The sequence below is a fragment of the Citrobacter sp. Cf125 genome, from assembly GCF_030333935.1.
Lineage (GTDB): Bacteria > Pseudomonadota > Gammaproteobacteria > Enterobacterales > Enterobacteriaceae > Citrobacter > Citrobacter freundii.
In genome coordinates, this window is record NZ_JAOWEY010000023.1 from 383,092 (window position 1) to 498,434 (window position 115,343).

Below are 115,343 nucleotides of genomic sequence, written 5' to 3' on the forward strand. Positions count from 1 at the left end.
CCAAAAATATCCAAAACCGGTGATCTCTATGGTTGAAGGCAGCGTCTGGGGCGGCGCATTTGAGATGATCATGAGTTCCGATCTGATCATCGCCGCTGAAACATCCACCTTCTCGATGACCCCGGTCAACCTCGGCGTGCCGTATAACCTGGTCGGCATCCACAACCTGACTCGCGACGCCGGTTTTCACATCGTGAAAGAGCTGATCTTTACCGCCTCACCGATTACCGCTCAGCGTGCGATGGCCGTCGGGATCCTCAACCATGTGGTTCCTGTAGACGAACTGGAGGATTTCACTCTGCAAATGGCGCACCACATCTCGGAGAAAGCGCCGCTGGCGATCGCCGTCATTAAAGAAGAGCTGCGCGTGCTGGGTGAAGCGCACACCATGAATTCCGATGAGTTCGAGCGCATTCAGGGCATGCGCCGCGCGGTGTACGACAGCGAGGATTATCAGGAAGGGATGAACGCGTTTATGGAAAAACGTAAACCTAATTTTGTCGGCCATTAATCACGTCTGAGGAAGGAGACGGCCATGAAACGGATGAGCGCCGAACAGGCGGCAGAAATTATCCAGCACGATGATATGGTGGCGTTTAGCGGCTTTACCCCCGCGGGTTCGCCAAAAGCGTTACCCACCGCAATTGCCCAACGTGCCTGCGAACAGCATCAGAACGGACAGCCTTTTCAGATCCGCCTGCTGACCGGAGCATCAATTGGCGCCGCCGCTGATGACGTACTATCCGCGGCGGATGCCGTTTCCTGGCGTGCGCCTTATCAAACGTCATCGGGCCTGCGCGACAAAATTAATCAGGGCCAGGTGAGGTTTGTCGATCTCCATTTGAGCGAAGTGGCGCAAATGGTTAATTACGGCTTTTTTGGCGAGATCGATGTTGCCGTCATTGAAGCCTCAGCCATCGCGCCGGATGGCCGGATTTGGCTGTCCAGCGGTATCGGTAATGCCCCCACCTGGCTGCTGCGGGCGAAAAAAGTGATCATTGAATTGAATCATTACCATAATCCGCGTGTGGCGGAGTTTGCCGACATCGTGATACCCGGTGCGCCGCCGCGGCGTAACAGCGTACCCATTTTTCATACCATGGATCGCGTAGGCAGTCAGTGCGTACAGATAGACCCCAAAAAGGTGGTTGCGGTGGTGGATACCGAACTGCCCGATGCAGGAAATGCATCGGATAAAACCAATCCGGTCAGCCAACAAATTGCCGATAACGTAGTCTCTTTTCTGCTGGGAGAAATGGCGCACAAACGCATTCCAGCTGAGTTTCTGCCCTTACAAAGCGGGGTGGGCAATATCAACAACGCGGTAATGGCTCGACTGGGCGAGAACCCGGATATCCCGCCCTTTATGATGTATTCGGAGGTGTTGCAGGAGTCGGTGGTGCATCTGCTGGAAACGGGCAAGATTAGCGGTGCCAGCGCCTCCAGCCTGACCATTTCAGCCCCGTCGCTACAGAAGATTTACGACAACATGGACTTCTTCGCCAGCCGGATTGTATTGCGCCCGCAGGAGATCTCCAATAACCCGGAAATCATCCGTCGACTGGGGGTTATTGCGCTCAACGTCGGTCTGGAGTTTGATATCTACGGTCATGCCAATTCCACGCACGTTGCGGGGGTGAACCTGATGAACGGCATCGGCGGCAGCGGGGATTTCGAGCGCAACGCCTACCTGTCTATCTTTATGGCGCCGTCGATTGCCAAAGGCGGGAAAATCTCAACCATCGTTCCGATGTGCAGCCATGTCGACCACAGCGAACATAGCGTTAAAGTGATCGTGACCGAACAAGGGATTGCCGATCTGCGTGGGTTATCTCCGATGCAGCGGGCGCACACGATTATCAATAACTGTGCGCATCCGCTTTACAGAGATTACTTGCACCGCTATCTGGAAAAAGCGCCCGGCGGGCATATCCATCACGATCTCAGCCATGCGTTCGATCTGCATCGCAACCTTCTCGAAACAGGCTCGATGCTAGGTTAACTTGCACTACCGTCACGATCTTCAGCAATATGCTGGAGCATGGTGGCGGTATAGCGATGATTTTTCAGCGAATAGAGAAACTCCTGCATATACATGGGACTGCCGGGCGCGTCGAAATATTTCAGCGTCGACGGGTTCACCAGCCGCCAGGCGAAGTGAGGGATCACCGTCAAAAACTGCCCGCGCTCCACCGCGCTAATCTTGGCCATAAAGCTGTACGGACGATAGATAATCGTCGGGTTGATCCCGCAGGGTCGCATGTATGCATCCAGCATCGCCTCAAAGTTGGCGCGATTCTGGAAGCGCATTTGCAGCCAGGGCAGCTCGCGCAGCAGATCCTGCGGCTGTTTTTCTTCATAGCGCCGGGAAACGAGAAACCCCAGACGCAGCGGAGGCAGTTCGCTGATCGCCAGATTTTCCAGCTCCTGCACGCGGGGGGAAACGTGCTGCGGCGAGATAATAAAATCCAGTTTGCGATCGAACAGGTTATCAATCACCCCATTCTCGCTGAATTCAACGGCCTGAGCCGTCACACCGTCATACTTGTCACCAAGGCTAATCAACTGGTCAAAAATAATCGTTGGGTAGGTATTGTCGATGCCGATAACAATTTCCCGCGAGCGGCGAGAGGCGTTATGGATTTCGTTATCAATGGCAGAGAGGCGCTGATAAACGGGAAACAGCTTCTGATACAGCTCTTGTCCTGCTTTATTCAGGCTGATGTTGTTATCTTTGCGGGTAAACAGCGTATAGCCGATTTGATCTTCCAGTGCAGCAATGCTTTTACCGAAGGGCGATGCGGTCATATGTATTTTTTCTGCCGCTCTGGCGATGTTATTGGTTTGCGCCAGCAGAATGAAATTACGCATCTTTTTCGAGATAAAAATATCCATAGCGTCCCCTTAAAAATCGCTATGGCCTATCCTCATTACGGCGAAAAAAAAGACCGGATGTGAAGTCTCATTTTTACAGTTGCTCACAGAAAAAACCCGGCTGGCAAGCCGGGTCTGCAACAATTACTGAGTTTTGGCTGGCGTTGCAGCTGGTTGCCCCGCCGTCGGCTCAATCTGGAAGACGACATCAACCTGATCGTCAAACTGAATAACCGGTTGTTCGTAGGTTTCCTGAGCAGAAGCAGCAGGTGCGGCATCGGCTTTCATCATCCGAACCATCGGGCTCGGCTGATAGTTGGAAACGTGGTAGCGCACGCTGTACACCGGGCCAAGTTTGCTATTGAAGCCCGCAGCCAGCTGTTCAGCCTGATGAATGGCATCATCAATTGCCGCTTTACGCGCTTTATCTTTGTAAGCATCCGGTTGGGCAACACCGAGCGATACCGAACGGATCTCATTCAGACCAGCCTTCAGCGCGCCATCGAGCAGAGCGTTAAGTTTGTCCAGCTGGCGCAGCGTGACTTCAACGGTGCGCACCGCACGATACCCTTTGAGGATACTTTTACCGTTCTGGTAGTCGTAATCCGGCTGGGTACGCAGGTTTGCAGCGCTAATATCTTTCTTCGCTATCTGGTTCTGTTCAAGGAAGGACAGATATTGCGCCACGCGCTCATCGGCCTGCTTCTTCGCTGAAGCCGCATCCTTGGCAGCAACGTTCACTTCAATTGCCAGCGTAGCGATGTCTGGTGTCGCATCCACGCTTGCTGTTCCGGAAGTCACGATGTGCGGTCCATTTGGCAACTCATTTGCCTGTACCGATAGTGCGCTGAATCCGACTAATGCCGCCAGGGCCATTATTTTGAACTTCACGGTCGTTCCTCCATGTTTCAATAATTACCCCGAAACTCAGGGCACATGCAGGCAAGCTTAGACGATCTCGCTGCGTTGTCCATCAGACAACACTTAGTTGAACAACGCATGAACGTGCGCAACACCTTCTTTTGCCAGTTGAAAAGCAATAAACCACATCACTAATCCTACCAGCGTATTGATGATGCGCTGCGCTTTAGCAGTGCGCAGACGCGGAGCCAGCCAGGCCGCCAACAATGCCAGACCGAAGAACCACAGGAACGAAGCGCTGACGGTTCCCAGCGCAAACCAGCGCTTCGGCTCAACGTCCAGTTGCCCCCCCAGACTCCCCAGCACCACAAAGGTATCCAGGTAAACATGGGGATTGAGCCATGTCACCGCCAGCATGGTGGCGATGATTTTCCAGCGCCCTTGCTTCATCACCTCGGCACTGGCCAGTTCCAGATTACTGCTCATCGCCGTTTTTAACGCCCCGAAACCGTACCAGAGTAAAAAAGCCACCCCACCCCAGGTGACCAGCGCCATCAGCCATGGTGACTGCATCAACAAGGCGCTACCGCCAAAGATCCCCGCACAAATCAGCACTAAATCGCTGATAGCACAGAGTAAAGCAATCATGATGTGATACTGGCGGCGAATGCCCTGGTTCATCACGAAGGCGTTTTGCGGACCAAGCGGAAGAATCATGGCCGCACCAAGTGCAAGCCCTTGAAAGTAATACGATAACACGTTAATCATCCCGAACTGTTTCTCTTAGGAGCAGACTATAGCGCGGGGAAAACATTAGCGGAAATGGATAATTTTAATCGCAGATTAGGGAAATTAATGGAAAGAAAGTTTTTATCGGCCCGGAAAGCAAAAGCGCCTCCGGGCGCGTAATTACTCTGCCGCGCGCTCTTTCACACGCTTGAAGTTCACATCCATCTGCGGATACGGGAAGCTGATGCCGTTGGCATCGAACTCGCGCTTAATGCGTTCCAGCACATCCCAGTAGACGCTTTGCAGATCGCTGCTGTTGCTCCAGACGCGTACCACAAAATTAATTGAGGAAGCCCCCAGCTCATTCAGGCGTACCGTCATTTCACGGTCTTTAAGAATGCGATCTTCCGACTGAATGATATCAGTGAGGATTTTTTTCACCTGATCGATATCGGAGTCGTAAGCCACGCCGATAATAAATTCGTTACGACGAACCGGCTCACGAGAGAAGTTAATGATGTTCCCGGCAATAATTTTACCGTTCGGGATCACTACAATCTTACCGTCAACGGTACGCATGGTGGTGGAGAAAATCTGCACGTTGAGCACGGTTCCAGCCACGCCGCCGAGATCGACATACTCACCCGCACGGAACGGACGGAACATTACCAGCAGGACACCTGCGGCGAGGTTGGACAGCGAACCTTGCAGCGCCAGACCGACGGCTAAACCTGCGGCACCGAGAACGGCGATCACGGAGGCTGTTTGCACCCCAACGCGACCCAGAGCGGCAATCAGCGTGAAAGCGATAATACCGTAACGCACCAGTGCAGAGAGGAAGTCGGCAACAGTGGCATCAATTTTACGCGCCAGCATCAGGCGGTTAACGGTATTTGATACAATGCGCGCCACGATCATACCGATAATGACAATCGCGATGGCCGCAACGATGTTGACGGCATAGCTCAACAGCAGTTCCTGGTTGCGCACCAGCCAGGTGCCCGCACCGTTTATGCTGTCGACAACATTCAAATCTTCCATTCAATATTCCTTTTTTGCTTACCCAAACGGGAGAAATAAAGCCGCCCTGACGGGACTGGCAACCTGACAAGGGTAAACAATAAACCTGGATTTTGCCAAACAGATCACAGAATTCTCTGCCAGCAGAGCGTTGACATAGCAATAAAAAAGGCCCGCATTTGCGGGCCTCATGTCACGTGGAACGGCGTAAATTACAGAACGTCAACCGCGTTCAGTTCTTTGAAAGCCTGTTCCAGACGGGTGATCATGGTTGCCTGACCAGCACGCAGCCATACGCGCGGATCGTAGTATTTCTTGTTCGGCTGATCTTCGCCTTTCGGGTTACCCAACTGGCCCTGCAGGTAAGCTTCGTTTGCTTTGTAGTAGTTCAGAACGCCTTCCCAGGTAGCCCATTGGGTATCGGTATCGATGTTCATTTTCACTACGCCGTAGCTTACGGAGTCTTTGATTTCCTGAGCAGTAGAACCGGAGCCGCCGTGGAAGACGAAGTTCAGGCTGTTGTGCGGCAGGTTATGTTTCTTAGAAACATAGTCCTGAGAGTCGCGCAGGATGGTCGGGGTCAGAACGACGTTACCCGGCTTGTAAACGCCGTGTACGTTACCGAAGGACGCTGCGATGGTGAAACGCGGGCTGATTTTGCTCAGCTCGGTGTATGCGTAATCAACGTCTTCCGGCTGAGTGTACAGTGCAGAAGCGTCCATGTGGCTGTTGTCCACGCCATCTTCTTCGCCACCGGTGCAACCCAGTTCGATTTCCAGAGTCATGCCCATTTTGGACATGCGCGCCAGGTATTTGGAGCAGATTTCGATGTTCTCTTCCAGAGACTCTTCAGACAGGTCGATCATGTGAGAAGAGAACAGCGGTTTGCCGGTTGCTGCGAAGTGTTTTTCACCCGCGTCCAGCAGACCGTCGATCCACGGCAGCAGTTTCTTCGCGCAGTGGTCAGTGTGCAGGATAACCGGAACACCGTAGTGTTCAGCCATCTGGTGAACGTGATGCGCGCCAGAGATAGCACCCAGGATTGCAGCGCCCTGAGGAACGTCGGACTTCACGCCTTTACCCGCGATGAAAGAAGCACCACCGTTGGAGAATTGTACGATTACCGGCGCTTTAACTTTTGCAGCAGTTTCCAAAACGGCGTTGATGGAGTCGGTACCCACGCAGTTAACAGCTGGCAGAGCAAAGTTGTTTTCTTTAGCTACCTGGAAAACTTTCTGTACGTCATCACCAGTGATTACGCCTGGTTTTACGAAATCAAAAATTTTAGACATTTTACGAGTCCTGTATCTTCGGCCTTGGAAAGGGCGCGCGCCCTAAAGCGCGCTAAAATAAGGGCAGGTTTCCCTGCCCATTAAATTCTTACTTTTTAGCACGCTCTTCGAGCATGGCTACTGCTGGCAGTACTTTGCCTTCCACGAATTCGAGGAACGCGCCGCCGCCAGTAGAGATGTAGGAGATTTTGTCAGCAATGCCGAACAGGTCGATTGCTGCCAGGGTGTCACCGCCGCCTGCGATAGAGAATGCTTCGCTGTCTGCGATGGCATTAGCAACGATTTCAGTACCTTTGCGGAAGTTCGGGAATTCGAACACGCCAACCGGGCCGTTCCACAGAATGGTTTTCGCATTCTTCAGGATGTCAGCCAGCTGCTGTGCAGAAGCGTCGCCGATATCCAGGATCTGCTCGTCTTCTTTTACATCGCTAACGGATTTCAGGGTAGCCGGTGCGGTTTCAGAGAATTCAGTCGCTACGCGAACGTCGGTCGGAACCGGGATGTCGCAAGTGGTCAGCAGACGCTTAGCTTCGTCAACCAGGTCAGCTTCGTACAGGGATTTACCCACGTTGTGACCTTGAGCAGCAACGAAGGTGTTCGCGATACCACCGCCAACAATCAGCTGGTCAGCGATTTTTGACAGAGAATCAAGAACGGTCAGTTTGGTAGAAACTTTAGAACCACCAACGATAGCAACCATCGGACGAGCAGGTTCTTTCAGTGCTTTACCCAGTGCATCCAGCTCGGCAGCGAGCAGCGGACCTGCACAAGCGACATCGGCGAATTTACCGATACCGTGGGTGGACGCCTGCGCACGGTGAGCAGTACCGAAAGCGTCCATAACGAATACGTCGCACAGAGCAGCATATTTTTTGGACAGCGCTTCGTCGTCTTTCTTCTCGCCTTTGTTGAAGCGAACGTTTTCCAGAACAACCAGTTCACCGGCAGCGACTTCAACGCCGTCCAGGTAATCTTTTACCAGGCGAACCGGAGCAGACAGTTTGTCTTTCAGGTAGTTAACAACCGGCAGCAGAGAGAATTCTTCGTTGTACTCGCCTTCGGTAGGACGACCCAGGTGGGAAGTTACCATCACTTTAGCACCTTGTTTCAGGGCCAGTTCGATGGTTGGCAGGGAAGCACGGATACGCGCATCGCTGGTTACTTTCCCTTCTTTAACTGGTACGTTCAGGTCCGCACGGATAAAAACGCGTTTACCAGCCAGATCCAGATCGGTCATCTTAATTACAGACATGGTGAATCCTCTCGTTGATTCATAAAGTTTTGTCGACGCTCAAGCGTCGAGCCTGAAACCAATAGCAGCCATCGCTAACGTCGTATCGAGCATACGGTTAGCAAAGCCCCATTCATTATCACACCAGACCAGCGTTTTGATCAGGTGAGCGCCACTCACGCGCGTTTGCGTACCATCAACGATGGCGCTGTGCGGGTCGTGGTTAAAATCTACTGAGACCAACGGTAATTCCGTATAGTCAACTATACCATGAAATGCACCTTGTGCTGCTTTTTGCAGCAACTGGTTGACTTCACTGGCTTTTACTGGTTTTTTCACCGTCACGCTTAAGTCGATCGCCGTCACATTTATGGTCGGTACACGCACCGCAATCGCTTCAAAACGATCGTTAAACTGCGGGAAAATTCGCGTGATGCCCGCCGCCAGTTTGGTATCAACCGGAATGATCGACTGGCTGGCCGCTCGCGTGCGACGCAGGTCAGGATGATAAGCATCAATAACCTGCTGATCGTGCATCGCGGAGTGGATCGTGGTGACGGTACCAGACTCAATGCCGTAAGCATCATCCAGCAATTTAATGACGGGTATTATGCAATTCGTGGTGCAGGAGGCATTGGAAACGATCCGGTGCTCAGCGCGCAGCTGATCCTGATTAACGCCAAACACAACGGTTGCGTCGATGTCGTGACTACCAGGATGTGAAAAGAGCACTTTCTTTGCGCCGGCGGCAATATGCGCCTCGCCGTGTTCGCGGCTGCCAAAGACCCCCGTACAATCCAGCACAACGTCGACACCCAGTTCGCGCCACGGAAGCGCATCGAGCGTTCGCTCATGCAGAATGCGGATCGCGTCATCGCCAACGATGAGCTGGTCTCGTTCCTGACGAACATCCCAGGCAAAACGCCCATGGCTGGTGTCATATTTCAACAAATGCGCCATGCCTGCAGCATCCGCCAGTTCGTTGATTGCCACCACGGTGATTTCCGCCCGACGCCCGGATTCATACAAAGCACGAACCACGTTGCGTCCGATGCGACCGAAACCATTAATCGCTACGCGTACGGTCATAGGTCTCCTGCAAGGATTTCTCAGAAACGATGTGGCAGACAGAGTAATGCAGCAAATCGCTCAGGGAAACCTTACCTGTCGCAAACTGCGACTAATTGGTTAATTGTCGAACATTTAATCGACTGAAACGCTTCAGCTAGAATAAGCGAAACGCGGAATAAAAGGAATGATTGTCCAGCAGCAGAACACAGTTATCTGACTTACGTCACATTTTAACGTCCTTCAACGCGACTTTTATTCCATATTCCAGAATTACGAATAACCGTAGCAAGATTATTTCGTTGCCATGTCACAAATCCTGATTTATATCAGAAAGCTCCCTAACCCGCGTCTATATTATCAGCGCAACGTCCGAGTCTCGGAGTCCCTCAACTATGGCAACATTCTATCCCCAACCATCTGAAGCTCGCTTTCATGCGCTGCGTTTATTACCGGGCCAGGAAGTCTTTTCAGCGCTACACGCTTTTATCCAGCAGCATCAACTACAGGCAGCCTGGATAGCGGGTTGCACCGGCAGTTTGACCAACATTGCTCTGCGCTTCGCCGGACGTGAAGAAACCACATTACTTACGGGTACGTGGGAAATTATCTCTCTGAACGGCACGCTGGAACTTACCGGCGAGCATCTTCATCTGGCGGTTGCTGACCCACACGGCGCGATGCTGGGCGGACACATGATGCCGGGCTGTACCGTGCGAACCACGCTGGAACTGGTGATTGGCGAGTTGACGTCTCTGGCATTCAGCCGTCAGCCCTGCGCCGTTTCCGGTTATGACGAACTGGTTATTTCATCCCGCTAACGATTCACTTATACGAGGTCTTTTATGGCGCGTCGCCAATTTTCCAGCCAGTCTCTGGTTCTTATTGTCATTGCTATCGCCATCAACATGGTCGGTGGGCAGCTTATCAGCATGTTGAAATTACCTATTTTTCTCGACTCGATTGGCACGTTGATCAGCGCGGTGCTGTTAGGACCGGTTGTTGGGATGCTAACCGGATTACTCACTAACCTGTTGTGGGGGTTGCTGACCGATCCGATCGCCGCCGCCTTTGCGCCCGTCGCCATGGTTATTGGACTGGTCGCCGGTTGGCTGGCACGGGCGGGATGGTTTCGCACCTTACCCAAAGTCGTGGTCAGCGGCGTAATTATCACGCTTGCCGTGACCCTCGTTGCCGTGCCGATTCGCACGACTCTGTTCGGGGGTGTCACCGGCAGCGGCGCCGATCTTTTTGTCGCCTGGATGCACTCGGTCGGTCAGAACCTGGTTGAGTCCGTCGCCATCACCGTCATCGGAGCGAATCTGGTCGATAAAATCCTCACGGCAATCATCGTCTGGGTGCTGCTGCGACAACTTCCGCTGCGCACAACGCGCCATTTCCCTACGATGTCTGCCGTGCGCTAAATGCATCCGTTTACGTCGTTAACTCTGTGGGTGCTTGCCGCCTGCTCCACGCTCCTGCTGCCAGCCGGAGTGCCGCTCAGCTTGTACAGCGCCGCGACGTTTGTCGGTTTGCTATGTATGAAGGCTACGCGGTCGCGGGCGAAATACGTACTCTGGCTGATGATCCCCTTAGGACTAGGGCTATGGCTGGTACACGGCGGATGGCTTACCGAGTGGATTAGCGGGCAGCCGCGCACACCAGAACGCTGGGCCGATGCCGTTACGCTCTGGCTGCGGATCCTCTCCATTGTGTCGACATCGCAGATGTGGATGCAGTACGTGCCGGTTGCGCGCTTTATGCGCGCCCTGTTTGCTTCACGCCTGCCGCCAGGCGTTGCCTATCTGTTCGCAGGCCCGCTGCTGGTGGTTGAACAGCTCAAACACCAATTGGCGATTATTCACGAGGCTCAGCGCGCACGCGGCGTACCGCTGGATGAGTCCTGGTACCAACGTTTACGCGCTATGCCGGCATTAATTGTGCCGCTCACCCATAACGCGCTCAATGACTTGGCCGTTCGCGGTGCAGCGCTCGATATGCGGGGATTTCGCCTGCATCGCACTCGCACCACGCTGTGGGCGCCACCAGACAGCACCTTACAACGTCTGGCCCGCTACGGTATGGTGGTTCTGATGGCAGTTGAGACAGGAATCTGGATATGGTTACGTTAGAGCAGTTTCGCTATATTCCGACGCACGCTATGCGGCCATCCGCCTGTTACGATTTCCATTACGCCAGGCCTGGTATGGTGGCTATTTTTGGTGAGAACGGCAGCGGGAAAAGTACGCTGGCACAGCTGATGGCTGGCTGGTACCCCGACTTCCTTCCGGGAGAAATTGAGGGCACAGGCACGCTACTGGGTAATCCCATCGGGCAACTATCGCTGGTCGAGCAGTCGAGTACCATCCAGCTTGTGCAGCAGTCACCTTACCTGCAGCTTTCAGGTTGTACTTTCAGCGTGGAGGAAGAAGTGGCGTTTGGCCCGGAAAATCTCTGCCTTACCGAGACTGAAATTATGCAGCGCATAGATGCCGCCCTTACGCTGACGGAATGTCAGCCTCTGCGCCATCGTCATCCCGGCACCCTTTCCGGCGGGGAAACCCAGCGGGTAGTCATTGCCAGCGCACTCGCCATGCAGCCGAAAATATTGATTCTGGATGAAGCGTTCAGTCGCCTGACGGCGCAAGCCACGGCAATGCTGCTGGCGCGACTGCAACAGTGGGCACAGGAACAGCATGCTTTGGTGATACTTTTCGAACGCAACCCTTCACCTTTTCTCAGCTACTGCCAGCAGGCATGGCAGCTGCGCGACGGAGCATTGTCATCACTATGCTGACGCTAAACCAGATCAGCTATCGCTGGCCGAACGCCGCCGATGACTGTTTACGCAATATTTCGCTGGAACTCCAGGAGGGGGAATGGCTGGCGCTAACGGGCGATAATGGCGCAGGAAAATCCACGCTGTTGCGCATCATGGCCGGGCTACTGACGCCCTCATCCGGCACAATAACCGTTCAAAATCGTGCGATTGCGCAACTGAAAAACCGGGAGCGCGCCAGGGTGCTCGGCGTACTGTTTCAGGAGGCGGAGAATCAAATCTTTCACAGCAAGGTTGCAGAGGAAGTGGCCTTCGGATTACGGCTACAGAAGCTTCCGGCGACTGAAATTGCGCAACGCACGATGGCGGCGCTGCGATTATGTCAGTTAGAGGATGTCGCCGACGCGCACCCGCTCGATCTGCATACGGCACAACGACGTATGGTTGCCGTCGCCAGTCTGGAAGCCCTCAAACCCGCTATTCTACTGCTGGATGAGCCCAGTCGGGACTTTGATGCACACTGGCTTGGCGTCTTCGAAAACTGGCTGGCAGTGTGTCGTACACGTGGCGCCAGCGTTGTAGCGATCAGTCATGACGCTGCATTTACGCAGCGCCATTTTTCGCGCATAGTACGTCTTGAAGCAGGTCAGCTACGCACGTAACTACCCTGAGAAGCAAAAAACGGGCCGCCTAAGCGACCCGTTTTCACCTGTAATCGAAATTACAGCAGTTCTTTTGCTTTCGCGACCACGTTGTCTACGGTGAAGCCGAATTCTTCAAACAGCAGTTCCGCCGGTGCAGACTCACCAAAGGTAGTCATACCAACAATAGCGCCGTTCAGGCCCACGTATTTGAACCAGTAGTCAGCAATGCCAGCTTCGATAGCGACGCGAGCAGAGACGGCTTTCGGCAGTACGGATTCACGGTAAGCCGCATCCTGCTTGTCGAATGCATCGGTAGACGGCATGGAAACCACGCGCGCTTTCACGCCTTCAGCGGTCAGTTTGTCCCAGGCAGCCACGGCAAGTTCAACTTCAGAACCGGTGGCGATGAAGATCAACTCCGGCTGACCCGCGCAATCTTTCAGCACGTAGCCACCGCGAGCGATGTTCGCCAGTTGCTCTGCAGTACGTTCCTGCTGCGCCAGGTTCTGACGGGAGAGGATCAGCGCGGTCGGGCCGTCCTGACGCTCAACACCGTATTTCCATGCTACTGCGGATTCAACCTGGTCACACGGACGCCATGTGCTCATGTTCGGGGTCACACGCAGAGAAGCAACCTGCTCTACCGGCTGGTGAGTCGGGCCATCTTCACCCAGACCGATGGAGTCGTGAGTATAGACCATCACCTGACGCTGTTTCATCAGCGCAGCCATACGCACCGCGTTACGGGCATATTCCACGAACATCAGGAAGGTGGAGGTGTACGGCAGGAAACCACCATGCAGGGAAATACCGTTGGCAATCGCGGTCATACCGAATTCACGTACACCGTAATGGATGTAGTTACCGGCAGTATCTTCGTTGATGGCCTTAGAACCAGACCACAGAGTCAGGTTAGACGGTGCCAGGTCAGCAGAGCCGCCGAGGAATTCAGGCAGCAGAGGACCGAAGGCTTCAATCGCGTTCTGAGACGCTTTACGGCTGGCGATTTTCGCAGGGTTAGCCTGCAGCTTAGCAATGAACTCGTTGGCTTTTGCGTCGAAGTCAGACGGCATTTCACCTTTCATACGACGGGTGAATTCAGCAGCTTCCTGCGGGAAAGCTTTGGCATAAGCAGCGAACTTCTCGTTCCATGCGGCTTCTTTTGCCTGGCCGGCTTCTTTCGCATCCCACTGCGCGTAGATTTCAGACGGGATTTCGAACGGCGCGTATTTCCAGCCCAGCTGTTCGCGGGTCAGTGCGATTTCTGCATCGCCCAGCGGTGCACCGTGAGAGTCGTGGGTACCGGCTTTGTTCGGAGAACCGAAACCGATGATGGTTTTGCACATCAGCAGGGACGGTTTGTCGGTCACTGCGCGTGCTTCTTCAACAGCGCGTTTAATCGCGTCAGCATCGTGACCATCTACACCACGAATCACGTGCCAGCCGTAAGCTTCGAAACGCTTCGCGGTGTCATCGGTGAACCAGCCTTCAACGTGGCCATCGATAGAGATGCCGTTGTCATCGTAGAACGCAACCAGTTTACCCAGTTTCAGCGTACCAGCCAGGGAACATACCTCGTGAGAGATACCTTCCATCATGCAGCCGTCGCCCATGAAAGCATAGGTGAAGTGGTCAACGATGTCGTGACCAGGACGGTTAAACTGCGCCGCCAGCGTTTTTTCAGCGATAGCCATACCCACTGCATTCGCAATGCCCTGACCCAAAGGACCGGTCGTGGTTTCAACACCCGCGGTGTAACCCACTTCCGGGTGACCCGGCGTTTTGGAGTGCAGCTGACGGAAGTTCTGCAGCTCGGACATCGGCAGATCATAGCCGGTGAGGTGCAGCAGGCTGTAAATCAGCATTGAACCGTGGCCGTTAGACAGCACGAAACGGTCACGGTCAGCCCAGGACGGGTTAGTCGGGTTGTGGTTCAGGAAATCACGCCACAGGACTTCGGCAATGTCAGCCATACCCATCGGGGCACCCGGGTGACCGGATTTGGCTTTCTGTACTGCGTCCATGCTCAGCGCACGAATAGCATTGGCAAGCTCTTTACGTGAGGACATTTTGACTCCAGATCGGATAATGAAGGCCACGCCCTAAACGACTTGACGACAGCGCGTTTTGGGCTACGCCGGAAAAAAGTGCCAACAATGTAACCCAAGCCGCGTGTCATGTACATGGAGCATCCTTTTACCGCTTCAGAAATCTCTGGATCATGCGCGCAAGTTGCGCAATCTTCTCGCCCGCTTATTGTTCTTTTCTTTATACTTATGCCGAGCGTCGGTTCACCTGCAAACGACGCATTTTTTAGAATAATCCTGACTTTGTGCGGAAGAGAAAAAATGAAAATTCGCGCTTTACTGCTTGCTACGAGCATGGCGGCGGCATTGACCGGCTGCCAGAACATGGACTCAAACGGACTGCTTTCCTCAGGCGCAGAGGCTTTCCAGGCCTACAGTCTGAGCGATGCGCAGGTAAAAGCGCTGAGCGATCAGGCCTGTAAGGATATGGACAGCAAAGCTACCATCGCCCCGGCTGGCAGCGAGTATGCAACGCGTCTTGGCAAAATCGCCGCCGCGCTTGGCGATAACATTAACGGCCAGCCGGTGAACTACAAAGTCTATATGGCGAAAGATGTAAATGCCTTTGCCATGGCGAACGGCTGTATCCGCGTATACAGCGGCCTGATGGATATGATGACCGACAACGAAGTCGAAGCGGTGATCGGCCACGAAATGGGTCACGTTGCGCTGGGTCACGTGAAAAAAGGGATGCAGGTTGCGCTGGGTACGAACGCCGTGCGGGCAGCTGCGGCTTCCGCTGGCGGGATTGTCGGCAGCCTGTCGCAATCGCAATTGGGCGATCTTGGCGAGAAACTGGTGAACTCACAGTTCTCCCAGCGTCAGGAATCCGAGGCGGATGATTACTCGTATGATCTGTTGCGCAAACGTGGGATCAATCCGGCTGGCTTAGCCACCAGTTTTGAGAAACTGGCAAAACTGGAAGCAGGACGTCAAAGCTCAATGTTTGACGATCATCCGGCATCCGCAGAACGTGCGCAACATATTCGCGATCGCATGAGCGCAGACGGGATCAAATAATCTTCGAACAGTGCCGGATAGCGGCGTGAACGCCTTATCCGGCCTACAGAATTACAAATTTAGTCCAGCGATCGGGCGTTATTGGCGAAGCCAGTTTGAGACCGGACAGCGCACAGCCACCGGAGCGTACACGTAGTACGTGAGGATGGCGAGCACTGCCCGGGTTCAAAATGGCGAGTAAAATAGCCCGAAACCGTTACTCGCCTTTTTTCGCCGCCTGGATATAGAGCATTTCTAATGCTAACGTTGCCGCCGCCAGTGCGGTGATCTCTGACTGATCGTAGGCCGGAGCCACTTCAACAACATCCATCCCGACGATGTTCAGATCTTTCAGACCACGTACCAGTTTAATAGCACGATCGGAAGTCAGACCGCCGATCACTGGCGTACCGGTTCCTGGTGCAAACGCCGGGTCCAGACAGTCGATATCAAAAGTCAGGTATACCGGCATATCACCGACAATCTGCTTAACCTGAGCGATAATGTCATCAACGCTGCGGTCGTTAACCTGGCACGCATCCAGTACGGTAAAGCCGTTGTCTTTGTCGAACTCGGTACGAATACCGATCTGCACAGAGTGATTCGGATCGATCAGACCTTCGTTCGGCGCAGTGTAGAACATGGTGCCGTGGTCGAATTCGCAGCCGTTAGCGTAGGTGTCGGTGTGGGCATCAAAGTGCACCAGCGCCATTTTACCAAAGTGCTTGGCATGCGCGCGCAGCAGCGGCAGCGTGACGAAGTGGTCGCCGCCAAAGGAGAGCATGCGCTTACCGGCAGACAGCAGCTTCTCAGCATGCGCCTGCAGTTTTTCACTCATTTCACGCGCATCCCCGAACGCATAAACCAGATCGCCGCAGTCCACCACGTTCAGGCGCTCGCGCATATCGAAGTTCCACGGGAAGCGGTTGTGCTCCCAGGCCAGGTTGGTGGAAACCTGACGGATTGCCGCCGGACCATGACGCCCGCCCGCACGACCAGACGTTGCCATATCAAACGGTACACCGGTGATCACCCAGTCGGCGTCGCTGTCGTACGGCATGAAGTTCATCGGCAGACGTAAAAAACCAAAGGCGTTAGAAACCAGGGAGTTGTCGTATTGATGACCTAAGGTGCTCATGTACTGACCTCTTTAAAAATCGATGAAAAAAAATCCCCTCCGCGTCGTTAAGCCCGACGAGGAAGGGATTGATTTGGTAACTGCATATTTACGGCAAATTATCGCCGTTATTTTGTACGGATTCAAGTGAGTGCCACAAATGCTGCCCCCGCGGATTCCGACTGCCGGATGGCGGCTTTGCCTTATCCGGCCTACTTTCGTAGGAACGGTAAGCGCAGCGCCACCTGACATTTATCGTTACTCATCTTCCAGATAAGTATAACCGTACAGACCGGCTTCAAACTCTTCGAGGAACTGCTGTTGCAGCTCAGCGTCCAGATCGGTGTTTTTCACCTGGTCACGGAACTGCGTCAGCAGGGTGTTCGGATCCAGCTGCACGTATTGCAGCATATCCGCCACGGTATCTCCTTCGTCGGACAGCTCAACTTCTACGCTGCCGTCAGGGAAGACGAACACGTCAACCGCTTCGGTATCACCAAACAAGTTGTGCATGTTGCCGAGGATCTCCTGGTACGCACCCACCATAAAGAAGCCCAGCATCGGCGGGTTCTCAGGGTCGTATTCCGGCATCGGCATGGTGGTCGCAATGCCATCACCGTCAACGTAGTGGTCGATAGCACCATCAGAGTCGCAGGTGATATCCAACAGCACCGCACGGCGTTCAGGCACCTGATTCAACCCTTCCAGCGGCATTACCGGGAACAGCTGATCGATCCCCCACGCATCCGGCATCGACTGGAACAGTGAGAAGTTGACGTAAATCTTATCCGCCATACGCTCCTGCAGCTCGTCGATAATCGGACGGTGCGCACGGTTGCTCGGGTCGAGTTGTTTCTGCACTTCATGGCACATGTTCAGATACAGCTGCTCTGCCCACGCACGCTCCTGCAGGCTAAAGGTGCCTGAAGAGTACCCAACGTGAATATCGTGCAGATCCATCTGGCTGTCGTGCAGCCATTCACGCAGCGAACGACGGGTTCCCGGTTCATGCATCTCTTGCCAGGTTTCCCACATGCTTTGCAGGGCACGTGGCGCATCGTCAGCCGGAGGCGTGGCTTCGGTGTGTTCACTACGCTCAACGCCGATAATGTTAGATACCAGCACGGTATGGTGCGCGGTTACCGCGCGGCCAGACTCGGTGATTACCGTCGGATGCGGCAGACCGTGTTCTTCACAGGCGTCGCCAATAGCCCAGATGATGTTGTTGGCGTATTCGTTCAAACCGTAGTTTACGGAACAGTCAGACTGCGAACGGGTACCTTCGTAATCTACGCCCAGACCACCGCCCACGTCGAAGCACTGGATATTAACGCCAAGCTTGTGCAGCTCAACGTAGAAACGCGCCGACTCACGTACGCCGGTGGCGATATCACGAATGTTCGCCATTTGGGAGCCGAGATGGAAGTGCAGCAACTGGATGCTGTCCAGACGCCCACGCTCGCGCAGAATTTCTACCAGTTGCAGCACCTGGTTTGCCGCCAGGCCGAATTTTGATTTTTCACCGCCGGAGGACTGCCACTTGCCAGAGCCCTGCGACGCCAGACGCGCACGCACGCCCAGACGCGGAACGACATTCAGGCGTTCAGCTTCATCCAGCACGATAGCGATTTCAGACATCTTCTCGATGACCAGATAGACCTTATGGCCCATCTTCTCGCCAATCAGCGCCAGACGGATATATTCGCGGTCTTTATAACCGTTACACACGATCACGCTACGGGTCATTCCGGCATGGGCCAGAACGGCCATCAATTCAGCTTTGGAACCAGCTTCCAGCCCCAGCGGTTCGCCGGAGTGGATCAGCGATTCAATCACGCGACGATGCTGGTTGACCTTGATCGGGTAAACGAGGAAATAGTCACCGTTGTAACCGTAAGATTCACGGGCTCGTTTAAACGCGGCGTTAATCGAACGCAAACGATGTTGCAGGATCTGCGGGAAGCAGAACAATGCAGGCAGACGCTGGCCCTGCGCTTCACGGGCTTTCACCAACTCAGCAAGGTCAACGCGCGCTTCGGGTACGTCCGGATCCGGGCACACGCTGATGTGGCCCAGTTCATTGACGTCGTAGTAGTTATTACCCCACCAGGCAATATTGTAAGTACGCAGCATCTTGCTGGCTTCCTGGGAACTCATTGCAACCTCCTGCATGGAGCGTAGTACACCGTGTTCGCCTGCTGACGAAGGCGAACCCAAAGAAATGTCGTCAGACATAGCGAACCTCAAATTTTATTAACAAGTGTAAAACAGTTGACTACTATCGCAATCCGAAGACGCGATAACAACCCAAATACAGGCAGAATTTGCAGCAGATAGTGCTGACGCTCCGACTGTGCGACCGGTTTCTTTTTCATATCAATGTAAACACGTAACCGAACTTAATGCTGACGGTTCGGCGAAACCACGAGAAAACTCTTGTTTACCAAGAGCGCCCTTGTTCAGTTCTTAGTGACCGTTACCGGCCCTGGAGTCCTGAGAAGCGCCGAGATGGGTATAACATCGGCAGGTATGCAAGATGCAGATTGCGGGGAACATATGTACACCAGAACGGTGCGACAGATTCAGCAGAATACAACGGTTCATTATCTCGTATCACCTCCACGGTTGCTCCTTACGGAACGAACCCACAAGCCAAAGCTAAAGTCTTAACCCGGCTGGAAGTGGCAACACGATGAAAACGTCGTGTGCTTTTGTATGAGCCGCGCGCCGCGTTTTATACCCATAAGGAAGTCAAAAAGCAAAAGATAAATGCGCGCATTGCCAGCACCGTCAGGAAAAATTTCCAGTTACATTTTCAGTACAATGCGACCTCAATCAAAAAAAGCTGGAAATCAGGCGAAGAACTGTCCTAAAATAGCCGTCCAGATGTTAATCCATCTATACCGATTAACACTCAGACTGCCAGTGTCCGTCATCTGCAGACTCATGGTAGAATCTTCTACACATGGCTATTCCACTCGACAGTTTGAGCTAACCAAATTCTCCTTAGGTGAAATTAAATATGGCAAAACACCTTTTTACGTCCGAGTCCGTATCAGAAGGGCATCCTGACAAAATCGCTGACCAAATCTCTGACGCCGTACTGGACGCAATCCTCGAGCAGGATCCGAAAGCACGCGTTGCCTGCGAAACCTACGTCAAAACCGGTATGGTTTTAGTTGGCGGTGAGATCACCACCAGCGCATGGGTTGATATCGAAGAGATCACCCGTAATACGGTTCGCGAAATTGGCTATGTGCATTCCGACATGGGCTTTGACGCCAACTCTTGTGCGGTACTGAGCGCGATTGGTAAACAGTCTCCGGACATCAACCAGGGTGTTGACCGCGCCGATCCGCTGGAACAGGGCGCAGGCGACCAGGGTCTGATGTTTGGTTATGCAACCAACGAAACCGACGTGCTGATGCCAGCTCCAATTACCTATGCTCACCGTCTGGTGCAGCGTCAGGCTGAAGTGCGTAAAAACGGCACTTTATCCTGGCTGCGTCCGGATGCAAAAAGCCAGGTTACCTTCCAGTATGACGACGGCAAAATCGTCGGTATTGATGCGGTTGTTCTGTCGACTCAGCACTCTGAAGACATCGATCAGAAATCGCTGCAAGAAGCCGTTATGGAAGAGATCATCAAGCCGGTACTGCCGACTGAATGGCTGACTGCTTCGACCAAGTTCTTCATCAACCCAACCGGTCGTTTCGTAATCGGCGGTCCAATGGGCGACTGTGGACTGACAGGTCGTAAAATCATCGTTGATACCTACGGCGGCATGGCGCGTCACGGCGGCGGTGCATTCTCTGGTAAGGATCCGTCTAAAGTTGACCGTTCCGCAGCCTATGCAGCCCGTTACGTCGCGAAAAACATTGTTGCCGCTGGTCTGGCTGACCGTTGTGAGATTCAGGTTTCCTATGCAATCGGCGTGGCTGAACCGACCTCTATCATGGTGGAAACGTTTGGTACTGAAAAAGTGCCTTCTGAGCAACTGACCCTGCTGGTGCGCGAGTTCTTCGACCTGCGCCCGTATGGCCTGATTCAGATGCTGGATCTGCTGCACCCGATTTACAAAGAAACCGCTGCTTACGGTCACTTTGGGCGCGAACATTTCCCATGGGAAAAAACCGACAAAGCCGCTCTGCTGCGTGAAGCTGCCGGTCTGAAGTAATTCCCTCACGGTTCAACGCTTATGAAGACCAGCCTCGCGCTGGTCTTTTTTATGTCCTTTTCTCTTCCATACCCCATAGCCAAAGCTACGCTAACCTCCCTTGTTGTAAACAACAAATGAAAGCGATTACATACCACAGCACCTCAACCCAAACTGAATTAACTTCTCTTCGCCCCTATGATTGCATCAGTGTTACATTATATTTCGGCATTGTCTTAAATTCAGACAATTAACTTTATTCACGCTAAATGAATAGCGTTATTTTTCAATGAAATAATTGATAATCCACGTGAATGCCAGTGTAACCGATTACACTAATGTGATGTGATTCGCATTTTTTTACCCCGTACTCACCTACCCTTAACATCAACAAAACTAGCTACCCAACCGGAGGGCATCATGCCTGACAATAAAAAAACGGGGCGTTCCAACAAAGCCATGACATTTTTTGTCTGCTTTCTTGCAGCCCTGGCTGGATTACTTTTTGGCCTGGATATCGGTGTTATTGCCGGAGCTTTACCGTTCATCACCGACGAGTTCCAAATTACCCCCCACACTCAGGAATGGGTGGTGAGTTCGATGATGTTTGGTGCTGCCGTAGGTGCCGTCGGCAGCGGTTGGCTCTCCTTCAAACTGGGGCGTAAAAAGAGTTTGATGATCGGCGCAATCCTGTTTGTTGCCGGTTCACTGTTCTCCGCCGCGGCACCAAACGTTGAAGTGCTGTTGGTTTCCCGCGTGCTGCTCGGCCTTGCGGTAGGCGTTGCGTCTTATACCGCGCCGCTTTACCTGTCTGAAATTGCCCCGGAAAAAATTCGTGGCAGCATGATCTCTATGTATCAGTTGATGATCACCATCGGTATTTTGGGTGCGTATCTTTCCGATACGGCGTTTAGCTACAGCGGCGCATGGCGCTGGATGCTGGGCGTGATCATCATCCCTGCCCTGCTGCTGCTGGTTGGCGTTATCTTCCTGCCGGACAGCCCACGCTGGTTTGCTGCTAAACGTCGTTTTGTCGATGCTGAACGTGTTCTGTTGCGTTTGCGTGATACCAGCGCAGAAGCCAAACGCGAGCTGGATGAAATTCGTGAAAGTCTGCAGGTGAAGCAGAGCGGCTGGGCGCTGTTTAAAGAAAACAGCAACTTCCGCCGCGCAGTATTCCTTGGCGTCCTGTTACAGGTGATGCAGCAGTTCACCGGGATGAACGTCATTATGTATTACGCACCGAAAATCTTTGAGCTGGCGGGCTACACCAACACCACCGAGCAGATGTGGGGGACTGTTATCGTCGGTCTGACCAACGTGCTGGCAACCTTTATCGCCATTGGCCTGGTTGACCGTTGGGGCCGCAAGCCTACGCTGATCCTCGGCTTTATCGTCATGGCCGTCGGTATGGGCGTGCTGGGTACGATGATGCACGTGGGTATTCACTCGGCGGCCGCGCAATACTTCGCTGTACTGATGCTGCTGATGTTTATCGTTGGCTTTGCCATGAGCGCCGGTCCGCTGATTTGGGTTCTGTGCTCTGAAATCCAACCGCTGAAAGGCCGCGATTTCGGTATCACCTGCTCTACCGCAACCAACTGGATTGCCAATATGATCGTCGGTGCAACCTTCCTGACGATGCTGAACTCGCTGGGAAGCGCCAATACTTTCTGGGTCTACGGTGGTCTGAACGTCCTGTTCATCTTCCTGACCCTGTGGCTGATACCTGAAACTAAAAATGTCTCTCTGGAACACATTGAACGTAACCTGATGAAAGGTCGTAAACTGCGCGAAATTGGCGCACACGACTAATCACGAAAAGCTTCCTCCCCCGCGGGAGGAAGCCTTCCTCTTGCAGTCCCTTCCCTGTCGCACTATCCTCTGGCGTTATGAAAACCTCCCGTCTCCCTATCGCCATCCAGCAAGCCGTTATGCGTAGCCTGCGGGAAAAACTCGCTCAGGCCAATCTCAAGCTAGAACGCAATTACCCGGAGCCAAAGCTGGTTTACCAACAGCGCGGAACCGCCGCGGGTACCGCGTGGCTACAAACCTACGAAATTCGTCTGAATCCCATCCTGCTGATGGAGAACGTTGACGCGTTCGTTAACGAAGTGGTGCCCCATGAACTGGCGCATTTACTGGTGTGGAAATACTTTGGCCGCGTGCCGCCGCACGGCAAAGAGTGGAAATGGATGATGGAAAGCGTGCTGGGCGTGCCAGCCCGACGTACGCATCAGTTCGAACTGCAATCCGTGCAGCGTAAGACCTTTACTTACCGCTGCAAGTGTCAGGAACACCAACTAACCGTACGCCGCCATAACCGCGTGATACGCGGCGAAGCCACCTACCGCTGCGTTCACTGCGGCGAACCACTGATTGCAGAATAATCTTCAGAATTATCAGGAACTTTTCTGATCTAACTGATTGCATACAGGAATGACTTTCGCTACGTTGCGGGCTCGTTTTGACACGGAGTTCGTGATGTACCGTAATTTTTCCTTTGCTGCGGCCCTGTTAGCCGCAGCATTTTCAGGCCCGGCTTTAGCCGAAGGCATCAACAGTTTTTCTCAGGCAAAAGCGGCGGGCGTCAAAGTTAACGCCGATGCGCCAGGCGATTTCTACTGCGGTTGTAAAATTAACTGGCAAGGCAAAAAAGGGATCGTGGACCTCGAATCCTGCGGCTATAAAGTGCGAAAAAACGAAAACCGCGCCAGTCGAATTGAATGGGAGCACGTTGTCCCCGCCTGGCAGTTTGGTCATCAGCGCCAGTGCTGGCAGGACGGAGGGCGTAAAAACTGCGCTAAAGATCCGGTCTATCGCAAAATGGAAAGCGATATGCATAACCTGCAGCCTGCGGTAGGTGAAGTGAATGGCGATCGCGCTAACTTCATGTACAGCCAGTGGAACGGTGGCGAAGGCCAGTATGGACAGTGCGCGATGAAGGTTGATTTCAAAGAGAAAGTTGCCGAGCCGCCTGCCCGCGCCCGTGGCGCCATCGCGCGTACCTATTTTTATATGCGCGACCAATACAACCTGACGCTCTCTCGCCAGCAAACCCAGCTTTTTAATGCCTGGAATAAGCAGTATCCGGTCACCGACTGGGAGTGTGAGCGCGACGAACGCATCGCGAAGGTACAGGGGAATCATAACCCCTATGTGCAACGCGCTTGCCAGGCGCAAAAGAGCTAACCTACACTAGCGGCAATATTTTTAACCATGCCCTGGCCTGTTGCAGCCCAGGGCCATGACGCGGATGTTTAACTATGCGCATTCCTCGCATTTATCACCCAGAGCCACTCGCTTCCGGTAGCCAAATTTCACTGTGTGAAGATGCTGCCAACCATATCGGCCGCGTACTACGTATGGGGCCAGGCCAGCCGCTACAGCTGTTTGATGGCAGCAATCAGGTATTCGACGCCGAAATTACCCATGCCAGTAAGAAAAGCGTGGAAGTGAAGGTGCTTAACGCTGAACTCGACGATCGGGAATCACCGTTGCATATCCACCTGGGCCAGGTAATGTCGCGCGGTGAAAAAATGGAATTTACTATCCAGAAATCGATTGAACTGGGTGTAAGCCTCATTACGCCACTTTTTTCTGAGCGTTGCGGCGTTAAACTGGACAATGAACGCCTGAACAAGAAGCTCCAGCAGTGGCAGAAAATAGCTATTGCCGCCTGCGAACAGTGCGGTCGTAATCGGGTGCCTGAAATTCGCCCGGCAATGGATCTGGAAGCATGGTGCGCAGAACAGGACGAAGGACTGAAGCTCAATCTGCATCCTCGCGCCAGCGCCAGCATTAACACGCTGCCGCTCCCGGTGGAGCGTATCCGCTTGCTGATTGGCCCGGAAGGTGGGTTGTCGGCAGATGAAATTGCCATGACCGCACGGTATCAGTTTACTGATATTCTGTTAGGACCTCGCGTTCTGCGTACTGAGACAACTGCGCTCACCGCCATTACCGCGCTTCAGGTGCGTTTTGGCGATCTGGGCTAAGGCATAAACGGAGAAGAACATGATCAAGCTCGGCATCGTGATGGATCCCATCGCAAGCATCAACATCAAGAAAGATTCCAGCTTCGCAATGCTGCTGGAAGCGCAACGCCGCGGTTACGAAATTCATTATATGGAGATGGCCGATCTTTATCTGATCAACGGCGAAGCCCGCGCCCATACGCGTACCCTGAGCGTAGAGCAGAACTACGACAAATGGTATGAGTTCAAGAGCGAGCAGGATCTCCCGCTGGCAGACCTGGACGTTATTCTGATGCGTAAGGATCCGCCGTTTGATACCGAGTTCATCTACGCGACCTATATTCTGGAACGTGCAGAAGAGAAAGGAACGCTGATCGTCAACAAACCGCAGAGCCTGCGCGACTGCAACGAAAAGTTGTTCACCGCATGGTTTGCCGATCTGACGCCGGAAACGCTGGTCACGCGTAATAAAGCGCAGCTGAAAGCCTTCTGGCAAAAACACAGCGACATCATTCTCAAACCGCTGGACGGCATGGGCGGGGCCTCTATTTTCCGCGTGAAGGAAGGCGATCCGAACCTTGGCGTTATTGCGGAAACGCTGACCGAGCACGGTACCCGCTACTGCATGGCGCAGAACTATCTGCCAGCCATTAAAGACGGCGATAAACGCGTGCTGGTGGTCGATGGCGAACCCGTTCCTTACTGCCTGGCGCGTATTCCGCAGGGCGGCGAAACCCGTGGCAACCTGGCCGCAGGTGGTCGTGGCGAGCCGCGTCCATTAACCGACAGTGACTGGGAAATTGCCCGTCGCATTGGGCCAACGCTGAAAGCGAAAGGTTTGATTTTTGTCGGTCTGGATATCATTGGCGATCGTCTGACGGAAATTAACGTCACCAGCCCAACCTGTATTCGTGAAATTGAAGCGGAGTTCCCGGTTTCGATTACCGGTATGCTGATGGATGCCATTGAAGCGCGCCTGCAAAAATAAAAGAACTCGCCGGTAGAAGGGACCCTACCAATACTAATAGTGACAGCGCTCCTGTTTGTACGCATACTGGGCGCTGTTGCTTTTTTGAACCAGGAAACAGAACCTCTGACAATGAATTTACAGCATCACTTTCTAATTGCCATGCCTGCTCTCCAGGATCCAATTTTCCGCCGTTCCGTGGTGTACATCTGTGAACATAATGAGAACGGAGCAATGGGGATTATCGTCAATAAGCCTCTGGAAAACTTACAAATTGAAGGGATTCTGGAAAAGCTGAAGATTACTCCAGAAGAACGCGATCCGGCCATTCGTCTGGATAAGCCCGTGATGCTCGGCGGCCCGCTGGCAGAAGACCGTGGATTTATACTTCATACCCCACCGTCGCGCTTTGCGTCCAGTATTCGCATTTCTGATAACACCATCATCACAACCTCCCGCGATGTATTAGAAACCCTGGGTACGCAGGAACAACCGTCCGAAGTGCTGGTTGCGCTGGGTTATTCATCATGGGAAAAGGGCCAACTGGAACAAGAGTTACTGGATAACGCCTGGCTTACGGCCCCTGCCGATCTCAACATCTTATTCAAAACACCGATTGCCGACCGCTGGCGCGATGCGGCGAAGCTTATCGGGATAGATATTCAGACCATGCCCGGCGTGGCGGGACACGCATGATGAGCGGAACATTACTCTCTTTTGATTTTGGTACGAAAAGTATCGGCGTCGCCGTGGGTCAGCGCATTACCGGTACGGCCAGGCCATTGCCTGCCATCAAAGCGCAGGACGGTACGCCAGACTGGAATTTGATTGAACGCCTGCTGAAAGAGTGGCAACCGGATGAAATCATTGTCGGCCTGCCACTCAACATGGATGGCACCGAACAGCCCCTTACCGTGCGCGCACGTAAATTCGCTAACCGCATTCATGGTCGCTTTGGCGTAACCGTAACGCTGCACGATGAACGTTTGAGCACCGTCGAAGCCCGCTCAGGCCTGTTTGAGCAAGGCGGTTACCGGGCGTTGAATAAAGGCAAAGTGGACTCCGCTTCTGCCGTTATTATCCTGGAAAGCTATTTCGAGCAGGGCTATTAAAGCCGCCCCTGCGCCTGTCGCTGCTGCAAACTTTGTGCAAACGTCTGCATACCTGTCTGCTGCCCGGTTTGAATCACGCCGGGTAGCTGATGCGTTTTCCCTTCGCGGATCAAATTGCCCACGGCGGGCGTGTTGACGAGCAGTTCGAATAGCGCCACGCGTCCCCCCTGCTTATCCTCCTCCAGTTTTTGCGAAAGAACCGCCCGCAGGCTGTCTGCCAGTTGGTTACGCACAGGATCTTTCTCTGTTGCTGCAAAGGAATCCACCAGCCGCGCGATGGCCTGCGCCGCACCTCGCGTATGTAACGTTGCCAGCACCAGATGTCCGGTCTCCGCCGCCGTTAATGCCAGCCGAATGGTTTCCACGTCGCGCAGCTCACCCAGCAAAATAACGTCGGGATCTTCGCGTAGCGCACCGCGCAAACCGGTGGCGAAAGAGGCGCAATGTGCGCCCACCTCCCGCTGTTGAATCAGACAACGTCGGCTGGTGTAGCGATATTCAATAGGATCTTCCAGCGTCAGAATGTGCCCCTCAATATGCTGATTAAGATACTCCACCATCGCCGCCAGGGTCGTAGATTTACCGCTGCCGGTAGCGCCTGTCACCAGAATCAACCCATTTTCACTGTGAAGCAGTTCAGGTATGACCGCGGGAGGCTGAAGATCGTCTAAATGAGGACAATCCAGCGGTAGCAGTCTTAGCGCCAGCGAGGTTCCCTGCAGATGGACAAATGCGCTGGCGCGCAGCCGCCGGGAGTCCGTCAGGGTAACGGCAAAATCAACCTGCCCTTGCTCCTGCAACTGTACCTGTTGTTGCTCACTGAGCGAGCACATCAGCAGATTCTCTACGTCAGGCGTGATAAACGGTGCGCTTTCGACTTTTCCATGTCTGCGCCAACGCGCGGGCCATGCATTGCACAGGTGTAGATCCGACACGTTATGCTTTACACTAAGGGCCACTATTTCTTCCATATTCATATGAACATCCTCGGAAAATGAACGATATCGCGCATAACCTGGCACATGTCCGGGACAAAATCTCAGCCGCCGCGACGCGTTGCGGGCGGTCTTCAGAAGAAGTTATGTTGCTTGCAGTCAGCAAAACCAAACCTGCGAGCGCCATCGAAGAAGCCATTACCGCAGGGCAGCGTGCCTTCGGTGAAAACTATGTCCAGGAAGGGGTGGATAAAATCCGCTACTTTCAGGAAAAAGGCGTCAACGATCTGCAGTGGCACTTTATCGGCCCGCTGCAGTCCAACAAAAGTCGTCTGGTCGCCGAGCACTTTGACTGGTGCCATACGATCGACCGTCTACGTATCGCTGCCCGTCTGAGCGAACAGCGCCCGGCAGAATTGCCGCCGCTGAATGTGCTGATCCAGATTAATATCAGCGATGAGAACAGTAAGTCAGGGATTCCGCTGGCAGAGCTTGATGCCCTGGCCGCTGAAGTCGCTGCGCTGCCGCGCATTACCCTGCGTGGTTTGATGGCTATTCCCGCTCCTGAGTCAGATTATGTAAGGCAGTTTGAAGTTGCACAGCAAATGGCTGTAGCATTTGCCGGGTTGAAAACACGCTATCCAAATATCGATACGCTCTCGCTGGGGATGTCTGATGATATGGATGCCGCTATCGCGGCGGGTAGCACGATGGTGCGCATCGGCACTGCCATTTTTGGTGCTCGTGATTACACTAAAAAATAAGGAAAATTAAGGAACACCATGAATACGTTGACCTTCCTGCTCTCAACGGTAATTGAGCTGTATACCATGGCGCTGCTGCTGCGCGTGTGGATGCAATGGTCTCGCTGCGATTTCTACAACCCGTTCTCGCAGTTTATTGTGAAAATCACTCAGCCCATTATTGGGCCGTTACGCCGTATTATTCCTCCGATGGGGCCCATTGACAGCGCATCAGCATTAGTCGCGCTCGTTCTCAGCTTTATCAAAGCCATCGTGCTATTTAAGGTGGTCACGTTCCAGCCGATCATCTGGATCGCCGCCGTGCTGATTGTCCTGAAGACCATTGGGCTGCTGATTTTCTGGGTGCTGCTGGTAATGGCGATTATGAGCTGGGTCAGCCAGGGTCGCAGCCCGGTGGAGTACGTGCTGATTCAACTGGCGGATCCGCTGTTGCGTCCTATCCGTCGCATACTTCCAGGCATGGGCGGGATCGATTTCTCCCCAATGATTCTGGTTCTGCTGCTCTATGTCATTAACATGGGTATCGCGGAAGTGTTACAGGCGACAGGCAACATGCTGCTGCCGGGGCTGTGGATGGCGCTATGAGTGCCGTTACACCCTGCGACGACGGTCTGGTTTTACGGCTCTATATTCAGCCGAAAGCCAGCCGTGACAGTATTGTGGGTTTACATGGCGACGAAGTTAAAGTCGCCATTACCGCCCCGCCGGTCGATGGACAAGCCAACAGCCATCTGGTGAAGTTTCTCGGCAAACAGTTCCGCGTAGCGAAAAGCCAAGTCGTTATTGAGAAGGGCGAGCTTGGTCGGCACAAACAGGTTAAAATTATTCATCCGCAACAGATCCCGCCCGAAATTGCGGCGCTAACTGATTAGGTATTCCATGCAAAAAGTTGTCCTCGCGACCGGCAATGCCGGTAAAGTGCGTGAACTCGCCTCTCTTCTGAGTGATTTCGGTCTTGATGTTGTTGCCCAAACGGATCTGGGTGTTGATTCTGCAGAAGAGACCGGGCTGACGTTTATTGAGAACGCCATTCTGAAGGCGCGTCATGCCGCACAAATTACGGGTTTGCCAGCCATTGCTGATGACTCCGGCCTGGCAGTAAATGCCCTTGGCGGCGCGCCGGGTATCTATTCAGCCCGCTATTCCGGCGAAGATGCGACCGATCAGCAGAACCTGGAAAAACTGCTGCACACCCTGCGGGATGTCCCGGATGACCAGCGTCAGGCGCAATTCCACTGCGTGCTGGTGTATATGCGCCATGCGGACGATCCCACGCCTTTAGTGTGCCACGGAAGCTGGCCGGGCGTGATTACCCGTGAACCGGCCGGAAACGGTGGTTTTGGTTACGACCCAATCTTTTTTGTGCCGTCCGAAGGAAAAACAGCTGCTGAGCTGACCCGCGAAGAAAAAAGTGCGATTTCTCACCGCGGACAGGCACTGAAGCTGCTGCTGGATGCCCTGCGTAATGGTTAACCTTCCGCCGCTAAGTCTTTATATTCACATCCCCTGGTGCGTGCAGAAATGCCCGTACTGCGACTTTAACTCGCATGCGCTTAAGGGCGAGGTTCCTCATGACGACTATGTTCAGCACCTGCTGAGCGATCTGGATACTGAGGTGGCCCACGCCCAGGGGCGCGAAGTAAAGACAATTTTTATCGGTGGTGGTACGCCGAGCCTGCTTTCTGGCCCGGCAATGCAAACGCTGCTCGACGGCGTGCGTGCACGGCTGAATCTGGCCGCAGATGCAGAAATCACAATGGAGGCGAATCCCGGGACAGTGGAAGCCGATCGCTTTGTTGATTATCAACGCGCTGGCGTAAACCGTATCTCGATTGGCGTGCAGAGCTTTAGCTCCGCCAAACTCGAGCGTCTGGGACGTATTCACGGGCCGGAAGAAGCCAAACGAGCAGCACACCTGGCGAGCGGTCTGGGGCTACGCAGCTTTAACCTCGACCTGATGCATGGTTTGCCAGATCAGATGCTGGAAGAGGCGCTGGGCGATTTGCAGCAGGCCATCGCGCTCAATCCACCGCATCTTTCCTGGTATCAGTTGACCATCGAACCCAACACGCTGTTCGGTTCCCGTCCGCCTGTTTTACCAGACGATGATGCGCTGTGGGATATTTTTGAGCAAGGCCACCAGTTGCTGACCGCCGCCGGGTATCAACAGTACGAAACCTCAGCCTATGCAAAGCCGGGCTATCAGTGTCAGCACAACCTTAATTACTGGCGTTTTGGCGACTATCTCGGTATTGGCTGCGGCGCGCATGGCAAAATTACGTTCCCGGACGGGCACATTCTGCGTACCACCAAAACACGGCATCCGCGTGGCTACATGCAAGGGCGTTATCTCGAAAGCCAGCGTGATGTCGCCGAAGCCGATAAGCCGTTCGAGTTCTTTATGAACCGTTTCCGGTTGCTTGAGGCCGCGCCTCGCGCGGAGTTCAGACAATATACCGGGCTTACCGAGGACGTTATTCGTCGACAGATCGATGAGGCTATTTCCCAGGGCTACCTGAGTGAATGCGATGAATACTGGCAGATTACTCAACACGGTAAGCTGTTTTTGAACTCTCTGTTGGAGCTGTTTCTGGCGGAGTAATGGCTGGTGAACATGGCGTTTTAAATCAAGTTCGGTAGCGCTAACGCTACCGAACTCGAAATTTATTTGATAATACCTTTGCGCCGTAAATCAGTAATCTCTCTATCCCAGCGCTCATACTCGCTTTTTAATTGATTGATCTGCGTATCCAGCGCCATTCCCTGACCACGCAGCTCACTTTGCTGGTCATAAAGCGGTTTCAGCTTTTCATCTTGCGCTGCCATCTCTTCTTTGATTTTTGCATTCATAAGCGCGTGCTGACGGTAATATTCTCGCTTCTGTTCATTAAGCGCAGTATCACGCGCAGCGCGTAACGGCGCAGCATCACATTCTGGTTTGGCCTGGCAGGAAGCAAGCGCGGGGTCGTATACGGTTTTATAGTAATGATTCTCGAATTTCAGCGGATCGTTTTGCCTGTCGATCTCGTACATTTGCTGCAACTTTTCTTGCATAACATCGCTGCGGGTACGGGGATTGCCGTTTGCATCCTTACCCCATGATTGCTTAATTTGCGTATCCAAGTCAGCAATCTGTTTTTCCACTTTATCTATCTGGATCTGAGCTTTTTCCTGAGCAATTTTTTTATCGTGATAGCTGGCCTCTATCCTGGCCAACTTTGGATAGAAATTGCTGTCGGTAATCACGAGGTACTGATCTTTATTTTCCGTTTTTGACAATGGATAACCGATATTTTTAGCCGCTGTTTGCATGGAAAAAAACTCAGTCCGCCACCCTGAAGCAGGTGTACCAACAGATGTCACCATGGCAGAAAATTTAACCTGATGACCTTTAACCCAGTTTTTTTCCATAAATTTATAGTCGCCCGCCATCCCGACCATGCTATAGAGATCTTCAGTAGCGGACATATCACCTTCTGCCGACCACGTTGCCTGGTTTCCTTCTGCGCTAATCAACTTTAACGAAATATCATCTAGCTTCATCAGTCCCGTAAAGTCGGCATAAAATTGGTCTTTAAGGATCTTGTCAGTCGGAGGAGTAACGTCATTAGCAAGGCAATATGTTGATAACATTGCCAGGAGTACAATTCCAGCAGTCCATTGTTTTTTCATTCGTGGGGCTCCACCCAAATAATAACAACAGTTATTATAACAAGGAGCATTATTGCGGGGAATTACAATGCGTGTACAGAAACGAACCCCGGCCAAATGACCGGGGCCGGAGTGATTAATACTGATTAAACATTTCCTGGATCTGTTTAGGATCCTTGGTTTGAGTCAGCGCAAGCTGCAGCAGAACACGTGCTTTTTGCGGGTTCAGGGAACCTGAAGCCACAAATCCGTATTTTGCATCATCAACTTCTGCATCCTGCGTGGTGGCACCCGTTGGTACACGAGATGAACGCACCACAACGGTACCTTTATGCGCGGCGGTTGCCAGCGTATCGAAAATGGTTTTATACAAGTTACCGTTACCTACACCTGCACTAACGATCCCTGCGTAACCCGCATCTACCAGTGCTTTTGCCGGCAGATCGGAGGCGTTAGCATAGTTGTAAACAATCCCAACTTTCGGCAACTCGGTCAGCTTAGAAACATCGAACGGAGTAGACGTGGTGTGCTTACGCGCAGGCGTACGCTGGTAGTCGATTTTACCGTTATGAATGTAACCCAACGGGCCGTAGTTAACGGATTTGAAGGTAGCAACGTCGGTAGTGTTGGTTTTAGTCACGTCGCGACCATCCATAACGGTGTCGTTCATCACCACCAGCACTCCGCGGTTGGCAGAGGCTTTGTCTGCGGCAGTTACCACTGCGTTATACAGGTTGAACGGGCCATCAGCACTCATACCCGTAGATGGACGCATGGCGCCGACCAGCACGACCGGCTTGTTGCACTTGACGGTCAGGTCGAGGAAATAGGCGGTTTCTTCCATGGTATCCGTACCATGTGTCACCACGAAGCCGTCGGTTTTATCACACTCGGTATTAATCTTTTTGGCCAGCGTTAACCAGACTTCGTCATTCATATCCTGGGAGCCGATGTTCACCACCTGCTCGCCTTTAACGACAGCGATATCTTTCAACTGAGGTACGGCCTCAACCAGATTTTCTACGCCAACCTTGCCTGCCGTGTAGTTAGATTTTGTCGCGGAATCACCACCGCCAGCAATCGTCCCGCCGGTCGCTAAAATGGTGATGTTTGGCAGTGCAAGCGCCGCGCCGCTGAAACCCATAACCAGTGCGGCAAGTGCCGTTTTCTTGAAAAACTCCATGTTATTTCTCCAGTTACTTGAATTTGCAGCATTATGTCTATCCTACAGATGAATAATGTGACGAGTTCCAATTAACCAGATTTATATCTCCATCAAATTGTTATTCTTAGAGATGGATATCAAAAAAACAGAAAAGTACAAAATAAAACGGCGCAGAATGTTTCTGCGCCGTTAAAAAGAGGTGAAGATTATTTCAGAGTGCTAACCAGCGTTTTACGATCGTTTTCCAGCGTCACGACGCGGGCACAAACATCTTTGCCAAACTGTTGGAAGTCTTGTTCCTGATTCTTCCATTCGTTTTGAATTGAGGTTTGCAAGCCACCAAGGCTACCGAGCACGCCCTGCAACGGATTACCACCACCTTTGAGTACGGCTTTGGCACCCATTTCGTTGATGCTGTCCTGCAAAATACCGCCCATCGCCTGATTAACCAGCTGTTGTCCGTCCGCGCGAACTTGATCAATCGCCTTATAATGGAAGGTCAGGCCATCAGTTCGATGCTCGATGATACGGTTCATCTGCTCTTTCAATTGCGCATCCAGCTTGGTTAAGCGGCCACGCATGTTGCTGCTTTCACCGACCTCTTTGGCGATGATTTTATCCAGCGCCACGCGACCTTTCTCTACGCGCGCTCTGGCACCTTCGTCAATCCACGGCAGGCTGCTACGCAACGCCGCCTGATAATCTTTGGCCTGCTCACGCTGTGCGGCGTTCAGGCTGTACTGTTTACCGTTGAAGGTGACATCGCCGGCCTGGGTAATAATCAGGTCGCCGTTCTCACCCTTCACTTGCACCGTTTGTGGGCTCAAAATCACATCGTCACGCGGGGTGACGCTGCACTGGTAATCTGCATGTGCGGCCATCGCCGTGAACGTTAGGACTGCCGCCAGCAGCGTTTTGCGCATCATATCTTTCCCTCAAGACAAATCGGGCCGGCATTTGCCGACCCTGTGCTACTTAGTCCCACCAAATATCGAAAAGTTCGCTGGTACGCACTTCTTCTAGTTTGTGCTCTTCCAGCCACTTACGCACGATTGCCTGGTGTTCTTCGGTGCATTTGCCAATTTCCTGCAGACAGATCAGACCTTCCCAGGCCAGATAGCCGCTGCCGTCAAAAGCCAGCTTGTTCGGTTCGATAACTTCATTGATAAAGTCATCAACGATTTGATCGACCTGCTCTCCAGATGTCCCTTCCGGGAAACGCCATGCAACCGAAAATCCTACTTCCTGGAATTCTTCGATGTGCATCTTTTTACGCAGACGACGGCTACGGTTCTTTGCCATTATTTCACCCTCTCGAACATTAAGTCCCATACGCCGTGGCCAAGACGATGACCACGTTGTTCAAATTTGGTTACCGGGCGCGATTGTGGGCGCGGTACATAATCGTTACTCTCGGACTGGTTTTTATACCCGTCAATGGAGGACATCACTTCCAGCATATGTTCCGCATAAGCTTCCCAGTCGGTTGCCATGTGGAATACGCCGCCCAGCTTCAGCTTACTTAAGATATGCTCAGCAAACGGTACCTGAACGATACGGCGTTTATTATGACGTGCTTTATGCCACGGGTCAGGGAAAAACAGTTGAACCATAGATAAAGAATTGTCAGGAATCATTTTATGCAGGACTTCAACGGCATCATGGCACATGACGCGCAGGTTCTCGACACCCTCTTCATGGGCTGAAGCCAGACACGCACCAACGCCCGGCGAGTGAACCTCAATGCCAAGGAAATTCTGTTCCGGACGCGCTTTTGCCATTGCGACCAGCGACGCTCCCATACCAAAACCGATTTCCAGCGTGACTGGCGCATCACGGCCAAACAGTTCTGCGAAATTTACAGGCTCTTCGCTGAACTCAACGCCCATCACCGGCCAGTAGTTTTCCAGCGCGTGCTCCTGCCCTTTCGTCAGTCGCCCCTGGCGACGAACAAAACTACGAATCCGGCGCAGAGGGCGGCCGTTTTCATCAAATTCCGGTGAAATGACGTCGTTCTTCATAAAAGTTTAGTCTGCTGTGTTTGAGTTCTGAAAACGGGCATTATCCAAAGTTAGTTGCCGGATGCAAGTAAAGGAAGAAAGTGAGCAGCGGAAAGTTCCGGTTTACACCCCGTTGCCGCTGTGCTGCAATCTTGCCCCCGGCAATAATGAAACGGTAATCATGCAAGCGTCTCAATTCTCGGCTCAGGTTTTGAGCTGGTACGACAAATACGGGCGGAAAACGCTGCCCTGGCAAATTGATAAGACGCCTTACAAAGTATGGCTCTCTGAGGTAATGCTGCAACAAACTCAGGTTGCGACCGTTATCCCTTATTTTGAGCGCTTTATGGCGCGCTTCCCAACGGTAACGGATTTAGCCCATGCGCCGCTGGATGAGGTTCTGCATTTGTGGACCGGGCTGGGTTATTACGCCCGAGCGCGTAATCTGCATAAAGCCGCGCAGCAGGTTGTCACGCTACATAGCGGTATATTTCCGCAAACTTTTGATGAGGTGGCCGCCCTACCTGGCGTCGGTCGCTCAACCGCAGGCGCGATCCTTTCCCTCTCTCTGGGTCAGCATTTTCCGATTCTCGACGGTAACGTCAAACGCGTGCTGGCTCGCTGTTATGCTGTAAACGGCTGGCCGGGTAAAAAAGAGGTCGAAAAGAAGCTGTGGGAGTTGAGCGAGCAGGTGACGCCCGCCCACGGCGTTGAGCGTTTTAATCAGGCGATGATGGATTTAGGCGCCATGGTCTGTACGCGCTCAAAACCTAAATGTTCGCTGTGTCCGTTGGAAAATGGCTGTGTGGCCAGCGCCAATGCAAGCTGGGCGTTGTACCCGGGTAAAAAACCCAAGCAAACGCTGCCAGAACGAACGGGCTATTTTTTACTGATGCAGCATAATGACGAAGTGCTGCTCGCACAGCGACCGCCCAGCGGCTTATGGGGTGGTTTATACTGTTTTCCACAGTTTGACGACGAAGATGGACTGCGCAACTGGCTGGCGCAACGGCAAATTAACGCAGATAATCTGACCCAACTTAATGCGTTTCGCCATACCTTTAGCCATTTCCACTTAGACATTGTGCCTATGTGGCTTCCTGTGTCTTCATTCGGCTCATGCATGGATGAAGGCAACGCGCTCTGGTATAACTTAGCGCAACCGCCGTCGGTCGGACTGGCGGCTCCCGTGGAGCGTTTGTTACAGCAATTACGTGCCGGTACACACGTTTAACGTACCGGTCGATAGAGAGGATTTTTTATGAGCAGAACGATTTTTTGCACTTTCCTGCAACGCGAAGCAGAAGGCCAGGATTTTCAGCTGTACCCGGGCGATCTGGGGAAACGCATCTACAACGAGATTTCTAAAGAAGCATGGGCGCAATGGCAGCATAAGCAAACCATGCTGATTAACGAGAAGAAGCTCAATATGATGAACGTTGAGCATCGTAAACTGCTTGAGCAGGAGATGATCAACTTCCTGTTTGAAGGCAAAGACGTGCATATTGAAGGCTATACACCAGAGTCTTAAGAACCGTTGCCGGATGGCGCTGCGCTTATCCGGCCTACGATTTAATCTGGTCCTTGCAAATAACAAACACAACACGCACTCCCGGAATGATGAAAAAATTTCTCGCGCTTGCCGTTATTGCGCCGTTGCTCATCTCCTGTTCCAGTTCGACCAAAAAAGGCGATTCCTATAACGAAGCCTGGGTCAAGGATACCAACGGTTTTGATATTCTGATGGGGCAATTTGCCCATAACATTGAGAATTTGTGGGGATTTAAGGAAGTGCTGATTGCGGGTCCAAAGGACTACGTAAAGTATACCGATCAGTATCAAACCCGCAGCCATATCAACTTTGATGACGGTACGATAACCGTCGAGACCATTGCCGGGACAGATCCCGCCGGACACCTGCGTCGGGCGATTATCAAGACATTGCTGATGGGGGATGATCCAGGTTCTATCGACCTCTATTCCGATGTCGACGACATTAAGATTTCCAAAGAGCCGTTCCTGTACGGGCAGGTGGTCGATAATACCGGCAAGCCCATTCGTTGGGAGGGGCGTGCCACCAATTTCGCTGACTATCTGCTGAAAACACGCCTGAAAAGCCGCAGCAATGGTATTCGCATCATCTATAGCGTGACGATCAACCTGGTACCGAACCACCTTGATAAGCGCGCGCATAAATACGTCGGCATGGTGCGTCAGGCTTCGCGTAAGTATGGCGTCGATGAGTCGCTGATTCTGGCCATCATGCAAACCGAATCCTCATTTAACCCATATGCGGTCAGCCATGCCGATGCGCTGGGACTGATGCAGGTGGTACAGCACAGCGCCGGGAAAGATGTGTTTCGCTCGCAAGGGCGCTCCGGCACACCGAGCCGTAGCTTCCTGTTTGACCCGGCCAGCAACATTGATACCGGTACCGCCTATCTGGCTATGCTCAACAATGTCTATTTAGGCGGCATTGATAATCCAACATCCCGTCGCTACGCGGTGATCACGGCATATAACGGCGGTGCGGGCAGCGTGCTGCGCGTTTTCTCGAACGATAAAATCCAGGCCGCGAATATTATCAACAGCATGACCCCGGGGGACGTTTATCAAACGCTGACTACCCGGCATCCGTCTGCTGAATCACGCCGATACCTTTACAAGGTCAATTCCGCACAAAAATCATATCGACGCCGCTAATATATCCCCTCTTCTGCCCCGGTAAACGGGGTCCGGAAGAGGGTAAAGTGTTAACTCCATCACTCTTTTGCTTTGCAATCAGAAATTGTTTGCAAATATTTGTCACAGGTAACAAAAAAAGAGTGTCCCTCGTTGATAGAATCACATCATCAAGCCCCGGCAAATGTGCCTTTTAAAACATTCATCCGCATTACGGTGTGAGGAAATTAACATGAATCTTAAGCTGCAGCTGAAAGTGCTCTCGTTTCTGCAGTTCTGCTTATGGGGTAGTTGGCTCACTACCCTCGGCTCCTATATGTTTGTCACTCTAAAATTCGATGGTGCATCCATTGGCGCAGTGTATAGCTCGCTGGGGATCGCCGCCGTGTTTATGCCTACGCTGTTAGGGATCGTGGCCGACAAATGGATCAGTGCGAAATGGGTGTACGCCATTTGTCACCTGGTCGGTGCAGCAACGCTGTTCGCCGCAGCCGAAGTCACCACCCCAGGCGCGATGTTCTTTGTGATCTTGCTTAACTCTTTGGCCTATATGCCAACGCTGGGGTTAATCAACACCATTTCTTACTATCGCCTGCAGTCAGCCGGGATGGATATCGTAACGGACTTCCCGCCAATCCGTATCTGGGGCACTATCGGCTTTATCATGGCGATGTGGGGCGTGAGCTTCTCCGGCTTCGAGCTGAGTCATATGCAGCTGTATATCGGTGCAACGCTGTCCGTTGTTTTGGCGCTGTTCACGCTGACGCTGCCGCATATTCCGGTGGCTAACCAGCAGAAAAACCAGAGCTGGTCGTCCATGCTGGGCCTGGATGCTTTCGCGCTGTTTAAAAACAAGCGCATGGCGATTTTCTTCATCTTCTCAATGATGCTGGGCGCGGAACTGCAGATTACCAATATGTTCGGTAATACCTTCCTGCACAGTTTCGATAACAACCCGCTGTTCTCCGGTAGCTTCATCGTTGAACACGCCTCGGTGATGATGTCGATCTCGCAGATTTCCGAGACGCTGTTTATCCTGACCATCCCGTTCTTCTTGAGCCGTTACGGTATTAAGAATGTAATGCTTATCAGTATTGTGGCGTGGATGCTGCGTTTCGGCCTGTTTGCCTACGGCGATCCGACACCGTTCGGTACCGTGCTGCTGGTTCTGTCGATGATTGTTTACGGCTGCGCCTTCGACTTCTTCAACATCTCTGGCTCGGTATTCGTGGAGAAAGAAGTTCGCCCTGAAATCCGCGCTAGCGCACAGGGTATGTTCCTGATGATGACCAACGGCTTCGGTTGTATTCTGGGCGGACTGGTGAGCGGTAAAGTAGTTGAACACTATACGCTGAACGGTATTACCGACTGGCAGACCGTGTGGCTGATCTTCGCAGGTTACTCGCTGGTTCTGGCTTTTGCCTTCGTGGCGCTGTTTAAATATAAACACGTACGCGTTCCGGCAGGAACCCAGACTATCGCGCACTAACGTTTACGCAGAGAAAAGCGGGTTGCCAAAAGGTAACCCGCTTTTTTTGCGCTTACTTCACAACATATCCATACAGACGCTTAATACCATCTGCATCCGTTTCGCTGTAAACACCTTGCAACTCCGGCGAAAAGCCCGGCAGCAGATTTACACCCTCTTCCAGCGCCAGGAAATAACGTTGCACCGCCCCGCCCCAGATTTCACCCGGTACCACGCACAGCACGCCCGGAGGATAAGGCAGCGCACCTTCTGCCGCAACGCGACCTGCGGCATCACAAATACGCACCAGTTCGACATCACCACGGATAAAGGCGCTGTTGGCATCCTGCGGGTTCATCGCCACGGCAGGCAAACTCTCCTGTCGGAACATCGCTTTTTGCAGATCCTTCACATCAAAGCTGACGTATAAATCGTGCATCTCCTGACACAGTTCACGCAGCGTGTAATCCCGATAGCGTACCGGATACTTGTTGAAGATGGTGGGCAGCACATCTGCCAGCGGCGTATCGTCCTCAATATGCTGCTCAAACTGCGCCAGCATCGCCACCAGTTGCGCCAGTTTCTCGGTGCTTTCTGCCGGGGTCAGCAGGAACAGAATCGAGTTAAGGTCGCATTTCTCCGGAACAATGCCGTTTTCACGCAGGTAATGCGCCAGAATCGTCGCCGGAATACCAAACTCAGTATATTGCCCGGTTTGCGCATCAATGCCCGGAGTAGTTAACAACAGCTTGCAGGGATCAACGAAGTACTGGTCGCGCGCGTAGCCGGAAAAACCATGCCATTTAGCACCCGGTTCAAAGCTAAAGAAGCGGCGCTCGCTGGCAATCACCTGCGTCGGATAGCTTTCCCACGGCTTACCATCAACTACCGGAGGAATAAACGGCTGAATCATCTTACAGTGGGTAAGAATCGCTTTACGGGCCTCAATGCCCAGCGCTACACACTCCGCCCATAGCCGACGCCCACTCTCGCCTTCATGGATTTTGGCGTTAACATCCAGCGCCGCAAACAGCGGGTAAAACGGACTAGTGGAAGCATGCAGCATAAATGCATTGTTCAGACGCTTATGCGGACAGAACCGCGCCTGACCGCGAATATGGTTATCCTTTTTGTGGATCTGCGAGGTTTGCGAGAATCCGGCCTGCTGTTTGTGTACCGACTGGGTGACAAAGATCCCCGGATCGTCAGCATTGAGCTCCAGTAGCAGCGGTGACCCATCGGCCATCATCGGAATAAATTGCTCGTAGCCAACCCAGGCAGAATCAAACAGGATGTAATCGCACAGGCTACCGATCTTGTCGATCACCTGCCGGGCGTTGTAGATCGTACCGTCATAGGTACCAAGCTGAATGATTGCAAGACGGAACGGGCGCGGCTGGTCAGCCTTGTGCGGCGCAACGTCACGCAGTTGCTGGCGCAGATACGCCTCATCAAAGCAGTGCTCGTCAATACCGCCAATAAAGCCAAACGGATTACGCGCCGCTTCCAGATAAACCGGCGTCGCGCCTGCCTGGATCAGCGCACCGTGGTGGTTGGACTTATGGTTGTTGCGGTCAAACAGCACCAGATCGCCGCGCGTCAGCAGCGCGTTGGTGACCACTTTATTCGCCGCAGAGGTTCCGTTCAGCACAAAGTAGGTTTTATCCGCGTGAAAAACTTTCGCGGCAAATTTCTGCGCATGTTTCGCTGATCCCTCATGAATCAGCAGATCGCCCAGCTTAACGTCAGCGTTGCACATATCCGCGCGGAACAGGTTCTCGCCAAAGAACTCATAGAAATGTCGGCCCGCCGGATGCTTCTTAAAAAACTCACCGTGCTGGTGCCCCGGGCAGGCAAACGTGCTGTTCCCCATTTCGACATACTGGGTAAGGGTGTCATAGAACGGCGGCAGCAACTCTTCCTCATACTGGCAGGCAGCAGACTCCAGCTCCAGCCAGTCCTGAGCCTGACCGCAAATCACCGCGTTAACGCCCGCAGGTACATCGACATCAGACTCTGCGAACAAAAACACCGGTATATGAAAACCAGTGCGTTTCAGCAAAGCCAGGATCCCACTGCGGCTGTCCGCAACGGTAATGACGACTGCCGCGACGTCAGTAAAATCGGTGCTGTCCAGCGCAACCACCTGGCGATGGCTGGAAAGACGAGAAGCCAGTTCACCACTGGCGGCAATTTTCATTGATTTCATAAGCACAATAACCCGTTTCGGGAAAATCAAAAGTCCCGGGCAAAGCCGCATTGCTTTGCCCACGAAATGACGGGTCAAACTGGTTACCAGCCCCGACCGCCAGACATCAGTAAAAGCAGATAGCCTCTGATCTTACTGTTATCCTGCAGTGAGCGTACGCTGCCCTCACCGCATGGTGGGAGCGTGAAGATAAGTCGCAGGAAGGGGCGAACGTCGCGCAAAAAGGCGATATTGAAGGCGATGTAGGGGGAGTAAGATCATCCCAGGCAGCCTCATTCAGACAGGAGAAAATTCGCGCAATCATGGCACCTTTCACCTATAGGCGCAAGATAAAATCCTGTGCTTAAACCTCACAGATAAACAAGCATTTCGTCTGAAAATAGCGGCATAATAATGCAATCTGAAACATAATTTCACCCAAACAGTTGCCTTTAACATCAAGACGATAATGGGTATGCAGGAGCAAACGTGGTAATCGGACCCTTTATTAATGCCAGCGCCATTTTATTAGGCGGTGTTCTCGGCGCGCTGCTCAGTCAGCACTTACCCGAACGTATTCGGATCTCAATGACCTCAATATTCGGGTTGTGCTCGTTGGGAATTGGTATCTTGTTGGTTATCAAATGCGTTAACTTGCCGGTGATGGTTCTGGCGACACTGATCGGTGCATTAATTGGCGAATTCTGCCATCTGGAAAAAGGAATCAATGCCGCGGTTGCCAAAGCGCAACAGCTTTTCACCAAATCGGATGTCAATGCAACACACGAATCCTTTATCCAAAGCTATGTGGCGATCATCGTGTTGTTTTGCGCCAGCGGGACCGGGATATTTGGGGCGATCCATGAAGGGATGACCGGCGATCCTAATATTTTAATCGCCAAGTCATTTCTCGATTTCTTCACCGCTATTATCTTCGCCTGCTCGCTAGGGATCGCCGTGTCTGCCATTTTCATACCGATGCTGGCAATTCAGTTGACGCTTGCCACCTGTGCAGCTCTGATTTTACCGCTGACAACCCCAGCCATGATGGCCGATTTCAGCGCTGTAGGCGGACTGTTGCTACTTGCAACCGGTTTGCGGATTTGCGGCATTAAAATGTTTGCGGTGGTGAATATGCTTCCTGCCCTTCTACTGGCAATGCCGCTTTCCGCAGCGTGGACGGCTTTTTTTGCCTGAGAATGCGTGCAATAGCAACAATGTGGTGATAGATTGTGCAGTCTGCATTGATTTGAAGAAATTTCGTTGACGAAACGAAGTGAATCGGGTTTAATGCGCCTCGTTGCCCGGATAGCTCAGTCGGTAGAGCAGGGGATTGAAAATCCCCGTGTCCTTGGTTCGATTCCGAGTCCGGGCACCACTATTCAAAGAACCCGCCCAAAAGGCGGGTTTTTGCTTTGGAGTATTTCTAAAATTATTCCCATCAAATAACCCCGTGGTAGTAACATCACCACCACAGGGGGTTGCGATTATTCCTTCACCACAATCAGCGGTTCGATATCGCTCTCTTTTTTAATCACCAGTGATTCATCGCCGCGCAGGCAGGTACCGCCGTAGTTACCGCCTACGGTGAAGGTACAAACCTGAATATATTTACCGGCAATGTTTGGCAGACACCAAAGCTGCTGATAAATGTTCTTCTGCTCGGCAAACTTACCGCTGGTTTTATCCAGTAGCTCTTCCTGATGGCTCACCAGATCGATGTTGCTGCCACAACGTCCTGCAATGGGTTTCACCGCATAACCGGTTTGTGCCAGCTCTTCATTAACAGTGAAATCGGTATCAAGCAGATAGCGGTGGTGCGGGAATAGCTGCCAGAGGATTGGCAATATCGCTTTGTTGCCTGGGATCACCGTCCACAGAGGTTCGAAGACCAGCACTTCCGGGCGCAGCAACACGTCGATTAAACGCACTTCCTGATTCGTATGCCCGGTACGAATTGGTACCGCGGCGTACTCTGTTTCGCTGACCTCTCGCACCTGCTCAATCGCGGTTTCCCACGCCCAGGTTTTCCAGACACAGTTCACCAGGCGGCCGTCACCGTCAATCAGTTGACCAGCATCATCCCAACGTAGCTCATCGAGGCCACGCAGAATTTTGCTGTCAAACCCGGCCTGACGCAGCGCCTGCTGCATAAACTGCGCGTGATAGTTTTCTTCGATATCCTTATCCTGCATGATGTGGACAAACGGACGTGCGCGGCTGTGCTTCCAGGCACCCGCCAGTTCGTTGATCAACCCTTCAGCCGGGTTGTGTCCCTGCCCTGTGTAGCCACGCTCGGCCCATCTTTCGAGAATCAAGCCAGCTTCGGTATGGCACGAGGCGGAATCGGCGTTGTACTCATACACCTTCAGTCCACGTTCATCCATACAGAAATCCATACGACCCGTAATCATATGATGCCGACGACGCTGCCAGGAAAGGCGCAAGCGCGGCCAGAGGATTTTCGGAATATCGAACAGTGCCAGCAAGTTATCGTCTTTCAGCACCTTGTCGGTCGCGTGCAAGTACATCAGGTGCAGCTCGTTAGTGGCTTTGATCAGCTCCTGCTCGGCACTTTCGGTAATGGTGAAGTACTGATGCGGATCCTGATTAATCACATGCCCATTCGCCAGCACGTAGGCTTTTTGCAGCGGATCCTGTTCATCCAGCCATTTACCGTCAAACTGCCCGTTATCTTCCAGTCGTGCGCCGCCAATTTTCAGTGAGTCACTGGCGATCTCCGGCTGCGGCAGGCTGTAACGAGTATCCTCGGTCTGGATCATCCAGCCAAGGATGGTGGTGTCGTCAAAGGTATCCCGCAGAGTGTAGCAACCGTTTTCAACCACCATCTCCAGCTCGCGGGTCCACTGCTGTCCGGGAGGCAGCGGCGTATGGAGCACGTTCTGTTCGGCAATACGGATTTTGTTTTCCAGCAACTGGGTAACGACCGCCACATGCCCGGTATCTTTAAATTCGCCGCCTTTTTGCCAGATAAGCAACGCGCCTGCTACCGGTGCGCGGGGTGAACCATTAGGAAATGCCTGTAACGGCAGGATATTGTCGTTCACCACTTCGCGCAGGAAGCGTAAGGAGAAGATCTCCCAGGCCATGCCTACATCGGTGAAGACCACACCATAGTTAAGGAAGAGAAAGCGGCGTGCGAACTCTACGCACTGCCATTTGTGGCCCATGTATTCGTCGTCGATATAGCTGCGAAATGCCGCATCATCGTCGTAGTCCCGCGGGTCGAGGGAGCTGTAATCTGAAGAGTAGATTGCTACGCCACCTGGGGCGTAGCCCAATAATGTCCCGAATGGGGCATCCTGACTGGTCGTTCCTTTGCTCATGCACCTTACCTCAAAACAATACAGCCTGAGCAGGTTGGCGTGAATTTTTCGCTCTGATTGCCTGCTCTGCGACACTAACCGGACAGAGGTCGACATCATCATACACCTCAACGCAGCGACTGGCGCTCAGAGGCGAAAAATTCACAACAGGAACTACACCTGGGTAAGGATTACCGGCACGCTTTTATAGGCCGGAGTCAAACTTTGTGTATCCACCGCGTCCAACGAGAGCAGGACATTCGCTTCAGGCAGATACGCGCCAATTGAGCCCGCCGCCATGTTGTAAATTACCACCGTTAAGCCGTACATGATGCGATCCGCGCAGGGCTGACCGTTGTCGTCCAGCGCCTGAACGTTGACCACATCACCCTGGCTCAGACCGCGGCTCATCGCTTCTTCGACGCTTAAAAACACCACATCCCGACGACCGGTAATGCCACGATAGCGATCGTTCATACCATAAATCGTGGTGTTGTACTGATCGTGGCTGCGTAGCGTCGCCAGTATCAGCGTATCGGCAGGCTGATTTTCCCGCTCTACCGCCCGCTGATGGCTGACGATAAAGTTGGCTTTGCCATTCTCCGTTCGCCATTCACGGCGCGAAGCAGGCGTATCCATACGAAACCCGCCCGGTTCAGCAATACGGGCGTTGTAGTCGTGGAACGCCGGGATCACGGCTTCAATGGCATTACGGATCAGCGCGTAGTCCCCGGTCAACGCTTCCCAGTTTACCGGCGAAAGCGGCAGCGTTGCGCGCGCCATGCCCGCCACAATCGCGGGCTCGGATTTTAGCCAGCGGGAAGCCGGCTTCAGCGCGCCACAGGACGCGTGGACCATCGACATTGAGTCTTCGACGGTCACAGACTGAATGCCCGTAGCTTGCAGATCGCGCTCGGTTCTACCCAACGCGGGGAGCAAATAGTTGTGTTTTGCCAGCAGCAGGTGTGATCTGTTCAGTTTGGTCGCCACATGGACCTGCAGATCCAGCTTTTTCATCGCCGCAAAGGTACGCTGCGGCTGGGGCATCGCCACCGCCAGATTGCCACCCATGCAGATAAGTGCTTTTACGTCTCCGCGCTCAATGGCGCGAATACTCTCCACGCTGGAACGACCATGTTTGCGCGGAACACGGATAGAAAAATACGTCTCAAGGCGTTGCAGGAAATCTTCGGACGCCGCTTCGTTGATCCCCACAGAACGATCGCCCTGCACGTTAGAGTGACCGCGCAACGGGCAGATCCCCGCCCCCGGCTTACCTATATTGCCTTTCAGCAGCAGCAGGTTTACCAGTTGCTGGACGTTCTCAGTGCCATTTTTATGCTGGGTGATGCCCAGGCCGTAACAAACAATCGTGGCGCGGGATTTACTGTAGCTGTGCGCCAGATCTTCCATCTGACTGCGCGTCAGACCCGAGTCCCGTTCCAGCTCCGCCCAGCTACGCTGGCGTAAGTCATCATACAACGCGGCATATCCAGCGGTATGCTCTTCGATAAACGCATGATCAAGCGTCGGCTGCTGATCCAATAAGATCCGCGCTTCGTCCATTTCGATTAGCGCTTTCATGATGCCTTTGAGCAGCGAAGCGTCACCGCCCATTTTTACCTGGTAGTAGTCGTTGCTCAGCGCCGTCGCCTGACCGGTGAACATCTCTTTCGCGCTTTGCGGGAAGCTAAAGCGCTCAAGCCCCCTTTCGTTCAGCGGATTTATGGAGATAATTTTAGCCCCGCGTTTGGCAACGTCGCGTAAGGTGGTCAGCATGCGCGGATGGTTAGTGCCAGGGTTATGCCCGATACAAATCACCAGATCGCAGTGGTCAAAGTCCTCAAGTTCAACGGTTCCTTTTCCAAGGCCAATGGCCGGCGTTAGCCCTGCGCTGGTCGGTCCGTGGCACATATTTGAGCAATCAGGGAAGTTGCTGCTGCCATATTCGCGGGCAAACAGCTGATACAGGAACGCTGCCTCATTTGACGTTCTGCCGGAGGTGTAAAACTCAACCTGTTGTGCTGAATCATAGCTGCGCAGACGCTCGCCGATCTCCTGGAAGGCGATATCCCAATCCACCGCCTGCCATGTGTCTGATGCGGCATCGTATTTCATTGGATGCGTCAAACGACCGATATTTTCCAGTTCATAATCGCTGTAGTGCCAGAGTGTAGAAACCGGATGACGGCTGAAAAATTCCGGTGACGCTTTCTTGTTGGTTGTCTCCCAGGAGACCGCCTTAACGCCATTTTCGCAAAGCTCCATCGGTGCCCGATGGCCAGGGTCCGGCCATGCACAGCCCGGACAGTCGAACCCTTTCACCTGGTTCATTTTAAACATCGCGATAATGTCGCGGGCGACAGCCTTTTGCGAAAACAGCGAAGCAGTGACGGCTTTTATCGCGCCCCACCCACCCGCCGGGCCCTGATAACCGCTTACTCCTGGAACACCCTTTTTCATTATTACTGCTTATTCACCGCCAATTTTTGATGGTGAATACGGTAGCAATTTCCGTGCAACAATGATTTCCTCTTCATGGAGTACGGGCCAGGTACAATGAACGGGTTAGATTTATCTTCCCCTTTCAGCACAAAACGGCATAAAGTCCCAATCTGTTAAATTGAGTTCTACCAGGCTGCTACACTGCATCAAACAACCACTCAGAAGGCAGGTCACTATGTCAGACAATACCTATCAGCCCGCGAAAGTCTGGACGTGGGAAAAATCGAACGGCGGCGCATTCGCCAATATCAACCGCCCTGTTTCCGGCGCTACACACGAGAAAACGCTGCCGGTTGGCAAGCATCCCCTGCAGCTCTATTCGCTGGGTACGCCAAACGGGCAGAAAGTGACGATTATGCTGGAGGAGTTGCTGGCGCAGGGCGTGAAGGGCGCGGAATACGATGCCTGGATTATCCGCATCGGCGATGGAGATCAGTTTTCCAGCGGCTTTGTTGAGGTGAATCCGAACTCGAAGATCCCGGCACTGCGTGACCACTCGCAAAACCCACCGGTTCGCGTATTTGAATCTGGCGCAATCCTACTCTATCTGGCGGAAAAATATGGTTATTTCTTGCCGCAGGATTTGGCAAAACGTACTGAAACGCTAAACTGGTTGTTCTGGTTACAGGGTGCTGCTCCGTTCCTTGGCGGTGGCTTTGGTCACTTCTATAATTATGCGCCGGTTAAAATTGAATACGCGATTAATCGCTTCACCATGGAAGCCAAGCGCTTACTTGACGTGTTGGATAAACAGTTAGCGCAGCATCAGTTTGTCGCCGGAGATGAATACACCATTGCCGATATGGCAGTCTGGCCGTGGTTTGGCAATGTGGTTCTGGGTAACGTGTACGACGCGGCAGAGTTCCTTGATGCAGGAAGCTACAAGCACGTGCAGCGCTGGGCAAAAGAGATTGCGGCGCGTCCGGCGGTTAAGCGTGGTCGTATTGTGAACCGTACCAACGGACCGCTGAACGAGCAGCTTCATGAACGCCATGACGCCAGCGACTTCGATACCAATACCGAAGATAAGCGCCAGGCTTAAAATGCCTGATGGCGACGCCGGGGCGTCTTATCAGGCCTACAAAGATGTCATGCCGTAGGTCGGATAAGGCGTTTGCGCCGCCATCCGGCACAAAATCACGCGCTGGTGACGTCGTACTCCATACGGCGAAGTGCGTCTAACGTGGCTTTAGCTTCATCTTCATCAATGATGCTCATGGCGAACCCTACGTGCACCAGCACCCATTGCCCGACCAGCTCAGCCGTATCACCTTCACAAATCAGGGCAATATTGACATCACGTTTGATGCCGCACACTTCAACCTGCGCAAGCTGGTGAATATCTTCACCAACGGCCAGAACCTGACCAGGGACTCCAATACACATATCTGACTCCGCCCCATAGCAACCTATGGGTTATTCGACTTCAATACTTTTCACTTTCAGTGAATCGCCCGCATCAACTCGCAGACGATCCCCCTGACAATGTGGACACTGCGCATCATGCTGGGTGATTTCCACAACCTGACTGCAATCCCAGCACCATGCCTGGGCTGGCTTGTAATCAATATGCAGCTCACACCCTTGCGCCAGCGTCCCCTGACAGACGATGTCGAAACTGAAACGCACGGCGCTCTCTTCAACGCAGGAGAGCGCCCCGATTTCCAGCCAAACGCCGGTTACACGCTTGACACCGTGCTGCTCTGCCTGCTGTTGAACAATCTCAACCGCGCTCTGACAAAGGGACAGCTCATGCATTTTCGCAGTTCCGACGACCCAGCAGCAGCGCGCGGCGATTGAGCTGCGGCGCATTTGGATCGCTCACCGGCAGCGATAACAGCATTCGCGCACAATCGTCAGTCAGGCGTACACCTTCTTGCGCAGACATGCTGTGCGAAAGCGGCGACATCAGTGAACAGGAAAGGTATTGTGATACGCCCTCCAGTTCACCAACGGTAAAGGTCATCTCGCCATACGGCAGACGCAGCCCGATTTTTTCGCTGACTTTACGTACCGGCCAGACCTGGTCTGGTCCAGGGAAAATCAGTGCGCTGAGCATCCAGGGTGTGATAACACACCCCGTCCACTGCCCTTCAAACAGCGAAAAATCAGAGACATATACCGGCATATTCGGATGCAAGAAAGAGAGATCGTGCATCGAACGCCGGGCAACCTCTTCAAATGCTGCCTGAATCTGCATCTTCGGGGCCGTCTGAAAACCGACAAACTCCTCAGACATGAGCTGCCTCCCGAGGGATCGCTTCAACACCTGATTCGCGAAGCGCAGCAAGAACCTGCTCAAGTGCAGGTTCAATCATCGCTTCGACCGTTGGCGTTAGCCCGATATGCGGCTCCAGTGATTCCGGAATAATGCCGACTAACGTCAGCTTTTTCGGAAACTCTCCGGTGAAACGCAGGGCCGACAAAACGTCGGCCAGGCCAAGCTGGTGCGGTGAGATTTTGTTGGTAAACAGCGCCGGGATCTCTTCATCCCGCAGGACCATCATCGTTCCTGGCGTGTTTTTCTTCGACACAATGGCGTCAGCAATGATCAGATGATCTCTGTTCGCCATATCGCCGAGAAGCTCCATCCCAGCCGTACCACCGTCCAGAACATCAACAAAGTCTGGCAGGATGTACCGTTGCTCTAATGCCTCAACGATACGTACTCCGATGGCTTCGTCGGTCAGCAAAATATTGCCGACCCCTAAGACTAATATCCGCATTACAGAACCTTAACTGAGACCACTTCGTTCCCGTCAACGTCCACCACATGCACCGCACATGACATACAAGGATCGAAGGAGTGAATGGTACGAACCACTTCCAGCGGTTTGTTTGGATCGGCAATCGGCGTACCTACCAGCGAGCGCTCATACGGTCCCACTTCATCATTAAAGTTACGTGGGCCAGAGTTCCAGGTTGACGGTACAACCGCCTGGTAGTTGCTGATAATGCCATCTTTAATCACCATCCAGTGAGACAGCATACCGCGCGGTGCTTCGAGGAAACCAACACCTTTGAATTCGCCCGTTGCCGGAATATCCGGTTTCACGAAGGTGGTATGGTCGCCTTTACCGATGTTCACGATCAGCGCGTTGTACTGATCCTGCAGAACGTTCTGCAGTTCACAGCAGTGAACGGTACGGCCAATAATACGACCCAGCGTAGAGTGCAGCTGAGACACTTCGATAGTTTTACCGGTCAGCTTGGTGTAAATCGCGATGATTTCATTCAGCTTGGCATGAGTAGACTCGCGTTTGGCCGCCAGTTTACACAGCATGTTGGCCAGCGGACCCACTTCAACCGTTTTACCGTAGAAGGTCGGTGCTTTAACCCAGGAGTACTTGCCGTCATCTGACCAACCGGTGTAATCAGGAACCGTTGTACCTTCCCACGGAGCCTGCGGCGCTTCGTCTTTGTACCACGCGTGTTTCGCGCTCTCCTGAATCCCTTTGATCAGGTACTCATCGGAGTGAGAGGTGATCGGACGATAGGTCGACAGATCTTCATTAGTAATGTAACCACCCGGGAACAGGAAGCTGCCGTTTTTACCGTCAGTCGGGAATTCCGGCGCGCTCAGGTAGTTAACCGCGCCCTGACCACGTTCCAGCCATTCAGGGTAGAACGCAGCAATGACCGCGGTATCAACCTTGTAAACCTGCTCAACGAAGTCGCTCAGCTTATCAATGAAAGACTTGATGTACATCAGACGCTCAAGGTTCAGCACGCCAAGACCGTCGAGGTTAATCGGGTTAGCAACCCCACCTACCGCCAGGTTCTGGATGTGCGGCGTTTTACCGCCCAACAGCGCCACAACGCGGTTGGCATCACGCTGGCATTCCAGCGCCTGCAGATAGTGAGCGACCGCAATCAGGTTTACTTCCGGCGGCAGCTGCATTGCCGGGTGCCCCCAGCAACCGTTAGCAAAAATGCCTAACTGACCGCTGGCAACAAGATCTTTGATCTTGTTCTGAACCTTGGTGAACTCTTCTGCGCTGTTCAGGTGCCAGGAGGACACGCCGTTCAGCATGGCAGATGCTTTCGCTGGGTCAGCTTTCAGGGCAGAGGTGATATCCACCCAGTCCAGCGCAGACAGCTGATAGAAGTGAACAATGTGGTCATGCGTGGTGTGCGCGGCCAGAATGATGTTACGGATATACTGTGCGTTCACCGGAACATCAATATTCAGCGCACTTTCTGCTGCACGAACGGAAGAGATAGCGTGAGTGGTCGTACAAACGCCACAGATACGCTGCACAATCATCCAGGCATCGCGCGGATCGCGGTTTTTCACGATCTCTTCCATGCCGCGCCACATGGTACCGGAAGCCCATGCTTTAGATACCACGCCATTTTCGATTTCGCAGTCGATGCGTAAATGACCCTCAATACGGGTTACCGGATCAATAGTAATTCTCTGGCTCATGCTTTGCTCGCCTCATGACGATTTTGATCGTTTTGTTTTAAAGGAGGAAGTATCGGCAGTAGACGAATGAGTACGATGTATGCACAAATCTCAATAGCCACAAAACCAATAGAAATCAACAGTTCTTCCCAGGTCGGGAAGTAGTGGTAGCCACCACCAGGATTGAACGCCACCAGCGAATAGGACAGACGCCATGTTGCACAACCCAGCAATGCGCTCAGCGCAGACAGATACAGCATGCGCGAGTCATTACGCAGCTTAGTGACGCGCAGCACCACCAGCGGGAAGACCATCAGCACGACCTCAAGCCAGAACATGGCTGAGTAGAAATCGCCTGCAAACGCATACGACAGCTTGTCGCGATAGATCAGTTCGCCAAAGCGCAGAACCACGAAAATCGCCAGCAGCACGCTGATGGTGTTCGTCAGCTTGATGAACAAACTTTTCTCGTCCGGACCGTTACCTTTCAGACCCGCTTGTACCAGTGAGCCTTCAAAGATGACGATCGAGAAGCCCATAATAAAGGCGGTTAATACCGAGAAAAGCGGCAACATTTCATAAGCTTGCCAAAGCGGATGCACCTTATAACCCGCAGAAATCATCAATGAACCCATTGAAGACTGGTGCATGGTTGGCAGCAGCGCGCCGAGGGCAATAACAAAGAACATCACTTTATTCAAACGCTTGAGAGAAACTTTCCACCCCAGACGTTCAAACAGAGCCGGAGCAAATTCCAGCGCCATGATGCCGATATAGATGGTCATACAGACCGCCGTTTCGAACAGTACCGAATTCACGTTGAAGTGACCCGGAATGTAGAAATACGGCAGGTTCCAGTAACGACCGACGTCGATGGTGATTGACAGACCACCCAGCGAGTAGCCAAACAGGCTCGCCAACAACGCCGGACGTACCAGCGGATGGTATTGTCCTCTGTTGAAAACATACACCGCCCACGCCAGCGCCCAACCGCCGCACGCAAAGCCAGTACCAATCAACAGGTCAAACGCGATCCATACACCCCATGGGAAACCGCCGTTCAGATCGGAGACTGAGCCCAGTCCGAAGACCAGACGTTTCACGATCAGGAGCATACACAGGACGATAAGCGGCCCAAAAATAATGACCGGTTTGCTGATTATTTTTCCGCCCAGCGGTTTAGGATCATGACTCATGATCGTCTCCTCCATCGTGATGGTCGTTTTTCGTGTTACGACGAACCAGCACGGTTAAGCCCGCCAGCGCAGCCAGGGGTAATATCATGCCCTTGTACAGGGAATGTTGAACATGTTCGGAACGCGCACCAGTTGAAAGATCATCCAGCTTCGGCAGATCCAAATCCTCGTAAGGAACACCCGTCAGCACCATAACCTGTGTACCACCACCTTCTTTCTCACCGTACAGGTGTGGGTAGTACTTCGGTACCGTATGCAGATAGGTATCGCCTGCTTTCACCGTTTGACGCGGATAGTGGTATTCGCTGCCAGGCTTCAGCGCGAGACGTTTTTTCGCCTCAGCCATCAACTCTTCACGAGTACCAAAAATCACCGCACCGGCTGGGCACACTTCAACACAACCCGGCAAACCGCCTTTGTCCAGACGCTCAACGCCTTTCTGGTTACACAGTTCACATTTGTGAAGCGCACCAAACGGGTTGTTGTAGTCGTACTTAGGCACGTTGTACGGGCAGGCGACCATGCAGTAACGACAGCCCGTGCAGACGTCTTTGTCATAATGGACGATGCCGGTTTTCGGATCTTTCTTCAGCGCGGAGACCGGGCAAACGGAAACGCAGTTCGGATCAACACAGTGCATGCACTGTTTCTTGATGTATGCGTAGCCATTTTCTTCCTGGTCTTTGTTCACGCCTGTTCCGCTACGCCACACCTGGATGATGTTATTGGTATACGGAGACAGTTTGTCGTTGTTCGACCAGGTTTGCTCGCCTTCCGGGTTACGGGCCGGGAAGTTGATATCCTGACACTTGGTGACACAGGCCTGGCAGCCTACGCACAGCGTCGAGTCATAGAGCATCCCAAGAGAACCCGGGATCGGCGGACGGTTTTCTGCAGCCGCATGACTGATGGACGGCGCTGCGCCCAACAGCAATGCCCCGCTGGAGGCTGCTTTAATAAAGTTACGTCTGTTCACGGTTATTCTCCCCGTGAGTCAGCGTTATCTTTCTTTTGCTGACGCCCCAGTTCACGTACCGCCATCACGCTGACGCCGGCAACCAGTCCTACTACGCCACCCAGCAGTCCAATCGCTCCGGCAGATACATTACCGCCTTCTTTCATATTGACGTCAGGCTTCTCGGAACGCGGCGTTTGGTTTTCCACATGAGCAAGCTGGTGAATACCTTTATGGAAACCGACGCCTTCTTCGTTACAGCCGTAGCAAGGGTGACCAATAGCCACCGGCCACACGCCACCAACGTCGCAGAATTGCAGCGTTGAACAGTTGCCGTAGGTTTCTGGCCCTTTACAGCCCAGATGGTAGAGGCACCAACCTTCACGGTGGCCTTCATCGCCAAACTCTTTCGCAAAACGACCAGCATCGAAGTGCGGGCGACGTTCGCAGTGCTCGTGAATCAAACGGCCATAGGCGAATGTCGGACGGTTTTTGGTATCCAGCTTCGGCGGCTTACCGTAAGTGATGATATGGGCGACCGTTGCGAGGAAGTTATGCGGGTTCGGCGGACAGCCGGGGATGTTGATGATGGTTTTGCCTGGCAGAACTTCTTGCAGGCCGACGGCACCCGTTGGGTTAACGCCAGCGGCAGCAACACCACCCCACGCAGCACAAGAGCCGATGGCAATGATAGCGGCTGCGCCCTCTGCGGCCCGGCGGATGTGATCCACGATCGGCTCACCGGCAACCATGCAGTAAATACCATTATCTTTCAGTGGGATAGAACCATCTACTACCAGAACATATTGCCCTTTGTACTTCTCCAGAGCGTTATGTTTGTTCTCTTCAACCTGATGGCCGAAGGCGGCAGAGAGCACCTCATGGTATTCCAGAGAGATTGTCTCCAGAACGAGGTTTTCCACTGTAGGGTGTGTCGCGCGAAGCAGCGATTCAGTACAACCCGTACACTCCTGGGCACCAATCCAGATAACCGGTGGGCGCTGAGGACGAGAAACTGATTCGGCCATTTCTGCGGCGGCTTTGCTACTGAGCCCCATGGTAGCGGCCAGTGCTGCACAAAGCTTCATGAAATCACGGCGATTAATGCCGCTCGAATTGATGAGAGAGTTATCTCCAGTCATTTTATAGTTATTCCGTTGCGAAGACCTGGCTTTTATTTTGCACCATTCGCATGTTGCATATTGCGATCGGCGCGCCATTACCACACTTTTTATATGGTTATGTGCATTATAATACTTCGACGGAGCAACAAAACGAAGGCGTAGGTCAATAGTGTAATTAATTAAAGCAAGATAATACCCCTTTCGGATCAAGCTTCGAGTCGATAGCCAGCCATGAAAAAACGAATTGTTGTACTGGATTGATTCTCTCTAAAGAAATCCATAACCATCTCTTTATCCAGTCCATAGCGACGCGTGAGGATGCCCGCTTCCCACGCGCTAAGCTGTCGATCGCCCGTTTTTTCAAACATGCGATGTGAAAATCCCAACACAAAACCACGCTTATAATCCGCACAAAAATTCGCCACTGAGCGTGCGCTGTCCGCACTTGAGGCGTTTAATCCGGCCATCAGGCCTTTTCCAAAATGGTTGTCCATGCATAACCCCCAATCGCTATATAATAAATTATATAGCGATTTTTTGAGCAAAGACCAGAGGTATCACGAACTTTTTATGCCAGCTTAAAAGGACACCCATTCATCCGTTTTAGCTGCCGCAGACGTTTTGCTGTCTGCTGAAGGGGAAGCAGTATTAGCAGCGGCGTATTGCACATCATTCGCTGAGAGGCGGAACTGTTGCACCGAGCGTTGCAGTTCCTCTGTTTGTCGTTCCAACGCCACGGCAGCGGCGGAGACTTGCTCTACCAATGCAGCGTTCTGTTGCGTTACGCTGTCCATCTGCGTGATCGCCACGCTCACCTGCGAGATGCCCTTATTCTGTTCTTCCGAGGCTGAGGCAATTTGCTTCATGATGACCGTCACTTCGGTGGCACCGCGCAGAATTGCCTCCATGGTTAATCCCGTTTCTTTAACCAGACGAGCCCCCTGGTCGACACGACGCGATGACTCGCCAATTAGCGTCTCAATCTCTTTCGCCGCTCCGGCGCTGCGACTGGCAAGGTTGCGTACTTCACCGGCAACGACGGCAAAACCGCGCCCCTGCTCGCCTGCCCTGGCAGCTTCAACTGCGGCGTTCAGCGCCAGAATATTGGTCTGGAAAGCAATACTATTAATAACTGACGTGATTTCCGCGATCTGTTTAGAGCTGGCGGCAATACCATCCATCGTCTCAACCACTTCTGAAACCAGCGTGCTGCCTTTACCTGCCGTTTCTGTGGCCGTATCGGCAAGCTGGCTGGCTTCACGCGCATTTTCAGCGTTCAGTTTTACCGTTGCGGTCAGTTGCTCCATGCTGGCAGCGGTCTCTTCCAGCGCCGCGGCCTGCTCTTCAGTACGTGAGGAGAGATCGTTATTACCGGTGGAAATTTCCGTCGCCCCTCGCCAGATGTTGTCACTACCTGAACGGATGGTACTGACGGCTTCGCGCAGGCTGTCCTGCATCGCGCACAGTAACGGCACCAGTTGACCCACACAGTTACGCCCAAAATCTTCAATGGGATGGCTGAGATCGCCCTGCGCAATCTGCTGGAACTGCTGGCGAATACGTCCCAGCGGTTTCACCATCATGGAAACAAGGTAGCGGTCGGTAAAGAAGAGGAGGGCAATCCCAAGGATCACGGCGGTGATAATTAACGTTCGGATGATAGACGTTTTGCCATCGACCATCACGCGGGTGGTATCAAGCCGCTCTCCTGCCGTGGCGTTAAAACGCTCGGCACTGGCGCCAAATTCACGGCTCAACGCTGGCGTAACGGTACTGGCATGTTCCGCAAAGGCCGTGAGCGTGCCCTGCTTTGCCAACTGCATTTGCGGGATCACGCCATTGTCCAGCAGCGCCTGCCACTTCGTCAGTACCGCCGCGGCAACTTCCGGATCCATGGGGCCTGGAGACAATGTTTTCATCTCCTGGAGTTTTTTACTCATATTCTCCAGGGACTGCTGCGCCGGCGCAAAATCAGGCGTTCCGCCGCTCATTTTGACATCCATGGCGCGACTTAAGCGCGTTACGAAGCGAAAGTACTGATCGTTACCCTGACTGAGAACCGTCATCTGATGGACAAGATGGCGGTCAATATCATTGCCTTCAGATATTTTTGATAACGAATGAAGACTGAATAAACCCACGCCCGACCAGAGCAGGCAGAAAAGTCCCAGTATTGCCAACATGACAATACGAATAGTGAAGTTTTTCAGCAAACGCATAATAATTTCCTTGCCGTTGATGAGGAATTCGCCATCAGGCGATACTTATCCTTGTTATCGGCAGGCAGTAGAGAAGATATAATGCGTTCTTTATTTTTTTACTTTCTTAAGTACATCCACTATCTCTCCACCCTATATCAATATGAATGCTAATGAAATTAGGTAGCATTATTATTCAGGTAATTAATTAAAAGCATTAAATAATCTATTGTTTTCTATCGCAAATATTTATCAAACCACGCAAGGGTACGTTCCCAGGCTAATTCAGCGGTAGCTTTATCATAACGAGGGGTAGAATCATTGTGAAAGCCATGATTAACACCGGGGTAGATATATGCTTCATAGACTTTCTTATTCGCCTTTAGCGCCGCTTCATATGCAGGCCATCCCTCATTAATTCGGGTATCTAATTGCGCATAGTGCAGTAATAAAGGCGCGCTTATTTTAGGGACATCTGATGCAGGAACCTGACGCCCATAAAAAGGCACCGCGCAGGCCAGTTCAGGGAAAGCCACAGCTGCGGCATTCGACACACCACCACCATAGCAAAATCCGGTGATACCTACCTTTCCCGTCGTCCCTGAATAATGCTGCATAAATTCAATGGCGGCAAAAAAGTCGTTCATTAACTTTACGGGGTCAACCTGCTGCTGCAATTCCCGACCTTTATCATCATTGCCTGGGTATCCCCCTACCGAACTTAACCCATCAGGCGCGAGTGCCATAAAGCCCGCCTTCGCCACCCGTCGCGCCACATCTTCAATATACGGATTCAGCCCACGATTCTCATGCACTACCACCACCGCCGGAACTTTCCGCGTCACCTTCGTTGGTTTAACCAAATACCCCCGCACATCACCATGACCTTCAGGCGAGGGATAGGTAATATATTCCGCCAGAATATCGGGATCGGTAAATTCTACCTGCATTGCGAGAGCGTAGTTGGGTTTCAATAAATTGAATAAGGCCAATGCCGTCATGCCACCCACTGCATATTTCGCTGCCATATTGAGAAACTCGCGTTTCGTTATTTTGCCATGAGCGTAATAGTCATAGTAGTCGAGCAGTTCTTGCGGAAAATCTTTGGCAGTCAAACGCGGCATCGTCGCACTCCTGATTGATGTTTTTTTAAGCAAAGCACAGTGACCTGTTTTTGCCCAGTTTTTCATCTCAGTGTGACCTGGTGAACGGGATATTCACCGTGAACCCGCTAGAATAGAAACGTTGTTTCGAAATTCACCTGCACTAAGGAGATCTCATGGCCTGGTTTGCCAATCCTGAACGTTACGAACAGATGCTCTATCGCTACTGTGGGCGCAGCGGTTTGCGCTTACCCGCTCTATCGCTGGGTTTATGGCACAGTTTTGGGCACGTTCAGGCGCTGGATTCACAGCGAGCCCTGTTGCGTAAAGCATTTGATTTAGGCATCACGCATTTTGATTTAGCCAATAACTATGGGCCGCCACCAGGCAGCGCAGAAGAGAATTTTGGCCGATTACTGCGCGAGGATTTTGCACACTATCGCGATGAACTGATTATCTCCACCAAGGCAGGCTATGACATGTGGCCAGGGCCATACGGTTCTGGCGGTTCGCGCAAATACCTGCTCGCCAGCCTCGATCAGAGCCTGAAACGCATGGGCCTCGACTATGTCGATATCTTCTACTCGCACCGCGTCGACGAAAATACGCCAATGGAAGAGACCGCCTCAGCCCTGGCCCACGCCGTACAGAGCGGCAAAGCGCTGTATGTCGGCATCTCATCCTATTCGCCAGAGCGTACGCAGAAAATGGCCGAGCTGATGCGGGAATGGAAAATTCCCCTGCTGATCCACCAACCGTCTTACAACCTGCTTAACCGCTGGGTAGACAGCAGCGGCCTGCTGGATACGCTGGAATCCAATGGCATGGGCTGCATCGCCTTTACGCCACTGGCTCAGGGACTGCTGACGGGGAAATACCTCAACGGCATTCCGGAAGGTTCACGCATGCAGCGTGAAGGGAAAAAAGTTCGTGGGCTGACGGAAAATATGCTGACGGAAGAGAATCTTAACAGCCTGCGGTTGCTCAATGAGATGGCGCAACAGCGTGGACAGTCGATGGCACAAATGGCCTTAAGCTGGCTGCTAAAAGACAACCGGGTGACTTCGGTATTAATTGGCGCCAGTCGACCGGAGCAACTGGAGGAAAACGTTCAGGCGTTGGCGAACCTGACGTTCAGCACCGAAGAACTGGCGCAGATCGATAAGCACGTCGCGGACGGTAAGCTGAACCTGTGGCAGGCCTCATCTGACAAATAGCCGTATGTAACATCGTGCCGGGTGACAGCGTTAGCCTCCCCGGCACGTAATACGGGCCAAACAGTCCCCTTCACACCTCTTCCGCTTTGATCTCCGGGCGTTGATACTCCGGCCACACCAGCGCGACAAGCGCGGGATAAGCCTCCAGACTGAACTCCCTGAAACACTGACGCAGGTTGAGCACGTCCAGGTCGGCATGCGGGACCTTCTCACCGCTCAAACAGCGCTTTTTAATATTGTCGTAATATTTATACACCGCAGAGTTGAGATCGCTACAACGCCGCTGCGCATCAAATAATCCAGGTGTCTCATTCAACTCCACCATTGTCATCCGCTTGATCGTGGAGTGGATAAAATCGATATATTCGTGATTAACGCGCCAATACCAGACCGGCGTAATCGAATTCATCAATACCGAGAAATGGTCCTCGCCTTCTTCTTTACTCAGCATTTCCGGCTGGTTTTCAGAGTGCCCATTTTCGGTATGTCGGTTTTTATTTGCACTGCGCATTAACAAAAGTACCCCGCAGGTCAGCAATAGCAGGGTAATAACAGAATAAAATATACTGTTCATATACTGGCTCCATTTTTTTTGATTTTAAAATTACGCCATGCTATTGTCAACGCGGCCTGGTTTATTTAAAACAACATATCATTGGCATCAAAGGATATTTCAACATGCTTCCCGAGCATCTTGTTCCCTCGCACTTTCACTTATCCAGCCCCGCTACCAATACCAATCCCGTAGATAATAGTGAAAATTTGACTCAGGGAAAGAGAACATTAAGCGATTACGAATCCGATATTTTGATTAGCTCAACGGCTACCGGTCAGTCACGAAATATGCTATTTGAAGAGTGCGACCGTCATTTAAAAGAGCGTCTGTTTCGTGCAGCAAAAATTGAGTCATTCTCTCGCCTGCTCAATTCACTACAAGCAGAAGGCGATATTAACGCACAAGAATTAAGTAAAATTTTGACTCAAAAAACAGCCATCATAAATGAACAGGGCAACAAAATTTGGCTTAATTTAATTACGCGTGAAACCAGCGACCCTATTTTTTATTATCTGGAAAAGAAATAAAATGAAAGATGTTGAGGATAACAATGTTTATTTGGCTTTAGATAACCATAAAAGCGATGAGTTTGTCTTAAAGCAAAATTTAGCCGTGTTGATTGCCAATAAAAACGCGACGCTGGAAAGCGTTGCTCAGGAGATAGTCTCTATTCCCGCTGCACTGGTGCGGATGAAATGGCAAAATCGGCGTGAAATTTACACGCTACAGGCTAAAGAAGAGATCTACGGTGCCGCGATCGAAGCCATTATGGAGCAGCAACCAGAACTGCGGGACAAAATCATGGCCCGACTGGAAAGCACCTACCAGCATATACTCGCACGGGAAACGGCCACCTTACGCCTGACACGAAAGCTGTCTGAAGGGAACTACGAACCCACCAGGATAACCACGGTCGCGTTAGACGAGAACAGATAAGAACAGGTATGCGAGAGAGTTGAATCAGGAGATGCACGCCGGGTAAGGCGGCAACCATTACCCGGCAATGAGGAGGATTACTTCGCTTTCACAGTCTCTTCGCCAACCAGACCAATCTTCAGGAAGCCCGCCTGATGCAGCGTATCCATAACCTTCATCATGGTCTCATAATCAACGGTTTTATCTGCCCGGAAGAAAATGGTGGTGTCTTTCTTCCCATCTGTCAGTGCATTTAACTCGCTAATCATGGTGTCATCCGTCACCTGATTGTTGCCAATAAACATACTTTTATCGGCTTTAACAGACAGGTAAACCGGCTTTTCCGGACGCGGCTGCGGCGTGCTGGTGGAGGCAGGAAGATTCACTTTCACATCCACCGTTGCCAACGGTGCGGCCACCATAAAAATGATCAATAAAACCAACATAACGTCGATAAACGGCGTCACGTTGATTTCATGCATTTCACCGTTATCGTCCAGGTTTTCATTAAAGCTCATTGCCATGGAACATTATCCTACACGTAATTTCTGCGCTGCACGTACCGGATGCGCGGATGCGCTTGCGTTCAGGTCCAGATCGCGACTTTGCAGTAACAGCACCTGTGCCGCGACGTCACCCAGCATCGCTTTATAGCTGCCAATCTGACGTGCGAAAATGTTGTAGATAACAACCGCTGGAATTGCTGCGACCAGACCAATTGCGGTCGCTAACAGCGCTTCTGCGATACCCGGCGCAACAACGGCCAGGTTGGTCGTTTGAGTTTGTGCAATCCCGATGAAGCTATTCATGATGCCCCATACGGTACCGAACAGACCGACGAATGGAGAGATAGCCCCGATGGTGGCCAGGTATCCGTTACCACGTCCCATATGACGACCTACCGCCGCCACACGACGCTCCAGACGGAAGCCGGTACGCTCTTTAATGCCTTCGTTATCGTCACTGCCTTCTGACAGTTCCAGCTCGTTTTGCGCTTCGTTAATCAACTGTGCGCCCAGGCTTTTGCCATCGAATCCTGCGGCAATCTCACTTGCCTGATCTAAAGAGCGGGCTTCCGCCAGCAGTTGCTGTTCACGCTTAAGGCGGCGTTTCTGAGTAAAGAACTCAAGGCTCTTACTAAAGAAGATAGCCCAGGTGACCACTGACGCCAAAATCAGCCCAATCATCACGCACTTAACCACGATATCGGCGTGCTGATACATACCCCAGACGGAAAGATCCGTCTGCATCAAATTATTACCCACTCTGTATCTCCAGGACGCAAATCACAAAATCTGAGCGTAATGATATCAAAAAGACGTCGAATTGATAGTCGTTCTCATTACTATTTACATATTGCCGCACCTTTGGTTTCTTTTCCTTGCGCTTACGCAGTAAAAAAGTCACCAGAAGCATTTTGAGATTATTTTCTACTGTATGACCGTTCTGCAGGATGCGTCATCTTTGATTCATGGTAGTTTAGACATCCAGACGTATAAAAACAGGTAAGACAACATGGCAGATAAGCAACTTGAAACCAAGCTCGTTCACGCAGGACGCAGTAAAAAATACACGCTGGGCTCGGTAAATAGCGTGATCCAGCGCGCTTCTTCGCTGGTGTTTGACACCGTGGAGGCCAAAAAGCAGGCCACACACAACCGTGCCAACGGTGCGCTTTTCTATGGACGTCGCGGAACCCTGACGCATTTCTCTCTGCAGGAAGCGATGTGCGAACTGGAAGGCGGCGCGGGTTGCGCCTTGTTCCCTTGCGGTGCGGCTGCCGTTGCCAACACCATCCTCGCTTTTGTGGAGCAAGGCGATCATGTGCTGATGACCAATACCGCCTATGAACCCAGTCAGGATTTCTGCACCAAAATTCTCGGCAAGCTTGGCGTGTCCACCGGCTGGTTCGATCCGCTGATTGGCGCCGATATTGTGAAGCACATGCAGCCGAACACCAAAGTCGTATTTCTGGAGTCGCCCGGTTCTGTCACCATGGAAGTGCATGATGTTCCGGCTATTGTTGCCGCAGTCAGAAGCGTAGCACCTGACGCAATCATCATGATTGATAACACCTGGGCTGCCGGGGTGCTGTTCAAAGCGCTGGATTTTGGTATCGATATTTCTATTCAGGCAGGCACCAAATATCTGATTGGCCATTCCGACGGCATGGTCGGAACGGCGGTATCTAATGCCCGCTGCTGGGATCAACTTCGCGAAAATGCGTATCTGATGGGGCAAATGCTGGACGCCGATACCGCCTATATGACCAGCCGTGGGCTGCGTACGCTGAGTGTACGCCTGCGTCAGCACCATGAAAGCAGCTTAAAGGTCGCCGAGTGGCTGGCCAGCCATCCGCAGGTCGCCCGTGTGAACCACCCGGCACTGCCCGGCAGTAAAGGGCATGAATTCTGGAAACGTGATTTCACCGGCAGCAGCGGCCTGTTCTCCTTTGTATTGAATAAGAAACTCAATAATGAGGAGCTGGCCGCGTATCTGGATCACTTCAGCCTGTTCAGCATGGCCTACTCCTGGGGCGGTTTTGAGTCGCTGATTCTCGCCAACCAGCCGGAACACATTGCGGCAATCCGTCCGCAAGGCGAGGTGGACTTCAGCGGAACGCTCATCCGTTTGCATATTGGTTTAGAGAATGTTGACGATCTGATTGCCGATTTGGCCGCAGGATTTGCCCGAATCGAGTAAAATTGCCACAGATGGACATATATGCAGACACTTCTGGTGGAAAAGTCTGCAATTGTTGCGTCCGGGATCAAGGCATCCCGGGCAATTCAGGAGTACAATCCACATATAAACGCTGTTCCACAGGAAAGTCCATGGTAGTCATTCAAGATATTGTCTCCGCGCTCTGGCAACACGATTTTGCCGCACTGGCGGATCCGCACGTTGTGAGCGTGGTGTACTTCGTCATGTTCGCCACACTGTTTTTAGAAAATGGCCTGCTGCCCGCCTCCTTTTTACCCGGAGACAGCCTGTTATTACTGGCAGGAGCGCTGATCGCTCAGGACGTGATGAGTTTTTTACCTACCATAGCTATTCTGACTGCCGCAGCCAGTCTGGGCTGCTGGCTGAGCTACATTCAGGGACGCTGGCTGGGCAACACGCGCACGGTGAAAGGCTGGCTGGCGCAATTACCTGAAAAATACCATCAACGCGCTACCTGCATGTTTGACCAACACGGGTTGATGGCGCTGCTTGCCGGGCGTTTCCTGGCGTTCGTCCGTACCTTGCTGCCAACGATGGCGGGCATTTCAGGGCTTCCTAACCGTCGGTTCCAGTTTTTTAACTGGCTGAGCGGACTGCTGTGGGTCACCGTCGTTACCAGTTTCGGCTATGCGCTGAGTATGATCCCGTTCGTCAAACGTCATGAAGATCAGGTGATGACCTTTTTAATGATCCTGCCAATTGCCCTGTTAACCGCAGGTCTGTTGGGAACGCTGTTCGTGGTGATTAAAAAAAAATACTGTAGCGCCTGAGTATTAGCCGTATGCCGGAGTCACTCCGGCATTTCATTGATGGCGCACAGCTAGCTTTAAAGCCGACAAGAAATCAACTCCCCTGCATCATACGAATTCTTGCCGCATCTTCCCCCGGCGTTACGCCAAAGAAACGTTTGAACTCCCGACTGAATTGCGATGCGCTCTCATAGCCGACGCGCATTGCAGCCGCACTGGCCTTCATTCCATCGTGGATCATCATCATCCGTGCTTTATGCAGGCGATAGCTCTTCAGATATTGCAGCGGCGAGGTACTGGTCACCGCTTTAAAATTATGATGAAACGCCGATACGCTCATGTTCGCCTCTGCCGCCAGCTGTTCTACATTGAGGTTTTCGGTGTATTTGGTTTCAATCCGCTTGAGTACCCGGCTTATCAAACTGAAATGCGTCTGGCGACTTACCAGCGCAAGTAACGCGCCACCACGCGGCCCTGTCAGCACATGGTAGAGGATTTCGCGAATGATCTGTTTCCCCAGAATACGCGCATCCAGCGGTCGCTCCATCACATCCAGCAGGCGCTCAGCAGCACAGAGAATTTCGTCTGAGAGCGTCGCAGAGTTAATCCCACTGGCAGCCATAGCGGGCTGGAACAGCTCGTCTTCCCCAATGTCCATCAACAGCTCCTGCAATTGCAGGATATCGACATTCAGGTAAATACCGGCCAGAGGAACCTCCGGCGTCGCATACGTTTCACATTCGAAGGGTAAAGGTACGGTTAGCAGCAGGTATTCGTTGGCGTCATAGCGAAATACGCGCTCATTAATGTAACCAATTTTATGTCCCGAAAAGAGAAATATGATGCCTGGCTGATACATGACTGGTGTACGCGCCGCCGGCTCCGTACCGTGTAGCAGGCGGACATCTGGCAGCAGTTCGTTAAGTTTATTTTCATTGTTTTTCAGATGCTTAATTTTATCTGTCAGCAGAAGGCAGATCTCATCACGGTTCATTGGGCACCATTTCATTATCGTTTTTCGACCCTGACATAATGCGCAGATTTATCCGTTTTCTCCAGCAGTCTGTAGAAATGGGCAAGACATCGGCAGAAATGAGCATTGAGAGCAGCGCGGCGGGCGACCACAATGTTCATCATCCGGCAGACACTCTCCTGCCCTCTTTTATTACCCACCAAAGGGAACGAGCAATGAACAACTTTAATCTCCATACCCCAACACGTATTTTGTTTGGTAAAGGCGCGATTGCTGAGCTGCGCGATCAAATTCCTCAGGACGCTCGCGTACTGGTTACTTACGGCGGCGGCAGCGTGAAAAAAACAGGTGTCCTGGCACAGGTTCAGGACGCGCTGAAAGGTCTGGACGTGCTGGAGTTTGGCGGTATCGAGCCAAACCCATCTTATGAAACGCTGATGAACGCGGTAAAAGTCGTGCGTGATGAGAAAGTGACGTTTCTGCTGGCAGTAGGCGGCGGCTCCGTGCTGGACGGCACCAAATTCATCGCGGCTGCTGCACAGTACGCTGACGGCATCGATCCATGGCGCATTCTGGAAACCCACGGCAACGACGTAACAAGTGCCATCCCGATGGGCTCCGTATTAACCCTGCCTGCAACCGGCTCTGAATCTAACTCCGGCGCGGTAATTTCGCGTAAAACCACCGGCGATAAACTGGCCTTTATGACCCCGTTTGTGCAGCCAGTATTTGCCGTACTGGATCCGGTTTACACCTACACCCTGCCGCCACGTCAGGTTGCAAACGGCGTCGTGGATGCGTTCGTTCATACCGTTGAGCAGTATGTGACTTATCCGGTCGACGGGAAAATTCAGGATCGCTTTGCCGAAGGCATTCTGCTCACACTGGTAGAAGAAGGTCCGAAAGCCTTGCAGGAGCCGGAAAACTACAACGTGCGTGCGAACGTCATGTGGGCGGCAACCCAGGCGCTGAACGGTCTGATTGGCGCAGGGGTACCGCAGGACTGGGCAACGCATATGCTGGGCCATGAGCTGACTGCAATGCACGGTCTGGATCATGCTCAAACACTGGCCATCGTTCTGCCTGCGCTGTGGAATGAAAAACGTGATACCAAGCGTGCCAAACTGCTGCAATACGCAGAGCGTATCTGGAATATCACCGAAGGAAGCGATGACCAGCGCATCGACGCCGCAATTGCCGCAACCCGCGCTTTCTTCGAACAAATGGGCGTACCGACTCGCCTCTCTGACTACGGTCTGGACGGTAGCTCCATCCCGGCGCTGCTGGAAAAACTGCAAGCGCATGGCGGTACGAAACTGGGCGAACATCAGGACATTACGCTTGAGGTCAGCCGTCGGATTTACGAAGCTGCCCGCTAAGGTTTTTTAACCTCCGCCTTTCGTTTTTGGGTATTTATACCAGACTTAAGTCACACCTATGTCACCGGAGTATGTTCCGGTGACAGTCATTAAGGGGAGGAATTATGACCACTCCAACCATTATCAAACTACAGGATGGTAACGTCATGCCGCAACTGGGCCTGGGGGTCTGGAAGGCAAGCAACGAAGAAGTCATCACTGCCATTCATAAAGCGCTGGAAGTGGGGTATCGCTCAATTGATACCGCGGCAGCGTACAAAAATGAAGAAGGTGTCGGCAAAGCAATACGTGACGCAGGCGTGCCACGGGAAGAGTTATTCATTACCACCAAGCTGTGGAATGATGACCAGAAACGCCCCCGGGAAGCCTTGCTCGAAAGCATGGAGAAACTCCAGCTTGATTACCTCGATCTGTACCTGATGCACTGGCCAGTTCCGGCGATCGACCACTACGTTGAAGCGTGGGAAAACATGATCGACCTGCAAAAAGAAGGGCTGATTAAGAGCATCGGCGTGTGCAACTTTCAGATCAACCATCTCCAGCGGCTGATGGATGAAACCGGCGTACCTCCGGTGATTAATCAGATAGAACTTCACCCGCTCATGCAGCAGCGCCAACTGCACGCCTGGAACGCCACACATAAAATCCAGACCGAATCCTGGAGCCCGCTGGCGCAGGGCGGCAAAGACGTCTTCGATCAAAAGATAATCCGTGACCTCGCAGAGAAATATGGCAAATCACCGGCGCAGATTGTCATCCGCTGGCATCTGGATAGCGGCCTGGTGGTGATTCCGAAATCGGTCACCCCTGCGCGTATCGCAGAAAACTTTAACGTCTGGGACTTCCGCCTGGATAAAGATGAATTAGGCGAAATCGCGAAACTCGATCAGGGCAAGCGTCTGGGGCCAGACCCGGACCAGTTCGGCGGTTAACCCCTTCCCTCCAGCCCGACACTCTCGTCGGGCCTTTACTGATTTGAAATATCAGGAAACAATTCACGCACATATATTGTTGTATTTCTTGCAGTCACTGGAGCAGCATTGCGCAACATAACCTGTTAATTATCAAATAAATATATTTATTTGATGAATGTATTCACCATATCCATAGGTGCGTAACCGTGACTGAGAAAAAAGGTAGCGGAGTCAAATGGCTCCCATTAATTCTTATAACATTCATTTCTGCCGGGCTGTGGCAACTTACCCCTCCATCCGGGTTAAGTGCGCCAGCCTGGCATTCGGCAATTATCTTCGTTGCGACGATTGCTTCTATCGTGGCAAAAGTTTTACCCATCGGCGCGGTCGGCATTATTGGGATTACGGTTTTTGCACTCGCCTATGCGGCCGGGGATAAAACCGCCAGCGGCGCTATCACCACAGCGCTAAGCGAACTGAACAGTTCACTTATCTGGCTTATCGTCGTGGCTTTTATGATTGCCCGCGGTTTTATCAAAACTGGCCTCGGACGACGCATTGCGCTGCAGATGATCCGTCTGCTCGGCAAGCGCACGCTGGGACTCGCCTATGGTCTGGCTTTTGCCGATCTGATCCTCTCCCCGGCAATGCCGAGTAATACAGCACGCTGCGGCGGCGTCATCTATCCGATTGCCGACTCTCTGGCACGCAGTTTCCATTCGAACCCGGAAGATGAGTCCCGCAGTAAAATCGGTACCTTTCTTATCACCTGCATTGGCAACGTCAACGACGTCACCGCCGCGCTCTTTATGACCGGTTATACCGGCAACCTGTTGGCGGTGAAGTTGGCGGCCAATGCGGGCGTCACGCTGACCTGGGGCAGCTGGTTTATGGCGGCGCTGCTGCCATGCCTTGTGTCCTTACTGCTGGTTCCACTGCTGGTCTACTGGATCGTGCGCCCGGAAATAAAGCACACGCCGGATGCCCCGAACCTGGCGCGCAAAGAGCTGGCGGAAATGGGCAGTATGTCTCGCGGCGAATGGCTGATGCTGGTTACCGTCGGCGTACTGCTGGTGCTGTGGATTTTTGGCGATACGTTAGGCGTCGACGCCACTACTGCCTCGTTCGTGGGACTGTCCATTTTATTGCTAAGCGGCGTTCTGAGCTGGGAAGATGTGAAAAGCGAGAAAGGCGCATGGGACACGCTGATTTGGTTTGCCGCGCTGCTGATGATGGCGAACCAGCTGAAAAAACTAGGTTTCACTACCTGGTTTGGCAATCTGATCGGCGATAGCCTGAGCAGTACTATGCACGGTACCAGTTGGGTGATCGTCCTGTTGCTGCTGAATGCCGCCTACTTCTATACCCACTACTTTTTTGCCAGCGGTAATGCACAGATTGCCGCGCTGTACGCCGTTTTCCTCGGCGTCGGACTGCATCTGAATATCCCCGCAGCCCCCACGGCGTTAATGCTGGCCTTCACCAGCAGTTTGTACTGCTCGCTCACCCAGTACACCCACGCTCGCGGTCCAATCCTGTTTGGTGCCGGGTACGTTCCAACGGGCGTCTGGTGGCGCACAGGATTTATCATTAGCTTGTTTAACCAGGCGGTGTTTATCACCGTAGGTCTGATGTGGTGGAAGGTGTTGGGTCTGTACTAAACTAACTGCGCCCTGACGAATCACCTTACCTGCGGAGAAAAGGAATGACCTGTATTTTCTGTCAAATTGTTGAAGGTAAAGCACCCTGCCATAAGGTCTGGGAAGACGAGCACCATCTGGCTTTTCTGTCGATTTTCCCGAACACCGACGGTTTTACCGTGGTGATCCCGAAAAAGCATTACCCCAGCTATGCCTTCGATATGCCGCCGCAGGCGTTGGCTGACCTGATGATGGCAACCCAAAAAGTGGCTAAGAAACTGGATAAGGCTTTCCCGGATGTCAGTCGTACGGGGATGTTCTTCGAAGGTTTCGGCGTAGACCATGTGCACAGCAAATTAAGCCCCATGCACGGCACTGGCGATCTAACTCACTGGAAACCGATTGAGTCGCGGCAGACCAAATTTTTCGAGCAATATGAAGGGTATCTGTCATCACACGATCATGAACGGGCGGATGATGCAAAACTGGCCGCATTAGCGGCCAGAATTCGTGAGGCATAAATACTGAGCACTTCTGCCGGATGGCGGTGCAAGCACCTTATCCGGCCTACAAAACTGTGCTGCTCGTAGGCCTGATAAGCATTTCACCACCGGGCAAAGCAAATTAACGTCCCGCTACTTTCCCGCGTTTTTTGTTTGCGGCAGGGGTCTGGCGCTGGTGCGCCACCGGGGTGTGCTTGGTCAACGCCGGGCGGGTATGACGGTTCTGGCGACGTGCTTCGCGCATCTCTTCCAGCGTAGGCGCCGGAACCAGACATTCACGACGACCGCCGATCAGATGCTTTTTACCCATGTCTTCCAGCGCCTGGCGGATTAACGGCCAGTTAGCTGGATCGTGGTAACGCAGCAGGGCTTTATGCAAACGGCGCTGCTTATCACCTTTCGGCACCACCACGTCTTCACTCTTATAACCAATTTTACCCAGCGGGTTTTTCCCGGTGTAATACATGGTTGTGGAGTTCGCCAGCGGCGATGGATAAAAGTTCTGCACCTGATCCAGACGGAAACGACGTTGTTTCAGCCACAGCGCCAGATTCACCATATCCTCGTCACGCGTACCCGGGTGCGCGGAGATGAAGTACGGGATCAGGTACTGCTCTTTACCCGCCTGTTTAGAGTAGGTATCGAACAACTCCTTAAAGCGATCGTAGCTGCCCATCCCCGGCTTCATCATCTTCGACAGCGGGCCTTCTTCAGTATGCTCTGGCGCAATCTTAAGATAGCCGCCAACGTGGTGGGTCGCCAGCTCTTTGATATAACGCGGATCTTCAACCGCGATGTCATAGCGCACACCGGAAGCTATGAGGATCTTTTTAATGCCTTTCAAATCACGCGCCCGGCGATAAAGGTTAATCGTCGGTTCGTGATTGGTGTCCATATGCGGACAGATATCCGGATAGACGCATGACAGACGACGGCAGGTCTGCTCCGCACGCGGTGACTTACAGCGCAGCATATACATGTTCGCCGTTGGGCCGCCGAGGTCGGAAATCACGCCGGTAAAACCTGGAACGGTGTCGCGAATGGCTTCGATTTCATTGATGATCGAATCTTCAGAGCGGCTCTGGATGATGCGGCCTTCGTGCTCGGTGATCGAACAGAACGAACAGCCGCCAAAGCAGCCACGCATAATGTTGATCGAGAAACGGATCATCTCATAGGCCGGAATGCGGCTGTCGCCATACGCCGGATGCGGCACGCGCTTGTACGGCAGCGCAAAGACGCTATCCATCTCTTCGGTAGAGAGCGGAATGGCTGGCGGGTTAATCCAGATGTAGCGATCGCCGTGCTTTTGCATCAGCGCACGCGCGCAGCCCGGGTTGGTTTCGTGGTGCAGGATACGCGACGCATGCGCATACAGCACTTTATCGCCCTTCACTTTTTCAAAGGACGGCAGCAGCACGTAGGTTTTTTCCCACGGTTTCGGACGCGGCGGCTGTACGGTTACCGCTTTCGCTTCCTGCTTTTTCGGTGCGACCGGTTTGTTGTCAGCACACGGCAGATCTTCGCCGTACGGATGCGGGATCGGATCAATCTTGCCCGGCGTGTCGAGACGCGTGGAATCCACGCCACTCCAGCCCGGCAGCGCTTCTTTAACCATAATCGCGGTGTTACGCACGTCGCGGATCTGATCGATGGTTTCGCCCATCGCCAGACGATGCGCCACTTCCACCAGCGGACGTTCGCCGTTGCCGAACATCAGCATGTCGGCTTTGGAATCCACCAGAACAGAGCGACGAACGGTATCAGACCAGTAGTCATAGTGCGCGGTACGGCGCAGGCTGGCCTCAATGCCGCCGAGAATAACCGGCACATCTTTCCATGCTTCTTTACAACGCTGGGTATAGACCAGCGTGGCGCGGTCCGGGCGTTTACCTGCTACGTTGTCTGGTGTGTAGGCATCGTCATGGCGCAGTCGGCGATCTGCGGTGTAACGGTTGATCATCGAGTCCATGTTGCCTGCGGTCACACCAAAGAACAGGTTCGGTTTACCCAAACGCATAAAATCGTCTTTGTTGTTCCACTCCGGCTGGGCGATAATCCCTACACGAAAGCCCTGCGCTTCCAGCATACGGCCGCATATTGCCATGCCAAAGCTCGGATGATCGACGTATGCATCGCCGGTAACCAGAATGATGTCGCAGCTATCCCAGCCTAGTTGGTCCATTTCGTCGCGTGACATCGGCAAAAACGGTGCCGGGCCAAAACAGGCAGCCCAGTACTGCGGCCAGGAGAAAAGGTCTCTGTCCGGCTGGATCAGGGATATTGCGCTCATAATGCTTCCAAAAATGGTAAAAAAATAATCAAAGGCCGGGGATTATACGCTGTATGTCGACAAGAAATGAAGTGGAGTCTGAACCAGGGCAGTAGAAAGTTATATAAATTGTTAAATTTTACGACGCTCATTTTTATCAATCATAATTAACACCATGCCGGCCAGCTGAGATAACTCTTTTTCGGCGGGGGATTTTTCATTGCGACTCAACGATTCACTGCATATTTCCCAGCTACGGGTTGTTGTTCACCTGTGTGGGTTTCTGGTTCTTCTCTACAGCTTTTCTATGCTGCCACCGATGACCATCGCTTTGTTAAACAAAGAGCGGAGCTTGTTCGCTTTTTTCAGCACATTTATGACTTTCTTCACCCTCGGCGGCGGGGCGTGGCTGGCAACCAAACATGCGGGTATTCAACTGCGAACACGGGATGGTTTCGTTATTATCGTCCTGTTCTGGCTGTTGTTTTCGTTTATCAGCGCGATGCCGATGTGGATGGACGATGGCTTAAACCTCTCCTTTGCGGATGCCCTGTTTGAAGGGGTTTCCGGGATTACCACCACGGGCGCAACGGTAATTGGCGACGTCAGCGCCATGCCGAAGTCGTATCTCTACTATCGGGCCCAGCTTAATTTTATTGGTGGCCTGGGTGTTATTGTCCTCGCCGTGGCGGTATTACCGCTTTTGGGTATCGGCGGCATGAAGCTGTATCAGTCTGAAATGCCGGGTCCCTTCAAAGAAGAACGACTCACTCCAAGGCTTGCCGATACTGCACGTACGCTGTGGCTGACCTATGTCATTCTGGGTCTAATCTGTACTCTGGCCTACTGGGCTGCCGGGATGTCGTTCTTCGATGCCTTATGCCACGGGCTGTCGACGGTTTCTCTCGGCGGATTTTCCACTCGCAGTGAAAGCATCGGCTTCTATAACAGCCATGCGATCGAGCTGGTCGCTGGGGTGTTTTCCCTGTTGTCTGCGTTTAACTTCACCCTCTGGTACGTGGCTATCGTGAAACGTACCTTCAAACCCTTTCGTCGTAATGCCGAACTGCGTTTCTTTTTGCTTATTGCGTTGGTTGTCACTCTGATCGCCACCTGGCAAGTTTGGCGGGCAGGCATGTACGGATTAACGGACAGCCTGGTGCATGCTTTTTTTCTGGCCAGTTCGATGCTGACAGATAATGGCCTGTCGACGGCGGATTACGCGCAGTGGCCTTCGCACACGATCTTCATGCTGCTCAGCGCCAGTTTCTTCGGCGGTTGTGTGGGATCGACCTGCGGGGGGATTAAGGTGCTGCGTTTTTTGATTATGTTCAAGCAGTGCCGTCAGGAGTTACACCAGCTCGCGCATCCCCGTGCCCTGCTGAACATTAAAGTGGGCAATAGCGTGGTAAGCGACCGGGTGGTGCGTTCGGTATGGAGCTTTTTCTTTCTCTACGTTTTGTTCACCAGCTTTTTTATCTGGGCGCTCAATCTGATGGGCTACGATCTCTTCTCCTCTTTTGCCACCGTCGCCGCCTGCATCAACAATATGGGGCTAGGATTTGGCGTCACCGCCACGACATTTGGCACCTTAAATGAGGAAGCAAAGCTACTGATGTGCGCGGCCATGATCATGGGGCGTCTGGAGATTTACCCCATTCTGATCCTGTTCTCGCGCATGTTCTGGCGGGCATAACGGAAATCCCGGCGCATTACGGCGCCGGGTTCACCAACATCTGTCCGATTGAGCCACGATCTGCCATTTCCAGCGTCTGGCTATTAAAGTAGAACGGGAAATGGGCCCAGGAAGGCTGTCCGTAATAAACCAGTAATTCAACCTGGCCGTCAACCCAGACGGTATCTTTCCAGCCTCTGTCTTCCGGGAACGGCATCGCGCCATTCACATTACGGATCAGGAACGAGACGCCTTCAATATGGAAGGACTGGGGCATATCCGCCCGCACCGTCCAGCGCTCCCAGGAGCCCTGCTGAGCGGTAATATCCATACGATTGACGTCCCACAGCTGACCGTTGATGCCAGGGTCATCGTCCAGGCTGATATCACGGCTGCGAATCGGCGAACCGCTGAGGATTTCCGTTGGCAGCAGGCGCATTGGCAGGCTGTCAGTCACCAGCGGCAGAAGCCCCGTTGGACGCAGGGTCAGCACCAGCGTGGAGATGAGAATACTGGAAGGCTCAAAGAACCCGCGGATCCTGTCGACAATACTGGCTGCCTCGCCACAGGTGATAGAGACCTCATTACCGTTCGTCATATCCACCAGGATCTCACGACGCTCGCCAGGCGCCAGCGAGAGCTGCTTCACCGAAACGGGTGCAGGTAAAAAACCCTGATCGCTGGAAATCACATGCAGTGCACGGCCATCGCTCATTTGCAGCTGGTAACGACGCGAGTTTGAAGCGTTCAGTAAACGCAAGCGCACCCAGCCGCGGGAGACTTCGACATACGGGCTTTGCGCCCCATTGACCAGCAGCGTATCACCGACAAAGCCACCGCTGCCGGGCTCGCTGTATTCCGGCGTGCCAAAGTTGTCCAGCCGCTTGTCCTGGATAATGACCGGAAAATCATCCACGCCATAGTGGTTGGGAATAGACAGTGATTTACTCACTTCATCTTCAACCAGCCACATCCCGGCAAGGCCGTTATAGACCTGCTGAGCAGTACGATTTGGCGTATTGGCGTGATACCACAACGTGGCGGCATTCTGGCGAATCGGTAGCACCGGCGCCCAGTCAGCATTCGGGGACATCATGCGCGCCGGGCCGCCCATCAGCGGGCCTGGTACCTGTAACCCGGCGACGGTCATCGAGACATTCTCAGTCAGACGGTTGCTGTAGATAAGCTTGACGTCATCCCCTTTCCAGACGCGAATTGTCGGTCCCAGGTAGCGGCCGTTAATTCCCCAGACAGGTGCGCGCGTGCCTTGTGTAAAGGACCAGTGCGCACGTTGCAGCGTCATAAATAGCGGCTGCCCCCGGCGGGATTCCAGCAGCGGAGGCACAGGTAACGGTTGTTGCTGACCGGCAGCATTAGCCTTCAGCGGAACAGCACCTGCACACAGTGCGATCCCCGATGCCTGAATGAACTGACGCCGACTGAATGACATATAAACTCCATAAAAAACTGGCTATTAACACGCAGGAAGTCATTTCCTGTAAAAAACCCGAATTGCGCGGATTAAACCTTACCGGCGGCTTCCCGCTCAGCAACTTCTTTATCGAGCTCTGCGATTTTTTGTTCCATCAACGTGCGGCAATGTGCTGCCAGTTCACGAACCTGATCTTTGCCAAAGTGGCTAATATCCACCGGCGGCAACATCTCGACAATCGCCAGACCATTATTGAGTCTGTTTAATTTTATCTTGTTCGAGGTTGTGGAAACGCACACCGGAATGACCGGGACACCAGCAGCAATCGCTGCATGGAACGCGCCGGTTTTAAACGGAAGCAGACCGCGACCGCGGCTACGCGTTCCTTCCGGGAACATCCAGATAGAAATGCGGCGTTTTTTGAAATGATTCACCACGGCAGCAATGGTGCTGTGCGCTTTTGCGCGGTTATTTCTGTCAATCAGCAGGTTACCGGTTAACCAGTACAGCTGCCCGAAGAAAGGGATCCACAGCAGGCTTTTTTTACCTACCGTCACCGTCGGCGGTTGAACGATATTCGCAGCAGTAACCATGTCATAGTTGTTCTGATGGTTACAAATATAGATAGCATTACCATAGTTCTGCGCGTCTGCCGGCATGCGGCACTCGACCTTCAGACCATAAAGGGGAGCCAGGCGGCCAAACATATGACCGAACGTTGCGACGTGTTTTGGATTTCGCGGGCTGAACAGACAGTATATGCAACCGAAAATACAGACCAGAACGCAGTAAATAACAGTAATAATTAAACGAAAAATATATAGCATAACAACCTCTAAGGCCTAAGAGCCTGGCATTTTACGTCACCTGATTCATCACGCGGTATCAGGTTAGGGCTTTGTTAAGGGCGGCTCTCTGGAAAAGCGTATTGTTAATCGCAACGCACGAATAAACAACGGTTTCACGGGAATTTTTAACGTTGGCTCTCCCTGGGCTTTAACAGGGAGAGCCGGACGGTAGCGTTATTCTTCGCTGTCGCCGTGACTGGCGCGTCGAGGCGAGTCAATCTCAATGCTGTCGATACGCTGCAGACCACGCATTAGCGTGCCGCGACGGCCACGCTCGCCGGTCACTTTCTGCAACTCTTCGGGACGCAGTTTGATTTTGCGCTTACCGACGTGGATAGTCAGCGTGCTCTGCGGCGGCAGCACGTAAAGTTGCGCCAGACCATCCTCGCCTTTCGCCGCTTCCGCTGAAGGGATATTAATGATCTTGTTCCCTTTGCCTTTCGACAACTGCGGTAAATCGCTCACCGGGAACATCAACATGCGACCAGCCTGAGTAATCGCCAGCAGCATATCGGTTTCATCTTCAATCACCACCGGCTGCATGACGCGCGCATTCTCTGGCAGCGTAATCAATGCCTTACCTGCACGGTTACGTGCTACCAGGTCATTGAAGGTGCAGACAAAACCATAGCCCGCATCCGATGCCATCAGCAGTTTCTGATCATCGCCTTCCATCAGCATGTGCTCAACCGTCGCGCCCGGCGGCAGAGTGAGCTTCCCGGTCAGCGGTTCACCCTGACCGCGCGCCGACGGCAGCGTAATCGGATCGATGGCATAGCTGCGGCCGGTCGAGTCCACGAACACCACCGGCTGATTGCTCTTACCCTTCACTGCCGACTTAAAGCTGTCGCCCGCTTTATAGCTTAATCCCGGCGCATCGATGTCGTGGCCTTTCGCACTTCGCACCCAGCCACTCTGGGACAGCACAATGGTCACCGGCTCAGACGGCAGCATGTCGTGCTCGCTCATCGCCTTCGCTTCTTCGCGCTCCTGCAGCGGAGAACGACGATCGTCGCCATAGGCCTCAGCGTCAGCCTGCAGTTCTTTCTTCAGCAGGTTATTCATTTTACGTTCAGATGCCAGAATGGCCTGCAACTGATCGCGCTCTTTCGCCAGTTCATCCTGCTCGCCGCGGATTTTCATCTCTTCGAGTTTGGCAAGATGGCGCAATTTCAGCTCAAGGATGGCTTCAGCCTGGGTTTCAGAAATACCAAACCGCGACATCAGCTCTGGCTTAGGTTCATCTTCATGACGAATAATTTCGATTACTTCGTCAATATTGAGGAACGCCACCAGCAAGCCTTCAAGAATGTGCAGGCGCTTGAGCACTTTTTCCAGACGATAATTCAGGCGGCGGCGCACGGTATCGCGGCGGAACGCCAGCCATTCGGTGAGGATCTCCAGCAGGTTTTTCACCGCCGGACGACCATCAAGACCGATCATGTTCAGGTTGATGCGGTAACTTTTTTCCAGATCGGTGGTGGCAAACAGGTGGTTCATCACCTGCTCCATATCCACGCGATTGGAGCGCGGGACAATCACCAGACGAGTCGGGTTTTCGTGATCCGATTCGTCGCGCAGGTCGTCTACCATCGGCAGCTTTTTATTGCGCATTTGAGCAGCGATCTGCTCCAGCACTTTTGCCCCGGAAACCTGATGTGGCAGCGCGGAAATCACCACCGCGCCGTCTTCTTTCGTCCATACCGCACGCATACGTACGGAGCCGCGTCCGTTTTCGTAAATCTTACGAATCTCCGCGCGCGAGGTAATGATCTCCGCTTCGGTCGGGTAATCCGGCCCCTGCACGATATCCAGCAACTGATCCAGCGTCGTTTTCGGCTGCTCAATCAGAGTAATCGCTGCTTTTGCCACTTCACGCAGGTTGTGCGGCGGAATGTCCGTTGCCATACCAACGGCAATACCGGTCGTACCGTTGAGCAGAATATTTGGCAGACGCGCAGGCAGCATCTTCGGCTCCTGCATGGTGCCGTCGAAGTTAGGCACCCAGTCCGACGTGCCCTGACCAAGCTCACCCAGCAGGACTTCCGCATATTTAGACAGGCGGGATTCGGTATAACGCATCGCCGCGAAGGATTTCGGATCGTCCGGTGCCCCCCAGTTCCCCTGCCCGTCAACCAGCGGATAACGGTAAGAGAACGGCTGCGCCATCAGCACCATCGCTTCATAGCAGGCGCTGTCGCCGTGCGGATGGTATTTACCCAGCACGTCACCGACGGTACGGGCGGATTTTTTAAATTTGGCGCTGGCATTCAGCCCCAGTTCGGACATCGCGTACACGATGCGACGCTGAACGGGTTTCAAACCATCGCCAATAAACGGCAACGCCCTATCCATGATGACGTACATGGAATAGTTCAGATAGGCGTTTTCCGTGAATTCATGCAGCGCCAGGCGCTCTGCCATATCGCTCATTAATCGTGGTTCCTCAACTTTGTACCCCTCTATTGAAGGGCAATATTGCCGCAGATACTACCCTATCTGGCGTGTTGAGTCACAAAGAAAAGGGCCGCGAATGCGGCCCTGATGGGGATTACTTAGCAACTTTGGTAATCTGTTTCACGTCGATTTCAACGGAGTTCCAGTCTTTATCCACTTCACCCTGGATTTCAACCACATCCTGCGGTGTGACGGTTACGCCGTTCCAGCGCTTGTGGTCGATATCCACATTCACTGTGCCGGTCGCATCTTTAAACACATACAGGTCGTCGGAAATACGCTCAACGATGTTCCCGCGCAGGGTAACCCAGGTGTCATCACGCAGTGATTTGGCGCTTTCTACTGTCGTGCTGCTACCGTTAGGGCCGACAAATCCGCCGTTTTGGCTCTGCGTAGTGGTTGTCGTTGGCCCAGAGAAGCCGCCCTGCTGAGCTGCCAGAACAGGTGCGGAACACAGTGCCATTACGGCAACCATTGCAGCTAATTTTTTCATCGTCATGTCTCCCTTTCATGTTGGTTTACGACTATTAAATAAGTTAATCCTTAACAAGTTCTTAAGGCAAAAAAAGATACTTTTTTTACTGTACAGAGACTGTAGCCACAGGTTTACTGACTGCAAATGAGTTATCGCAGGGAAGAACATATGCGTATTTTACTGATCGAAGATGACACGTTGATTGGCGATGGCCTGAAAACAGGTCTGAGTAAAATGGGTTTCAGCATTGACTGGTTTACCGAAGGCCGCCAGGGGAAAGAAGCACTCTACAGCGCACCTTATGATGCGGTAATCCTCGACCTGACACTGCCAGGCATAGACGGACGGGACATTTTGCGCGAATGGCGAGCTAACGGGAAGCAGGAGCCGGTACTGATTCTGACCGCTCGCGACGCGCTGGCGGAACGCGTTGAAGGCCTGCGCCTGGGCGCAGATGACTATCTGTGTAAACCCTTTGCGCTAATCGAAGTTGCTGCCAGACTGGAGGCGCTGGTGCGTCGTGCCAGCGGCCAGGCCAGCAACACATTGCGCCATGGCCAGGTAACGCTCGATCCTGGCGCATTGGTCGCCACGGCGGCGGGTGAACCTTTGTCACTCAAACCTAAAGAGTTCGCGCTGCTGGAACTGCTGATGCGCAACAAAGGTCGCGTCCTGCCCCGCAAACTGATTGAAGAAAAACTGTATACCTGGGACGAAAATGTCTCCAGCAATGCGGTTGAGGTCCACGTTCATCACTTACGCCGTAAGCTCGGCAGCGACTTTATCCGTACCGTGCATGGCATTGGCTACACCCTGGGTGACGCATGAAACTCACACAACGCCTCAGCCTGCGCGTCAGGCTAACGCTTATTTTTCTGATTCTGGCATCAGCCACCTGGGCCGTATCCAGTTTTGTGGCCTGGAGGCAGACTACCGATAATGTCGATGAGCTGTTTGATACCCAGCTGATGCTGTTCGCCAAGCGGCTTAGCACGCTGGATATCAGCGATGTCACCACCTCAAGCAATATGGCCCGCACGCCAAAGAAACTGAAGCATGGCCATATTGATGACGACGCACTGGCGTTTGCCATCTACTCCACCGACGGCAAAATGGTGCTACACGATGGCGATAATGGCCAGGATATTCCCTACAGCTACAGCCGGGAAGGGTTTAGCGACGGCCAACTCAGGGGCGACAGCGATTCCTGGCGCTTCCTGTGGCTGAATTCCGCTGATGGGAAATATCGCATTGTGGTGGGCCAGGAGTGGGAATATCGGGAGGATATGGCGCTGTCGATCCTTACTGCACAATTAACCCCATGGCTGGTTGCGCTGCCGCTGATGTTGCTGATCCTGGTGGTCATGCTGAGTCGCGAACTCAGGCCGCTAAAAAAACTGGCGCAAGCTCTGCGCTGGCGCGCCCCGGAATCAGAAGAGCCGCTCGACTCGAAAGGTGTGCCAAGCGAAGTGCGCCCGCTGGTTGAATCGCTAAATCAGCTGTTTACCCGCATCCACTCAATGATGGTGCGTGAACGCCGCTTCACTTCTGATGCCGCCCATGAGCTGCGCAGTCCGTTGACCGCGCTGAAGGTGCAAACCGAAGTGGTGCAACTGTCAGACGACGACCCGCAAACGCGGGAAAAAGCGCTGGCGCAGCTACATGCGGGAATTGAACGCGCCACCCGACTGGTCGATCAGCTCCTGACGCTTTCGCGCCTCGACTCCCTCGATAATCTTCAGGATGTGGCGGAAATTTCATTGGAGGAGCTACTGCAATCCGCGGTGATGGATATCTACCACCCGGCCCAGCAGGCGCACATTGACGTACGTTTGCAGATTAACGCACACAATATTATGCGCACAGGACAGCCGCTGTTGCTGAGCCTGATGGTACGAAATCTGCTGGATAATGCCATTCGCTACAGTCCGCAGGGGAGTATTGTGGAAGTGACGCTCAACGCCCGCAATTTCAGCGTCAAAGATAATGGTCCTGGCGTTGCGCCGGAGGTACTTACACACATCGGTGAACGTTTTTATCGTCCACCAGGACAAAGCGTGACCGGCAGCGGTCTCGGCCTGTCAATTGTCCGCCGTATCGCAACATTGCATGGAATGTCAGCCTCGTTTGGCAACGCTTCGGAAGGTGGCTTTGAAGCTAAGGTCAGTTGGTAACTGCATTATTATTGCTCAAATAGCAAAAGACTTTGCACATTTTGCTAATTTCACCGCACCGCTGGTGGGGGTAAAATCGTCCTCAAACGTATTTCCTTGAGGACACAAAATGAGCAACATTCTGATTATCAACGGGGCGAAAAAATTCGGCCATTCTAATGGCCAACTGAATGACACCCTGACCGAGGTCGCGGACGGTATCCTGCGCGACCTCGGGCATGATGTTAAAGTCGTACGCGCGGACAGCGATTATGACGTAAAAACAGAAGTGCAGAATTTCGTCTGGGCCGATGCGGTTATCTGGCAGATGCCAGGCTGGTGGATGGGCGCACCGTGGACCGTGAAAAAATACATCGATGACGTGTTTACCGAAGGTCACGGCACGCTGTACGCCAGCGATGGCCGCACACGTTCAGATGCCTCTAAAAAATATGGCTCCGGCGGGCTGATTCAGGGCAAAAAATACATGCTGTCCCTGACCTGGAACGCACCGATGGAAGCCTTCACTGAAAAAGACCAGTTCTTCCATGGCGTTGGTGTTGATGGCGTCTATCTCCCGTTCCATAAAGCAAACCAGTTCCTGGGAATGGAAGCGCTGCCGACCTTTATCACCAATGATGTGATTAAAATGCCGGACGTCCCGCGCTATATCGCAGAATATCGCAAGCATCTGACCGAAATTTTTGGTTAACTGGTAACCTGGAATTAGAAGGAGTTAACCATGCTTACCGTTATTGCAGAAATCCGTACACGTCCAGGTCAACATCACCGCCAGGCGGTACTGGATCAGTTTGCTAAAATCGTTCCGACCGTACTGAAAGAAGAAGGCTGCCACGGCTATGCGCCGATGGTGGATCATGCCGCAGGTGTGAGTTTTCAGACCACAGCGCCAGATTCAATCGTGATGGTTGAGCAGTGGGAAAGCATCGCGCATCTTGAAGCGCATTTGCAGACCCCGCATATGAAAGCCTACAGCGAAGCCGTGAAAGGTGACGTGCTGGACATGAATATTCGAATTCTGGAGTCGGGTATTTAAGGTTGTCGATTTGCCGGATGAGGCGTTTTAGGCCACCATCCGGCATTCAACCGCAGCGCCACCGGGCACTCCTTACCAGTAGAGCTTCCAGCTCTGAGTGAAGCGCATTAACGCTTCAACGTAGAAATAATCCCCCCAACTTGCACACTCATCGACCCCTTTGTTGCTCGACAGGTGATACACCGAGTGTTTCAGTAGCCCGTTCCCCTGTTCATCTTTACCCATCAGATAATGCCTGGTCAGCGAAGACATGATCCCCATCGCCCACTGCTGGTAGCACTCGCGATCCGGATCGGTCACCGGCAGATGTTTAATCAGCTCCAGCAGACCACAGACGGCAATCGCCGCCGAAGATGAATCGCGCAGCGCATCGGTTCCGACTAATGCCAGATCCCAGTGGCAAACGGCATCTTCCGGCAGGCGATTAAGAAAGTAGTTGGCCAGCTTTTTCGACAGCTGCACCATTTGTGTATCGCCAGTGTAAATATAGCTCAGCAGAAAACCATAAATCCCCCATGCCTGCCCACGCGACCAGCAAGAATCATCAGCATAGCCCTGCTGCGTATTACCGTAACGCGGTGCGCCGGTTTGCACGTCCATATAGTAGGTGTGGAAGGTCGACGCATCCTGGCGGATCAGATATTTGGCTGCCTGCGCAACGTGGGCCTTCGCCGCATTCGCAAAACGCGGATCGCCCGTTTGCTCGCTAGCCCAGTACAGCAGCGGCAGATTCATATTGCAGTCAATGATCATCCGTCCTGCCTGATCGGGATCGCGAAGATCGCCCCACGCCTGGATGATCTGCGCCTTTTCATGAAAACGCTCCAACAGCGCTTCTGCCGCCATCAGGGAAAAACCTCGAGCATCGCGATTGCCGGTCAATCGCCAGGCCGCCACACAGGAAAGCGTGTAGAGGAATCCCAGGTCGTGGGTGTTGGTATCGTGGCGTCCGGCAATACGCAGACCAAACGAACGCACATGCTTCTCCGCCATCTCACGAAATTTGCTCTCACCACTCATTTCCCACGCCAGCCATAACTGCCCGGTCCAGAAGCTGGTCGTCCATTCCACATTCTCTGTCAGTGGGTAATAACCTTGCACACAGGTTTCGGCAGGAAATTGTTCACCGAATTCCGTTAAATGACGGCTAATCAATTCGAGGACATCTTCTCGGGCGCAACTTATTTGATCCTGAAAACTGCCGGGATTAACCGGACTGCCAGGAAATACGCGCAACGATTCCTCAACGATATGATTTAACATATTTCGGTTCCTTATGACGTAAATTATTTTGCAGGGGTATTTTCAGCAATATCGAGAGCGATATTTTTGCCACGTTTGCTCTGACAGGCTGATAAAGTAAATGCCGATATCAATGTAAAGGTCAGCGCCACAATGCCCATAATGATATATGTCTTCTCAAAGCCTATCCGGTCGTACATTAATCCGGCAGGAGAGGAAACCACCACGTTACCGACATACAGCATCGCCTGATAACCCAGTAAATACATGGTCGCATTGACACGTTTATCAAAATGCTCGGCAATATATTTGAAGACGGAAACCAGTAATAAACAGATCTCCAGGCCGTATAGCGGCTTCAGCACAGAAATTAATAAATGAGAGTCACATAGCCCAGATATCACCAATCGCGCGCCCACCAGCGCCCCAACAATCAGCAGACCACGCTTCGCGCCAATATAATTGACGAATAGCGGAATGACCATGTACATGACAAATTCCATTCCCGACTGCACGGTGCCCAGATAACCAAAGACGGCGTTCCCTTCATGTACATCGGCAAAGAAAGTGACGAAGTAGCGGGAGAACTGCTGCTCCGCGATAAACATCATCCACGCCACGCCCGCAACGTACAGGCAGAATGCCCAAAATTTGCGATTACGCAGCAGGGCGTAAACATCCGTCGGGGAGATTTTCTCTTTAGTTATCACCTCCGAGGCGTTGGCCGCATTGACATTGACTTTCAGACTCACCAGAACAACCAGCATCACCACTGACGTCAGGCTGCCGAGCATAAAGTTATAGGCCGGTGAGAGGTTAAACAGCAGGCCAGAGAACGATGACGCCACCGCCCAGCCAAGCGACCCCCACATACGGATCTGCCCAAACTCCATGCCGTTCAGACGGCTGTAGCGGTCAGAATAAGATTCACAGGCCGCCACCCCGGCATACCACGCAAAGCTCAAGTAAATCGCGCCAACTATAATACCCAGCATGGTATTGGAGAGTAATAATGGCTGATAGACATAAATAAAAAACGGTGCCATTAACGCTGACATCACTACGACGAAATAGAGCAGATATTTGCTCATACCTATTTTATCGAGGATATAACCATAAATAGGCTTCAGAATAACCGAGAAAATACCATTCACAGCAAATACGGTGCCAATCACTGTACCGCTCAACTGCGCTTTTTGCCCCAACCAGATAGCCAACAAACCAATACTTGCGGACCAGGTAAAGAAATAAAGGAATATAAAACTGCTTATTTTATAATATTCAGTCCGATTTCCCGTTGAATTATTTTTCATACCACCCTCGCTATAAAAAGAACGACAACTGGCGTGCACTTTCAGGTTGCTGAATAACAACCTGGTTATTGTTGATGGATAGCTGCGGAACGGCTGAGTACTGTCTTTGCTGCCCGCTGGCACTCACGGCGCAGCAAAGCCAGCTTTCGCCCTGCGGGATTTCGCTGGTCAACACAGGAATCGACGCACATTCAGGGAACATGATGCTACTGTTCGGCGGCGTGACCACGCTGTCTGGCTGGCGAACTATGGACGGCGACAGATCAACGATAACGCTGGTTCCGTTGCATGCCGCAAGGAGGCATCCACGCTCACATAACCGAGGCTCGGCTTTCATCACCGCAAATCCCCCTTCCACCGTTTGCAGCGTTCGCGCACTGTTAATACGGTGCAGGCGAAGATGCCATTCGCCAAACGGGACAAGCCAGGTCTCAATCATTACGTCATGCCAGGGAGACCAGCGGGACCAGATAAAATTCTCATCGACCCGAACCTCGTCGCACTGACGACGGCCACGATAGTAGCCATCGCCGTCCGCCAACAGCAGCATAGAGTCACAGGCCGCATGTTTGATGCCGTAACGGCCGCGCTCAATGGTGAAACCAAAGCGGCTGGAGTAGGCAAATTTGGTGTATTTGGCTTCGGTATTAACGTAGTTGTTCAGTTCAAGCTGGCCTGAGGTCAACATCATGACATGCTCAGAATGCTCACTATGCTGCAGGATCTGCGCAGCATGGGGGATAACGCGTTTTTCAACGAGTTGCGGTAGCGCCAGCTCTTCAGCCTGCCAGAATGGATGATCCTCCGGCAGTGCAAGAATCAAAAAAACCTTCAATGCCCAATAAGGCGATCCCGGCGAGTTGTAGTCTTCACACATCGCCAGATTCGGGTAGGCAAACCCCAGCGTCAGAATGCCATCACGATCGAAAATCGGCTGCTTCTGCCACCAGCGCAAATGACGCAGGATCACCCCTTTGATTATGCCTGGCGAAAGAACATCCAGTTCGGCAAACGCCACCGCGCTCCAGAAGGCAACCATGGCAAAGCGGTAGGTCAGGCTGCGGCCAAACGGCACCGATGCGCCGTCAGCGGCGGACAGGTAAATAAAATCTTCGGCAAACAAGCGCGAACGTTCACGCAGAACGACAGCGCGTTCGGTGTCATCCGGGCTGAGGGTGGCATACAACAGGCCGTAGAAGTGAAAAGCCATTGAGATGTAGTAATCTTTCGGTCGACCGGGACCATCGGAATACCAACCGTCACCAAGATAGTAGGCTTCCATCAGCTCAAAGCGGCGATCGATAGCTGCCTGATCGTAAGGCAGACCCGCACGCTTGAAACCAAGCTGAACGATAATCGCAAAGTAGTTCCAGTTGCTGTCCGGCATTTGCGAGTCGGTTATCTGATTCAGCCAGCGGTGCAGATTCTCGCGTTCGCTCAGGGAGAAATGCTGCGTTAATTGCGTCTGTAACAATGCCAGACCCAGGCCATAAGCAGCCATCTCAACCAGACGCTGATCGTAAGGACCGGTGTCTCCCCAGTAATGTGGGCTTTGTGGGTCAGTACCGAGTTTTATCGCCTGAATGTACTTTTCGGCAAACGGCACTTTAGCCCCGCCTGCCATCAGAGGAAATAGCCCCCACAACGCCCGGGAAAGCCCTTCCATACAGGCAATATCCGCGCTGTAGTGAGAACAGGTATTGCCAAGAGAAAACTGAGCCTGTCCCGCCGGAAACTGCCGATCCAGCGCACGTAAAATGGCGTTAACCGCACACGTTACGTCTTCGCGTGATGACAATGGATTTGATTTTTCTTCAGTTGCTGACCACATAATCTGCCCCTCTGAATTAAGTGGCTAAAGAATAGTGAATCGCAGAGCAGCAGAAATGTTACGTCAATCACAGCACCAGAATTAAAGTAAAACAGTGATTGAGAAAATTTAAAAATAGGGTTTATAAATTACCATTCGGCGGCAAAAATTTAAATTTATTGCACTATGACTTTATCCTCACCGCAAGAACGTCTGGAGCTGATCGCCCTTAATGATGCGGTTGCGTCGTTCAGCCGTTTATTCGCCAATACGGTGCGTTATCACCACTGGCATCAGTGTCTGGAAGTACTGTATGTGGAAGAAGGCTTTGGCGTGGTTACGGTTGACCATAAGCAATACACCATGCGACCGGGACGAATGTTCTTTTTCCCGCCGTTTACCCTACACAAGATCTGGGTCGATGAGCAGGCGCGGGATGGTTATCGACGTACCATTATTCATCTCGATCAACATGCGGTACTGAAGGTGTTGCGCGACTTGCCGCATACTCAACAGCATCTGCAAAATCTGAGCATTCGCGGCAGTGAAGCATGGGTCGTCGACGCGGCGGATGTTCATCCACATGTTGATTTTCTCTTCAGCCGTTATGAAAAAATGGCCGCTCAAAAACCGCTGAGCACTGAGCAGGTTGCCTGTCTGTTAGTCAATTTATTCAGCCTGTTACCCGACGATAATGGCAATATGCCGGAAATTAGCAGCGGAATTGCCAGTCAGGTGATGTTCTGGCTGGATGAACATTACACTCACAAATTTAGTCTGGCAGCGCTGGCGCAGGAACTGAATAAATCAAAAAGCTATGTATCCCGCCGCTTCCAGATGGAAACGGGCGAGAGCATTCTCGACTATCTCAATACGCTGCGGTTACGCAAAGCCTGTGAAGCGCTGTTACACAGTGAAATCAGCGTGCGGGAGATTGCCCAAAAGGTGGGATTTTCAGAGGTAACATACTTCATCAGCGCCTTCGGTAAAGGCATTGGCGAGACGCCGTTGCAGTATCGCAAGCGGCATAAACAATAACGCCGGAAAGCACGTTGCTTTTCCGGCATTCAACGGTCAATTAGCCTTCGAGATCCGCCAGGTCGCCTTTCTCTTGCAACCAGTTACGACGGTCTTCAGAACGCTTCTTGGCCAGCAGCATATCCATCATTGCGTTGGTGCGCTGATCGTCTTCATCATCGATAATGAGCTGCACCAGGCGACGGGTGTTCGGATCCAGCGTGGTTTCACGAAGCTGCATCGGGTTCATTTCACCCAGTCCTTTAAAGCGCTGCACGTTCGGCTTACCTTTCTTGCGCTTTAACTGCTCCAGTACGCCCGCTTTCTCTTCTTCCGTCAGCGCGTAATACACCTCTTTACCGAGGTCGATACGGTATAACGGCGGCAGCGCCACGTACACGTGACCGTGTTTCACCAGCGTGCGGAAGTGTTTCACAAACAGTGCGCACAGCAGCGTGGCGATGTGCAGACCATCGGAGTCCGCATCCGCCAGGATACAGATCTTACCGTAACGCAACTGGCTCAGATCGTCGCTGTCCGGATCGATACCGATCGCTACCGAAATATCGTGCACTTCCTGAGACGCCAGAACTTCATCAGAAGAGACTTCCCAGGTATTGAGGATCTTACCTTTGAGCGGCATGATCGCCTGATATTCACGATCGCGCGCCTGCTTGGCGGAACCACCTGCGGAGTCACCTTCGACGAGAAACAGTTCGGTGCGGTTAAGATCCTGTGCAGTACAGTCCGCCAGTTTACCCGGCAGCGCCGGACCGCTGGTCAGCTTTTTACGCACCACTTTTTTCGCCGCACGCAGACGACGCTGGGCGCTGGAAATCGCCATCTCAGCCAGCAGTTCGGCTGACTGTACGTTCTGGTTCAGCCACAGGCTGAAGGCATCTTTCACCACGCCAGAAACAAACGCCGCACACTGACGCGAAGAGAGGCGTTCTTTGGTTTGTCCGGCAAACTGCGGATCCTGCATTTTTACCGACAGCACGTAAGCACAGCGATCCCAGATATCTTCCGCCGACAGCTTCACGCCACGCGGCAAAATATTGCGGTATTCGCAGAACTCGCGCATCGCATCCAGCAGACCCTGACGCAGACCGTTGACGTGCGTCCCGCCCTGCATAGTTGGGATCAGGTTCACATAGCTTTCGGTCAGCAGCTCACCGCCTTCCGGCAGCCAGAGCAGCGCCCAGTCCACCGTCTCCGTCTCACCGCTGAAATTACCGATAAACGGTTTTTCCGGCAGAGTCGGTAGGCCATTCACCGCTTCGCTCAGATAGTCATTCAGACCATCCTGGTAGCACCAGCGCTGTTCGCTGTTGTTGACCTCATCCTTGAAGGTGATCTCAACGCCCGGGCACAGTACCGCTTTGGCTTTCAGTACGTGCGTTAAGCGCGAAACAGAAAAACGCGGGCTGTCAAAGAAGCTTTCATCCGGCCAGAAGTGCACGCTGGTCCCGGTATTGCGTTTGCCGCAGGTACCGACAACCTGTAAATCCTGCACTTTATCGCCATTCTCAAACGCGATGTTGTATACCTGCCCATCGCGGCGTACGTTCACTTCCACACGTTTGGACAGGGCGTTAACAACGGAGATCCCCACACCGTGCAGACCACCGGAGAATTGATAGTTCTTGTTGGAGAACTTGCCGCCCGCGTGCAGACGACAGAGGATCAGCTCAACCGCCGGAACGCCCTCTTCAGGGTGAATGTCTACTGGCATGCCGCGTCCGTCATCAATGACTTCCAGAGACTGGTCGGCATGTAAGATCACGTCCACGCGTTTCGCGTGGCCCGCCAGTGCTTCATCCACACTGTTATCAATCACTTCCTGTCCAAGATGGTTCGGACGGGTCGTATCGGTGTACATCCCAGGGCGACGGCGTACCGGCTCAAGCCCAGTGAGTACCTCAATGGCATCAGCGTTATAAGTTTGCGTCATGGTTTAAATAAGCAATTCGAATTGATCGTCAGAAACTGTGCAGTCCAAGGAAATCGACAATCGGGTTGAAATAATCTTCGAAGCCCGTGAATGCGTGGTTTCCGCCCTCAATAACTGTCTGACGGCAGGAGGCGTAATACGCCACCGCCTGGCGGTAGTCCAACACTTCATCGCCCGTTTGTTGGAGCAGCCAGATCAAATCCGGCGCTTCCAGCGGGTCAATCTGCATGACTTTAAGATCGTAAATATGGCGTGACTCTAGCACATATTGCTGCCCCGTGTAGGGGTTCTCGTTTTGACCGAGATAGTCGACCAGCAGTTCATAAGGCCGTACAGCAGGGTTCACCACCACTGCCGGCAGCATAAAACATTGCGACAGCCAGGTGGCGTAATAACCACCTAATGAGGAGCCGACAATCCCCAGCGACTCTCCGCCATGTTCAAGAATGATCGATTCCAGCATCTCTGCGGCCTGGGCCGGATACGGCGGCAACTGCGGTACGATCATCTCAACGTGCGGATGGTGCTCCGCCAACCAGTTTTTCAGCAAACACGCCTTCGCCGAACGAGGAGAGCTATTAAATCCGTGAAGATAGAGAAGCGTAGACATCAGTAGCCTTCTGAAGCGGTATCAGGGTGGAACCGATTACCCTGCAGACGACGTACCTGAGTCTGCAACGTCCCGTCAGCAAAAAGCTCCAGCGTCCGCCAGCCGGGGCTGATGGTATCCAATGTGAAGTTGGAACAGTGCGGCTTAAACTGCACGCAGGTCGACGGCGTCGCCAGCAGACGGCGTCCGTTCCAGTCCAGATCCAGTTCCTGATGAATATGCCCGCACAGCAGATACTTCACGCGTGAATAGTTCACCAGCACGTTATCCAGCTCAGCGGCATTGCGCAGGCTATGCTGATCGAGCCAGCTACAGCCCGCAGGCAGAGGATGATGATGCAGAAGCAGCAAGGTATTACGCTCTGGTGCATCAGCAAGTTTACGCTCCAGCCATTCGAGCTGGAATTCACTTAATTCACCGTGGGGAACGCCGAACACCTGGCTGTCGAGCAGCAAAATTTGCCACTGTTCGCCGATGAAAACACGCTTGGCAGGGGAAATTCCCGCATCCTGCAGCGCGCTGTACATTGCCGGCTGAAAATCGTGATTGCCCGGTAGCCAAACGCAGGGCGCACGAAAGCTTGCGATGCCCTCAGCAAAATGCTGATAGGCCGCAGCGGATTGATCCTGCGCCAAATCACCCGTCGCGACGATCAGATCGTACTCAGGCGACTCTGCATGTATGGCATCCAGTACGGATTGATAACTGTCCCAGGTATTCACACCCAGCAGCGTTTCATGCTTTTCGGCAAACAGGTGAGTGTCTGTAATTTGTAAGATCCTGACTCTGGCCTCACCAGCCAAAGGAAGGGTTAACAGGCTTTCCAAATGGTGTCCTTAGGTTTCACGACGCTAATAAACCGGAATCGCCATCGCTCCATGTGCTAAACAGTACCGTAGCCAGTCGGCCAGAAACTGATTAATTTGATGCTTTTCGTCGCGTTGATGCAACTTTTTATTTGGATAATCATACCGCGCTTTGAAGCGAAAGATCTGCTGACTTGAACACACTTCAGCCACCCTCGCGTCATGATACAGGCGCACGGTCAATGACGGCAGGCTCCAGTATGTGACGGCCGGCGCCGTTTGTTCGATCGCGACAAGCGTAGTGTATCGGGTCGATTCAACGATCGTTAACCGATATTGTGCGTTTGCTACCTGATAGCTCACTGTTTCACCGGCTGCATCATTACGTGGCAGCAGGCGGCGCAATTGCGAATAGTTGGTTTCGCACAGGCGCATCATTTCAGGAAAGTCAGGTGTGTAACGCTTCATTTTTTCCACTCAGTTTTTAACTCTTGATAGTGCAGCTGCAACCATTGCAAGGCGATGACAGAAGCCGCGTTGTCGATTTTCCCCTCTTCTACCCATTGATAAGCCTGCTCCCGGCTCACCACATGAACACGAATATCTTCGTTTTCATCAGCCAGACCATGAATTCCGCTCGCGGTCGTAGCGTCCACTTCGCCAACTAAAATAGACAGGCGCTCACTGGTGCCGCCAGGGCTTGCCAGATAGCTCAGAACGGGTTTCGTACGTTTAACGTCCAGTCCGGCTTCTTCCATCGCTTCACGACGGGCCACATCTTCAACAGTTTCGCCCTCTTCGATCATTCCGGCTACCATTTCCAGTAGCCACGGGCTTTCGCTGGTATCAAACGCCGCGATACGGATCTGCTCGACCAGTACAACTTCGTCCCGCTCAGGGTCAAAGGGTAGCAAGACTGCCGCGTGTCCGCGCTCAAAAATTTCGCGCTTTACCTCACCGCTCATACCACCGTTAAACAAGCGATGGCGGAACCGATAAAGATCCAGTGAAAAAAAACCGCGGTATAGCGTTTCTCGTGCAATAATTTCTACATCATTTTTAGTGAAAGTCATTGGCAAGTTGTCTGGTTTACGCATTGTGCTGTCCTGAAACCAATAGTGATTAAAATGTGAATTTCAAGGTCGTTTGACTGATGTTTGAACGCCCTTGTGTTAAATTGATGCAAATTAACGCCGTATGGCACGTAACGCCAACTTTTTGCAGTGGCGGATTCTGCTAGAATCAGCAAATATTTTTACAATTTGATCAGCGCTAAATACTGCTTCACAACAAGGAATGCAAATGAAGAAATTGCTCCCCATCCTTATCGGCCTGAGCCTGTCGGGGTTCAGTACTTTGAGCCAGGCAGAAAACCTGATGCAGGTTTATCAGCAAGCACGCCTGAGCAACCCGGAATTGCGTAAATCCGCCGCCGATCGCGATGCTGCATTCGAAAAAATTAACGAAGCGCGTAGTCCATTACTGCCGCAACTGGGTTTAGGTGCCGATTACACCTACAGCAATGGCTACCGTGATGCAAACGGCGTCAACTCCAATGCCACCAGCGCGTCATTACAATTGACTCAGACGCTGTTCGACATGTCTAAATGGCGTGCCCTGACGCTGCAAGAAAAATCAGCGGGCATCCAGGACGTAACGTATCAGACCGATCAGCAAACGCTGATCCTGAATACCGCTACGGCCTATTTTAACGTACTGAACGCGATTGATGTGCTGTCTTACACCCAGGCACAGAAAGATGCGGTTTATCGTCAGTTAGATCAGACCACTCAGCGTTTTAACGTTGGTCTGGTCGCCATCACTGACGTGCAGAACGCCCGTTCACAATACGACACCGTGCTGGCGAACGAAGTGACCGCGCGTAACAATCTGGATAACGCGGTAGAACAGCTGCGTCAGGTGACCGGTAACTATTACCCGGAACTGGCTTCGCTGAACGTTGATGGTTTCAAAACCAACAAACCGCAGGCGGTGAATGCGCTACTGAAAGAAGCGGAAAACCGCAACCTGACTTTGTTGCAGGCGCGTTTAAGCCAGGATCTGGCGCGTGAGCAGATTCGTCAGGCACAGGATGGTCACTTACCAACGCTGGATTTAACCGCCTCTACCGGGGTATCTGACACCTCGTACAGCGGATCTAAAACCAACAGCTCCCAGTATGACGACAGCAACATGGGCCAGAACAAAATCGGTCTGAGCTTCTCGCTGCCGCTGTACCAGGGCGGGATGGTTAACTCGCAGGTGAAACAAGCGCAGTACAACTTTGTTGGCGCGAGTGAACAACTGGAAAGCGCACACCGCAGCGTGGTGCAGACCGTTCGTTCTTCATTCAACAACATTAATGCTTCTATTAGTAGCATTAACGCGTACAAACAAGCGGTTGTCTCTGCTCAAAGCTCATTGGATGCGATGGAAGCCGGTTATTCCGTAGGTACACGTACCATTGTGGATGTGTTGGATGCCACCACCACGCTGTACAACGCCAAGCAACAACTGGCAAATGCGCGTTATACCTATCTTATCAATCAGTTAAACGTCAAATCTGCGCTCGGTACGCTGAACGAGCAGGATTTGGTGGCACTGAACAATACGCTGGGTAAACCGGTATCCACAACGCCGGATACCGTGGCACCGCAAAATCCACAACAAGATGCCGCCGTGAATGACTTTAACGGCACTGGCAATTTGCCTGCGGCTCAGCCGACAGCAGCACGTTCAACCAGCAGCAACGGCAACAACCCGTTCCGTAACTGATGCTGATGACGGGGCTTCGGCCCCGTCTGAACGTAAGACAACGTAAAGATCCGCCCCTTCCTGCGCATTCTCGCCTCTTCCCGCTTCAATTTCGACCAGTCATCCTCTATCCTGAGCATTATTTACTGTGTTTACCACTGGGTCCTGGAAGACAAAAATGAAACGGACAAAATCTATACATCACGCCTCGTTCCGCAAAAGCTGGAGCGCGCGCCATCTGACTCCTGTCGCCCTGGCAGTTACCGCAGTGTTTATGCTCGCGGGCTGTGAAAAGAGTGACGAAACGGTTTCGCTTTATCAGAACGCTGACGACTGCTCTGCAGCGAATCCAGGTAAAAGCGCCGAATGTACTACCGCGTTTAACAATGCGCTGAAAGAAGCTGAACGTACCGCGCCAAAATACGCCACTCGTGAAGACTGTATCGCTGAATTCGGCGAAGGCCAGTGCCAGCAGGCTCCTGCGCAAGCAGGTATGGCGCCGACCGGTGAAGGTCAGGCTCAGGCGCAGAATCAAAGCAGCGGCAGCTTCTGGATGCCACTGATGGCAGGCTACATGATGGGCCGACTGATGGGTGGCGGAATGGGCGCTCAGCAACCGCTGTTTAGCTCGAAAAACCCAGCCAGCCCGGCTTACGGCAAATACACAGATGCCAGCGGTAAAAACTACGGCGCAGCAACGCCGGGTCGCACCATGACCGTACCGAAAACCGCTATGGCACCGAAACCAGCCACCACCTCTACCGTAACCCGCGGCGGATTTGGTGAGTCTGTGGCCAAACAGAGCACCATGCAGCGTAGCGCAAGCGGCACCACCACACGTTCAATGGGTGGCTGATCGTCATGGAAAGAGTCAGTATTGTTGAGCGCCCGGACTGGCGCGATAAAGCCACCGAATACGGTTTTAATTTTCACACTATGTACGGCGAGCCGTACTGGTGTGAAGACGCGTACTACAAACTCACCCTTGCTCAGGTTGAAAAGCTGGAAGAGGTCACCGCAGAGCTGCATCAAATGTGCCTCAAAGTGGTGGAAAAGGTCATTGCCAGCGATGAGCTGATGACCAAGTTTCGCATTCCGAAGCATACCTGGGGTTTTGTCCGCCAGTCCTGGCTGACACAGCAACCGTCGCTCTATTCACGTCTCGATCTGGCGTGGGATGGAACCGGTGAACCCAAACTGCTGGAAAACAACGCTGATACGCCAACCTCGCTGTACGAAGCCGCGTTTTTCCAGTGGATCTGGCTGGAAGATCAGCTCAATGCGGGCAACCTGCCGGAAGGCAGCGATCAGTTCAACAGTCTGCAGGAAAAGCTTATCGAGCGTTTCACCGAGCTGCGTGAACAGTATGGTTTTCAACTGCTACATCTGACCTGCTGTCGTGATACGGTGGAAGATCGCGGTACGATCCAGTATCTGCAGGATTGTGCGGCCGAAGCAGAGATCGCTACAGAATTCCTCTATGTAGAAGATATTGGTCTTGGTGAAAAAGGCCAATTCACCGATATGCAGGATCAGGTGATCGCTAACCTGTTCAAGCTCTATCCGTGGGAATTCATGCTGCGTGAAATGTTCTCCACCAAGCTGGAAGACGCTGGCGTTCGCTGGCTGGAACCCGCCTGGAAGAGCATTATTTCCAATAAAGCACTGTTACCGCTGTTATGGGAAATGTTCCCGAATCATCCGAACCTTCTGCCAGCATATTTCGCCGAAGACGACTACCCGCAGATGGATAAATTCGTTGTCAAACCGATCTTCTCGCGCGAGGGAGCTAACGTCTCCATCATTGAGAACGGTAAAACGATCGAATCCGTGGAAGGACCGTACGGTGAAGAAGGTATGATCGTGCAGCAGTTCCATCAGCTACCGAAGTTTGGCGACAGCTATATGCTGATTGGCAGCTGGCTGATCAACGATCAACCCGCAGGGATCGGCATTCGTGAAGACCGTGCGTTGATCACGCAGGATCTTTCACGTTTCTATCCGCATATTTTTGTCGAATGATTGAGAGTGCCGGGTGGCGGCTCCGCCTTACCCGGCCTACGGCACGAACTTAATGCCCGATAAGCGTAGCGCCATCGGGCGTTCATCACCCAACCTGCACCGACAACATACTTAAACTTCCCATCTCGATACCATCTACAGGGATCGTAACAGACTCTTTACCATCCCATGCCCCGAGAACATACAGCAGCGGCAGATAGTGATCTGGCGTCGGGTTCGACAACGATCCACCTTCATGATCGAGATAGTTCACCAGCGGGTGCTGCTCAACCGGTCCCTGCCAGGTCAGGTTAGCCTTAACATAATCATTGAATGAGGTTGCCCACGGATATGGCGTGTTCTCACCGTGCCAACGCGCAGTACGCAGGTTATGCACCACGTTACCACTGGCCACCAGCATAATACCCTCATCACGCAGTGCCGCCAGCTTGCGGCCCATCTCAAAATGCCAGGCCGCCGGTTTTGTACTATCGATGCTTAACTGCACCATCGGGATGTCGGCATTCGGGTACATCTTGATCAGTACGCCCCAGGAACCGTGGTCAAAACCCCACGCTTCTTTGTCTAACGCGACGGGTACAGGAGCAAGTAAATCAACCAGGTGCTGCGCCAGTTCTGGCGAGCCCGGAGCCGGGTAATGGGTGTCATACAGCGCTTGCGGAAAACCGCCGAAATCGTGGATCGTTTTAGGCGCTTCCATCGCTGTCACACCCGTTCCACGGGTGAACCAGTGCGCCGAGACCACCACAATGGCTTTCGGACGCGGCAACGTTTCCCCCAGTTGCTGCCAGGCACGGGTATAAACGTTATCTTCCAGAACATTCATCGGGCTACCGTGGCCCAAAAACAATGCTGGCATACGAGTTGAAGACATGATGATATCCTTACTGAGGGAGTCATTTTGATACCATTACAATACGCTTATTCGGTTGATGAAGAACTCAGATAACCATGATGAAGATCATCAGTTATTTTGACGATCCAGTCCGGAAAGCAGATTGATAAGGAGTTTTATTTGTCGATGTCAGTACCTTTACTTCTGACTTTACTGGCAGGTGCCGCCACGTTTATCGGCGCATTTCTCGGCGTGTTAGGGCAAAAGCCTTCCAACCGCGTTCTCGCCTTTTCTTTAGGCTTCGCTGCCGGGATTATGCTACTGATCTCTCTAATGGAAATGCTACCTGCTGCGCTGGCCGCTGAAGGCATGTCGCCAGTGCTAGGCTACGGAATGTTTATCGTCGGCTTGCTGGGCTACTTTGGCCTAGACCGTCTATTGCCGCACGCGCACCCTCAGGATCTGGTACAAAAAACAACGCAGCCTCTACCCGGATCCATTAAACGCACCGCGATTTTATTAACGCTCGGCATCAGCCTGCACAATTTTCCGGAAGGGATTGCGACGTTTGTTACCGCCAGCAGCAACCTCGAGCTGGGCTTTGGTATTGCGCTTGCCGTCGCATTACACAATATTCCAGAAGGATTAGCCGTTGCAGGTCCGGTCTATGCAGCAACGGGCTCCAAACGTACGGCGATATTCTGGGCCGGGATCTCGGGCATGGCAGAAATACTGGGCGGCGTACTGGCGTGGTTAATTCTGGGGAGTCTCATCTCGCCTGTGGTGATGGCGGCAATAATGGCGGCAGTCGCGGGTATTATGGTGGCGCTGTCAGTCGATGAATTGATGCCACTGGCAAAAGAGATCGACCCAAATAATAATCCCAGCTATGGGGTCCTGTGCGGAATGTCGGTGATGGGGTTAAGTCTCGTCATCCTCCAGTCCATGGGAATCGGATAATCCAGAGGGCGGATGCCACCCTGCTATTTTACAGCATCCGCTCATCCATAGCAGAACGTGAAGGACTATTTCTGTTCCTTAATCACGCTGTTATCTTCACCAGAACGTCGGAAGAGTTTGTTTCGCGCCTCAAGCAATGCGTCTCTGTCTTGTCGGAATGCCCGACAATAACGCTTCATATGGCAATAATAACCCAATGCAACGAGTGCAATTAATACGATCCAATACCAGGCAATAAACATTCTTTTACCCTTAACATTTAACATCATTAAACATTTAACGTTAAAATTTTACATAAACTTATTCTGACATACCCCTATAGTGGCATATTTCAGAAACAAATATATGATTTCGATCATATAAACCAGCAGCTATGCCAATAGCTAAAACAGTTATAAAAAATAAAACTCTGTCGACGAGATCACACTAAGCAATAATAAACATTGTCCTTAAAATACCTCACTCATACTATCCAGAAAACAATAAAAATTAGATTTTGTAGAATAATACACTTCATCAATATTTATATACCCACAATAAAAGTGACATCAGTAGTACCATTTTCATTTTTAGCCATATCGTAAAAACATAATATATTCAGTGGAATTATATTTAAAGTTAATATAAGGAGATATATCCATGTTTAGACAATACCGAAAAACACTTCTCGCTGGCACACTCGCACTGACGTTTGGATTAACCGCTGGAAATTCGTTTGCCGCAGGTTTTCAACCCGCTCAACCTGCGGGAAAACTGGGGGCAATAGTGGTTGACCCATACGGAAACGCCCCGCTTACCGCACTGGTTGAATTAGATAGTCACGTTATTTCAGATGTTAAAGTCACCGTTCATGGTAAAGGTGAAAAAGGGATTCCTGTGACATATGCCGTGGGCAAAGAGTCACTCGCTACCTACGATGGCATACCTATTTTTGGCCTTTATCAAAAGTTTGCCAATAAGGTCACCGTTGAATATAAAGAAAATGGCAAAGCCATGAAGGATGATTATGTGGTGCAAACGTCCGCCATCGTTAATCACTACATGGATAACCGTTCTATTTCCGATTTACAGCAAACGAAAGTTATTAAGGTAGCGCCTGGCTTTGAAGACCGTCTCTATCTGGTGAATACCCATACTTTCACCCCACAGGGGGCAGAATTCCACTGGCATGGGGAAAAAGACAAAAATGCCGGCATCCTGGATGCAGGTCCAGCCGGTGGCGCATTACCTTTTGATATCGCACCCTTTACCTTTGTCGTCGATACGGAAGGTGAATATCGTTGGTGGCTGGATCAAGATGCCTTTTACGATGGCCATGACATGGATATCAATAAGCGCGGTTACTTGATGGGTATCCGGGAAACGCCGCGCGGCACCTTCACAGCCGTTCAGGGTCAGCATTGGTACGAATTCGATATGATGGGGCAGATTCTGGCCGATCATAAGCTACCGCGCGGCTTCCTCGACGCGTCGCATGAATCGATCGAAACAATCAACGACACCGTGTTGCTTCGCGTGGGCAAACGCGATTATCGCAAAGAAGATGGCATCCATGTGCAAACCATCCGCGATCAGATAATTGAAGTAGACAAGTCCGGTCGTGTGGTTGATGTGTGGGATCTGACAAAGATACTCGATCCGATGCGTGATGCGCTTTTGGGTGCACTGGACGCAGGCGCGGTATGCGTCAACGTTGACCTCGCTCATGCCGGTCAACAGGCGAAACTGGAGCCAGATACTCCTTACGGTGACGCCCTCGGAGTGGGTGCAGGTCGTAACTGGGCGCACGTTAACTCCATTGCCTATGATGCCAAAGATGACTCCATTATTATCTCTTCCCGCCATCAGGGTGTTGTCAAAATCGGTCGCGATAAACAGGTGAAGTGGATTCTGGCACCGTCTAAAGGCTGGAATAAAGCGCTGGCAAGCAAGCTGTTAAAACCGGTTGATGATAAGGGCAACGAGCTAAAATGTGACGAAAACGGTAAGTGCGAGAATACTGATTTCGATTTTACCTACACCCAACACACCGCATGGCTCTCGAGCAAAGGGACATTAACCATCTTTGACAACGGCGATGGTCGTGGGCTCGAACAACCGGCATTGCCGACGATGAAATATTCCCGTTTCGTCGAATATAAAGTTGACGAGAAAAAAGGAACCGTTCAGCAAATTTGGGAATACGGCAAAGAACGCGGTTACGATTTCTATAGTCCCATCACCTCGGTTATCGAATATCAGAAAGACCGTGACACCATGTTTGGCTTTGGTGGCTCAATTAATTTATTTGACGTTGGGCAACCAACCATCGGCAAGATCAACGAAATTGATTATAAGACCAAAGAAGTCAAAGTTGAGATTGATGTTCTTTCAGATAAGCCGAACCAAACTCACTACCGTGCATTACTGGTCCGCCCACAACACATGTTTAAATAATCGCGTTAGATTAAGGATTAATTATGTCATCTAAATGGATTACTTCATTATTTAAAAGCGTGATATTAACCGCCGCACTTGCCTCGTCGTTTGCCGCCTCCGCTTTTACAGAAGGCACTGATTATATGGTTTTAGAGAAACCGATTCCTAATGCTGATAAGACGTTATTAAAAGTATTCAGCTACGCCTGTCCGTTCTGTTACAAATATGATAAAGCCGTGACTGGCCCGGTTTCTGAAAAAGTGGCCGATCTCGTCACCTTCACACCATTTCATCTGGAAACCAAAGGGGAATATGGTAAACAGGCCAGTGAAGTTTTTGCAGTAATGATTGCTAAAGATCAGGCAGCAGGGATTTCATTATTTGATACCAAATCACAGTTCAAAAAAGCGAAATTCGCTTATTACGCTGCTTACCACGACAAGAAAGAGCGCTGGTCAGATGGTAAAGATCCGGCCGCATTCATTAAAACAGGCCTGGATGCTGCAGGCATGAGCCAGGCAGATTTTGACGCCGCGCTGCAAGATCCCACCGTTCAGCAAACGCTGGAGAAATGGAAAGCGGCATACGACGTCGCCAAAATTCAGGGGGTTCCGGCTTACGTCGTTAACGGTAAATACCTGATCTACACCAAGAGTATCAAATCCATTGACTCCATGGCTGAGCTTGTCAGAGAGCTGGCAACAAAATAAACAGGGACGAGGCTATGGTTTTCATAAAAGGATTGTGGCGGGACTTACGTACCACGCCGGTTGATACGCTGGTGAGATGGCAGGAACGGCGCTTTCTGTGGCTACTGATGGCCTGCGCGATGGGCGGGTTAATAATATTGGCCCACTCGTTTTTCCAAATCTATCTCTACATGGCCCCCTGCGAGCAGTGTGTCTACATTCGCTTTGCCATGTTTGTGATGGTTTTCGGTGGATTGATCGCGGCAATAAACCCTAAAAATGTTGTTCTGAAGCTTATTGGCTGCATTGCGGCATTTTACGGCAGCATCATGGGCATTAAGTTTTCGCTCAAACTCAATGATATTCATCATGCGGTACATAGCCCGGATTCGCTGTTTGGCGTCCAGGGGTGTTCCACCGATCCGACATTCCCTTTCAATTTGCCGCTGGCAAACTGGGCTCCGGAGTGGTTTAAACCCACTGGAGATTGCGGCTATGATGCCCCCATAGTGCCTGATGGCGTGGCACTCAGCAGTACGCAAAAGTGGTTTATCGATCTATACCAACAGTCTGAAGGCTGGTATCTGCTTCCACCGTGGCAATTTATGAACATGGCGCAGGCATGCCTGCTAGCCTTTGGCTTATGTTTATTGCTGTTGGTGATAATGAGCGGCGCATGGGCATTGAAACTGGCCAGGGCCAAATAATTTGAGCAAAAATAAAAAAACCGAAGCCTGGAAGATGGCTTCGGTTTTTTATGCTTACCACAACTAACGTGGTAATAGTCTATTAGCTGGCTTTGCGCTCGTGCGCCTGACGGTAAGCCACCAGGTCTTCGATAGTCACCACCGCCATATTATGCTTGCCGGCAAATTCGATGCACTCTGGCGCTCGCGCCATGGTGCCATCGTCGTTGGTCAGTTCGCACAGCACGCCTGCCGGTTTAAACCCTGCCAGCGTCATCAGGTCGATGGTCGCTTCAGTATGACCACCGCGGGTCAACACGCCGCCAGCCTGAGCACGCAGCGGGAAAACGTGCCCCGGACGGTTAAGATCGGAAGGTTTGGCGCCATCCTTAATTGCCGCACGCACCGTAGTCACACGGTCCGCAGCGGAAACACCGGTGGTCACGCCCTCTGCTGCTTCAATGGTCACGGTAAAACCGGTGCCGTAAGCGCTGGTATTATTTTCCACCATCATTGGCAGATCGAGCTGTTTTCGTCGGTCTTCAGTGATGCACAGGCAAACAATACCGCTACCGTGACGGATGGTCAGCGCCATCTGTTCTACGGTCATGGTTTCTGCCGGGAAAATCATATCACCTTCGTTTTCGCGATCTTCATCGTCAAGCACCATCACACCGCGTCCTTCACGCAGCGCAGACAGCGCATGTTCAACACGTTCGAAAGCCGTACCAAAAGAGGAAAGTAGCGTCTGATTCATGGTAAAAAAACCTCACTAAAATTATGGTTACCAGAATCAGGGCAGTCTTAGGAGTACCGTCTAAGCGGCAAAAAAATAACGTGAGCGGGTCCATGCCCGACTGGATCGTTACTCTCTCCCATCCGGACTCTAACCGTCGGCCCCGGAATTACACCGGATCTGCTGACCTTTTTGCCGTAACAAAAAGCGCTCGCGGGCTTTCAACATCAGTTGATTTACCGCCGGTGGGGAATTTCGCCCCGCCCTGAGAATAAGCGGGTTAACTATAACGCTATTGATTACCTTCATCAACGCCTTTACTCGTCTTAGCTTCACACAATTCTGGTTTATGCCTGTGCCAGTTCGCACTACAATAGGCAGCAACACGTACCAGTTCAGGGAAACCACAATGATTGACCCGAAAAAAATTGAGCAGATTGCTCGTCAGGTTCACGAGTCGATGCCGAAAGGGATCCGCGAGTTTGGCGAAGACGTCGAGAAGAAAATTCGTCAAACGCTGCAGTCACAGCTGACCCGTCTGGATCTGGTAAGCCGTGAAGAATTCGATGTACAGACTCAGGTTTTATTGCGCACACGTGAAAAGCTGGCGCTGCTTGAGCAACGTCTGACTGAGCTGGAATCGCGTGAAAAAACGGCAGAAGTTAAACCTGCCCCCGCGATCCCGTCAGTCGATCCGCAAGAGTAAAACAACAACGGGCCGCAAGGCCCGTTTTTCTGTTAGTGTTCCAGTTCTAGCTTCCTGGCTTCCGTCGCCTGCTGGCAGTACAGCGCATAGCGTTTGCAAAACCAGCTACGATGTTCTTCATCCATGTTCCCGGTTATCGCCTGGATATCAACGGGATGGCCCTCAGCCTGCATTCTGGCAAAACTACGGGCCAGGAAATCGAAATTGTTCATTGAATACATATTGCTGTTCATGAGCATACCCTCCAGTTATTGAATATCTGCTAAGGCCATATGCTTTTTCTAATTTCAGTATTTCCCTGGATACGAAGTTATTCTGTACATATTGTGCGCAAAAAAACCGCCTGCTTCACAGTTTCCTACGAAATCTAAGAGGGGGATGAGCCCCTTTTCGGATTAAAGACCAGGGTAACGCATGTTATTGTAACGTCATGTAAAAGTAAGAGGTAAAACCATTACTTTTGACACGGACAGGGAACGCAGTAACAGGAGGAAACAACTTGGTATTATTCACGGATTACAACAGCCCCTACCTGTTTGCTATTTCATTTGTACTGTTGATTGGCCTACTGGAAATCATCTCTCTTATTTTTGGCCATTTTCTTTCAGGTGCGCTTGATGCTCACCTCGAACATTACGATGCCCTGACTTCCGGCAATATCGGCCAGGCGCTTCACTATCTCAATATCGGGCGGATCCCGGCACTGATCGTGCTGTGTTTACTCGCTGGCTTCTTTGGACTCTTCGGTATCCTCCTTCAGCATGGCTGGGTCACGCTGTGGCAAGCACCGCTCAGCAACCTGCTGCTTGCTCCGGTGAGTTTTATTCTTGCCGTCTTCGCCGTGCATTACAGCGGAAAAATCATTGCTCCCTGGCTGCCGCGGGATGAAACCACCGCCCTCGCTGAAGATGAATTTATCGGCAGCATGGCGATTATTACCGGACATTCCGCAAGTGCCGGAACCCCCTGCGAAGGCAAATTTACCGATAAGTTCGGGCAGACTCACTATGTGCTGCTGGAGCCTGAAGCGGGCAAAGAATTCAAAAAAGGAGACAAGGTGCTGATTATCTGCCGACTCTCCGCAACGCGTTACCTGGCCGAGCTAAACCCCTGGCCGACTGTTTTATAATTTTATACAGAGGGATCTTATAGATGGATGATGTTTTTGGCATGTTACCTTCATGGATGTTTACCGCCATTGTGGCGGTGGTCGTCTTAGTAATTATCGGGATTATTTTTGCCCGCCTGTATCGCCGCGCATCTGCTGAACAGGCGTTTGTGCGTACCGGCCTTGGTGGACAAAAAGTGGTGATGAGCGGCGGCGCAATTGTCATGCCTATCTTCCACGAAATTATTCCTATCAACATGAACACCCTCAAACTTGAGGTGAGCCGTTCAACTGTCGACAGTCTCATCACCAAAGACCGTATGCGCGTGGATGTCGTCGTCGCCTTTTTCGTGCGTGTAAAACCGTCTGTTGAAGGGATTGCTACCGCCGCACAGACGCTGGGACAGCGGACGCTGTCACCAGAGGATTTACGTGTGCTAATAGAAGATAAGTTTGTTGATGCCCTACGTGCCACTGCGTCGCAGATGACCATGCATGAACTGCAGGATACGCGTGAAAACTTCGTTCAGGGCGTACAAAATACCGTCGCGGAAGACCTGTCCAAAAACGGCCTGGAACTGGAGAGCGTTTCACTCACCAACTTTAACCAGACCGAAAAAGTCCATTTCAACCCGAATAACGCCTTTGATGCCGAGGGTCTGACCAAGCTGACCCAGGAAACAGAACGCCGTCGTCGCGAACGTAACGAAGTCGAGCAGGACGTAGAAGTTGCCGTTCGTGAGAAAAACCGTGATGCGCTGGCACGCAAGCTGGAAATCGAACAGCAGGAAGCCTTCATGACTCTCGAGCAGGAGCAGCAGGTGAAGACCCGCACGGCCGAGCAAAACGCCAAAATTGCCGCCTTCGAAGCCGAACGTCATCGTGAAGCTGAGCAGACGCGCATTCTTGCTGAACGCCAGATTCAGGAAACAGAAATCGAGCGTGAACAGGCGGTGCGTTCCAGAAAAGTCGAGGCCGAGCGTGAAGTTCGCATTAAAGAAATCGAACAACAGCAGGTAACGGAGATCGCCAACCAGACCAAGTCCATCGCTATTGCCGCCAAGTCTGAACAGCAGTCTCAGGCTGAAGCACGCGCTAACGATGCGCTAGCCGAAGCGGTTCGCGCCCAGCAGAACGTAGAAACCACCCGCCAGACCGCAGAAGCGGATCGTGCCAAACAGGTGGCGTTGATTGCCGCTGCACAGGATGCAGAAACCCAGGCGGTTGAACTGACCGTCCGGGCAAAAGCGGAAAAAGAAGCTGCAGAATTGCAGGCGGCAGCAATTGTTGAACTGGCCGAAGCCACGCGGAAAAAAGGTCTGGCGGAAGCCGAAGCCCAGCGTGCGCTGAACGATGCCATCAACGTGCTTTCCGACGAACAGACCAGTCTGAAATTTAAGCTGGCCCTGCTGCAGTCCCTGCCAGCAGTCATTGAGAAATCCGTTGAGCCAATGAAGTCTATCGATGGGATCAAGATTATCCAGGTTGATGGTCTGAATCGTGGCGGCGCCGTCGGTGAAGTGACCGCAGGTAACGTAACCGGAGGGAATCTGGCTGAGCAGGCATTATCCGCCGCCCTTGCCTATCGTACACAAGCGCCGCTGATTGACTCGCTGTTAAATGAAATTGGTTTGTCCGGCGGTTCGCTGTCGGCACTGGCCGATCCGCTGAAAAACAGTCCACAGCCTGTTGAGAAAACGACTGAAGAATAAGAAACAGAAATGCCGGATGGCAACGCTTACGCGTTTTATCCGGCCTACAACCTCGTAGGCCGGACACCGCCATCCGACAAACATTCCAATTGTTATTTATCGCTGTCTTTCTGGATCTTCTTGATGATATTGGTCGTTGAGCAGCCATCTTCGAAGTTCAGCACCAGCACTTCACCGCCGTTCGCCCATACCTCTTTGCTACCCGCAATATCTTCTGGCTTATAGTCACCGCCTTTGACCAGCAGATCCGGCAGGATGCCGGCGATCAGACGCTGCGGTGTATCTTCTTCAAAAGAGACCACCCAGTCGACGGATTCCAGCGCGCCCAGCACGATCATGCGCTGTTCCAGCGGGTTGACCGGACGCGTTTCGCCTTTCAGACGTTTGGTCGACGCATCGCTGTTTACCGCCACGATCAGGCGATCGCCCAACTTGCGCGCATTTGCCAGATAGGAAACGTGGCCCGCATGCAGGATGTCGAACACGCCGTTAGTCATCACCACTTTCTCACCGCGCTTGCGGGCGCTGGCAACGGCCTGTTTCAGCTCAGATTCGCTCATCACGCCAAAACCAGTATCAGCCCGACCACGCACCGCGTTTTCCAGTTCAATCGGAGAAACGGTGGAGGTTCCCAGTTTACCAACCACAACACCGGCTGCAGCGTTGGCAAAATAGCACGCCTCTTCCAGTGTGTTACCCGCCGCCAGCGTCGCCGCCAGCACGCCAATTACCGTATCGCCCGCACCGGTCACGTCATACACTTCCTGCGCCTGCGTCGGCATATGCAGTGGCGATTTGCCCGGTTGCAGCAACGTCATCCCCTGTTCTGAACGGGTAATCAGCAGTGCGGAAAGGTCGAAATCAGCAATCAATTTCATGCCGCGCTCAACCAGTTCATCTTCGCTTTTGCATTTACCCACTACCGCTTCAAACTCAGACAGGTTGGGCGTTAGCAGCGTTGCGCCTCGGTAACGTTCAAAATCGGTCCCTTTCGGATCGATAAGTACCGGCACGCCAGCCTTACGCGCCAACGCAATCATCTGCTGCACGCTTGCCAGCGCGCCTTTGGCGTAGTCGGAAAGCACCAGAGCGCCAATAGAACCCAGCGCCTGATTAATACGCTCGTGCAGCGGCTGCGGATCCACGCCTTCAAAACCTTCTTCAAAATCCAGACGAATCAACTGCTGGTTGCGGGAAAGCACGCGCAGTTTGGTGATTGTCGGATGCGTCGGCACGGAAACGAAGTCGCATTTTACGTTCACATCCGCCAACGTTTTGCTCAGCGCACGCGCCGCGTCGTCGATACCGGTCAAACCCACCAGACGGGAATTTGCGCCCAGAGAGGCAATGTTCATCGCCACGTTTGCTGCGCCACCGGGACGTTCTTCGATGGTATCGACCTTCACCACCGGAACCGGCGCTTCAGGTGAAATACGGCTGGTAGGGCCGTACCAGTAGCGATCCAGCATCACATCACCGACAACCATGACTCCTGCACGTTCAAACTCTGGCAGCGTTACTTTCATTCCTGTCTCCTGAGAGATTCTCTGAGGGTCTTAAAATTTGCGCGCGATAATAGCACACTTCACTCGGCAACCAGCCACTTCTGCCAGCTGTCACGCACCAGCGTACGTTCAGCGTCAAAGTGCTCCAGCGCCACATGGCCCGGAAGTTCCTGCAACGCAAGATGGTGAAGTTCATCACGCAACGTCGTATAAGCACGGGTAAGCGCCAGCGCTTCCTGCTCGTCCATAATGTCGTTTTGCGCCAGTAATTCCAGAATGCGCACATTATCTGACCAGCGCGTCAGCTTCGGTTTTTCATGCGCATAGCGCAACACCAGATACTGCGTAATAAACTCAATGTCTGTGATGCCACCTTCATCCGCTTTAATATCAAAACGATCCCGATGCTTATTGCCCAAATGGGCGCGCATTTTCTCACGCATTTCACGCACGTCGGTCTGCAAGGTTTTTCCATCACGGACGAGGGTCATGATATCGCGACGAATCGCATCAAACTGAGAGGTCAACTGCGGGTCGCCATATACCACACGAGCACGCACCAGCGCCTGATGCTCCCATGTCCAGGCTTCGTTGCGCTGGTAATCGTCGAAAGCGTCGGTTGATGTCACCAGCATTCCCGCCGCGCCGGATGGACGCAGCCGCGCATCCACTTCGTACAAAATACCGGACGAGGTGCGGGTGCTGAAAAGGTGCATAATGCGCTGCGACAGACGCAGATAGAACTGTCGCCCGTCAATCTCACGCTCACCGTCCGTCATCACATCCATCGGGCAATCATGCAGGAAGATCAAATCAAGATCCGAACTGTAACCCAGTTCCCAGCCGCCCAGTTTGCCATAGCCGACGACGGCAAAACCGCGCCCCTCACGTTCGCCAAGATGGGTAGGTTGGCCGTAGCGAGCAACCATCTGCGTCCACGCCTGCTGGACTACCGCATCAATAATCGCTTCCGCCAGCCAGGTTAAATGGTCGCTCACCTTCATCACCGGCAGCGTACCGGCGATATCAGCCGCGGCAATACGCAGTAGCTGCGTTTGCTTAAACTGGCGCAGTGCCTCCAGTTGCTGCTCTTCGTCATCTTCCGGCACACGCAGCAAATACTGGCGCAGCTCATCACGGTAGGCGTCCGTCGCGGTAGGTTGATACAGGGTATTCGGATCCAACAGTTCATCGAGCAACAACGGATACCGCGCCAGCTGGCTGGCGACCATCGGCGAGGCCGCACAGAGCGAAATCAAATGCTTCAGCGCCCCGGGGAATTCGCTCAGCAGTTCCAGATAGGTCGTGCGAGTCACAATACCCACCAGCAGCGGTGTAATGCGTGACAGCGGGACTGAGGCGTCGTCACGCGTACAGACATCGCTCAGCAGATGCGGCATTAAATGATCCAGCACCTGTCGTCCGCGTGGGCCAATAGTGCGTTTATCCAGCTCTTTGCGGAAATCAGCAATCAGAGACAGCACGCGCCGCCGATCGTCATCCGCCAGATGCGTCAGCACTGGCGTGGTGTCATCTTCCTGTAAGGCGTCCTGCCACAATTCACGCCACTGTTCAGAGAGCGACTCTTCCTGGGTTTCAGCTTCGTCATCGCCAATCAGCTCGTTGAAGACCCGGCGTACGTTGTCCATATGATTGGTCAGCACATCGGTTAACTGCTGCCAGTCATCAACGTTCATCCCCCACGCTAGCCGCGCGCGATTCAGTTCATCACCCGGCAGCGTCTGGGTCTGCTCATCATTGATACTTTGCAGCAGGTTTTCCAGGCGGCGTAAATAGAGATAGGCTGCGCGCAGTTGTTCCGCGTCGGTATCAGAAAGCAAGTGCAGCGCATTGATGGCGCTAAGCGTCGGTAACAGCGAGCGGGATTGCAGCGATGGCTCGCGCCCACCGCGAATCAGCTGGAATACCTGCACGATAAATTCGATTTCACGAATGCCGCCCGCCCCCAGCTTGATGTTGTCTTTCAGGCCACGACGGCGTACTTCACGCGCAATCATCCCTTTCATGTTACGCAGCGACTGGATCACGCTGAAATCAATATAGCGACGGAAGACAAAAGGCCTCAGCATGGCACGAAGCTCGCTGACGTATGTACCGTCGGCATCGCCCATAATGCGGGCTTTAACCATCGCATAGCGTTCCCAGTCGCGCCCTTGTTCCTGGTAATAATCCTCCAGCGCGGAGAAGCTCAGCACCAGCGGGCCGCTGTCGCCAAATGGGCGTAAACGCATATCCACCCGATAGACAAACCCATCCATTGTGGGCTGATCCAGCACTTTGATAAGCCGCTGGCCCATACGGGTAAAGAACTGCGCGTTATCCAGCTCGCGACGCCCACCCTGTGTGCTGCCGTGTTCCGGCCAGGCAAAAATCAGGTCGATATCGGAGGAAAAATTCAGCTCGCCGCCGCCCAGTTTCCCCATGCCTAAAATCAGCAGCGGCTGCGCCACACCTTCAGGATTACACGGCGTTCCCCATTCGCGACAGCAGGCTGCGTACAACCAGTCGCGCGCGGCAACGATCAACGTTTCAGCCAGATGACTTAGCTGCTGCAAAATACTCTCTTCGGTCACCAGCGACAGCGTCTGTGCCCAGGCGATACGCACCATAATGCGACGACGAAACAGGCGTAACTCACGCATCAGTGTGTTTTCGTCACTAACGTCAGCCAATGCTTGCTGTAACCAGTTGGCATAGTGTTGCCATTCATCCGCCAGGGGTGGAGTGCTTTCCAGCTCAGCCAGCCATTCGGGATGGGCAATAATGCTGTCACGGACAAAATCACTGAATGTAAGTACTGACTTCGCCTGAACGCTAAGCGAGGACTCAGATATTGCTGCTGGCAGCCGCTCAACAACGGTCGGCCAGTACTGCTGTAACGGTGAAGAGAGCTGCTTCATTTACGGGTTATCCTTTGAATGGTGCCGGATGCGTCTTTTCGCCTTATCCGACCTACATGACAGTTACACACATCGCGTAGGCCTGATAAGCGCAGCGCCATCAGGCATCCCGGCCTCGGCCCTGATTATCGTTTTCCGCTGTGCAGCCAGAACGGTTCCAGCGCGATCGCCTCGTTGCGGAAGTGTTCAATTTCAATATATTGGTTGGCCGCAATGGCGCGACGTAAGCCCTGCCAAGTAGCGATCCATTCTGATGCGACATTTTCGTCGTAGTATCCCGCCAGCATCAGCATGCTATCAATGTTGCGCGTCAAACGTGGAAGCTGATCGGCGTACTGATCGCCCAACGGCTGCGCAAAAGCGGTTTTCAGCTCAGCGGCATGGCGTGAAAGATGGGTATCAGAGAAGCGCTTAAAGGAGTCGGCAATTTTGCCCTGCGCCTTCGCATCCAGGAACGGCTGCCATCCTTTGGTCACCAGCCATTCGGTCAGCGCCAGCTTGGCCATTGCCGTTTGCGTACTGTAAACCGCCGAAATAGCAGAAACGTCCGACGCAATGATCGCTTCCGATTGGGTCAGCAAATCACGTAAGTGAGCGCTCGCTTTTCGTGGCACATTACCGCCAAACAACATCAGAATGTGACGCACCAGCCCCATTGCCGCCAGCACCTCGGCTTTCGCCCCTTTAACGCCGCGTACCCACAGCTCTTCGTGGTACTGCCACTGTGATAATGCCAGCTCCAGCGCCGCTTCCAACCCCTGCTCAATGCTTGCCTTCGCCGGAACCTTCAAAATCCGCGTCGGTTTGAGTTCGCGCGGCGCATTCCCCAGGGCCAAATGATAACCGCGCGCGGCTTTGCTCAAACTGCCCTGGCGTAAACCGGTTTGCGAAACCAGCTGGTTTGCCAGTTTCAGTACCGCACGGGTATCGCCGCTTAGCAGTTCAAGTTCAAGCTCACAGATAGGTTCTGCAAACTCGCCCGCTTTCACTTCCCCCACATCGAGGGCCATTTCAATCCGGCTGCCATCAACATCAACCAACCATTTCTCACGGAAAAAATCGGTGCTGAACAACGGCTGCACTTGAGAAGCAAGTTCAGCGGGCAGTTTGCCATCAGGCCAGGCTTCCGTTGGGAACAAGGCGAGATCCAGCTCAGGCGCGTCCAGCGCAACGTTAAATTCCGGTCGCTGATGCAGGCCGCCCGTCACGCGTCCGGCAATTTTCATGGTCATTTCGTAATGACCGTTTTCACCGCGAATACGCAGCCCCATATCGTGACCACGCAACCACGCATCCGGCGTTTCGTAGTAAATATTCAGCAACTGGCTGGGTGCATGATGCTCTCCCCCCAGCGTATTCAGACGTTCACGTAGCGCATCGACAGCGTCACTATTAACGATAAATTTTAATTCGATTTCCTGGGCCATGGTCTTGTACTTATGGGTTATGTCACAGTTGAGAAAACTGACTGCGAACTAAGTTCGTTCTTTATGGTCAGTAGATAGTATTTTGCGCCAAATTGCCATGCAACGAGCAATTTGACGGGCGTAAAAGTTTCGAGTGGTGGCAAAAAGGACACAGATGATTCCGATTGATGTCGAATGCTTTGCGTAGAGACACTGATGCCACTACTATCGTTCCACTTTCTATGACAATAACGACAGCCTGATGCCAAAATTACGCCTGATTGGATTAACTTTACTCGCACTTAGCGCCACTGCAGTCTCTCATGCCGAAGAAAAGCGCTATGTCTCTGACGAACTGAACACCTGGGTCCGCAGCGGTCCGGGAGATAATTATCGCCTCGTGGGTACGGTTAACGCCGGCGAGGAAGTCACGCTATTACAGACCGATGCCAATACTAATTACGCTCAGGTGAAAGACAGCACCGGACGTACCGCCTGGATCCCACTGAAAGAGCTGAACAGTACGCCGAGCCTGCGTACCCGCGTTCCCGACCTGGAAAACCAGGTTAAGATCTTGACCGATAAGCTCAATAATATCGATACCACATGGAATCAGCGTACCGCCGACATGCAGCAAAAGGTAGCGCAGAGCGACAGCGTGATTGACGGGCTGAAACAAGAAAACCAGAAGCTGAAGAACGAACTTATCGTGGCGCAAAAGAAGGTGAGCGCAGCCAACCTTCAGCTTGATGACAAGCAGCGTACTATCATCATGCAATGGTTTATGTATGGCGGCGGCGTGCTGGGTCTTGGTCTGCTGCTCGGTCTGGTTCTGCCACACATGATCCCAAGCCGTAAACGCAAAGATCGCTGGATGAACTGAATCGCCTTCTCCGCCACACTGACATATGATTAAGGGATGTTTTTTTCAAAAGGAAAGTGGCGTGAAGATTTATCTGGTCGGTGGTGCTGTTCGGGATGCGTTATTAGGGCTACCGATTAAAGATAAAGATTGGGTCGTTGTCGGCGCCACGCCGCAAGGAATGCTCGACGCGGGTTACCAACAGGTAGGCCGCGATTTTCCCGTGTTTCTGCATCCGCAAACCCGGGAAGAGTATGCGTTGGCGCGTACTGAACGCAAATCAGGTTCGGGATATACCGGATTCACCTGCTACGCCGCGCCAGATGTGACGCTGGAGGCCGATCTTCAGCGGCGCGACCTGACCATCAACGCAATGGCCCGCGATGACAACGGGGAGATTATCGACCCGTATAACGGACGCGACGATCTGGAAAACCGCCTGCTGCGTCATGTTTCCCCGGCTTTTAGCGAAGATCCACTGCGCGTGCTGCGCGTAGCGCGCTTTGCTGCCCGCTATGCGCACCTTGGCTTTCGTATTGCCGACGAAACCATGACGCTGATGCGCGATATGAACGCCGCTGGCGAGCTGGAACACTTGACGCCAGAGCGCGTGTGGAAAGAAACGGAAAGCGCCTTAACCACCCGCAACCCACAGGTATTTTTTCAGGTCCTGCGCGACTGCGGCGCACTGCACGTTCTGTTTCCTGAAGTGGATGCTCTGTTCGGCGTTCCCGCGCCCGCGCAGTGGCACCCGGAAATTGATACCGGTATTCACACGCTGATGACGCTGTCGATGGCAGCCATGTTAAGCCCGGAGGTCGACGTGCGTTTTGCCACGCTGTGCCACGATCTTGGCAAAGCATTAACGCCTAAAGCGCTATGGCCGCGCCATCATGGCCACGGTCCGGCGGGTGTTAAGCTGGTCGAGCAACTGTGTCAGCGCCTGCGCGTGCCGAATGACATCCGTGATTTAGCCAAACTGGTGGCCGAGTTCCACGACCTGATTCATACCTTCCCGATCCTGCAACCGAAAACCATCGTTAAGCTGTTTGATTCCATCGATGCATGGCGCAAACCGCAGCGCGTGGAGCAAATCGCCCTCACCAGCGAGGCCGACGTGCGTGGGCGAACCGGTTTTGAAGCGGCGGATTACCCACAAGGCAGGCTGTTGCGTGAAGCCTGGCTGGTTGCACAGGCGGTTCCCACGAAAGATGTCGTGGAAGAGGGATTCAAAGGTCAGGCTATTCGCGAGGAACTGACCCGGCGTCGCATTGCGGCGGTGGCCAACTGGAAGGAGAAGCGGTGTCCTAAACCTGCCCATTAAACTGACGTTGCCGGATGGCGGCATAAATGCCTTATCCGGCCTACATATTACGCCCGTAGGCCGGATAAGCGCAGCGCCATCCGGCATTTAGTGGCGATCAGAAAAAAACCACATAGACGGCAGCCGCCACAACAAAGCGGTAAATCGCAAACGGAATGAACGAGATACGCTTAATCAGCTGCAGGAAGGTTTTGATCGCGACCAGCGCCACGATAAACGCCGTCACAAAACCGACTGCAAACATCGGTAAATCTGATGCGCTAAGGAACGACCAGCTCTTGTAGAGATCCAGCGCCGTCGCGCCCATCATCATCGGCACCGCCAGCAGGAATGAAAACTCAGAAGCCGCATAACGGCTCACGCCCATCAGCATGCCGCCAGAAATCGTCGCCCCTGAGCGAGAAAAACCCGGCCACAGCGCCAGACACTGGAAACAGCCAATCATAAACGCCTGGCGATAGGTCATATCATCCAGACCCGGCGCGCGCGGCTCTTTCGGCTTCAGGCATTCTGCGGCAATCAGCAGTACACCACCCACCACCAGCGCATACATCACGTTGATCGGGTTAAACAGCGACTTGATGGTGTCGTGGAACACCAGTCCCAGTACAACCGCCGGAATCATCCCCAACAGGATATGCCCCAGCGTCAGTCGACCTTTGCCAGTACCTTCATGCGGGGCCTTGCCGAAGTGAATGCCGATCAGGCCAAACAAACGTCGCCAGAACATCACCACCACTGCCAGAATAGACCCCAATTGGATCACCACCTCGAATGTTTTTGCGGTATCACCCTCAAAACCCAACAGGTGGCCAACAATAATCATATGGCCGGTACTGGAAACAGGTAAAAATTCCGTCAATCCTTCGACCACACCCAAAATTGCCGCCACCAGCAGCGAGTGCATATCACTCATTAATAAACCCCTAGATAGAGAAAACACGGCAAAAAAGAGCCGACGAAAGGACTCTTTTATACCCGTTTGATTTAGAAATTATTAAATTAATTATTTTCTTTCAGATTATTGCCACGCTCAATGACGACCCCGACGTTTGCCGCACGAGCTACCGCGCCAGGTTTGCTGAGTTTGATCCGCACCCACGGTGAATTAAAGCGGTTAAGTAGCAAATCCGCCACCTCTTCCGCCACACGTTCTACCAGCGCAAAACGCCCACCTTCCACATGATTAACAACCGTTTGAGCAATATCAGCATAGCTCAGGCAATCAGCCACATCATCGCTTTTAGCTGATTTGCGGTTATCCCATGCCATTTCGATATCGAACACCAACCGTTGTTCGATCGTTTGTTCCCAGTCGTAAACACCAATAGTGGTGATTACAGAAAGTTGCTCTATAAATACAATATCCATCACGACCTGCCTGCTTTTTGGCTAACCCGGATACCACTTCCGGCGAAATATGCGTA

At 52.6% G+C, this 115,343-nt stretch carries 111 protein-coding genes, 1 tRNA gene and 1 riboswitch (1 of these 113 running past the window's edge); of the genes, 55 read left to right on the forward strand and 57 right to left on the reverse strand.

Going from position 1 to position 115,343, the window contains the following annotated elements; all coding sequences use genetic code 11:
- Positions 1–511, forward strand: the 3' portion of a protein-coding gene (scpB, locus tag OGV89_RS12225) for a methylmalonyl-CoA decarboxylase (RefSeq protein WP_003026994.1). Its footprint begins 275 nt before the window's first position; 511 of the gene's 786 nt are visible here — the last part of the coding sequence; the start codon falls outside the window, past its left edge; it ends in the stop codon at positions 509–511.
- Positions 512–535: 24 nt separating this feature from the next.
- Positions 536–2,002: a succinyl-CoA:acetate CoA-transferase ScpC gene (gene scpC, locus OGV89_RS12230; protein ID WP_003846377.1), complete on the forward strand. Its 1,467-nt coding sequence runs from the start codon at positions 536–538 to the stop codon at positions 2,000–2,002.
- Here scpC and srsR read toward each other — a convergent pair.
- The 7 genes from srsR to epd form a co-directional block, all read right to left on the reverse strand.
- Entirely contained in the window at positions 1,999–2,895 is an 897-nt protein-coding gene (gene srsR, locus OGV89_RS12235) for a LysR family transcriptional regulator SrsR (protein ID WP_003026999.1), read from the reverse strand. The genes scpC and srsR overlap by 4 nt on opposite strands.
- 123 nt (positions 2,896–3,018) lie before the next feature.
- Entirely contained in the window at positions 3,019–3,765 is a 747-nt protein-coding gene (locus tag OGV89_RS12240) for an oxidative stress defense protein (RefSeq protein WP_003027002.1), read from the reverse strand.
- Positions 3,766–3,858: 93 nt separating this feature from the next.
- Entirely contained in the window at positions 3,859–4,494 is a 636-nt protein-coding gene (gene argO / locus OGV89_RS12245; RefSeq protein ID WP_003027005.1) for an arginine exporter ArgO, read from the reverse strand.
- A 150-nt stretch (positions 4,495–4,644) separates the two neighbouring features.
- Positions 4,645–5,505 (reverse strand): small-conductance mechanosensitive channel MscS, encoded by an 861-nt coding sequence (locus OGV89_RS12250; RefSeq protein WP_003027007.1) that lies wholly within the window; start codon positions 5,503–5,505, stop codon positions 4,645–4,647.
- 191 nt (positions 5,506–5,696) lie between these two features.
- On the reverse strand, positions 5,697–6,776 hold the full coding sequence (fbaA, locus tag OGV89_RS12255) for a class II fructose-bisphosphate aldolase (RefSeq protein WP_003027029.1): 1,080 nt from the start codon (positions 6,774–6,776) through the stop codon (positions 5,697–5,699).
- A gap of 88 nt (positions 6,777–6,864) precedes the next feature.
- Positions 6,865–8,028 carry a phosphoglycerate kinase gene (gene pgk / locus OGV89_RS12260; RefSeq protein ID WP_003027032.1) on the reverse strand — a complete coding sequence of 388 codons (1,164 nt, stop codon included), beginning with the start codon at positions 8,026–8,028 and terminating at the stop codon, positions 6,865–6,867.
- 39 nt (positions 8,029–8,067) lie between these two features.
- Complete coding sequence (epd, locus tag OGV89_RS12265) at positions 8,068–9,096, reverse strand: erythrose-4-phosphate dehydrogenase (protein WP_003027035.1); 1,029 nt, start codon at positions 9,094–9,096, stop codon at positions 8,068–8,070.
- Positions 9,097–9,470: 374 nt separating this feature from the next.
- On the opposite strand from epd, the gene OGV89_RS12270 reads away from it, so the two are divergent.
- The 5 genes from OGV89_RS12270 to OGV89_RS12290 are packed head-to-tail and all read left to right on the forward strand — an operon-like array spanning position 9,471 to position 12,516.
- Positions 9,471–9,896: a PPC domain-containing DNA-binding protein gene (locus tag OGV89_RS12270; RefSeq protein ID WP_003027037.1), complete on the forward strand. Its 426-nt coding sequence runs from the start codon at positions 9,471–9,473 to the stop codon at positions 9,894–9,896.
- A gap of 24 nt (positions 9,897–9,920) precedes the next feature.
- The gene (locus OGV89_RS12275; protein ID WP_003027040.1) at positions 9,921–10,499 is read left to right on the forward strand and encodes an ECF transporter S component; all 579 of its coding nucleotides are present in this window, start codon (positions 9,921–9,923) and stop codon (positions 10,497–10,499) included.
- The gene (locus tag OGV89_RS12280) at positions 10,500–11,207 is read left to right on the forward strand and encodes an energy-coupling factor transporter transmembrane component T (protein WP_286558695.1); all 708 of its coding nucleotides are present in this window, start codon (positions 10,500–10,502) and stop codon (positions 11,205–11,207) included.
- Positions 11,195–11,872 (forward strand): ABC transporter ATP-binding protein, encoded by a 678-nt coding sequence (locus OGV89_RS12285; protein WP_003846369.1) that lies wholly within the window; start codon positions 11,195–11,197, stop codon positions 11,870–11,872. The genes OGV89_RS12280 and OGV89_RS12285 overlap by 13 nt, the downstream gene beginning before the upstream one ends.
- Positions 11,866–12,516 (forward strand): ABC transporter ATP-binding protein, encoded by a 651-nt coding sequence (locus tag OGV89_RS12290; protein ID WP_103848969.1) that lies wholly within the window; start codon positions 11,866–11,868, stop codon positions 12,514–12,516. Before OGV89_RS12285 ends, OGV89_RS12290 begins: the two co-directional genes overlap by 7 nt.
- A gap of 59 nt (positions 12,517–12,575) precedes the next feature.
- Here the strand turns inward: OGV89_RS12290 and tkt are convergent, their stop codons facing one another.
- The gene (gene tkt / locus OGV89_RS12295; RefSeq protein ID WP_003027049.1) at positions 12,576–14,567 is read right to left on the reverse strand and encodes a transketolase; all 1,992 of its coding nucleotides are present in this window, start codon (positions 14,565–14,567) and stop codon (positions 12,576–12,578) included.
- Positions 14,568–14,846: 279 nt separating this feature from the next.
- On the opposite strand from tkt, the gene loiP reads away from it, so the two are divergent.
- Entirely contained in the window at positions 14,847–15,605 is a 759-nt protein-coding gene (gene loiP / locus OGV89_RS12300; protein WP_003027053.1) for a metalloprotease LoiP, read from the forward strand.
- 196 nt (positions 15,606–15,801) lie between these two features.
- Here the strand turns inward: loiP and speB are convergent, their stop codons facing one another.
- The 4 genes from speB to yqgG all read right to left on the reverse strand — a co-directional run bounded on the left by speB (position 15,802) and on the right by yqgG (position 19,305).
- The gene (speB, locus tag OGV89_RS12305; RefSeq protein WP_003027056.1) at positions 15,802–16,722 is read right to left on the reverse strand and encodes an agmatinase; all 921 of its coding nucleotides are present in this window, start codon (positions 16,720–16,722) and stop codon (positions 15,802–15,804) included.
- Between the two features lie 237 nt (positions 16,723–16,959).
- Positions 16,960–18,936, reverse strand: a complete 1,977-nt coding sequence (gene speA / locus OGV89_RS12310; RefSeq protein ID WP_003027059.1) for a biosynthetic arginine decarboxylase — start codon at positions 18,934–18,936, stop codon at positions 16,960–16,962.
- A gap of 8 nt (positions 18,937–18,944) precedes the next feature.
- Complete coding sequence (gene yqgB / locus OGV89_RS12315; RefSeq protein WP_003027062.1) at positions 18,945–19,076, reverse strand: acid stress response protein YqgB; 132 nt, start codon at positions 19,074–19,076, stop codon at positions 18,945–18,947.
- A gap of 91 nt (positions 19,077–19,167) precedes the next feature.
- On the reverse strand, positions 19,168–19,305 hold the full coding sequence (gene yqgG, locus OGV89_RS12320; RefSeq protein WP_269147429.1) for a small protein YqgG: 138 nt from the start codon (positions 19,303–19,305) through the stop codon (positions 19,168–19,170).
- A gap of 418 nt (positions 19,306–19,723) precedes the next feature.
- On the opposite strand from yqgG, the gene metK reads away from it, so the two are divergent.
- The 8 genes from metK to ruvX all read left to right on the forward strand — a co-directional run bounded on the left by metK (position 19,724) and on the right by ruvX (position 26,913).
- Positions 19,724–20,878 carry a methionine adenosyltransferase gene (gene metK, locus OGV89_RS12325; protein WP_003027071.1) on the forward strand — a complete coding sequence of 385 codons (1,155 nt, stop codon included), beginning with the start codon at positions 19,724–19,726 and terminating at the stop codon, positions 20,876–20,878.
- A 399-nt stretch (positions 20,879–21,277) separates the two neighbouring features.
- Positions 21,278–22,672 carry a galactose/proton symporter gene (gene galP / locus OGV89_RS12330; RefSeq protein WP_003027074.1) on the forward strand — a complete coding sequence of 465 codons (1,395 nt, stop codon included), beginning with the start codon at positions 21,278–21,280 and terminating at the stop codon, positions 22,670–22,672.
- Between the two features lie 77 nt (positions 22,673–22,749).
- On the forward strand, positions 22,750–23,247 hold the full coding sequence (locus OGV89_RS12335; RefSeq protein WP_286558698.1) for a SprT family zinc-dependent metalloprotease: 498 nt from the start codon (positions 22,750–22,752) through the stop codon (positions 23,245–23,247).
- Positions 23,248–23,341: 94 nt separating this feature from the next.
- Positions 23,342–24,049, forward strand: coding sequence for a deoxyribonuclease I (endA, locus tag OGV89_RS12340; RefSeq protein WP_003846364.1), 708 nt, complete (start codon positions 23,342–23,344; stop codon positions 24,047–24,049).
- Positions 24,050–24,123: 74 nt separating this feature from the next.
- Complete coding sequence (gene rsmE / locus OGV89_RS12345; protein WP_003027080.1) at positions 24,124–24,855, forward strand: 16S rRNA (uracil(1498)-N(3))-methyltransferase; 732 nt, start codon at positions 24,124–24,126, stop codon at positions 24,853–24,855.
- A 19-nt stretch (positions 24,856–24,874) separates the two neighbouring features.
- On the forward strand, positions 24,875–25,822 hold the full coding sequence (gene gshB / locus OGV89_RS12350; RefSeq protein ID WP_003027083.1) for a glutathione synthase: 948 nt from the start codon (positions 24,875–24,877) through the stop codon (positions 25,820–25,822).
- 111 nt (positions 25,823–25,933) lie between these two features.
- Complete coding sequence (locus tag OGV89_RS12355; protein WP_003027086.1) at positions 25,934–26,497, forward strand: YqgE/AlgH family protein; 564 nt, start codon at positions 25,934–25,936, stop codon at positions 26,495–26,497.
- Positions 26,497–26,913 (forward strand): Holliday junction resolvase RuvX, encoded by a 417-nt coding sequence (gene ruvX / locus OGV89_RS12360; RefSeq protein ID WP_181826196.1) that lies wholly within the window; start codon positions 26,497–26,499, stop codon positions 26,911–26,913. The genes OGV89_RS12355 and ruvX overlap by 1 nt, the downstream gene beginning before the upstream one ends.
- Here the strand turns inward: ruvX and OGV89_RS12365 are convergent.
- On the reverse strand, positions 26,910–27,890 hold the full coding sequence (locus OGV89_RS12365; RefSeq protein WP_213180511.1) for a type IV pilus twitching motility protein PilT: 981 nt from the start codon (positions 27,888–27,890) through the stop codon (positions 26,910–26,912). The two genes, ruvX and OGV89_RS12365, sit on opposite strands and share 4 nt — an antisense overlap.
- Before the next feature lie 17 nt (positions 27,891–27,907).
- Between OGV89_RS12365 and OGV89_RS12370 the strand changes: the two genes are divergently transcribed.
- The 5 genes from OGV89_RS12370 to hemW are packed head-to-tail and all read left to right on the forward strand — an operon-like array spanning position 27,908 to position 31,214.
- Complete coding sequence (locus OGV89_RS12370; RefSeq protein WP_106107608.1) at positions 27,908–28,612, forward strand: YggS family pyridoxal phosphate-dependent enzyme; 705 nt, start codon at positions 27,908–27,910, stop codon at positions 28,610–28,612.
- A gap of 18 nt (positions 28,613–28,630) precedes the next feature.
- Positions 28,631–29,197 carry a YggT family protein gene (locus OGV89_RS12375; RefSeq protein WP_003825417.1) on the forward strand — a complete coding sequence of 189 codons (567 nt, stop codon included), beginning with the start codon at positions 28,631–28,633 and terminating at the stop codon, positions 29,195–29,197.
- Entirely contained in the window at positions 29,194–29,484 is a 291-nt protein-coding gene (yggU, locus tag OGV89_RS12380) for a DUF167 family protein YggU (protein ID WP_003027101.1), read from the forward strand. The genes OGV89_RS12375 and yggU overlap by 4 nt, the downstream gene beginning before the upstream one ends.
- A gap of 7 nt (positions 29,485–29,491) precedes the next feature.
- A complete protein-coding gene (locus tag OGV89_RS12385; protein WP_003027104.1) occupies positions 29,492–30,085 on the forward strand; it encodes an XTP/dITP diphosphatase in 594 nt (197 codons plus the stop codon).
- The gene (gene hemW, locus OGV89_RS12390; RefSeq protein WP_088903071.1) at positions 30,078–31,214 is read left to right on the forward strand and encodes a radical SAM family heme chaperone HemW; all 1,137 of its coding nucleotides are present in this window, start codon (positions 30,078–30,080) and stop codon (positions 31,212–31,214) included. Before OGV89_RS12385 ends, hemW begins: the two co-directional genes overlap by 8 nt.
- Positions 31,215–31,276: 62 nt before the next feature.
- Here the strand turns inward: hemW and OGV89_RS12395 are convergent, their stop codons facing one another.
- The 5 genes from OGV89_RS12395 to trmB form a co-directional block, all read right to left on the reverse strand.
- Positions 31,277–32,284, reverse strand: a complete 1,008-nt coding sequence (locus OGV89_RS12395; RefSeq protein ID WP_048232778.1) for a DUF1202 family protein — start codon at positions 32,282–32,284, stop codon at positions 31,277–31,279.
- A gap of 115 nt (positions 32,285–32,399) precedes the next feature.
- Complete coding sequence (ansB, locus tag OGV89_RS12400; RefSeq protein WP_003027108.1) at positions 32,400–33,446, reverse strand: L-asparaginase 2; 1,047 nt, start codon at positions 33,444–33,446, stop codon at positions 32,400–32,402.
- A 188-nt stretch (positions 33,447–33,634) separates the two neighbouring features.
- A complete protein-coding gene (locus OGV89_RS12405) occupies positions 33,635–34,354 on the reverse strand; it encodes a YggN family protein (protein WP_003838208.1) in 720 nt (239 codons plus the stop codon).
- A 49-nt stretch (positions 34,355–34,403) separates the two neighbouring features.
- Entirely contained in the window at positions 34,404–34,730 is a 327-nt protein-coding gene (locus OGV89_RS12410) for a YggL family protein (RefSeq protein ID WP_003027115.1), read from the reverse strand.
- Positions 34,730–35,449: a tRNA (guanosine(46)-N7)-methyltransferase TrmB gene (gene trmB / locus OGV89_RS12415; RefSeq protein WP_003027117.1), complete on the reverse strand. Its 720-nt coding sequence runs from the start codon at positions 35,447–35,449 to the stop codon at positions 34,730–34,732. Before trmB ends, OGV89_RS12410 begins: the two co-directional genes overlap by 1 nt.
- Before the next feature lie 160 nt (positions 35,450–35,609).
- On the opposite strand from trmB, the gene mutY reads away from it, so the two are divergent.
- The 4 genes from mutY to OGV89_RS12435 all read left to right on the forward strand — a co-directional run bounded on the left by mutY (position 35,610) and on the right by OGV89_RS12435 (position 39,599).
- Entirely contained in the window at positions 35,610–36,662 is a 1,053-nt protein-coding gene (gene mutY / locus OGV89_RS12420; protein WP_049001615.1) for an A/G-specific adenine glycosylase, read from the forward strand.
- Positions 36,663–36,689: 27 nt separating this feature from the next.
- Positions 36,690–36,959, forward strand: coding sequence for an oxidative damage protection protein (locus OGV89_RS12425; protein WP_003027126.1), 270 nt, complete (start codon positions 36,690–36,692; stop codon positions 36,957–36,959).
- An 86-nt stretch (positions 36,960–37,045) separates the two neighbouring features.
- Complete coding sequence (mltC, locus tag OGV89_RS12430; protein WP_008321260.1) at positions 37,046–38,131, forward strand: membrane-bound lytic murein transglycosylase MltC; 1,086 nt, start codon at positions 37,046–37,048, stop codon at positions 38,129–38,131.
- 211 nt (positions 38,132–38,342) lie between these two features.
- On the forward strand, positions 38,343–39,599 hold the full coding sequence (locus tag OGV89_RS12435; RefSeq protein ID WP_003027130.1) for a nucleoside permease: 1,257 nt from the start codon (positions 38,343–38,345) through the stop codon (positions 39,597–39,599).
- A gap of 52 nt (positions 39,600–39,651) precedes the next feature.
- Here the strand turns inward: OGV89_RS12435 and OGV89_RS12440 are convergent, their stop codons facing one another.
- Entirely contained in the window at positions 39,652–41,787 is a 2,136-nt protein-coding gene (locus OGV89_RS12440; protein WP_003838203.1) for an ornithine decarboxylase, read from the reverse strand.
- A gap of 468 nt (positions 41,788–42,255) precedes the next feature.
- Here OGV89_RS12440 and OGV89_RS12445 point away from each other — a divergent pair, with 468 nt between their 5' ends.
- On the forward strand, positions 42,256–42,963 hold the full coding sequence (locus tag OGV89_RS12445; protein ID WP_003846348.1) for a DUF554 domain-containing protein: 708 nt from the start codon (positions 42,256–42,258) through the stop codon (positions 42,961–42,963).
- A 105-nt stretch (positions 42,964–43,068) separates the two neighbouring features.
- Positions 43,069–43,144: transfer RNA gene (locus tag OGV89_RS12450), tRNA-Phe, on the forward strand.
- Positions 43,145–43,253: 109 nt separating this feature from the next.
- On the opposite strand, the gene gss is transcribed toward OGV89_RS12450, so the two are convergent.
- Both gss and OGV89_RS12460 read right to left on the reverse strand, forming a co-directional pair.
- Complete coding sequence (gss, locus tag OGV89_RS12455) at positions 43,254–45,113, reverse strand: bifunctional glutathionylspermidine amidase/synthase (protein ID WP_003838200.1); 1,860 nt, start codon at positions 45,111–45,113, stop codon at positions 43,254–43,256.
- Between the two features lie 153 nt (positions 45,114–45,266).
- Positions 45,267–47,555 (reverse strand): FdhF/YdeP family oxidoreductase, encoded by a 2,289-nt coding sequence (locus tag OGV89_RS12460; protein WP_286558701.1) that lies wholly within the window; start codon positions 47,553–47,555, stop codon positions 45,267–45,269.
- Positions 47,556–47,772: 217 nt separating this feature from the next.
- Here OGV89_RS12460 and yghU point away from each other — a divergent pair, with 217 nt between their 5' ends.
- Entirely contained in the window at positions 47,773–48,639 is an 867-nt protein-coding gene (gene yghU, locus OGV89_RS12465; RefSeq protein WP_003846344.1) for a glutathione-dependent disulfide-bond oxidoreductase, read from the forward strand.
- Between the two features lie 95 nt (positions 48,640–48,734).
- Here yghU and hybG read toward each other — a convergent pair whose 3' ends face one another.
- The 11 genes from hybG to yghX form a co-directional block, all read right to left on the reverse strand.
- Positions 48,735–48,983 (reverse strand): hydrogenase maturation factor HybG, encoded by a 249-nt coding sequence (hybG, locus tag OGV89_RS12470; protein WP_003024459.1) that lies wholly within the window; start codon positions 48,981–48,983, stop codon positions 48,735–48,737.
- A gap of 30 nt (positions 48,984–49,013) precedes the next feature.
- Positions 49,014–49,355: a hydrogenase maturation nickel metallochaperone HypA gene (hypA, locus tag OGV89_RS12475; RefSeq protein WP_003024462.1), complete on the reverse strand. Its 342-nt coding sequence runs from the start codon at positions 49,353–49,355 to the stop codon at positions 49,014–49,016.
- Positions 49,348–49,836, reverse strand: a complete 489-nt coding sequence (gene hybE / locus OGV89_RS12480) for a hydrogenase-2 assembly chaperone (protein ID WP_003846342.1) — start codon at positions 49,834–49,836, stop codon at positions 49,348–49,350. The genes hypA and hybE overlap by 8 nt, the downstream gene beginning before the upstream one ends.
- On the reverse strand, positions 49,829–50,323 hold the full coding sequence (locus tag OGV89_RS12485) for a HyaD/HybD family hydrogenase maturation endopeptidase (protein ID WP_003024473.1): 495 nt from the start codon (positions 50,321–50,323) through the stop codon (positions 49,829–49,831). Before OGV89_RS12485 ends, hybE begins: the two co-directional genes overlap by 8 nt.
- Complete coding sequence (gene hybC / locus OGV89_RS12490) at positions 50,323–52,026, reverse strand: hydrogenase 2 large subunit (protein WP_003024476.1); 1,704 nt, start codon at positions 52,024–52,026, stop codon at positions 50,323–50,325. The genes OGV89_RS12485 and hybC overlap by 1 nt, the downstream gene beginning before the upstream one ends.
- A complete protein-coding gene (gene hybB, locus OGV89_RS12495; RefSeq protein WP_003024479.1) occupies positions 52,023–53,201 on the reverse strand; it encodes a Ni/Fe-hydrogenase cytochrome b subunit in 1,179 nt (392 codons plus the stop codon). The genes hybC and hybB overlap by 4 nt, the downstream gene beginning before the upstream one ends.
- Complete coding sequence (hybA, locus tag OGV89_RS12500) at positions 53,191–54,177, reverse strand: hydrogenase 2 operon protein HybA (RefSeq protein WP_003828357.1); 987 nt, start codon at positions 54,175–54,177, stop codon at positions 53,191–53,193. Before hybA ends, hybB begins: the two co-directional genes overlap by 11 nt.
- Positions 54,178–54,179: 2 nt before the next feature.
- Positions 54,180–55,298 (reverse strand): hydrogenase 2 small subunit, encoded by a 1,119-nt coding sequence (gene hybO / locus OGV89_RS12505; RefSeq protein ID WP_003024486.1) that lies wholly within the window; start codon positions 55,296–55,298, stop codon positions 54,180–54,182.
- A gap of 188 nt (positions 55,299–55,486) precedes the next feature.
- Complete coding sequence (locus OGV89_RS12510; protein ID WP_003838189.1) at positions 55,487–55,774, reverse strand: DUF2623 family protein; 288 nt, start codon at positions 55,772–55,774, stop codon at positions 55,487–55,489.
- A gap of 84 nt (positions 55,775–55,858) precedes the next feature.
- The gene (locus tag OGV89_RS12515; protein WP_119174546.1) at positions 55,859–57,499 is read right to left on the reverse strand and encodes a methyl-accepting chemotaxis protein; all 1,641 of its coding nucleotides are present in this window, start codon (positions 57,497–57,499) and stop codon (positions 55,859–55,861) included.
- A gap of 215 nt (positions 57,500–57,714) precedes the next feature.
- Positions 57,715–58,602, reverse strand: a complete 888-nt coding sequence (gene yghX, locus OGV89_RS12520; RefSeq protein ID WP_032937394.1) for a YghX family hydrolase — start codon at positions 58,600–58,602, stop codon at positions 57,715–57,717.
- Positions 58,603–58,757: 155 nt separating this feature from the next.
- Between yghX and OGV89_RS12525 the strand changes: the two genes are divergently transcribed.
- Positions 58,758–59,798 carry an aldo/keto reductase gene (locus OGV89_RS12525; RefSeq protein WP_003024497.1) on the forward strand — a complete coding sequence of 347 codons (1,041 nt, stop codon included), beginning with the start codon at positions 58,758–58,760 and terminating at the stop codon, positions 59,796–59,798.
- 70 nt (positions 59,799–59,868) lie between these two features.
- Here OGV89_RS12525 and OGV89_RS12530 read toward each other — a convergent pair whose 3' ends face one another.
- Positions 59,869–60,372, reverse strand: coding sequence for an ESA_00282 family adhesion-associated protein (locus tag OGV89_RS12530; RefSeq protein WP_044713736.1), 504 nt, complete (start codon positions 60,370–60,372; stop codon positions 59,869–59,871).
- 104 nt (positions 60,373–60,476) lie between these two features.
- Between OGV89_RS12530 and OGV89_RS12535 the strand changes: the two genes are divergently transcribed.
- Both OGV89_RS12535 and OGV89_RS12540 read left to right on the forward strand, forming a co-directional pair.
- A complete protein-coding gene (locus OGV89_RS12535) occupies positions 60,477–60,881 on the forward strand; it encodes a hypothetical protein (protein ID WP_286558704.1) in 405 nt (134 codons plus the stop codon).
- A 1-nt stretch (position 60,882) separates the two neighbouring features.
- On the forward strand, positions 60,883–61,290 hold the full coding sequence (locus OGV89_RS12540) for a hypothetical protein (RefSeq protein ID WP_003838178.1): 408 nt from the start codon (positions 60,883–60,885) through the stop codon (positions 61,288–61,290).
- 77 nt (positions 61,291–61,367) lie between these two features.
- On the opposite strand, the gene exbD is transcribed toward OGV89_RS12540, so the two are convergent.
- Complete coding sequence (exbD, locus tag OGV89_RS12545; RefSeq protein ID WP_003024505.1) at positions 61,368–61,793, reverse strand: TonB system transport protein ExbD; 426 nt, start codon at positions 61,791–61,793, stop codon at positions 61,368–61,370.
- Positions 61,794–61,799: 6 nt separating this feature from the next.
- Entirely contained in the window at positions 61,800–62,534 is a 735-nt protein-coding gene (gene exbB / locus OGV89_RS12550; protein ID WP_003024507.1) for a tol-pal system-associated acyl-CoA thioesterase, read from the reverse strand.
- Between the two features lie 250 nt (positions 62,535–62,784).
- Here exbB and metC point away from each other — a divergent pair, with 250 nt between their 5' ends.
- Positions 62,785–63,972 (forward strand): cystathionine beta-lyase, encoded by a 1,188-nt coding sequence (metC, locus tag OGV89_RS12555; protein WP_003024509.1) that lies wholly within the window; start codon positions 62,785–62,787, stop codon positions 63,970–63,972.
- 131 nt (positions 63,973–64,103) lie between these two features.
- Positions 64,104–64,763, forward strand: a complete 660-nt coding sequence (yghB, locus tag OGV89_RS12560) for a DedA family general envelope maintenance protein YghB (protein WP_003024510.1) — start codon at positions 64,104–64,106, stop codon at positions 64,761–64,763.
- A 73-nt stretch (positions 64,764–64,836) separates the two neighbouring features.
- On the opposite strand, the gene OGV89_RS12565 is transcribed toward yghB, so the two are convergent.
- On the reverse strand, positions 64,837–65,736 hold the full coding sequence (locus OGV89_RS12565) for an AraC family transcriptional regulator (RefSeq protein ID WP_003024513.1): 900 nt from the start codon (positions 65,734–65,736) through the stop codon (positions 64,837–64,839).
- Positions 65,737–65,930: 194 nt separating this feature from the next.
- Here OGV89_RS12565 and yqhD point away from each other — a divergent pair, with 194 nt between their 5' ends.
- The 4 genes from yqhD (at position 65,931) to OGV89_RS12585 (ending at position 70,169) form a co-directional block, all read left to right on the forward strand.
- Positions 65,931–67,094: an alcohol dehydrogenase gene (gene yqhD / locus OGV89_RS12570; protein WP_057102146.1), complete on the forward strand. Its 1,164-nt coding sequence runs from the start codon at positions 65,931–65,933 to the stop codon at positions 67,092–67,094.
- A gap of 104 nt (positions 67,095–67,198) precedes the next feature.
- On the forward strand, positions 67,199–68,026 hold the full coding sequence (gene dkgA, locus OGV89_RS12575) for a 2,5-didehydrogluconate reductase DkgA (RefSeq protein ID WP_003024520.1): 828 nt from the start codon (positions 67,199–67,201) through the stop codon (positions 68,024–68,026).
- 188 nt (positions 68,027–68,214) lie between these two features.
- Positions 68,215–69,669, forward strand: coding sequence for a DASS family sodium-coupled anion symporter (locus OGV89_RS12580; RefSeq protein ID WP_016150982.1), 1,455 nt, complete (start codon positions 68,215–68,217; stop codon positions 69,667–69,669).
- A 44-nt stretch (positions 69,670–69,713) separates the two neighbouring features.
- Positions 69,714–70,169 carry an HIT family protein gene (locus OGV89_RS12585; protein WP_003024529.1) on the forward strand — a complete coding sequence of 152 codons (456 nt, stop codon included), beginning with the start codon at positions 69,714–69,716 and terminating at the stop codon, positions 70,167–70,169.
- A gap of 103 nt (positions 70,170–70,272) precedes the next feature.
- Here OGV89_RS12585 and OGV89_RS12590 read toward each other — a convergent pair whose 3' ends face one another.
- Positions 70,273–72,444, reverse strand: a complete 2,172-nt coding sequence (locus OGV89_RS12590; RefSeq protein WP_003024532.1) for a YgiQ family radical SAM protein — start codon at positions 72,442–72,444, stop codon at positions 70,273–70,275.
- 199 nt (positions 72,445–72,643) lie between these two features.
- Between OGV89_RS12590 and OGV89_RS12595 the strand changes: the two genes are divergently transcribed.
- Positions 72,644–74,119, forward strand: a complete 1,476-nt coding sequence (locus OGV89_RS12595) for a TrkH family potassium uptake protein (RefSeq protein WP_016150983.1) — start codon at positions 72,644–72,646, stop codon at positions 74,117–74,119.
- Positions 74,120–74,135: 16 nt separating this feature from the next.
- On the opposite strand, the gene ftsP is transcribed toward OGV89_RS12595, so the two are convergent.
- From ftsP to OGV89_RS12615, 4 genes are all read right to left on the reverse strand, one after another.
- The gene (ftsP, locus tag OGV89_RS12600; RefSeq protein ID WP_003024538.1) at positions 74,136–75,548 is read right to left on the reverse strand and encodes a cell division protein FtsP; all 1,413 of its coding nucleotides are present in this window, start codon (positions 75,546–75,548) and stop codon (positions 74,136–74,138) included.
- 71 nt (positions 75,549–75,619) lie between these two features.
- Positions 75,620–76,357: a 1-acylglycerol-3-phosphate O-acyltransferase gene (plsC, locus tag OGV89_RS12605; RefSeq protein WP_003024540.1), complete on the reverse strand. Its 738-nt coding sequence runs from the start codon at positions 76,355–76,357 to the stop codon at positions 75,620–75,622.
- A 195-nt stretch (positions 76,358–76,552) separates the two neighbouring features.
- A complete protein-coding gene (gene parC / locus OGV89_RS12610; protein ID WP_003024543.1) occupies positions 76,553–78,811 on the reverse strand; it encodes a DNA topoisomerase IV subunit A in 2,259 nt (752 codons plus the stop codon).
- A 118-nt stretch (positions 78,812–78,929) separates the two neighbouring features.
- Positions 78,930–79,328, reverse strand: coding sequence for a YgiW/YdeI family stress tolerance OB fold protein (locus tag OGV89_RS12615; protein ID WP_003024544.1), 399 nt, complete (start codon positions 79,326–79,328; stop codon positions 78,930–78,932).
- A 150-nt stretch (positions 79,329–79,478) separates the two neighbouring features.
- On the opposite strand from OGV89_RS12615, the gene qseB reads away from it, so the two are divergent.
- From qseB to OGV89_RS12635, 4 genes are all read left to right on the forward strand, one after another.
- On the forward strand, positions 79,479–80,138 hold the full coding sequence (qseB, locus tag OGV89_RS12620) for a quorum sensing response regulator transcription factor QseB (RefSeq protein WP_003024547.1): 660 nt from the start codon (positions 79,479–79,481) through the stop codon (positions 80,136–80,138).
- A complete protein-coding gene (gene qseC / locus OGV89_RS12625; RefSeq protein ID WP_003846328.1) occupies positions 80,135–81,484 on the forward strand; it encodes a quorum sensing histidine kinase QseC in 1,350 nt (449 codons plus the stop codon). Before qseB ends, qseC begins: the two co-directional genes overlap by 4 nt.
- Before the next feature lie 109 nt (positions 81,485–81,593).
- Positions 81,594–82,175: an NAD(P)H-dependent oxidoreductase gene (locus tag OGV89_RS12630; protein WP_003838153.1), complete on the forward strand. Its 582-nt coding sequence runs from the start codon at positions 81,594–81,596 to the stop codon at positions 82,173–82,175.
- Between the two features lie 30 nt (positions 82,176–82,205).
- Positions 82,206–82,520 (forward strand): putative quinol monooxygenase, encoded by a 315-nt coding sequence (locus OGV89_RS12635; protein WP_003024557.1) that lies wholly within the window; start codon positions 82,206–82,208, stop codon positions 82,518–82,520.
- A gap of 72 nt (positions 82,521–82,592) precedes the next feature.
- On the opposite strand, the gene OGV89_RS12640 is transcribed toward OGV89_RS12635, so the two are convergent.
- From OGV89_RS12640 to OGV89_RS12650, 3 genes are read right to left on the reverse strand one after another with little or no spacing between them, the layout of a single operon-like run.
- Positions 82,593–83,783 (reverse strand): glycoside hydrolase family 88 protein, encoded by a 1,191-nt coding sequence (locus tag OGV89_RS12640; RefSeq protein ID WP_003846324.1) that lies wholly within the window; start codon positions 83,781–83,783, stop codon positions 82,593–82,595.
- A gap of 23 nt (positions 83,784–83,806) precedes the next feature.
- On the reverse strand, positions 83,807–85,075 hold the full coding sequence (locus tag OGV89_RS12645) for an oligosaccharide MFS transporter (RefSeq protein ID WP_048232794.1): 1,269 nt from the start codon (positions 85,073–85,075) through the stop codon (positions 83,807–83,809).
- A gap of 10 nt (positions 85,076–85,085) precedes the next feature.
- Positions 85,086–86,906: a DUF2264 domain-containing protein gene (locus tag OGV89_RS12650; RefSeq protein ID WP_049002559.1), complete on the reverse strand. Its 1,821-nt coding sequence runs from the start codon at positions 86,904–86,906 to the stop codon at positions 85,086–85,088.
- Positions 86,907–87,071: 165 nt separating this feature from the next.
- On the opposite strand from OGV89_RS12650, the gene OGV89_RS12655 reads away from it, so the two are divergent.
- A complete protein-coding gene (locus OGV89_RS12655; RefSeq protein ID WP_046670287.1) occupies positions 87,072–87,923 on the forward strand; it encodes a helix-turn-helix transcriptional regulator in 852 nt (283 codons plus the stop codon).
- Between the two features lie 40 nt (positions 87,924–87,963).
- On the opposite strand, the gene parE is transcribed toward OGV89_RS12655, so the two are convergent.
- From parE to nudF, 5 genes are read right to left on the reverse strand one after another with little or no spacing between them, the layout of a single operon-like run.
- Positions 87,964–89,856, reverse strand: coding sequence for a DNA topoisomerase IV subunit B (gene parE, locus OGV89_RS12660; RefSeq protein ID WP_003024571.1), 1,893 nt, complete (start codon positions 89,854–89,856; stop codon positions 87,964–87,966).
- Between the two features lie 28 nt (positions 89,857–89,884).
- Positions 89,885–90,466, reverse strand: coding sequence for an esterase YqiA (yqiA, locus tag OGV89_RS12665; RefSeq protein ID WP_003024575.1), 582 nt, complete (start codon positions 90,464–90,466; stop codon positions 89,885–89,887).
- Positions 90,466–91,293 carry a 3',5'-cyclic-AMP phosphodiesterase gene (gene cpdA, locus OGV89_RS12670; protein ID WP_057063118.1) on the reverse strand — a complete coding sequence of 276 codons (828 nt, stop codon included), beginning with the start codon at positions 91,291–91,293 and terminating at the stop codon, positions 90,466–90,468. The genes yqiA and cpdA overlap by 1 nt, the downstream gene beginning before the upstream one ends.
- Before the next feature lie 24 nt (positions 91,294–91,317).
- Positions 91,318–91,740, reverse strand: a complete 423-nt coding sequence (locus OGV89_RS12675; protein ID WP_003024582.1) for a DUF1249 family protein — start codon at positions 91,738–91,740, stop codon at positions 91,318–91,320.
- A complete protein-coding gene (gene nudF, locus OGV89_RS12680; RefSeq protein WP_003024585.1) occupies positions 91,737–92,369 on the reverse strand; it encodes an ADP-ribose diphosphatase in 633 nt (210 codons plus the stop codon). Before nudF ends, OGV89_RS12675 begins: the two co-directional genes overlap by 4 nt.
- 199 nt (positions 92,370–92,568) lie before the next feature.
- On the opposite strand from nudF, the gene tolC reads away from it, so the two are divergent.
- The 3 genes from tolC (at position 92,569) to OGV89_RS12695 (ending at position 96,048) form a co-directional block, all read left to right on the forward strand.
- Positions 92,569–94,047, forward strand: coding sequence for an outer membrane channel protein TolC (gene tolC, locus OGV89_RS12685; RefSeq protein WP_085951568.1), 1,479 nt, complete (start codon positions 92,569–92,571; stop codon positions 94,045–94,047).
- 157 nt (positions 94,048–94,204) lie between these two features.
- On the forward strand, positions 94,205–94,882 hold the full coding sequence (locus OGV89_RS12690; RefSeq protein WP_003024591.1) for a DUF1190 family protein: 678 nt from the start codon (positions 94,205–94,207) through the stop codon (positions 94,880–94,882).
- Positions 94,883–94,887: 5 nt separating this feature from the next.
- A complete protein-coding gene (locus OGV89_RS12695; protein ID WP_003024594.1) occupies positions 94,888–96,048 on the forward strand; it encodes a glutathionylspermidine synthase family protein in 1,161 nt (386 codons plus the stop codon).
- A gap of 85 nt (positions 96,049–96,133) precedes the next feature.
- Here OGV89_RS12695 and ygiD read toward each other — a convergent pair whose 3' ends face one another.
- Positions 96,134–96,922, reverse strand: coding sequence for a 4,5-DOPA-extradiol-dioxygenase (ygiD, locus tag OGV89_RS12700; RefSeq protein ID WP_003846311.1), 789 nt, complete (start codon positions 96,920–96,922; stop codon positions 96,134–96,136).
- Positions 96,923–97,069: 147 nt separating this feature from the next.
- Between ygiD and zupT the strand changes: the two genes are divergently transcribed.
- From zupT to dsbI, 4 genes are all read left to right on the forward strand, one after another.
- Positions 97,070–97,843 carry a zinc transporter ZupT gene (gene zupT, locus OGV89_RS12705; protein WP_003024600.1) on the forward strand — a complete coding sequence of 258 codons (774 nt, stop codon included), beginning with the start codon at positions 97,070–97,072 and terminating at the stop codon, positions 97,841–97,843.
- Between the two features lie 639 nt (positions 97,844–98,482).
- Positions 98,483–100,279 carry an arylsulfate sulfotransferase AssT gene (gene assT, locus OGV89_RS12715; protein WP_286558707.1) on the forward strand — a complete coding sequence of 599 codons (1,797 nt, stop codon included), beginning with the start codon at positions 98,483–98,485 and terminating at the stop codon, positions 100,277–100,279.
- Between the two features lie 23 nt (positions 100,280–100,302).
- Positions 100,303–100,971, forward strand: coding sequence for a thiol:disulfide interchange protein DsbA/DsbL (locus OGV89_RS12720; protein WP_003846306.1), 669 nt, complete (start codon positions 100,303–100,305; stop codon positions 100,969–100,971).
- A 14-nt stretch (positions 100,972–100,985) separates the two neighbouring features.
- Positions 100,986–101,657, forward strand: a complete 672-nt coding sequence (gene dsbI, locus OGV89_RS12725; protein WP_003838131.1) for a protein-disulfide oxidoreductase DsbI — start codon at positions 100,986–100,988, stop codon at positions 101,655–101,657.
- Between the two features lie 82 nt (positions 101,658–101,739).
- On the opposite strand, the gene ribB is transcribed toward dsbI, so the two are convergent.
- Entirely contained in the window at positions 101,740–102,393 is a 654-nt protein-coding gene (gene ribB / locus OGV89_RS12730; RefSeq protein WP_003838130.1) for a 3,4-dihydroxy-2-butanone-4-phosphate synthase, read from the reverse strand.
- A gap of 106 nt (positions 102,394–102,499) precedes the next feature.
- Positions 102,500–102,649: riboswitch (FMN riboswitch) on the reverse strand.
- Positions 102,650–102,781: 132 nt separating this feature from the next.
- Between ribB and ubiK the strand changes: the two genes are divergently transcribed.
- Positions 102,782–103,078: a ubiquinone biosynthesis accessory factor UbiK gene (gene ubiK, locus OGV89_RS12735; RefSeq protein WP_003024618.1), complete on the forward strand. Its 297-nt coding sequence runs from the start codon at positions 102,782–102,784 to the stop codon at positions 103,076–103,078.
- A 32-nt stretch (positions 103,079–103,110) separates the two neighbouring features.
- Here the strand turns inward: ubiK and glgS are convergent, their stop codons facing one another.
- A complete protein-coding gene (gene glgS / locus OGV89_RS12740; protein ID WP_019077704.1) occupies positions 103,111–103,317 on the reverse strand; it encodes a cell surface composition regulator GlgS in 207 nt (68 codons plus the stop codon).
- Positions 103,318–103,577: 260 nt separating this feature from the next.
- Between glgS and OGV89_RS12745 the strand changes: the two genes are divergently transcribed.
- Together OGV89_RS12745 and OGV89_RS12750 are read left to right on the forward strand one after the other, a co-directional pair.
- Positions 103,578–104,207, forward strand: a complete 630-nt coding sequence (locus OGV89_RS12745; protein WP_003024624.1) for an OB-fold-containig protein — start codon at positions 103,578–103,580, stop codon at positions 104,205–104,207.
- 23 nt (positions 104,208–104,230) lie between these two features.
- Positions 104,231–105,898, forward strand: coding sequence for a flotillin family protein (locus OGV89_RS12750; RefSeq protein ID WP_003838127.1), 1,668 nt, complete (start codon positions 104,231–104,233; stop codon positions 105,896–105,898).
- 92 nt (positions 105,899–105,990) lie between these two features.
- Here OGV89_RS12750 and hldE read toward each other — a convergent pair whose 3' ends face one another.
- The 3 genes from hldE to OGV89_RS12765 all read right to left on the reverse strand — a co-directional run bounded on the left by hldE (position 105,991) and on the right by OGV89_RS12765 (position 111,751).
- Complete coding sequence (hldE, locus tag OGV89_RS12755) at positions 105,991–107,424, reverse strand: bifunctional D-glycero-beta-D-manno-heptose-7-phosphate kinase/D-glycero-beta-D-manno-heptose 1-phosphate adenylyltransferase HldE (RefSeq protein WP_003838125.1); 1,434 nt, start codon at positions 107,422–107,424, stop codon at positions 105,991–105,993.
- A gap of 59 nt (positions 107,425–107,483) precedes the next feature.
- Positions 107,484–110,324 carry a bifunctional [glutamate--ammonia ligase]-adenylyl-L-tyrosine phosphorylase/[glutamate--ammonia-ligase] adenylyltransferase gene (glnE, locus tag OGV89_RS12760; RefSeq protein ID WP_003846303.1) on the reverse strand — a complete coding sequence of 947 codons (2,841 nt, stop codon included), beginning with the start codon at positions 110,322–110,324 and terminating at the stop codon, positions 107,484–107,486.
- A gap of 125 nt (positions 110,325–110,449) precedes the next feature.
- On the reverse strand, positions 110,450–111,751 hold the full coding sequence (locus OGV89_RS12765; RefSeq protein ID WP_003838121.1) for a CYTH domain-containing protein: 1,302 nt from the start codon (positions 111,749–111,751) through the stop codon (positions 110,450–110,452).
- 241 nt (positions 111,752–111,992) lie between these two features.
- On the opposite strand from OGV89_RS12765, the gene OGV89_RS12770 reads away from it, so the two are divergent.
- Together OGV89_RS12770 and OGV89_RS12775 are read left to right on the forward strand one after the other, a co-directional pair.
- On the forward strand, positions 111,993–112,613 hold the full coding sequence (locus tag OGV89_RS12770; protein ID WP_003024650.1) for a TIGR04211 family SH3 domain-containing protein: 621 nt from the start codon (positions 111,993–111,995) through the stop codon (positions 112,611–112,613).
- Between the two features lie 61 nt (positions 112,614–112,674).
- Positions 112,675–113,916: a multifunctional CCA addition/repair protein gene (locus OGV89_RS12775; RefSeq protein ID WP_196614953.1), complete on the forward strand. Its 1,242-nt coding sequence runs from the start codon at positions 112,675–112,677 to the stop codon at positions 113,914–113,916.
- A gap of 97 nt (positions 113,917–114,013) precedes the next feature.
- Here the strand turns inward: OGV89_RS12775 and bacA are convergent, their stop codons facing one another.
- Positions 114,014–114,832, reverse strand: coding sequence for an undecaprenyl-diphosphate phosphatase (gene bacA / locus OGV89_RS12780; RefSeq protein ID WP_003838118.1), 819 nt, complete (start codon positions 114,830–114,832; stop codon positions 114,014–114,016).
- Positions 114,833–114,918: 86 nt separating this feature from the next.
- On the reverse strand, positions 114,919–115,287 hold the full coding sequence (gene folB, locus OGV89_RS12785; RefSeq protein ID WP_003838117.1) for a bifunctional dihydroneopterin aldolase/7,8-dihydroneopterin epimerase: 369 nt from the start codon (positions 115,285–115,287) through the stop codon (positions 114,919–114,921).
- Positions 115,288–115,343: the final 56 nt, after the last annotated feature.

Bases quoted from the DNA above. Each gene is read 5' to 3' on its own strand.
- scpC (WP_003846377.1), top strand. From the start codon at position 536: ATGAAACGGATGAGCGCCGAACAGGCGGCAGAAATTATCCAGCACGAT.
- srsR (WP_003026999.1), bottom strand. From the start codon at position 2,895: ATGGATATTTTTATCTCGAAAAAGATGCGTAATTTCATTCTGCTGGCG.
- OGV89_RS12250 (WP_003027007.1), bottom strand. From the start codon at position 5,505: ATGGAAGATTTGAATGTTGTCGACAGCATAAACGGTGCGGGCACCTGG.
- fbaA (WP_003027029.1), bottom strand. From the start codon at position 6,776: ATGTCTAAAATTTTTGATTTCGTAAAACCAGGCGTAATCACTGGTGAT.
- pgk (WP_003027032.1), bottom strand. From the start codon at position 8,028: ATGTCTGTAATTAAGATGACCGATCTGGATCTGGCTGGTAAACGCGTT.
- epd (WP_003027035.1), bottom strand. From the start codon at position 9,096: ATGACCGTACGCGTAGCGATTAATGGTTTCGGTCGCATCGGACGCAAC.
- OGV89_RS12270 (WP_003027037.1), top strand. From the start codon at position 9,471: ATGGCAACATTCTATCCCCAACCATCTGAAGCTCGCTTTCATGCGCTG.
- OGV89_RS12275 (WP_003027040.1), top strand. From the start codon at position 9,921: ATGGCGCGTCGCCAATTTTCCAGCCAGTCTCTGGTTCTTATTGTCATT.
- OGV89_RS12280 (WP_286558695.1), top strand. From the start codon at position 10,500: ATGCATCCGTTTACGTCGTTAACTCTGTGGGTGCTTGCCGCCTGCTCC.
- OGV89_RS12285 (WP_003846369.1), top strand. From the start codon at position 11,195: ATGGTTACGTTAGAGCAGTTTCGCTATATTCCGACGCACGCTATGCGG.
- OGV89_RS12290 (WP_103848969.1), top strand. From the start codon at position 11,866: ATGCTGACGCTAAACCAGATCAGCTATCGCTGGCCGAACGCCGCCGAT.
- tkt (WP_003027049.1), bottom strand. From the start codon at position 14,567: ATGTCCTCACGTAAAGAGCTTGCCAATGCTATTCGTGCGCTGAGCATG.
- loiP (WP_003027053.1), top strand. From the start codon at position 14,847: ATGAAAATTCGCGCTTTACTGCTTGCTACGAGCATGGCGGCGGCATTG.
- speB (WP_003027056.1), bottom strand. From the start codon at position 16,722: ATGAGCACCTTAGGTCATCAATACGACAACTCCCTGGTTTCTAACGCC.
- speA (WP_003027059.1), bottom strand. From the start codon at position 18,936: ATGTCTGACGACATTTCTTTGGGTTCGCCTTCGTCAGCAGGCGAACAC.
- yqgB (WP_003027062.1), bottom strand. From the start codon at position 19,076: ATGAAAAAGAAACCGGTCGCACAGTCGGAGCGTCAGCACTATCTGCTG.
- yqgG (WP_269147429.1), bottom strand. From the start codon at position 19,305: ATGAACCGTTGTATTCTGCTGAATCTGTCGCACCGTTCTGGTGTACAT.
- metK (WP_003027071.1), top strand. From the start codon at position 19,724: ATGGCAAAACACCTTTTTACGTCCGAGTCCGTATCAGAAGGGCATCCT.
- galP (WP_003027074.1), top strand. From the start codon at position 21,278: ATGCCTGACAATAAAAAAACGGGGCGTTCCAACAAAGCCATGACATTT.
- OGV89_RS12335 (WP_286558698.1), top strand. From the start codon at position 22,750: ATGAAAACCTCCCGTCTCCCTATCGCCATCCAGCAAGCCGTTATGCGT.
- endA (WP_003846364.1), top strand. From the start codon at position 23,342: ATGTACCGTAATTTTTCCTTTGCTGCGGCCCTGTTAGCCGCAGCATTT.
- rsmE (WP_003027080.1), top strand. From the start codon at position 24,124: ATGCGCATTCCTCGCATTTATCACCCAGAGCCACTCGCTTCCGGTAGC.
- gshB (WP_003027083.1), top strand. From the start codon at position 24,875: ATGATCAAGCTCGGCATCGTGATGGATCCCATCGCAAGCATCAACATC.
- OGV89_RS12355 (WP_003027086.1), top strand. From the start codon at position 25,934: ATGAATTTACAGCATCACTTTCTAATTGCCATGCCTGCTCTCCAGGAT.
- ruvX (WP_181826196.1), top strand. From the start codon at position 26,497: ATGAGCGGAACATTACTCTCTTTTGATTTTGGTACGAAAAGTATCGGC.
- OGV89_RS12365 (WP_213180511.1), bottom strand. From the start codon at position 27,890: ATGAATATGGAAGAAATAGTGGCCCTTAGTGTAAAGCATAACGTGTCG.
- OGV89_RS12370 (WP_106107608.1), top strand. From the start codon at position 27,908: ATGAACGATATCGCGCATAACCTGGCACATGTCCGGGACAAAATCTCA.
- OGV89_RS12375 (WP_003825417.1), top strand. From the start codon at position 28,631: ATGAATACGTTGACCTTCCTGCTCTCAACGGTAATTGAGCTGTATACC.
- yggU (WP_003027101.1), top strand. From the start codon at position 29,194: ATGAGTGCCGTTACACCCTGCGACGACGGTCTGGTTTTACGGCTCTAT.
- OGV89_RS12385 (WP_003027104.1), top strand. From the start codon at position 29,492: ATGCAAAAAGTTGTCCTCGCGACCGGCAATGCCGGTAAAGTGCGTGAA.
- hemW (WP_088903071.1), top strand. From the start codon at position 30,078: ATGGTTAACCTTCCGCCGCTAAGTCTTTATATTCACATCCCCTGGTGC.
- OGV89_RS12395 (WP_048232778.1), bottom strand. From the start codon at position 32,284: ATGAAAAAACAATGGACTGCTGGAATTGTACTCCTGGCAATGTTATCA.
- ansB (WP_003027108.1), bottom strand. From the start codon at position 33,446: ATGGAGTTTTTCAAGAAAACGGCACTTGCCGCACTGGTTATGGGTTTC.
- OGV89_RS12405 (WP_003838208.1), bottom strand. From the start codon at position 34,354: ATGATGCGCAAAACGCTGCTGGCGGCAGTCCTAACGTTCACGGCGATG.
- OGV89_RS12410 (WP_003027115.1), bottom strand. From the start codon at position 34,730: ATGGCAAAGAACCGTAGCCGTCGTCTGCGTAAAAAGATGCACATCGAA.
- trmB (WP_003027117.1), bottom strand. From the start codon at position 35,449: ATGAAGAACGACGTCATTTCACCGGAATTTGATGAAAACGGCCGCCCT.
- mutY (WP_049001615.1), top strand. From the start codon at position 35,610: ATGCAAGCGTCTCAATTCTCGGCTCAGGTTTTGAGCTGGTACGACAAA.
- OGV89_RS12425 (WP_003027126.1), top strand. From the start codon at position 36,690: ATGAGCAGAACGATTTTTTGCACTTTCCTGCAACGCGAAGCAGAAGGC.
- mltC (WP_008321260.1), top strand. From the start codon at position 37,046: ATGATGAAAAAATTTCTCGCGCTTGCCGTTATTGCGCCGTTGCTCATC.
- OGV89_RS12435 (WP_003027130.1), top strand. From the start codon at position 38,343: ATGAATCTTAAGCTGCAGCTGAAAGTGCTCTCGTTTCTGCAGTTCTGC.
- OGV89_RS12440 (WP_003838203.1), bottom strand. From the start codon at position 41,787: ATGAAATCAATGAAAATTGCCGCCAGTGGTGAACTGGCTTCTCGTCTT.
- gss (WP_003838200.1), bottom strand. From the start codon at position 45,113: ATGAGCAAAGGAACGACCAGTCAGGATGCCCCATTCGGGACATTATTG.
- OGV89_RS12460 (WP_286558701.1), bottom strand. From the start codon at position 47,555: ATGAAAAAGGGTGTTCCAGGAGTAAGCGGTTATCAGGGCCCGGCGGGT.
- yghU (WP_003846344.1), top strand. From the start codon at position 47,773: ATGTCAGACAATACCTATCAGCCCGCGAAAGTCTGGACGTGGGAAAAA.
- hybG (WP_003024459.1), bottom strand. From the start codon at position 48,983: ATGTGTATTGGAGTCCCTGGTCAGGTTCTGGCCGTTGGTGAAGATATT.
- hypA (WP_003024462.1), bottom strand. From the start codon at position 49,355: ATGCATGAGCTGTCCCTTTGTCAGAGCGCGGTTGAGATTGTTCAACAG.
- hybE (WP_003846342.1), bottom strand. From the start codon at position 49,836: ATGTCTGAGGAGTTTGTCGGTTTTCAGACGGCCCCGAAGATGCAGATT.
- OGV89_RS12485 (WP_003024473.1), bottom strand. From the start codon at position 50,323: ATGCGGATATTAGTCTTAGGGGTCGGCAATATTTTGCTGACCGACGAA.
- hybC (WP_003024476.1), bottom strand. From the start codon at position 52,026: ATGAGCCAGAGAATTACTATTGATCCGGTAACCCGTATTGAGGGTCAT.
- hybB (WP_003024479.1), bottom strand. From the start codon at position 53,201: ATGAGTCATGATCCTAAACCGCTGGGCGGAAAAATAATCAGCAAACCG.
- hybO (WP_003024486.1), bottom strand. From the start codon at position 55,298: ATGACTGGAGATAACTCTCTCATCAATTCGAGCGGCATTAATCGCCGT.
- OGV89_RS12510 (WP_003838189.1), bottom strand. From the start codon at position 55,774: ATGGACAACCATTTTGGAAAAGGCCTGATGGCCGGATTAAACGCCTCA.
- OGV89_RS12515 (WP_119174546.1), bottom strand. From the start codon at position 57,499: ATGCGTTTGCTGAAAAACTTCACTATTCGTATTGTCATGTTGGCAATA.
- yghX (WP_032937394.1), bottom strand. From the start codon at position 58,602: ATGCCGCGTTTGACTGCCAAAGATTTTCCGCAAGAACTGCTCGACTAC.
- OGV89_RS12525 (WP_003024497.1), top strand. From the start codon at position 58,758: ATGGCCTGGTTTGCCAATCCTGAACGTTACGAACAGATGCTCTATCGC.
- OGV89_RS12530 (WP_044713736.1), bottom strand. From the start codon at position 60,372: ATGAACAGTATATTTTATTCTGTTATTACCCTGCTATTGCTGACCTGC.
- OGV89_RS12535 (WP_286558704.1), top strand. From the start codon at position 60,477: ATGCTTCCCGAGCATCTTGTTCCCTCGCACTTTCACTTATCCAGCCCC.
- OGV89_RS12540 (WP_003838178.1), top strand. From the start codon at position 60,883: ATGAAAGATGTTGAGGATAACAATGTTTATTTGGCTTTAGATAACCAT.
- exbD (WP_003024505.1), bottom strand. From the start codon at position 61,793: ATGGCAATGAGCTTTAATGAAAACCTGGACGATAACGGTGAAATGCAT.
- metC (WP_003024509.1), top strand. From the start codon at position 62,785: ATGGCAGATAAGCAACTTGAAACCAAGCTCGTTCACGCAGGACGCAGT.
- yghB (WP_003024510.1), top strand. From the start codon at position 64,104: ATGGTAGTCATTCAAGATATTGTCTCCGCGCTCTGGCAACACGATTTT.
- OGV89_RS12565 (WP_003024513.1), bottom strand. From the start codon at position 65,736: ATGAACCGTGATGAGATCTGCCTTCTGCTGACAGATAAAATTAAGCAT.
- yqhD (WP_057102146.1), top strand. From the start codon at position 65,931: ATGAACAACTTTAATCTCCATACCCCAACACGTATTTTGTTTGGTAAA.
- dkgA (WP_003024520.1), top strand. From the start codon at position 67,199: ATGACCACTCCAACCATTATCAAACTACAGGATGGTAACGTCATGCCG.
- OGV89_RS12585 (WP_003024529.1), top strand. From the start codon at position 69,714: ATGACCTGTATTTTCTGTCAAATTGTTGAAGGTAAAGCACCCTGCCAT.
- OGV89_RS12590 (WP_003024532.1), bottom strand. From the start codon at position 72,444: ATGAGCGCAATATCCCTGATCCAGCCGGACAGAGACCTTTTCTCCTGG.
- ftsP (WP_003024538.1), bottom strand. From the start codon at position 75,548: ATGTCATTCAGTCGGCGTCAGTTCATTCAGGCATCGGGGATCGCACTG.
- plsC (WP_003024540.1), bottom strand. From the start codon at position 76,357: ATGCTATATATTTTTCGTTTAATTATTACTGTTATTTACTGCGTTCTG.
- parC (WP_003024543.1), bottom strand. From the start codon at position 78,811: ATGAGCGATATGGCAGAGCGCCTGGCGCTGCATGAATTCACGGAAAAC.
- OGV89_RS12615 (WP_003024544.1), bottom strand. From the start codon at position 79,328: ATGAAAAAATTAGCTGCAATGGTTGCCGTAATGGCACTGTGTTCCGCA.
- qseB (WP_003024547.1), top strand. From the start codon at position 79,479: ATGCGTATTTTACTGATCGAAGATGACACGTTGATTGGCGATGGCCTG.
- qseC (WP_003846328.1), top strand. From the start codon at position 80,135: ATGAAACTCACACAACGCCTCAGCCTGCGCGTCAGGCTAACGCTTATT.
- OGV89_RS12630 (WP_003838153.1), top strand. From the start codon at position 81,594: ATGAGCAACATTCTGATTATCAACGGGGCGAAAAAATTCGGCCATTCT.
- OGV89_RS12635 (WP_003024557.1), top strand. From the start codon at position 82,206: ATGCTTACCGTTATTGCAGAAATCCGTACACGTCCAGGTCAACATCAC.
- OGV89_RS12640 (WP_003846324.1), bottom strand. From the start codon at position 83,783: ATGTTAAATCATATCGTTGAGGAATCGTTGCGCGTATTTCCTGGCAGT.
- OGV89_RS12645 (WP_048232794.1), bottom strand. From the start codon at position 85,075: ATGAAAAATAATTCAACGGGAAATCGGACTGAATATTATAAAATAAGC.
- OGV89_RS12650 (WP_049002559.1), bottom strand. From the start codon at position 86,906: ATGTGGTCAGCAACTGAAGAAAAATCAAATCCATTGTCATCACGCGAA.
- OGV89_RS12655 (WP_046670287.1), top strand. From the start codon at position 87,072: ATGACTTTATCCTCACCGCAAGAACGTCTGGAGCTGATCGCCCTTAAT.
- parE (WP_003024571.1), bottom strand. From the start codon at position 89,856: ATGACGCAAACTTATAACGCTGATGCCATTGAGGTACTCACTGGGCTT.
- yqiA (WP_003024575.1), bottom strand. From the start codon at position 90,466: ATGTCTACGCTTCTCTATCTTCACGGATTTAATAGCTCTCCTCGTTCG.
- OGV89_RS12675 (WP_003024582.1), bottom strand. From the start codon at position 91,740: ATGAAGCGTTACACACCTGACTTTCCTGAAATGATGCGCCTGTGCGAA.
- nudF (WP_003024585.1), bottom strand. From the start codon at position 92,369: ATGCGTAAACCAGACAACTTGCCAATGACTTTCACTAAAAATGATGTA.
- tolC (WP_085951568.1), top strand. From the start codon at position 92,569: ATGCAAATGAAGAAATTGCTCCCCATCCTTATCGGCCTGAGCCTGTCG.
- OGV89_RS12690 (WP_003024591.1), top strand. From the start codon at position 94,205: ATGAAACGGACAAAATCTATACATCACGCCTCGTTCCGCAAAAGCTGG.
- OGV89_RS12695 (WP_003024594.1), top strand. From the start codon at position 94,888: ATGGAAAGAGTCAGTATTGTTGAGCGCCCGGACTGGCGCGATAAAGCC.
- ygiD (WP_003846311.1), bottom strand. From the start codon at position 96,922: ATGTCTTCAACTCGTATGCCAGCATTGTTTTTGGGCCACGGTAGCCCG.
- zupT (WP_003024600.1), top strand. From the start codon at position 97,070: ATGTCAGTACCTTTACTTCTGACTTTACTGGCAGGTGCCGCCACGTTT.
- assT (WP_286558707.1), top strand. From the start codon at position 98,483: ATGTTTAGACAATACCGAAAAACACTTCTCGCTGGCACACTCGCACTG.
- OGV89_RS12720 (WP_003846306.1), top strand. From the start codon at position 100,303: ATGTCATCTAAATGGATTACTTCATTATTTAAAAGCGTGATATTAACC.
- dsbI (WP_003838131.1), top strand. From the start codon at position 100,986: ATGGTTTTCATAAAAGGATTGTGGCGGGACTTACGTACCACGCCGGTT.
- ribB (WP_003838130.1), bottom strand. From the start codon at position 102,393: ATGAATCAGACGCTACTTTCCTCTTTTGGTACGGCTTTCGAACGTGTT.
- ubiK (WP_003024618.1), top strand. From the start codon at position 102,782: ATGATTGACCCGAAAAAAATTGAGCAGATTGCTCGTCAGGTTCACGAG.
- glgS (WP_019077704.1), bottom strand. From the start codon at position 103,317: ATGCTCATGAACAGCAATATGTATTCAATGAACAATTTCGATTTCCTG.
- OGV89_RS12750 (WP_003838127.1), top strand. From the start codon at position 104,231: ATGGATGATGTTTTTGGCATGTTACCTTCATGGATGTTTACCGCCATT.
- hldE (WP_003838125.1), bottom strand. From the start codon at position 107,424: ATGAAAGTAACGCTGCCAGAGTTTGAACGTGCAGGAGTCATGGTTGTC.
- glnE (WP_003846303.1), bottom strand. From the start codon at position 110,324: ATGAAGCAGCTCTCTTCACCGTTACAGCAGTACTGGCCGACCGTTGTT.
- OGV89_RS12765 (WP_003838121.1), bottom strand. From the start codon at position 111,751: ATGGCCCAGGAAATCGAATTAAAATTTATCGTTAATAGTGACGCTGTC.
- OGV89_RS12770 (WP_003024650.1), top strand. From the start codon at position 111,993: ATGCCAAAATTACGCCTGATTGGATTAACTTTACTCGCACTTAGCGCC.
- bacA (WP_003838118.1), bottom strand. From the start codon at position 114,832: ATGAGTGATATGCACTCGCTGCTGGTGGCGGCAATTTTGGGTGTGGTC.
- folB (WP_003838117.1), bottom strand. From the start codon at position 115,287: ATGGATATTGTATTTATAGAGCAACTTTCTGTAATCACCACTATTGGT.